Raw genomic sequence first — 115343 nt, forward strand, 5'->3', positions numbered from 1 at the left:
TTGACAGAAAGGGGGACCACCTATGGAAAAATTGATTTCGCGGAAAGAGGCTGCCAAATTACTGGGGATTAGCATTGCCACTTTGGATGCAGCTCGAAACAGTGGGCTAATTTCCTATGTTCAGTATGTGCAAAATGGTTGCGTGTACTTTACAGATGCTGGCCTTCAGGAGTATATCGCAAAATGCACCCATCGTGCAAAGCCAGTGGAAAAAAGCGCTACATACCGCAAGCTGCGAAGTGTCCGAGCTTGAGCTGTTCCGTATCCTTGCTGGAACCTAATATGTCTGATAAAACAAAGGTACAGCGCTGGACATTATTCTTAGGAGGTGACGGAATTGGCAAAAAGAAAAAGGGCAATTCCTCAATATGGTACGGTCGTGCTTAACGGCATTGAATATTATAGAACCAGAGTCGAAGATTCGGATGGAAACAGAGTGGCGCTTTATGCAAAGACGCCCGAAAAGCTTTATGACAAGGAACTGGAGGCGTTAGAGCAGATTGACAGTACTACGTTTCGTCGAAGATCGCCTACGGTTGCTGAGTACTGTGAGAAGTGGCTGCTGATGCAGTCCGTCCATGTTCGGGCCACCACCTTGACAGATTATACCTCTAAGGTGCGGCGGCACATTATTGGAGGGCTGGGAGACAAGAGAATGGCTGATGTATCCCTGGATGACATCCAACTTGCCCTCGTACCTGTTTCCAAGAAGTCGGCTTCGGTTTATAAGTCTGTGGTGATTCTCTGCAAGTCCATTTTCCGGGCGGCCAAGGAGAGCCATGTGATTGACGAGGACCCGACCATATACCTGGATGCAAAGGGAGGAGTTCCCCAGGAAGAAAGACAGGCATTGACGGATGAACAGGTTGAGCGGCTTTTGGACACGATCCGGGATTTGCCGCCCTATGTATTTGTGATGATCGGTTTATATGCCGGTCTGCGCCGGGAAGAAATCCTGGCGCTGCAATGGGATTCTGTGTATCTGGATGCAGAGGCTCCGTACTTAACGGTACGGCGGGCATGGCACACAGAACATAACAGGCCGGTCATTCTTACCGAGCTAAAGACCAAAGCGGCACAAAGAAACATTCCTCTCCCGGTCTGTCTGGTTGAATGTCTGAAAGATGCAAAGAAAAAATCCACTTCGGATTATGTGATTGCCAATCGGGACGGTGATCCGCTATCCTATACACAGTTTAAGCGGCTGTGGCAGTATATTGTGACGCGGACTGCAAAGCCGAGAATGGCCAGAAAACTTGTGGACGGAAAGTATGTAAAATATATGCTTTACCCGAAACTTGGAGAAAAAGCCAGGAATAACGGCCATGTGGTATATAGCCTGGATTTTGAAGTGACACCGCATCAGCTGCGGCACACCTACATCACCAATCTGATTCATTCTTCGGTGGACCCCAAAACGGTACAATATTTGGCGGGCCATGAAAGCAGCAAAATCACGATGGACATTTACGCAAAGGTCAAATACAACAGGCCGGATGATCTTGTCAAAGCAATGGGCTGTGCCTTTGACTTATGGGACGCTGTGTAAGTTCCGAACAATTCAGAAAATGAAGTAAGAGCGAGACAAGGATGTCTCGCTCTTAGTTTTTCCTTGGCCGTATCTTTGATTCAATTTGAAATCTCTGATAAAAAGGAGGTGTAGATACATCACCACGCGAGAAAGGAAATTAATTATGGCAAAGAAGAAAAAAAACATACCTCAATATGGAACCGTCACACGAAAGGGTGTCCTGTATTACAGAACCCGGATTCTGGACGCAGACGGCAAGCAGGTGAGCTTGTATGGGACTACCTGCGAGGAACTGTACGATAAAGAGCAGGAGGCGAGACGCCAGGTAGCGGAGATCATCTTCCACCGGGAGCATCCTACTGTGGCCGAGTATTGTGAGAAGTGGCTGTTGATGCAATCCGCAAAAGTGTCGCCGGCTACACTGAAGGGCTACGCCTCCAATATGAAGAACTACATTATCAAGCCTTTGGGAGATATGTATATGGAGGAAGTAACAGCGGATGATATTCGTCTGGCGCTGATCCCATTGTCCAATAAGTCCGAGAGCCTGCACAATACGGTGAATATGCTCCTCAAGTGCATTTTTTACTCGGCAGAGCGGAGCCAGTTGCTGGAATACAATCCGTGTGAGGGGATTTCGGCAAAAGGAGGGAAACCGACCCAAAAGAAAGATTCGCTGACAGACCAGCAGGTGGAAGTGCTGCTGGAAACCGTCAAAGGACTTCCGCCGTATCTGTTTACCATGATCGGCTTATATGCCGGTCTGCGCCGAGAAGAAGCTCTCGCCTTGCAATGGGATTGTGTGTTCCTCGATGCACCCACTCCATATATCTCTGTGCGGCGCGCATGGCGATCAGAGCATAACAGACCGGTTATCTCTACAACGCTTAAGACGAAAGCAGCAAGAAGGGATATTCCCATTCCCAAATGCCTTGTGAATTGTCTGCGGGAAGCCAAGGCTGCCTCCAAATCGGAATATGTGATTGCCGATAGTGAGGGACAGCCCTTGTCATATTCGCAGTTCAAACGTGTCTGGCAGTACATCGTTGTTCGGTCTACCAAGGAGCGTACCTATTATAAGTATGTGAACGGACAGAGCATCAAGTACACTGTTCAGCCGAGTCTGGGAGGACATCAGAAAAACAATCCCAACATTGTGTATAGCCTGGACTTCGATGTGACACCGCACCTGCTGCGGCATACCTACATCACCAATCTTCTGTATGCAGGTGTTGACCCCAAGACGGTCCAGTACCTTGCCGGACATGAGAACAGCAAGACAACTATGGACATCTATGCAAGAGTAAAGTATAATAAACCAGAACAGCTATTCGATGTAGTAAATTCTGCATTTCATCAAGCTGTCCCCTCGTAAAAGTGGCCTGTTTTTTGGTTAAGGAATAGGACAACCGAGGGGCCGAGGCTCAAAAAAGCCCGGAATATCAAGGAAAATCATCGCTCAGACGATTGAAATATGGTCTGAAGGCTGCCCGTCGCGCTCCCCAGTTCAGCAAGCGCTAATCGTTATCAGAAACCTTCAAAAACCCTGGAAATCCTCGGATTTCCGGGGTTTTTCTTTCGTGTTTACATTTTAAAAATAGGGGAGAAAGCTGTTGGCAGACTGTCCTCCGTGGGATGAAAAACGATCGAAGCCCCCAAAATAGGGGGCAGTGGTTACCAAAAAGGATAACGGAAAGCGGTGTTCCAATGGTTGGGATCGTAAAGGCTTCAACTCTTTTTCGGATTTTTTGCCGCTAGAACTGGAGAAGGTGGCCGGAAAAGAGACACAAATCATTTGTGGTGAGCGCATAAAAGAGAAAAGTGTTTTTTGTGCAAGCAAACAAAGACATCAATTGCATGTTAATAAATCCGCAAAGTGGGTTGTTTTTGATGGGCAGCTGTAGTAGGATAGGTATAAAATAACACCTGTTATTTTACGCGGTGCAAGAAGAGGTGATGTGGGTTTGCCGCCGCAAAAGCGAATTTTTCAACAGGATATTCTGGAGGCTGCCGCCGCTCTGGTGGCCGGGCAGGGGCCGCAGGCGCTTTCGGTGCGCAGTCTGGCCCGGGCCATGGGATGCTCCACCCAGCCCATCTACTCCGCGTTCGAAAGCATGGATGCACTGCACACGGCCCTCATCGACTATGTGCGGGAGCATTATCTGCGGGCGCAGGCCAGCAGTTACAAGCAGGTGGCGGTTTCCTTTTTGAACTTCGCCCGCAGCCAGAAAAATCTGTTTCGGCTGGTCTATCTGCGCCAGCGCCCGGCAGGGGAGACGCGGTTCGAGGATCCAAACGCGCCGGAGACCATTCATCAGTTGGAAACAAGTCTGGAGCTGAACCGGGAAAAGGCTGCCGATCTTCACCGCCGTATGGTCTATTACTGCTACTCCATGGCGGTGATGATGGCCACCGGTTATCTGGAGTTTTCGGAAGAGGAGATTGACCGGGAACTCACCGAGTATTACCGCATTGTATTAAGCTATTATAAGCAGGTGAAAAGCGAGGAAGAGCTGCAGCACTGGCTGTATCGCTCGCGAAACCTGCTGGGATAAACCAAAGGAGGAACACTATGGCAACAAATGCAAACAAGGCCTATGACGTGGTGGTCATTGGCGCCGGCAACGGCGGCCTGGTGGCGGCCATTCGGGTGCTTCAGGCGGGCTATTCCTGCCTGCTGCTGGAAAAGCATAACCTGCCCGGCGGCTTTGCCACCAGCTTCAAGCGGGGCCGCTTCGAATTCGAGGCCAGCCTACACGAGCTGAACGACTTCGGCTCCGCCGAGGAACCCGGCGATATCCGCACCCTTTTCCGCAGCCTGGGGGTGGAAGACAAGATCGACTGGGTGCGTATCCCGGAAGCTTACCATCTGATCACCACCGACAAAAAATACGACTGCGTGATGCCCTTTGGCATCCAGGCCTTCATCGACAAGATGGAGGAGTACTGCCCGGGCAGCCGCAAGTCCATGACCGAGTTCTTTGAGCTGTGCAACGAGGTGCGGGACGCCCAGACCTACTCCAACTCGGTGAACGGCAATACCGACTCCGAGTACATGAAGAAGAACTTCCCCAATTTTATCAAAGCGGGCAGCTACTCGGTGAACCAGGTGCTGGACGCGCTGAAAATGCCCGAAAAGGCCAAGGACATCCTGAACGCCTACTGGTGCTACCTGGGTGTGGACTGCGACCGCATGAGCTTTCTGCACTATGGCTCCATGGTCATCCGCTACATCACCCGCGACGCCTGGATGCCTAAAATGCGCTCCCACGAGATCAGTCTGGCAATGGATACCCGCATCCGGGAGCTGGGCGGCGATATCTGGTACCAGTCCGAAGCCGAGACCATTCTGGCGGACGACGAGGGGCACATCCGCGGCGTGAAGCTGACCGATGGCAAGGTGATCGAAACCCGCCATGTGATCGCCAACTGCTCGCCGCACCTGGTGTTCGGCAAGATGCTGGAAAAGAAGGCGGTCACCGAGCAGATGGTGCGCGCCACCAACAGCCGCACCTTCGCGGGCCGCGGCTTCACCCTGTTCCTGGGTCTGAACCGTTCGGCCGAGGAGCTGGGTATCACCAGCCACAACTACTTCATTTATGATACTGCCGACACCGTGAAGCAGTACGACATGATGCGCAAGGTGAGCACCAACCACGTACAGGCCACCGTGTGCCTGAACAACGCCTATCCGGAATGCTCCCCCGAGGGCACCTGCATGATGTACTTCACCACCATGTTCATGTCCGATGACTGGGGCAACGTGACCGAGGAGGATTACTTCAAGGCCAAGGACCGGGTAGCCGACGATATGATCCGGGTGTTTGAGCGGGAGACCGGCTGCAAGATCCGGGATGCCATCGAGGAAATCTGCGTGGCGTCGCCCACCACCTACGCCCGTTACTGCGGCCATCCGGAAGGCGTGATCTACGGCTATGAAACCGCCGAGTGGGACAGCCTGATGCCCCGCATGATGATGATGAAGGAGGACGCGCTGATGAGCCCCGGCCTGCGCTTTGCGGGCGGTTACGCCATGCGCTCCAGCGGCTACTCCAGCGCGTATGTGTCGGGCGATCTGTCTGGCCGACAGACGGTGGGCGATTTGAAGAAGGAGGCGAAGGCGTAATGAATTTCAAGAAACAGCCTTTTGGTTTTATGGATATGCTGCGGTTTAAAAAGCTGGTGCCAAACCGCCGCAAAATGCTGGCGGAAGGCCCCAACACGCCGCTGCCTCAGGAATACCGCACCAACACCCTGGCAAAAAAGCTGCATCCCGGCTACATGCGGGTGGAATTGACTGCTGCCCGCCCGCTGACCGATACCATCCGGGAGCTGACCTTCCGCCGGGTGGACGGCGAGGCTTTCCCCTTCTTCCGGGCAGGTCAGTACGCCTCCATTCAGGTGAAGATTGGCGACAGCCTGGTCAGCCGCCCCTATTCCATCGTGTCCAGCCCCCGGCAGGCGCTGGCAGGCGAGCTGGTGCTGGCGGTGGAAAACGCGGGCTTTGTGTCCGGCTATCTGACCCAGAAGGCCCAGGTGGGCGACCGGTTCGTGATGACTGAGCCCTCTGGTGAATTCCACTACGAAACCCTGCGGGACAGCCACAGCATCGTGTGCATTGCGGGTGGCAGCGGCATCACCCCCTTCATGTCCATGGCGTCCAGCCTGGCCGACGGGGACGAGGACTACCAGATGACTCTGTTCTACGGCGCACGCACCGCAAACCAGCTGGCCTACCGGGCCGAGCTGGACCAGCTGACCGCCCGCTGCAAGGGCCTGAAGGTGGTTTATGTGCTCAGCGATGAGGAATGCCCCGGCTGCGAAAAGGGCTTTGTGACCGCCAAGCTGATGGAGCAGTATGCGGACGTTGCTTCCAGCACCTTCTTTTTGTGCGGCCCGCGGGCCATGTACGACTTTGTGGAAAAGGAGCTGGCCCCCTACGGCCTGCCCCGCAAGGCGGTTCACCGGGATGCAGGCTGCTGCGGCGATTTGCCGGTGGAGAGCCCCGCAAAGTTTACCCTCACCGTGCACATGCGGGACGAGGTGTACACCATCCCCGCCATGCAGAACGAAACCCTGCTCACCGCCATGGAGCGGGCGGGCCTGAACGCCCCCAACAAGTGCCGGGCGGGCGGCTGCGGCTTCTGCCACAGCAAGTGGCTGGCCGGTGAATACCATGTGGCCGAAGGCCGGGATGGCCGCCGGGAAGCGGACCGGAAATTCGGCTTCATCCACCCCTGCGTGACCTACCCGCTGAGCGATATGGAAATCGACGTGCCGGTGGCCTACTGAGCAACAAAAGAGGAGGAATCATCCCATGGATCAGCGTTATGAACCCCTGTTCACCCCCTGGAAAATCGGCAATGTGGAGATGAAAAACCGCATCGTGATGTGCCCCATGGGCGGCACTTCGCTGTTTGGCTGGATGGAACCCAACCACTTTGATAAGGTGGCGGCAGAGTTCTTTCTGAACATCGCCCACAACAATGTGGGCCTGATCATCCCCGGCATCGCCCCGTTGCGGGACCCCATCGGCGGCCGGTGGCTGTATCAAAACCCAGGCATGTTTAAAGAGCTGAAAGCCTACATGGAGCAGATCCATGCCACCGGCGCCAAGCTGTTTGTGCAGCTTACCGCCGGTTTCGGCCGCAGCTTTGCCATCACCGACCAGTTGAGCATTCTGCTGCGCAACAAGGCGCTGGGCACCCTGGCCAAGCCCATCGTGGACGCCTCGTTCCTGTGTGCTTCTCCCAGTGAGCTCCCCTCCCGCTGGGCCGAGGATGTGATGTGCCGGCCCATCACAAAAGAGGAAATCCACCAGCTGGTGGAGGCCTTCGCCAAAACCGCCAGGCTGTGCAAGGCGGCGGGTGTGGACGGTGTGGAGGTGCATGCGGTGCATGAGGGCTACCTGATGGACCAGTTCACCCTGCCCTACACCAACCAGCGCACCGACGAATACGGCGGCAGCTTTGAAAACCGCTATCGGTTCGCGGTGGAAACGGTGCATGCCATCAAAAAGGCCTGCGGCAAGGATTACCCGGTTTCTCTGCGGTATTCGGTGCTCAGTAAGACCAAGGGCCTGTGCAAGGGTGCGGTGCCCGGCGAGGAGTACACCGAGGTGGGCCGCGACATGGCCGAAAGCGAGCGGGCGGCCCGGTATTTACAGGACGCGGGTTACGATATGCTCAACGCGGACAACGGCACCTACGATGCCTGGTACTGGGCCCATCCGCCCCAGTACATGCCCCAGAACTGCAATCTGGAGGATGTGGCTCACATCCGCAAGTTTGTGGGCATCCCGGTGGTCTGCGCCGGCCGTATGACTCCGGAAGCGGGCGCACAGGCCATCGCCGCAGGCCAGATCGATGGTATGGGCGTGGCCCGGCAGTTTCTGGTGGACGGTGCCTGGGTGACCAAGCTGAAGGAGGGCAGGGAAGAGGACATCCAGCCCTGCATCTGCTGCCACAACGGTTGCTTCGCCCTGGCCCATTACAAGGGCGTGGCCAACGACGAGGACTTTAACGACGTGCTGCACATGGCTCGCTGTGCGCTGAACCCCACCACCATGCAGGGACATAAATACGATATCCTGCCCGCCAAGAAGCCCAAGACCATTGCGGTGATCGGCGGCGGCATCGGCGGCATGGAGGCCGCCCGGATCGCCACCCTGCGGGGCCACAAGGTGACCATCTACGAAAAGACCGACCGGCTGGGCGGTGTGTTCATCGCCGCTGCCGCGCCGGACTTTAAGGAGAAGGACAAGGAGCTGATCCAGTGGTATCGCCGCCAGATCGAGCAACTGAAGATTCCGGTGAAGTTTAACACCAATGTGACCGATCTTTCCCAGCTCAAGGCGGACGAAGTGATCGTGGCCACCGGCGCGGCTGCCCGCAAGCTGCCCATTCCCGGCGCAGATCGGGCCATGGACGCGGTGGACTATCTGGAAGGCAAGCCGGTGGGCCAGCGCGTGGTGATCATCGGCGGCGGTCTGAGCGGCTGCGAGATCGCCTATGATCTGTACCGAAAGGGCAAGACACCCGTCATTGTGGAAGCCAAGAACGACCTGATGGCGGTGCGTGGCCTGTGCCTGGCCAACTCCTCCTATCTGCGGGACTTCTTCGAAGCCAACCGGGTAGAGGTTCATCTGGAAAGCAGCGTGGAGAAGATCGACGCCACCGGCGTGACCGTGAAGAGCAAGAACGGCGCAAGCCAGACCCTTGCGGCGGACGATGTGATTCTGGCTGTGGGTTACACTCCGGCTCCGGCTTTCGCCAAGGGCCGCCATGTGCATGTGATCGGCGACGCCTGCAAGGTGGGCAATCTGCGCACCGTGATCTGGCAGGCCTGGAAGGTGGCCGAGCGGCTGTAACCAAACTGTGTTAACCTGAAATGAAAAGCGATCCCCTCGGGAATCCGGCAGAAAAGCCGGCTCCGGAGGGGATCGTTTTTTGTTTATTCTTATTTCAAAAGCGAGCGCAGCGGGCAGCATTCGTCCAGCAGGGGAAATTCTGTGCGCAGAGCTTCCAGGCAGTGGGCGTCGCTGCCGGTGAGAAAGTGCAGCGACGGGGGGACAAGCCCGGCGGCAGTCAGTGCTGCGGCCCGGTTCGGGTCGGCCAGCTCCGCCAGCAAAAATTCCGGCTCCTCGGGCCAGAGGCCCAGCACGCTGAGAAGGGAATAGCTGTCCCGGTCGATGTGGGCGGGCACCGGAATGCCGCCCAACTCCCGGCAGAGGCGGGCGGTCTCTTCCAGCGTCAGCCCGGCGGCTGCGGTGAGCAGCTTTTTGGGCTGGGTGATGATTTCGTCGTCCTCGTTCATCACCCATTGCGGGCCCCAGATGTCCGGGTCCCAATCGAATTCCGGCAGGCTTTCATAAAGGGCGTCGCCCATGGTCAGCGCCGCCGCCACTGTAGGAAAATAGCACAGCAGATGAATCTCCTCAGCGGTGTTGGCCTCCAGCGCGGGCAGCAGCTTCACCCCGTAAGCCTTGCAGCATTTTTCGGCGGAGGGCAGGTTCCGGGCGCTGTTGTGGTCCGCGATGGCGATTACATCGGCCCCGTTCAGAGCGCACAGCCCCGCAATGGTGGCAGGGGTCATCTCCCGGTCCGCGCAGGGGGAAAGGCAGGAGTGGATGTGCAGGTCGTACTGCATGCCCGGATCCCTCCCTTCTTTTTTGTAACTGCTTATAGCTGGCCCAGCCTGCGGGCCAGCACCAGAGCGGCCTCGTAGGCGGGCAGGTCGGTGGTGAACAGGGCCACCCCCTGCTGGGCGGCCCGCTCCAGCGCGTCCGGCATCCAGGCGACCTCCTGGCACAGCACTACGGCTGCCGCATCGGCAAGACTTGCCACCGCCACTGTGTTGATGTTGCCCATTACGGTGAACCAGACCTTGCCCTCGGTGCAGCGGCTCATGGCCCAGCTGAGCAGGTCACAGCAGAAGCCGCCGGTCACCTTATGCTCGGGCACCGGCCCGGCGGGCACAAAGCCCAGGCCTTCCAGTTCAAGATTGGTCATCGTTTCGGCTCCTTTCCTGTAAAAGCTCTTCCAGACGGCGGCGCATCAGAACGGTGCAGTCCTCCGGCTTTGCCCGGCCGCGCACCACGTCCTCGGCCAGCGCCTCGCAGCTGGGGGCGCCGCAGCCGCCGCAGTCCAGCCCCGGCAGCCGGGCCAGAATCTCCCGCAGGCGGCTGTATTTTTCCATCTGCTCTGCCCGGGTGCCCTCCAGCTCCATCACCGGAGCATAGACCGGCGGAGCGTCCCAGCGCATGAAATCCGGCACCTGACGGCTGCTCAGGCGAGAGCGGGCCTCCGGCAGGCCCCGGCGCAGCTGTTTCATTTTTGCCTTGGCGATGAAGGGATTCTCCACCTGCAGCACGCCGCCCACGCAGCCGCCCGCGCAGGCGTTCAGCTCCACAAAGTGCAGACCGGGCAGCTTTTCGTCCTCCAGATCCTCCAGCACCCGGATCACGTTTTCGATGCCGTCTGCAGCCAGATAATCGTCCACTGCGCGCAGACTGATGCTCTCGCCAGTGCTTTCGCCCCAGCGCACGCCCGCACGGCCGATCTGGCTTTTGCCCTCGCTGGGGGTCTGCTTCATGGCCCACAGCATGCGTGGGTAAATTTCCTTGATGCTCACCGCCGCATCCAGCGCGCTGTGCTCCACCCCCAAGGGGCTGCGCACATAGCTGATCTTGGCCGGGCAGGGGGAGAGAAAGATGCAGCCGATTTTCTCCGGCGCAAGGCCGGTGCGGCGGGCAGCGTCCCGCTTGGCAATGCGGGCGGCCACCTCCACCGGCGGGGCCAGCGGCAGCAGGTGAGGCAACAGATCCGGGTACCGTACCCGGATCAGCCGCACCACGGCCGGGCAGGCACTGCTGATTAGAGGCAGCGGCTGGCCCCCGGCGGTGATCAGGCGGCGGGTGGCGTCGCTCACCAGCTCGGCGGCCCGCCCCACCTCAAACACCTCGTCAAAGCCCAGAGCGAGCAGCCCGTCCACCACCAGATCCGGCCCGGGCAGCCGATTGAACTGGCCCAGAAAGCTGGGCGGCGGTAAGGCGATGGTGTAGTCGAACCGCTCCGTTACCGAGAGGGGGTCTGCGGCGGCCGTTTTGGCGTGATGAGGGCAGATGCGGATGCACTCGGCGCAGTCGATGCAGCGGGCCGGGTCGATGATGGCCTTGCCGCCCCGCACCCGGATGGCCTGGGTGGGGCAGCGCTTGATGCAGTTGATGCACCCCTTGCACAGCGCCCGGTTCAGGGTCACGGAATGGATGAATTCCTGTTTCATACCGGCCACCTTTCCTCACAGAAGCACATTCATCTGGATGGTGGTGCCCTGCCCGGGCTGGGATTCGATGAAAAACTCGTCGCTGTACCGCTTCATGTTGGGCAGCCCCATGCCCGCCCCGAAGCCCAGGCTGCGCACCTGCTCCGAGGCGGTGCTGTAACCCTCCTGCATGGCAAGGCCAATGTCCGGGATGCCGGGCCCCTCATCCTCCAGCCGCATGCGGATGGCTTCGGGGGTCAGCTCCACAAAAATCTGCCCGCCGCCCGCGTGGATGACCAGATTGATCTCGCCCTCATACAGGGCGATGGATGCCTTGCGGATGGCTTCGGGTGGGAAACCCATTCGTTTTAAGGTGTGCTTCAGATCTGCCGAGGCCTCCCCCGCGCGGGTGAAATCGTCGCCGGGCACGGTGTATTCCAGCCGGATGGGTTCAGTCATGGCCGCCACCTCCCCGCAGGCCCGCCTGGTACAAAATACCGCAGGCGGAAAACATGGTGCGTCGGGTGGCCAGCACCGCAATGCCACGCTGTTTGGCCAGCTCCAGAACCTCCGGCGAGGGGTGCTTGCCCCGCACGAACACGATGCATACCATGTCCATCATGTCGGCGGTGCGCACCACCTGGGGATTGTTCAGCCCGGTGAGCAGCACGGCCTGATCTTTCACGAAGGCCAGCACATCGCTCATCATGTCGCTGCCGCAGGCGTTGTGAACCTGCGTGTCCAGCCGGGCATCCGGTGTGAGCAGCTCCGCGGGAAGAAGCTGCATAATGTCCTGAATGGTCATGGTGGTTTCGCCCCTTTGCTTTGCGTTTTCTTCTTTCAGTATACGGCAAAGCAGGGGCAGTGGGCAATGGGCAGAGAAAAATCTGCTTGTGGCAGGTTGCATAAAAAATATCCAATTGTTTTTCTTGATTGGAGATTAAAACTATGCAAAATTTATAGGAAAACGGGCAATTTTATGATACAATGATACCATTAAGCCAAAAGCAAAGGTGGCCTGGGGATGAGCCGGCCACCCATAAAAAAACAGAAAACGGAGGGATACCCAACATGAGGCGTTTTTCCACCCTGCCCTTCGCAGGGACCCCCGAGCAGGAGCGTCAGCTCACCGAATGGCTGGACCAGCACAGGGATATGCCCGGTGTGACCATGCCTGCTCTGCAGAAAGCCCAGGAGATCTATGGCTACCTGCCCATTGAGGTGCAGCGTATGGTAGCGGATGCGCTGGGCATCCCGCTGGCCGAGGTTTATGGCGTGGCAACCTTCTACTCCCAGTTCCGGCTGGTGCCCCAGGGGCGCTACCGGGTCAGTGTCTGCCTGGGAACCGCATGTTATGTGAAGGGCAGCGGAAAGCTGTATGAAAAATTGCAGGAAAAGCTGGGCATCGGCGACGGTGAGTGTACCCCGGATGGCAAATTCAGTCTGGACAGCTGCCGCTGCGTGGGCGCCTGTGGTCTGGCCCCGGTGATGATGGTGAACGACGATGTATACGGCCGGCTTACCGGTGAGGATGCCGAGCTGGATGCCATTCTGGCGAAATACGAGTAAGCGGCCATGCAGGAACTGAGCATGCATGTGATGGACATCGCCCAGAACGCGGTGGCCGCAGGGGCAGCGAATACCCGCATCATCCTGCGGATGGATACCGCTGCCGACCGGCTGGAGCTGACCGTGGAGGACGACGGCCGGGGCATGACCGATGAGCAGGCCCGGGCGGCGCTGGATCCCTTTTATACCAGCCGCACCACCCGGAAGGTGGGCCTTGGGCTGCCGCTGCTGCGGCTGACCGCTCAGCTTACCGGAGGCGACGTGGCCATCGAGAGTTCGCCGGGAAAGGGGACCCGGGTCACGGCCTGGTTTGGCCTTTCCCACATCGACCGCCCGCCTCTGGGCGATATGGCGGGCACCATCTCCGCCCTGATGCAGGCGAATCCCGAGCGGGATTTTTGCTATGAGCTGCATGTGAACGACCAAAGCTTCGCGGTAAACAGCCGCGAGATCAAACAGATCCTGGGCGATGTGCCCCTGGCACAGCCCGAAGTGGCGCTGTTCCTCCGGGAATATATAGAAGAAAACAGCGCCCCCCTGCTGGAAAAGGAGTGAAACAAACCCATGAAAAGCCTGAAAGAACTGGAGGCCATCCGGGACCGGATGCGCCAGACCGTGAATACCCGCGAGAGCGACAGCAATACCATTCGTGTGGTGGTTGGCATGGCCACCTGCGGCATCTCCGCCGGTGCAAGGCCGGTGCTGAACGCCATTGTGGAGGAACTGGCCCGGGAGAATGTGGCCGGTGTGCAGGTCACCCAGACCGGCTGCATCGGTATCTGCCAGTATGAACCGGTGGTGGAGGTGTACGAGCCGGGCAAGGAGAAGGTGACCTATGTGAAGATGACCCCGGAAAAGGCCATCCGCATGGTGCGCCAGCATCTGATCAAGGGCGAGCCGGTGCAGGACTACATCATCGGTTCGCTGACCAAGTGAAAGGGGGCGCGGCACAGTGTACAGAAATCATGTGATGATCTGCGGCGGCACCGGATGCACCTCGTCCGGCAGCGACCGAATCGCCGCGGCCTTTGAGCGGGAGCTGGAACGCCATGGGCTGGATAGCGAGGTTAAGGTGGTACGCACCGGCTGCTTTGGTTTATGCGCATTGGGCCCCATCGTGGTGATCTACCCGGAGGGCAGCTTTTACAGCCGGGTGAAGGAAGAGCATGTGGAGTGGATCGTGACCGAGCACCTGCTCAAGGGCCGCCCGGTGCGCAGCCTGCTGTTTGACGAAACGGTGGACGGCGAGCGGATCAAGAGTCTGGATCAGACCGGATTTTACAAAAAACAGAAGCGGGTGGCGCTGCGCAACTGCGGCGTAATCAACCCGGAAAACATTGAGGAATACATCGCCTTCGACGGCTATGCCGCGCTGGGCAAGGCACTTACTGAGATGACGCCGGACGACGTGATTCAGACCGTGCTGGATTCCGGCCTGCGGGGCCGGGGCGGCGGCGGTTTCCCCACCGGGCGCAAATGGCAGCTGGCCTGCGCCGACCGGGGCAAGGTGAAGAAGTTTGTGTGCTGCAACGCGGACGAGGGCGACCCGGGCGCGTTCATGGACCGCAGCGTGCTGGAGGGCGACCCCCATGCGGTGATCGAGGCCATGGCCATCGCAGGCTATGCCATCGGGGCCGACAAGGGCTATGTGTATGTGCGGGCGGAGTATCCCATCGCGGTGAAACGGCTGCAGATTGCCATCAATCAGGCCCGGGACTACGGCCTGTTGGGGGAGGACATCTTCGGCAGCGGCTTTAACTTTGACATCGAGATCAAGCTGGGCGCGGGCGCCTTCGTCTGCGGCGAGGAAACAGCGTTGATGACCAGCATTGAGGGCAACCGGGGCGAGCCCAGACCCCGTCCGCCCTTCCCGGCCAAAAAGGGCCTGTTCGGCCGGCCTACTATTTTAAATAACGTGGAGACCTACGCCAACATTCCCCAGATCATTCTGAACGGAGCCGAGTGGTTCCGCAGCATGGGCACTGAAAACAGCCCCGGCACCAAGGTGTTTGCCCTGGGCGGCAAGATCCACAACACCGGTCTTGTGGAGGTTCCCATGGGCACCACTCTGCGGGAGATTGTGGAGGAGATTGGCGGCGGCATTCCGGACGGCAAAAAGTTCAAGGCGGCCCAGACCGGCGGCCCCTCCGGCGGCTGCATCCCCGCCGAGCTGATCGACACCCCCATCGATTACGATTCCCTGAACAAGATCGGCAGCATGATGGGCTCCGGCGGTCTGATCGTCATGGACGAGGACACCTGCATGGTGGATATCGCCAAGTTCTTTCTGGAATTCACCGTGGACGAAAGCTGCGGCAAGTGTACCCCCTGCCGGGTAGGCACCAAGCGGCTGCTGGAGCTGCTGGAGAAGATCACCAGCGGCAACGGAACCATGCGGGATTTGGAGCGCATTGAAGAGCTGGCCGAGTTTGTGAAGAACAACAGCCTGTGCGGCCTGGGCCAGACCGCGCCCAACCCGGTATTGTCCACCCTGAAGTATTTCCGGGAGGAATATTTGGCGCATATTCAGGACAAACGCTGCCCGGCGGGCGTGTGTAAGGCGCTGCTGGTGTACAAGATCGACCCGGACAAGTGCCGCGGCTGCACCCTGTGCGCCCGCAACTGCCCGGCGGATGCGATCATGGGCAGTGTGCGCAACCCCCACAGCATCGATACCAACAAGTGCGTGAAGTGCGGCGCCTGCATGGACACCTGCCGCTTTGGCGCCATCAGCAAAGGCTAAGGAGGGCACACGGCAATGAATATGGTAAATTTGAAGATCAACAACGTGCCCTGTCAGGCCCCGGAGGGCTCCACCATTCTGGAGGCGGCCCACGCGGTGGGCATCACCATTCCCACCCTGTGCTATTTAAAGGAGATTAAGCGGGTGAACGGAGCCTGCCGGGTCTGCGTGGTGGAAGTGAAAGGCGCAAAGAACCTGCTGCCCGCCTGCGTCTACCCGGTGAGCGAGGGCATGGAGGTATTCACCAACACCAAGCGGGTGCAGAACGCCCGCAAGATGAATCTGGAGCTGATTCTCTCCATCCACAATCAGGACTGCATGAGCTGCGTGCGAAACGGCGACTGTGAGCTGCTGCGCCTGTGCAAGCAGTACGGCGTGGACAAATCCAACGCTTTCGAGGGCGTTCTGCCCGAGCGGCAGGATGACGACAGCGCACCCCATCTGGTGAAGGACAGCTCCAAGTGTATCATCTGCCGCCGCTGCATCTCCACCTGCGCCGAGAATCAGGGCGTGGGTGTGATCAATGTGGTGGAGCGCGGCTTCAATACCCACATCGCCTGCGCCTTCGAGGGCAAGCTGGCGGACTCCACCTGCATCGGCTGCGGCCAGTGCATTGTGGTCTGTCCCACCGCCGCTCTGGTGGAGCGGGACGACACCGAGAAGGTGTGGGCTGCACTGGATGACCCCACCCGCCATGTGGTGGTGCAGACCGCGCCCAGCGTGCGTGCGGCTCTGGGCGAGGAATTCGGCCTTCCCATCGGCACCAATGTACAGGGCAAGATGGTGGCGGCACTGCGCCGCCTGGGCTTCGACGGCGTGTTCGACACCGACTTTGCCGCCGACATGACCATCATGGAGGAGGCCCACGAGTTTCTGGAGCGGGTGAAGAACGGGGGTAAGCTGCCGCTGATCACCAGCTGCAGCCCCGGCTGGGTCAAATACTGCGAGACCTTCCACCCGGACTTCATTCCCAATCTGTCCAGCTGCAAGAGCCCGCAGCAGATGTTCGGCGCTCTGAGCAAGACCTATTATGCCGAGAAGATGGGACTGGACCCCAGAAATGTATACTGCGTGTCGGTAATGCCCTGCACCGCCAAGAAATTCGAGATCGGACGCCCGGATCAGAGCGCCGCGGGCGACGGTATCCCGGATGTGGATGTGGCCATCACCACCCGTGAGCTGGCCCGCATGATCCATCGCAGCGGCCTGCGCTTTAACGACCTGCCGGACGAGGACTTCGATCCGGCCATGGGCCAGGCCACCGGTGCGGGCCATATCTTCGGCGCCACCGGCGGCGTGATGGAGGCGGCCCTGCGCACCGCGGTGGAGACCCTCACCGGCGAAAAGGTGGAGCTGGTGGAATTCACCCAGGTGCGCGGCACCGACGCCATCAAGGAGGCGGAGTATCAGGTGGCCGGGCTCACCCTGCGGGTGTGCGTGGTCAGCGGCACCGCCAACGCGGGCAAGGTGCTGGACATGGTGCGCAGCGGGGAAAAGCAGTACGATATGATCGAGGTCATGGCCTGCCCCGGCGGCTGTGTGAACGGCGGCGGCCAGCCCATCCAGCCCGCCCCGGTGCGCAACTTCACCGACATCCGCGCTCTGCGCGCCAAGGCCCTGTATGATCAGGATGAGGCCAGCGTGCTGCGCCGCAGCCACGAGAACCCGCTGGTTCAGCAGGTCTACGCGGAATTTCTGGGCGAGCCGGGCAGCGAAAAGGCCCACCACATTCTGCACACCAGTTATGCGCCGCGCCCCCGTTTGTTCTGAATCTTTTTGCCCCTGCAGCTCTGCTGCGGGGGCTTTTTCGTGTGCGTGAGCATACTGAAAAAATAAATAGGAAAAATTCCTAGTTAGGGGGTTGACAGAATAAATAGGAAATGTTATCATTAATCTACGGAAACGAAACCCACCAACAAAATATTGAAAGAATCAGCTGGCAGCACTGCATGAGCCGTCATGTGTTGATTTGCCGGAATAACGAAAAGAATATGGAGGAAATGACAATGGAAAAATGGCGTTGCACTGTATGTGGTTATATTCATGAAGGCCCTCTGCCCGAGGATTTCACCTGCCCCCGCTGCCGCAAGCCCGCTTCGGTATTTGAGAAGATCGAGGAGCCTAAGAGCGGCAGCCGTTATGCCGGCACCAAGACCGAGAAGAACCTGCGCGAAGCCTTTGCCGGCGAGAGCCAGGCCCGCGGCAAGTACACCTACTTTGCTCAGGTAGCCCAGCGCGAGGGTTATGAGCAGCTGGCCGAGGTGTTCCGCAAGACTGCCCGCAACGAGCAGGAGCATGCCCGCCTGTGGTTCGAGGCCCTGGGTGGCCTGGGTTCCACTGCCGACAACCTGCTGGCCGCAGCCGAGGGCGAAAACTACGAGTGGACCGACATGTACGACCGCTTTGCCAAAGATGCCGAAGAGGAAGGCTTCCCTGAGCTGGCCGAGAAGTTCCGCAAGGTGGCTGCCATCGAGAAGAGCCATGAGGAGCGCTACCGCCGTCTGCTGAAGAACGTTGAGATGCAGCAGGTATTCGAGAAGGGCGAGCTGACCATGTGGGAGTGCCGTGTGTGCGGCCATCTGGTCATGGGCAAGAAGGCTCCCGAGGTGTGCCCGGTATGCGGTTACGCCCAGAGCTTCTTCGAGATGCGCTGTGAGAATTACTAAATAAACCGCAAAAGGCCGGAGCAATCATTGCTCCGGCCTTTCAGTGCGCTCCGCAGCCTGAAATTATGCGGTGCTGCCTTGACTTTTGCGGTTGTATATGATATAAGTGTATCTGTTAGCAAAGACACAGAGAACAGCTGTGATGGAGACAGTAAGCCCGGTGCGAACGACCAAGCGAGCGGGGGAGGGTGTGAGCCCCGCGCCAGTAGCGCCCCGCCGAAGATCACTCCGGAGCTGCGGGCTGAACTCACAGTAGGCGCCGCCGGCATCCCTCCGTTAAGGGGAGCGTGTATGATGGTACACAGCAAAAGGTGGTACAACGAAAGCGCAAAGCCTTCGCCCTGTTTGCAGGGGCGAAGGCTTTTTCTGTTGTTTTTGTACGTTCCGTTCAAAAAACGGAAAAACAAGGAGGACGAGATTTAAGATGTACGAGAAAGTAAACCCGAATCTCAATTTCGTTGACCGCGAGAAGGACGTGCTCAAGTTCTGGAAGGAACGCCACATCTTTGAGAAGAGCATCGATTCCCGCAAGGAAGGGCCGACCTACATGTTCTACGACGGCCCCCCCACGGCCAACGGCAAGCCCCACATCGGCCATGTGGAGACCCGCGTTATCAAGGATATGATCCCCCGCTACCGGGCCATGAAGGGCTATCAGGTGCCCCGCAAGGCCGGCTGGGATACCCACGGCCTGCCCGTTGAGCTGGAAGTGGAGAAACTGCTGGGCCTGGATGGCAAGGAGCAGATTGAGCAGTATGGTCTGGAGCCCTTCATTGAGAAGTGCAAGGAGAGCGTCTGGAAATACAAGGGCATGTGGGAGGATTTCTCCGGCACCGTCGGCTTCTGGGCCGATATGGACGACCCCTATGTGACCTATGACAACACCTTCATCGAGTCCGAGTGGTGGGCTTTGAAGCAGATCTGGGAAAAGGGCCTTTTGTACAAGGGCTTCAAGATCGTGCCCTACTGCCCCCGCTGCGGAACCCCTCTGTCCAGCCATGAGGTTGCTCAGGGCTATAAGGACGTGAAGGAGCGCAGCGCCATTGCCAAGTTCAAGGCCAAGGGCGAAGACGCCTACATCCTGGCCTGGACCACCACCCCCTGGACCCTGCCTTCCAACGTGGCTCTGTGTGTGAACCCGGTCGAGACTTATGTGAAGGTCAAGATGAACGAGGACGGCACCGTGTACTACATCGCTCAGGCTCTGGCCGACACCGTGCTGGGCGAGGGCAGTTACACCGTGCTGGAGAGCTACCAGGGCAAGGACCTGGAGTACAAGGAGTACGAGCCCCTGTTCGACTTCGTTTCTCCCAAGGAGAAGTGCTGGTATGTGACCTGCGACAGCTACGTCACCCTGACCGACGGTACCGGTATCGTTCACATTGCTCCCGCCTTCGGTGAGGACGACTCCAACGTGGGCCGCAAGTACGGCCTGCCCTTCGTGCAGCTGGTGGACGCCAAGGGCTGCATGACCAAGGAGACCAAGTGGGCCGGCATGTTCTGCAAAAAGGCCGACAAGGAAGTGCTGATCGACCTGGAGACCCGGGGTCTGCTGTTCAGCGCGCCGGTCTTCGAGCACAGCTATCCCCATTGCTGGCGCTGCGACACCCCGCTGATCTACTACGCAAGAGACTCCTGGTTCATCAAGATGACCGCGGTGAAGGACGATCTGATCCGCAACAACAACACCGTAAACTGGGTACCCGCCTCTCTGGGCAAGGGCCGCTTTGGCGACTGGCTGGAGAACGTGCAGGACTGGGGCATCAGCCGTAACCGCTACTGGGGCACCCCGCTGAACATCTGGGAATGTGAGTGCGGCTGCCGTCACTCCATCGGCAGCATCGAGGAGCTCAAGAAGATGTCTCCCAACTGCCCGGACAACATCGAGCTGCACCGCCCCTACATCGACGCGGTGACCATCACCTGCCCGGACTGCGGCAAGCAGATGAAGCGTGTGCCGGAAGTGATCGACTGCTGGTTCGACTCCGGTTCCATGCCCTTTGCCCAGTACCACTATCCGTTTGAGAACAAGGAAGTGTTCGAGAGCCGCTTCCCGGCCGACTTTATTTCCGAGGCGGTGGACCAGACCCGTGGCTGGTTCTACTCCCTGATGGCCATCTCCACCCTGCTGTTCAACAAGGCTCCCTTCAAGAACGTTGTGGTTATGGGTCATGTGCAGGATGAGAACGGTCAGAAGATGTCCAAGTCCAAGGGCAACGCCGTTGATCCCTTCGACGCTCTGGCCACCTACGGAGCCGACGCCATCCGCTGGTACTTCTACACCGCGGGTGCACCCTGGCTGCCCAAGCGCTTCTCCGGCAAGGCTGTGCAGGAGGGCCAGCGCAAGTTCATGGGCACTCTGTGGAACACCTACGCCTTCTTTATCCTGTACGCAAACATCGACAACTTCGATCCCACCCAGTACACCCTGGAGAAGGATAAGCTGTCTGTTATGGATCGCTGGATTCTGTCCAAGATGAACACCATGGTCAAGACCGTGGACACTGAGCTGGATCAGTACGCTATCCCCGAGGCGGCCCGGGCTCTGCAGGAGTTCGTGGACGATCTGTCCAACTGGTACGTGCGCCGCAGCCGTGAGCGTTTCTGGGCCAAGGGCATGGAGCAGGATAAGGTCAACGCCTACATGACTCTGTACACTGCTCTGGAGACTGTTTGCAAGGCGGCCGCCCCCATGATCCCCTTCATGGCCGAGAGCATCTATCAGAATCTGGTGCGCAGCGTGAACAAGTCCGCTCCCGAAAGCGTGCATCTGTGCGACTTCCCCGTGGTGGACGAGAGCTTTGTGGACGCTGATCTGGAGCGCGACATGGAACTGGTTCTGGATATCGTTGTTCTGGGCCGTTCCGCCCGCAATGGCGCCAACCGCAAGAACCGCCAGCCTCTGGCCGAAATGTTTGTGAAGGCAGACGAGAAGCTGGGTGAGTACTATGTGGAGATCATCGAGGACGAGCTGAACGTGAAGAAGGTCACCTTTACCGATGACATGTCCATGTTCACCAACTACACCTTCAAACCGCAGCTCAAGACTCTGGGACCCAAATACGGCAAGCAGCTGGGCGAGATCCGCAACCTGCTGGCCAACCTGAACGGCCCCGCCGCCAAGAAGGAGCTGGACGAGACCGGCAGTCTGACTTTGACCCTCTCCACCGGCGAGATCAAGCTGGGCGAGGAGGATCTGCTCATCGAGATGACCCGCAGCGAGCGGTACTTCTCGGTGGAGGATGCCAAGGTTACCGTTGCGCTGGACACCGAGCTCACTCCCGAGCTGGTGGAGGAAGGCTTTGTGCGTGAGCTGGTAAGCAAGCTGCAGACCATGCGTAAGGAAGCCGGCTTCAATGTGGAGGATCACATCACCGCCTATGCCATGGGCAACGACAAGATCACCGCCCTGATGGAAGCCAATAAGGATTCCATTGCCTCCGATGTGCTGGCGGATGCTGTTGTGACCGGCAGCACCGACGGCTATGTGAAGGAATGGGATGTGAACGGCGAGACCGTTACCCTGGGCGTGAAGAAGGTCTGAGCGCCGCGAAACCGATTCCTATATAAATAAGAAAGAGCCCGCCGCTTGGGAAGAAATTCCGAAGCGGCGGGCTTTTTTTGTGACCGAAAATCAAAAAGAGATGGGAATAGGGCTGGAAACACGGCCCGGCGAATCTCTTTATGACCATCGGTGTGACCGATCGGATATGCCACACCAGACAGCAGAGGTGAGCCGGTTAGTGGAAAAACACGCCTTTTGTTGGTCGAATTCAAAAATTCCATTGGAATTGTGACCGTTTGACAGGAAATTGACGGGTTTAAATTCTACTTGATTTGTGGAAATTGCGCCGGATATTTCCTTGAAAACAGGGGTTTTGTGGCAAAAAGCTGAAAAATTGATTTGGTAACGATTTTAGAAATTAAAATATTGAAAAAGTTTTTTGTGACTGATATAATAGTGCCTGCTGAGAGAACCAGGCTCCTTCGGGAGCTGGGGATAAGCATAGATAATCTGTGGAGAAATTCCAACGAAAGGATGAGCAATCGAACCATGAAATCGATCATTGCCTATCTGCTGGCGTTCACCATGATGGCTACCATTGCTTCGCAGGCGCTGTTGCCTGCCGTGGCAGCCATGGACGCTCAGAGCAGCGTATCGGTGGTGCAGGTACAGACCGGGTCCGAAAAGGAAGCCGGCGAACCTGCCAGCCAGCAGCCGGACGAGACCGATCCCGAAACTGTTGTGACCGAGGAGCCTGCTTCCAGCGAAGCTGTTTCCGAGGAGAGCGCCTCCAGTGAAGCTGCTTCCGAAGAGAATACTTCCAGTGAAGCTGTCTCCGAGGAAAGTGCTTCCAGTGAGGCTGCTTCCGAGGAGAGTGTTTCCAGCGAGGCAGCTTCCAGTGAAGTAGCTTCCAGTGAAGCAGTTTCCGAGGAACTGGCTTCCAGTGAGCTCGTTCTGGAGGAAAATGCCCTTGAGATGCAGGAAGAGCCGGAGCTGCTGGATGAGGTGGAGGAACCCACCGAGACCGAGCCCAACGGCGGCGTGTCTGTTGTAATCAACGCAGCCATGGTGATGGGGAAAAATGTGGACTTCGTCATGACCCTGTACCGAAACGGAGAGGAAATGCCGGTTGCACAGGTCGGCGGGCAGCTGACGGAAAACAAAGAGGGTCAGGCCTCCCGGCTGAAGCTCAGCGAAACCGGTCTTGAGCCCGGCAGCTATCAGGTGGTAATCACTGCTCCCGGCTTTGCCACATACACCCAGTCTCTGGAAGTGAGCCAGAACATGTACAGCGAGTTGACCCTGTACACCGACGATCTGGCCGGCTACGGCAGCACCGCTCACCCCGGTGTGCTGCGTGTGGGCGATGCCAACGGCGACGGTGTGCTGAATGGCGACGATGCCGATACCATTGTAAATGCCATTGAGAACGGCGTTCAGGGTGGCCTGGCCGACCTGAATGGCAGCGGCGAAGTGGATCTGGCGGATCTGCAGCTGCTGGCTGACAACCTGACCGGCGAAGAGGCGCAGGTGGGCGATGTGTACTCCACTGTGCAGACCCGCGTGGCGGATAATGTTGCAGATCCCGTCGTGAGCGATGAGATTGCCGTTACCGGCAGCCTGAAGGATCTGGTAAACGAAAACGGCGGCGTAACGCTGGGCAATGAGGATGGCACTTCCATCAGTGAAAAGCCCATTGTGGTTGACTTCAACTTTGCCGGCGATGATCAGGACGTGACCGCAGAAGAACTGCCCAAGATGGACGGTATGACCATTCAGGCGCCCGCCAACAGTGAGGGTGCGGTGACCGCAGGTACCATCCTGGTTACTTATGTGGACGAAAACGGCCAGGAGGGTACCATCCCGGTGGAGATTCAGGAAGAGAAGGCCCGCGGTATTGCCCTGTTCAGCCTGTTCACCACTTCCGCCACCGCCACCCGCAAGGCGGACGGCACCTTGGAGATCAACTTCGGCAAGCAGGTTGCGGTGAAGAAGATCACCCTGACCATCACTGCCACCCAGAGCAACAATCTGGCCGAGATCTCCAAGGTGGAATTCCTGAACGGCATGGAGAATCGCATTCCCGAGCCTGAGATGAGTATTCCCGAGGGCCTGAGCGGCACCGGTTCCGATAAGGCGTTCCTGCTGACCTGGAAGGCTGCAACGAATGTGACTGCCTATGAGGTCAAGATCACCGGCCCTGTAAAGGGTTCCACCGGAAATGTTACCGCCACCATCCGCACCACCGCCAACCAGCTTCTGGTGGACAGCCTGAACGGCAGCAAGCTGGTCAACGGCAAGGAATACACCGTGCAGGTTCAGTCTCTGAACGGTGAGTGGTCCAGCGGTTACTGCGATCCCATCACCGTGAAGCCGGTGGTGGAGAAGAAGCCCGACGCCCCCGACAATCTGGAGGCAAGCGGCGGCTACCGCTCCATCAGTCTGCACTGGAAAGACATGGTGGATACCGACAGCTACACCGTTCTGTATCGCAAAAAGAGCGATGCAAACGCGGAATACACTGTGGCGGCCAGAAATATCACCGCCAACAGCTACAAGATTGACAATCTGGAAGAAAATGTGGAGTATGAGGTCACCGTATACGGCACCAACGAGCTGGGCGACGGCCCCAACGCCATTCCGGCGCTGGCCAAGACCCTGAGCCTGGAGCCGGCCTGGATGCCCTCCTACAAGCTGATCAACACCTCCAACGGTGTGGGCCAGCTCACCGCTCACATCCAGAGCGTGACCACCATGCGCGGCACCAACATGATGGTGAACAGCCCGCTGGACGCGGCTGGCAGCAGAAGCGCCCTGGGCGTGGTGGATGGCGACCAGTCCTCCTACTACTCTGTGAATGACTGGGACGACGGCGTGAACTACGGCTGGCCTCCCAACGACCGCGGCCTGCGAGTAGCCTTTGACGGCACCTATGAGTTTGGCGCCATGGCTTTTGCAGAGCCGGAAAACGGTGCCATCAGCAGTGTGCGTGTGTGGTACCATGATCTGGAGACCGACTCCATGAAGGAGATCTCCGGTCTGCGTGTGAACACCCGCACCGATGAGAACGGCCGCCGTCACTTCTACATTGATTTCGGCACCAGGATCGTCACCGATCAGCTGCATCTGTGCACCACCACCGGCTGGACCAGAAGCATCAAGATCGCTGAAATGCGTTTCTATGGCTATGACAGCATCTACGAAGATATCATGGCCCTGTATGTAGACGATTACCACACCACCCTGCGGGAGGATGTGGATCAGAGCGTGATCAATGCGCTGTACACCCGTCTGGATACTCCCGATGAAGTCAGCGGCGAGCTGCATCCCAACTACACTCAGCTCAAGCGCGAGCTGGACACCGCGGCCGATCTGCTGGCTAACAGCAGCAACCTGCGCCCCGTGCAGCACATCAAGGCCATGGGCGCCAATGTGAGCGGCTATGCGGATAACAGCCTGGGCTTCACCGGCCTGAATCCCTGGCAACCTCTGGGCGTGACCGCCGCTGCCGGTGAGGAAATCACCATTTATGTGGGCAACCCCGATCTGCAGACCGGTACCAACACCGATCTGTATCTGGTGGCGACCCAGTACAATGCCGAGTCCGGCAGCTTCATGAAGCAGATCGGCCGGCTGAAGGTGGGCGAGAACACCTTTACCATTCCTGTCATTGTGAGCAAGGACTTCGAGCGCGGCGGCTCCCTGTATGTGTACTACGCCGCCAGCAACAAGACCAGCAAATATGGTGTGCGTGTGGCGGGTGGTACCACCATCCCCATGCTGGACCTGTACGGCATCGAGGACGAGTCCGAGCGTCTGGCTCTGACCGAGGCGTATGTGAAAGAGCTGAAAAGCTATGTGGCCGGTCTGGAAGCTCTGCATGAGCAGGAGCATGCCGGCAGCAGCAATGCCAACGTCAACTACGAGTACAACGAGGAAGAGTGCATCCTGGGCGCTACCGAGCTGATGGGCGACCACATGCTGTTCTCCCTGTCCGCCCAGCAGGTGCTGGCGGGTCTGGGCAGCGGCACCACCGCCGAAAAGGCCAAGCGCCTGAACGATTCCATGCTGGCCATGGATCAGACCATGGAGCTGTTCTACCAGCACAAGGGCCTGACCGAGAATGCGTCGGAAGCCATCAACCGTGTGCCCAGTCAGCATCTGAACATCCGTTACATGCGCATGTTCGCCGGCGCCTTCATGTATGCAGCCGGCAACCACATCGGCATTGGCTGGGGCTCTGTGCCCGGCGTGGTGCAGGGTCAGCCCCTGCAGGCTGACGAGAACGGTGCCTACCTGTCCGGCGATCTGTTCGGCTGGGGCATCGGTCATGAGATCGGCCACGACATTAACCAGTCCAGCTATGCCATCGCTGAGGTGACCAACAACTACTTCGCTCAGCTGGCTACCTACGGTACCAGCGGCGTACGCTTCGGTTACAATGCCGTGTACGACAAGGTGACCAGCGGTACCATCGGCCGCGCCAGCGACGTGTTCCTGCAGCTGGCCATGTACTGGCAGCTGCGTCTGGCCTACGACAACTACTACCCCTACAAGACCTTTGATACCCAGCAGGAGGTCTTTGACAATCTGTTCTTTGCCCGGGTGGATACCTATTCCCGCACTCCCTCCAAGGCTCCCGCTCCCGGCGGCGTTGCCCTGAAGCTGAACGGCGGTTCCGAGCAGAACATCATCCGACTGGCCAGCGCGGCCGCTCAGAAGGATCTGAGCGAGTTCTTCCTGCGCTGGGGCCTGGTGGCCAACGAGGAGACCACGGCCTATGTGAGCCAGTTCGAGCCTGAGACCCGTGCCATTTACTATGTGAATGACTCGGCTCAGAGCTACCGCATCCAGAACCCGAATGGTGAGAGCCTGAAGGGTCAGAGCGTAATCAGCGCTGCTGATGTGACTCGCACTCAGGGCAACGGCACCAACGGCCTGGCGCAGAATCAGGTAAGTCTGACCATTGCTCCCCAGACCGCTTCCTCCAGCCTGCTGGGCTACGAGATCAACCGGATCTCCATCTCCGGCGGCAAGGAAAACAACGAGACCGTTGGCTTTGTGCTGGCGGACGAGAACGGCGCGGCTACCTTTACCGATACGGTAACCACCATCAACAACCGTGCCTTTATCTATCAGATTATTCCTGTGGATCAGTATCTGGATTACGCCGAGGCCGTTTCTCTGGATGCGATCAAGATCAGCCACGACGGCAGCCAGGACAAGAGCGCCTGGATCGTTACCACCAACATGACCTCTGAGCAGGACACCGAGGTGGATCACGACGAGCAGGATCCGGATGCCGGCTTTGATCCCGGCGCCCATGACCACGCCAGCGTGAAATCCGCCATTGGTCTGGCCTTCGACGACAATCTGGGCACCACCTACACCGGTACCGCCCAGAGCGGAGATGCCATGATCGAGGTGCAGTTCGGCAAGGAGCTGGATGTGACCGGCTTCAAGTTCACTCTGATGAGCGGTGCGGGTCAGGTGCCCGCGGGTACTCTGGTCCTTCAGCTGGAGGAAAACGACCAGTGGGTGGATGTTCCCGTAAGCGTTGAAAGCCTGCAGGACACCGGTTCCACCACCGTATACGCGGTGAATGACGAAGGCTGGATGCGCACCAGCGGCGCCACCGCCTTGCGCCTGACCTTCCAGGGTGCTCAGACCGTGAGCATCACCGAGCTGGATGTGCTGGGCCCCACCGGCGACAATGTGGAGCTGTTTGAGGATGGCGTCGGCATTCTGGCAGAGGATTACATCTATGACCAGGAGCTCTACGAGGAGAGCGAATACACCGATGGGTTCATCCCGGCGGGTTCCGTGATCTTCGTGGGCCAGTACAAGGGCAACCCGGCTTACAATGCCGTGATCGTTTACGATCAGAATGGCAAGATTGTGGGCTACGGTGAAAACGGCGAGGGCAGTGCCGAGCAGATCATTCTGGCTCCGGTTCCGGACAAGGGCGATCTGGGCAACACCTCCGACGGCCGCTGGGTCTACTGGATCAGCCCCGACGCAGTTCTGCCCGAGCAGGTGCGCGTGGAGCTGTACCGTGTGGACGATGCCCTCACCAATCAGGGCCAGCGTCTGGTCAGTGACTCCCTGTGGGTGCAGGTACCCGAGAGCCTGCCCTCCATCACCATTTCCGGGGATAAGTAAGAATTGGTATTGCCCCGCTTCGGGGCCAAGCATAAAGGAGTAAGACATGAACAAAAAAATCATCGGCCTGATCGGGGCTGCGGTTTTGGTCATGGCGATGCCCCTGCAGGGGTTGGCGGCCGCGGATGCGGCCCCCAGCCTGCAGCCTGTTGAAGGAGGGGCCAAAGTGTCCCTGGATCTGCATCAGGCAGGCGCGGGCGAGGGCGTGAATGCTCTGCAGATGAGCTTCACGCTGAATCCCGTATCCGGCTCGCTGGACAAGGCCAGTGTGAGCTTTGATTTCGACAATGATCTGGCCGGTACCGTAAAGCGTTACAGCTTTGATCAGAACAGCGGCGTCCTCACCGTCTATGTGGCGGGTGCAAACGGTCAGCTGTTTGATAACGATAAAACCGACCTGGGCAGCATCCAGGTGAAAGCGGCGGAAGGCGAATATCTGGAGCTGGCCATCACCACCGGCCTGCCCAGAGAGGATGAGGATTCTGCCGAGCAGCTGGCAAGCGGCCTGAGTCTGCTTCGGGCGGGTTCTTCCAAGGAAACCCTGACCATGCAGGCCGAAACCCTGAATGTGAATGTGGGCGAAGTATCGCCTGATCCCGAACCCACCGAGCAGCCGGAAGCTACCCAGAAGCCTGAGGCAACTCAGAAGCCGGAAGCTACCCAGAAGCCCGAGGCAACTCAGAAGCCGGAAGCTACCCAGAAGCCCGAGGCAACTCAGAAGCCGGAAGCTACCCAGAAGCCTGAGGCAACTCAGCAGCCGGAAGCCACACAGCAGCCTGAGGCAACCCAGAAGCCTTCCGGCGGTTCCAATCAGAACGGCAGCAATCAGAGCAGCAATAACCAGAGTGGTACTGCTGCCAGCGCCACTGCGCAGCCCGGAACCACTGCGACCAGCAAGACCCCCGGTACTTCCTCCACCGCTCAGAGCGCGGTGAGCGAGTCCGCTTCCGAAGAGAGCCAGGCTCAGAGTGAGTCTGCCTCCAGCGAAGCCCAGAGCCAGGCAGCCGAGAGTGAAAGCCAGGCTCAGAACCAGAGCACCGCTTCCCAGACCGAAAAATCCAAGGTGAGTGTACTGCCTGTGGTAATCGGCATTGTGGTGGTGGCTGCCGGCGTGGTAATCTGGCGCCGCGGCCGCGACTGATTCATTCACTTCCTCTTCAATTTCTCCATAAAAGCAAGCAGCAAAAGCCGCCCGGATTGTTCCGGGCGGCTTTTGCTTTGGCGCACCACTACCCAAATGACGGCTTTTCCGCTATAATAAAAAAGAATGTTAACCGAAAGGAAACGATCCCATGGAATTACAGATTTTCAAGGCCATTGTGCATGTGCTCGATTCCAGCGGCGGTGCGCCGGTGTTCTCTGACCGGCTGCTGGAGCTGGACGGCGATACCGCCGACTATCTGGCGGCTCATCTGGAAAAGGCCTATTACAATGACGCAGTAAAAAACTGCAGTTTTTTGCCGGAATCCACTTTTCCGGCGCTTCTTCTGGAAAATCAGGATTTTGTGCAGTGCTCCAAGCAGGTGGCGGATGAATTCTTTCAGGTCATGCGCACCAGCCCGGCCATCCCCAATGCGGATCTGATCGTGGTGTACTGTTCGATCAACGGTCACGAGAGCATTGCCATTCTGAAAATGAACTATAAGGCTGCCTATGCCCACTACTATCAGCAGGTGGAGGGGCAGCACTATAACGCGCTGATCAAGCAGCGCACCCTGCTGCCTGCCGCCGGTTCCAAGCCGGATGAGTCGGTGATTGTGGACATGACCGACGGCTCCATCAAGCTGGTGGAAAAGAAATATGAGGTGGATGGAGCTAAAATCTTCTATCTGTCCGAGCGGATTCTGCGCAGCACCCAGGCCCAGCCTGAGCGGGCCAAGCTGCAAACGGTGCAGGCTGCAGCAGCGCAGGCGGTGCGCCAGAGCTATGAGGATAACCAGAAGAGCGACAGTGAGATCGCGGCTATTCTTTGCGAAGAGGCGGTGGCCGGAGACGGCAATCTGGAGGTGCAGCGGGTCAAGGAGCGGCTGGAAGAGCAGTTCCCGCTGGCGGTGGAATCCTTCACCCAGGAGCTGGAAGAGGCAAATATGCCGCTGGAGGAAACGGTGTCGGTGCCGCCTGCCCGCATCAAGCGGATGGAATACCAGTCCATCAAAACCGAAAGTGGCATTGAGATGAAGATCCCCACCAGTCTGCTGCGGGGAGACAACGATTATGTGGAGTTCGTCAACGAGCCGGACGGAACCATCTCGCTGCTGGTCAAGGGCGTGGTACTGTAAATAAAAACACCCGGATGTCTGTAAATAGCATCCGGGTGTTTTTGTTTATTATCAAACAGTAATGCGCGGGTGGCGGCGGTAAAAATCCTCCCGCTCCCTGAAATAGCACTGGGCACACAGGCTTACATATTCCACGTCGCCGCCCTGGTCGATGACAACCTGATCGCCTTCAAATACAAACTCGCCGTTCACCTTGCGGCCGTTGCAGGTGGCCTTGCGACCGCAGAAGCAGATGGTTTTCATCTCTTCCACCGCATGGGCCAGCTCCAACAGGCGGGTGGAGCCGGGGAAACCCTTCAGCGAGAAATCCGTACGCAGGCCGTAGGCGATCACCGGGATATTCAGCTCCACGGTGATGCGCAGCAGCTGCTCCACCTGCTCAGGGGTGAAGAACTGGCTTTCGTCGGTGAGGATGCAGGCCGGCGCGGGCGCACGGGTCAGCAGGTCTTTTACCAGATCCAGAATATCCAGCTTGGGAGTTACGGCAATGTCCACCAGCCGGGTTACGCCCAGACGGCTGACCAGTTTGTCGCCGCCCTTGGTGTCCACGCTGGGTTTCATTACCAGCACCCGCATGCCACGTTCCTCGTAATTGTAGGCCACCTGCATCAGGGCGGTGCTTTTGCCGCTGTTCATGGCGCCGTAGCGAAAATACAATTTTGCCATAGTGTTGCACAAACCTCTTTGTAAGGCGAAGGGCGGGCGTGCCCCTTGCCAAAAGTCAGCCCGGCTGCGCAGAACGCAGCCGGGCTGCTGTTTTTGATGTAATCAGTCGTTGCGCAGCCGATAGCCAAGGCTCATCAGGCTGTCGCCCAGGTGGGCATTTTCCACCGTTACATTGGGGTAAGGGATGGAAAGATCATAATGACTGAAGTTCCAGAAGCCCCGGATTCCCAGCTCCACCAGCCGGCCGGACAGCTCCTTTGCGCCCTCGCGGGGCAGACAGAGAACGGCCACCTGAGGCTTGTGGGTTGCACAGAAGTCCTCCAGCTCGTCGATGTGATGAATGGGGATGCCGTCCAGATTCTGGCCCACCAGATCCTGCTGCACGTCAAATACGGCCAGCAGATGATACCCGTTGGTATCGGTGGTCAGAAAACGGGAGACCGCCCGGCCAAGACGGCCGGCGCCGATCAGAATGGTGGGCAGCTTTTCGCCGTCGCCAAACAGCAGGCGGCCGATCTCGTGCAGCAGCACATCCACATTATAGCCGATTCCCTGCTGGCCAAATCCACCGAAGCAGTTGAAATCCTGGCGCACCTGGCTTGCGGTGGTGCCCATCATCCGGGCCAGTTCGCTGGAAGAAACCTTCACCACGCCATTTTGCTGCATCTGGCTGATATAGCGGTAATATTTGGGCAGCCGCTTGATCACCGGCAGAGAAACCTTTCCCTGAGCATGATTCATAAAACAATCACCGTCTTTTGATTTGATTTCGGGCGTCGGGCCGGCACTGTGGCCGTGCTCGCGCCGCGGGGGGCAAAAGGCGCGACCGGGCCTTTTGCTTAAATATCCATACTTTATAATACTGGATTCCAAAAGCCTTGTCAAACCAATTGCGGCCTGCCGGAGCGCTTGCAAGGCATAAAGACAAAAAATTCGTGCAAACTGATAGAAAAATGCAAAGGAGAGAACGGACCAATGCTCAAAAATGATACATCGCAGCCCACCGATGCACAGGTGGAACAGGAGAAGCTGGAGCAGGATTTCATGATGGATACCGGTTCGGTGATCCGCACCAAGGGCCGTCATGCCATCCACTGCCTTACGGTGATTGGCCTGATCGAGGGGCATGTGAGCGCCGGGCAGGAACAGAAGGTGACTCGCTATGAACATGTGATCCCTCAGCTGGTGGCCATTGAGGAGGATCCGGAAATTGAGGGCCTGCTGGTGATTCTGAATACGGTAGGCGGTGATGTGGAGGCCGGGCTTGCTCTGGCCGAGCTGATCAGCGGAGTGACCAAGCCCAGCGCAGCGCTGGTGCTGGGGGGCGGGCACTCCATTGGCATTCCGCTGGCGGTCAGTGCAAAGCGCAGCTTCATTGTACCCACCGCCACCATGACCATTCATCCGGTGCGCCATTCCGGTCTGGTTTTGGGGGTGCCCCAGACCATGCGCTATTTTGAGCAGATGCAGGAGCGGATTACCGGTTTTGTGGAAAGTCATTCCAACATCAGCGAAAAACGGTTTCTGGAACTGATGATGCACACCGGCGAGCTGGTGATGGATGTGGGCACCGTGCTGGGTGGTGAACAGGCCGTGGAAGAGGGCCTGATCGACGAGCTGGGCGGCCTGGGTGACGCGCTGAACTATCTTTATTGCCAGATTGAAGCCAATCGAACCGGCACGGGTGGCGGCGAAGGGGCACGACAGGGAGAAAGTGTCCGATAAATTGGGTTTTAAAACCTTTTGTTTTATGCTACAATAGATAAGTTCCGAAAAGATATTCCCGCGCACAGAGCGCGGCGTCCCCGCTGCCCGGTCTTTTCCGGAGCGGGGGCCGGAAATACATACAACGAGGGAAAGAAACGTATGGCACAAAAGAAGAAACCCGCCGCGAGAAGCGGCGCGAAAACCACCCGCTCCCGCTCGCGGCGCAGCCAGCCGGATGTGGCCCAGAGCTGGAGCATTCTGCTGTTTGGCCTGGGCATCGTTCTCATCGCCATGGCGCTGGTGGCCGGGCAGTCGGTCTGGGCCATGCTGCGCGGCGTGCTGTTCGGTGTGTTCGGCGTGTGCACCTACTTGCTGGGGCCGGTTCTGCTTTACATTGCGGTACTGGTGGCATTGGGGCGGCCCATCTGGGCGCGCTGTGCCAAGTCTCTGCTGCTGATGATGCTTATCTGCGGCACGGCGGTGGTATTTTCCAAAATTGATCTGGTGGGCCTGAGCTTCGGCGAGACCACAGCCGCGCTGTACGCCAATGGGCAGGGAATTCTCGGCGGTGGCCTGTTGGGCGGCATTATTGGCGGCACCCTGCTGGCTCTGTGCGGCCATCCGGCGGCGAACATCCTGCTGGTGATTCTGCTCATTGCCATGATCATGTGGTATATGGGCGTAACGCCGGGTGACCTGTGGCAGATTGCGGAGGATTATCTGGGCGACTGGCGTGCCGACCGGGACGCTGCCCGCCAGCAGCGTGAGGCCTGGGAAGAGGAGCAGCTGCGCCGGGAGCCCGAGCGCCGCGCTGCCGCTCAGGAGCGTGCGGCTGTCCGCCAGCAAAAACAGGAGGCCTTTACCCAGCGCTTCCGGAGAAAGCCTCAGGTGGACATCGACCTTGGGCCGGACCCGGTGGTTGCCACCGAGATCGAACCCCAGCCTGAGGAGCCGCTGGTGGGCCCTGGTGGTACCTTCGGCATGTATCCTCCCATGGATTCTTCTCAGCCTTCCGAGCCCAGTGAGTTTGAAACCGAAATTCCCATGGAGGAGCCCCAGTCCGACCCGGATGTGGGCTTCGAGCCTTACCCCAGCAGCAGCCCGGATTATGCCTGGGAGATGCGGTTTGACGATGCGCCGGAACCCTCCGACGCGGACGAGCCTCCCTTCCAGCTGGATCAGCCGATTCCGCTGGATCTGGAGCAGCCTGCCACCGGCGGCACCGAGCTGGACAGCCTGATCCACAAGGCCATGGAACCCAGCCAGACCATGGGCAATTCCTATGGCGAACCCCTGCGTCCGCTGAACCCGGCGGCAGCCCCGGCAGAAACCGCGCTGGCCGAGCCTGCCGAACGGCCCGCGGCTTACCGGTACCCCCCGCTGGACCTGTTCCAGGTGATGGAATCCGCGGAGGATCCGGGCGTGGAAGCCGAACTGAAAAAGAACGCCGAGCTGCTGGTGAGCACGCTGGAGAGCTTTGGCGTAAAAACCCGCGTGCTGGACATCTGCCGCGGCCCCTCGGTAACCCGATACGAGCTGCAGCCGCTGGCCGGCGTGAAGATCAGCCGGATTACCGGCCTTGCCGACGACATTGCGCTGAATCTGGCGGCGGCCGGCGTGCGCATCGAGGCGCCCATTCCCGGCAAGCCTGCCGTGGGCGTGGAGGTGCCCAACCGGAAATCCAGTCCGGTGGGTATCCGGGGAATCTTTGAGTCCCAGGCCTACACCCGCAGCGCCTCGCCCCTGACGCTGGCACTGGGCAAGGACATTGCCGGCAACGCTCAGGTGGCGGACCTGTGCAAGATGCCCCACCTGCTGATCGCTGGTTCCACCGGCAGCGGTAAGTCGGTGTGCGTGAACAGCATCATCATCAGCTTTTTGTACCGTTCCAGCCCGGAGGACGTGAAGCTTATTCTCATCGACCCCAAGGTGGTGGAGCTGGCGGAATACAACGGCATTCCCCATCTGCTGATGCCGGTGGTCACCGAGCCCCGCAAGGCGGCGGGTGCGCTGGGCAGCGCCGTGGCCGAGATGGAGCGCCGTTACCATCTGTTTGCTGAGAACAACGTGCGCGACATCAAGAGCTTCAACCGGATGGCCGCCGAGACCGACGGTATGGAAAAGCTGCCCTACATCGCCATTATCATCGACGAGTTGGCTGACCTGATGATGGTGGCTGGCAAAGAGGTGGAGGACTACATCTGCCGCATTGCCCAGAAGGCCCGCGCCGCGGGCATGCACCTGATCGTGGCCACCCAGCGCCCCAGCGTGGATGTAATCACCGGTCTGATCAAGGCCAACATTCCCAGCCGAATCGCCTTCGCGGTATCCAGCCAGGTGGACAGCCGTACCATTCTGGATGCGGGCGGCGCGGAGAAACTGCTGGGCATGGGCGACATGCTCTTCATGCCGGTGGGCGCATCCAAGCCCCTGCGCATTCAGGGTACCTATGTGAAGGATGAGGAGATCAGTGCCGTGCTGGACTTCATCAAGAAGGACAACACCTCCCAGTACGACGAGAAGATGATCGAGGAGATGGAAAAGCACGCGGTGCCCGAGAAGGCCTCCGGCGGCGACGGCGACGACGAGGACGACGGCCACGACCCCATGCTGGAACAGGCGGTGGAGGTTGTCATCGATGCCGGGCAGGCGTCCACCAGCCTTTTACAGCGCAAGTGCAAGCTGGGCTATGCCCGCGCTGCCCGCATCATGGACGATATGGAGCAGCTGGGCGTGATCGGACCCTATCAGGGCGCCAAGCCTCGGGAGGTGCTCATCACCCGTCAACAGTGGATCGAACGGTCCATGCGGGCGGACAATGCCCCTGTGCCGGAGGAGATTCCCTGAACCTGCGCTCTTGTACATGCAGGGCGGGATTTGCTACAATAGAATCAAGCCAGACGTTCGTGCCCCCGGCAGACCAGCGGCCTGCCGGGGGCGCTCTGCGATCACGGATGTGTTTTACCAATGGAACCGGGCCGCTTTGGCCCGCGAGGAATAGAAAGGAGATTTCCTATGCAGCAGGGCACACAGTTTTTGCCCATCAGCAAGGAGGATATGCGCCAGCGCGGCTGGGACGAGCTGGACTTTGTTCTGGTTATGGGTGACGCCTATGTGGATCACCCCAGCTTTGGCCCGGCCATCATCGGCCGCATTCTGGAAGCTGAGGGCTATCGGGTGGGCGTGATCAGTCAGCCGGACTACACCACCTGCGAGAGCTTTAAGGTGCTGGGCAAGCCCCGCTACGGCTTTTTCATCGGCGGCGGCAATGTGGACAGCATGGTTGCCCACTATTCGGTGGCCAAGGTGCGCCGCAAGGTGGACGAATACACTCCCGGCGGCGTGGCCGGCAAGCGGCCGGACCGCAGCGCCACTGTTTACACCCAGCTGGCCAAGCAGGCTTACCCGGATCTGCCGGTGATTCTGGGCGGTCTGGAGGCCAGCCTGCGCCGTTTTGCCCATTACGACTACTGGATGGACACCGTGCTGCCCAGCATTGCCGAGACCTCCGGGGCGGATATCATCAGCTTCGGTATGGGCGAACACCAGACGGTGGAGATCGCCCGGCGGCTGGCAGCAGGGGAGAAGGCCAGTGAGATTCGGGATGTGGCGGGCACCTGCTACATGACCGACTTTGCCCATCTGCCCGCAAAATATCTGGAATGCGCAGGCTTCAACAAGGTGAGCACCGACAAGGTGGCATACGCGAAGGCTTGCCGCATTCAGATGGACAATCAGGATTCCGTCACCGGCCAGATCATCGTGCAGAAGCAGGAGCACGGCTATCTGGTGCAGAATCCGCCCGCCAAGCCCCTCACCCGGCGGGAGCTGGACCGGGTGGCAGCCCTGCCCTACACCCGCACCTGGCACCCCAGCTACGATGCGCTGGGCGGTGTGCCCGCCATCGAAGAGGTGGAGTTCTCCATCATCCACAACCGGGGCTGCTACGGCGGCTGCAACTTCTGCGCCATCACTCTGCATCAGGGGCGGCGGGTCACCAGCCGCAGCGTGGACAGCGTGGTGGAAGAGGGCGAGCTGCTCACCAAACAGCCCGGCTTCAAGGGCTACATTCACGATGTGGGCGGCCCCACCGCCAACTTCCGGCTGCCCAGCTGCGCCAAGCAGATGACCGAGGGCATGTGCCAGGGCGGCAAAAAGTGCCTGGCCCCCGGCCCCTGCCCCCACCTGATCATTGACCACACCGAGTACCTGAACATGCTGCGCCGTCTGCGGGCTCTGCCCGGGGTAAAAAAGGTGTTCATTCGCAGCGGCATCCGCTACGATTACCTCACTTGGGACAAGGACGAGACCTTCTTCAAGGAGCTGGTGGAGCATCACGTCTCCGGTCAGCTGAAGGTGGCCCCGGAGCACTGCGCGCCCAACACCCTCAAATACATGGGCAAGCCGCCGGTGGAGGTGTTCAACAAGTTCTCCAAGCGGTTCTATGAGCTCACCAAAAAGGCGGGCAAGAAGCAGTTTCTGGTGCCCTATCTGATGAGCAGCCATCCGGGCAGCACGCTGGAGGATGCGGTTTATCTGGCGGAATATCTGTACAAGCACAACATCCGCCCGGAGCAGGTGCAGGACTTCTACCCCACACCGGGCACCGTGTCCACCTGCATGTTCTACACCGGGCTGGATCCCTATACCTTAAAGCCGGTGTTCGTGGAAAAATCGCCGGAGGGCAAGGCTTTGCAGCGGGCTCTGCTGCAGTATTACGAGCCCCGCAACGCGGAAAAGGTGGTCAAAGCCCTGCACAAGACCCACCGGGAAGATCTGATTCCCCTGCTGGTGCCCGGCTACAAGCCGAAGGTCAGTGCGCAGGCCCGGCCCGTCACCGGCCGCAAGAGTGCCCAGAATGCTAAAAACGCAGCCCGGCCGGTGCAGGGCCGATTTGTTCCCAATCACGGCAAGGGCGGCGGCAAGAATTCCGGCCGGCCCACCTTTGCTCCCAAGACCAGGCGGAAGTAACCCATGGCAAAGCGGAGAAAAAGGCGTACACGGCGCAAAAAATATCCCATCCGAATCACCTTTTCCCAGGGCATTGTATTTCTGCTTACAGCCTTCTGTCTGGTCATCGGGCTGCGGCTGGGCCTGAATGGGCAGGCCGCAGGCGGCGGCTTTACCTGGGAGGATATTTACGACGTTCTGGGTGTTTCCGCCCGGCCGCAGGGGCTGGAAAATCTGCCCTCGGATGCGCAGGCAGTGCACTTTATCGATGTGGGCCAGGCGGATGCCACCCTGCTGCAAAGCGGTCAGGAGTACTGTCTGGTGGATGCGGGCGAGGCTTCCAGCGAAGAAGCGCTGCTTTCCTACCTGGATGCACAGGGCATCACCCGGCTCAAGCTGCTGGTGATGAGCCACCCCCATGCAGATCACATCGGCAGCATGCAGGCGGTGCTGGAGCATGTACAGGTGGAACAGGTGCTGCTGCCGGATTTCGACAAGGCACCCTATCCCACCACCCGAACCTTTGAAAAGGTGATGGATACCATCGAAGAGCAGAATATCCCGGTGGTGACCGCCGAGTCGGGGCAGGAATTCTCCATTGGAGAAGCCGCCCTCTCGGTGCTGGCCAGCGGTGTGGAGACCGATAATTACAACAATCTCTCGCAGGTGCTGTTTTACAGCGCTCCCGGTCTGCGGGTGATGCTTACCGGCGACGGGGAAACCGAGGTGGAGGAAGACGCGCTGGCCCATTGCGAGCTGCCCCGGGCGGATGTGTTCAAGGCGGCGCACCATGGTTCCAGCACCTCCAATACCCTGTCTTTCCTGCAGGCGATTCGGCCCCGGTATGTGGTGGTCAGCTGCGGAAAGGACAACAGCTATGGCCATCCGCATAAGCAGGCGCTGCAAAACTTCGCCATGGTGGGCGCGCAGGTGCTGCGCACCGATGAGAACGGCAGTGTGGTGATTGCCGCCGCAGAGGACGGTCTGCAATGTTATACCGCCTCCGGCAGCCAGCAGGCGGATAGTGCCGCATGAGAAAGGGAGGAGCAGCATGAACGAAGTCTGTATTCTGGACCGATGGGAAGGCGACACAGCGGTGATTGAGGTCACCGATGAGGCGGATCAGATCCGCTGGCAGCAGGTTCCCCGCCAGCAGCTTCCCGATGCCCGGGAGGGGGATGTGCTGCTGTTTGACGGGCAGCACTGGAAGGTGGACGAAACCGCCACTGCCCTTCGCCGGCAAAAGATCGCCCGGCGGCTGGCCCGCCTGAAGGGCAGGCACCCGGATTCGGATAACGAATAAAGAAAAGCAGGAACGGCGCACGCGGAATTTTTTCGCGTGCGCCGTTCCTGTTTTGTGGCAAAAAAACTCCCCTGTGCGGATGCACAGGGGAGAGAAAAGCGATTCAGATGAATCAGACAGGCATGGTCTGGATGGTGCCGCGTACGCAGTCCACAGAAACCATGGTCTCGTCCTTCAGCAGGCGGGTGGCGTTGGCAACACCAACGATCACAGCCTTGCCCAGAGCCAGACCGGCGATGGCGGCGTGGCTGTTCATGCCAGCCTCCTCAACGATCACGGCGCTGGCCTCACGCATGTAGGGCAGCATGTCGTTGTTGGTGTAGGGAACCACCAGCACGCAGCCGGGCTTGCACTTGCTGGCAACCTCTTCGGTGTTGCGGCAGATGCACAGGGCGCCCTTGGCGTTCTGGTTTCCGATGCCCACGCCGCTGGCCAGGAACTCGCCAACCATGTGGACCTTGATCATGTTGGTGGTACCGGAAACACCCACGGGAACACCGGCGGTTACAACCACCAGATCGCCGCTCTGCAGCAGGCCGTGCTCCACAGAGGTCTTAACAGACAGATCAACCAGCTCGTCGGTGCTGTTGGCGTAGGGCATCAGGATGGGATGCACGCCCCAGCTCAGAGCCAGGTGACGCTGGGTCTGCTCATCCAGCACGCAGGCAATGATGGGAGTCTCGGGGCGGCCCTTGCTCAGCAGGCGGGCGGTCTCACCGCTCTTGGAAACGGTGATGATGGCGGTAGCCTTGATGTCGGCTGCGGTGGTGCAGGCGGCATGAGCGGTAGCAGCAGCGATGCTCAGGCGGGTATCCAGGGGGCTCTTGCGCATGTGCTCGATGTAGCTGGAGTCGCTCTCGGTGCGCTCGGCGATGGCGGCCATGGTGCGAACGGCCTCCACGGGGTACTTACCGGCAGCGGTCTCACCGCTCAGCATGATGGCGCTGGTGCCGTCGTAGATGGCGTTGGCAACGTCGGTGATCTCGGCACGGGTGGGGCGGGGATTCTCCTGCATGCTCTCCAGCATCTGGGTAGCGGTGATAACGGGCTTACCGGCGGAGAAGCTGTGGAAGATGATGTCCTTCTGGATCATGGGGATCTCGGTGAAGTCGATCTCAACGCCCATGTCGCCGCGGGCAACCATGACGCCGTCGGCAGCAGCCAGGATCTCGTCGATGTTATCGATACCCTCGCGGTTCTCGATCTTGGCGATGATGCGGATGTTGGACTTGTGCTCGTTCAGCAGGCGGCGGATATCCTGGATGTCCTGCGCGCTGCGGGTAAAGCTGGCGGCGATGAAGTCGTAGCCGTTCTCGATACCGAACAGGATGTCCTCCTTGTCCTTCTGGCTCAGGTAAGGCATGGACAGAGAAACACCGGGCACGTTCACGCCCTTGTTGTTGCTGATGGGGCCGCTGTTGTTTACCAGGCACTCGATGTCGGTGTTGGTCACAGCGGTAACAGTCATGCTGATCAGGCCGTCGGCCAGCAGCACGGTGCTGCCCACGGAAACGTCGCCGGGCAGATCCTGATAGGTGATGGAGCAGATGTCCTTGTTGCCCTCCACGTCACGGGTGGTCAGGGTGAACTTCTGGCCGGCTTCCAGCTTGGCCTTGCCGCCGGCGAACTGCTTCAGACGGATCTCGGGGCCCTTGGTGTCCAGCAGAGCAGCCACGGGGCGGCCCAGCTCCTCACGCAGAGCCTTCAGCTTGTCCAGACGGCCCTTATGCTCTTCATAGTCGCCGTGGGAAAAGTTGAAACGGGCAATGTTCATGCCGGCCAGGATCAATTCACGCATTACGCCCTCTTTATCGGTAGAGGGGCCTAAGGTACAAATGATTTTTGTCTTACGCATTCGTAAAATCCTCCTAAATACTCTCTTCTCATTTGATCTATCCACAACGTCTCCGGGCGGAGACGGGGTCGCTTTTTCGCTCGCCGCCCCTATTATATAATAAAAAAACCTTTCGTGAAAGGGGTACCGGTGAGCTTTCGGAAAAGTATATGCAATCGTACCAATTAAATAAAAATTTAACAGAACATTTTATTGCATTTTTTCAACAAAGCTGGTGGGATATACTTAACTTTTTGGGGTAAATACGATATAATGAAACAACACACGAAAGCCAACGAAAAGGAGGCAGAAACAATATGGCAAAACGAGTGTTTTTGGTAGTGCTGGACAGCTTCGGTGTGGGTGCCGAGCCGGATGCGGATAAATTTGGTGACGTGGGCGCAAATACCCTTGCGTCCATTGCAAAGAGCGAAAAGTTCCATACCCCCAACATGAGGAAAATGGGCCTGTTCAATCTGGATGGTGTGACCTGCGGTGAGCCCGCTGCACAGGTGCTGGGCAGCTGCGCCCGCCTGCAGGAGGCCAGCAACGGTAAGGACACCACCATCGGTCACTGGGAGATTGCGGGTGTGGAAAGCGAGCGCGCTCTGCCCACCTACCCGAACGGCTTCCCCCCGGAGGTCATCGAGGAATTTGAAAAGCGCACCGGCCGCAAGGTGATCTGCAACGCCACCTATTCCGGCACCGAGGTGCTCAAGGACTACGGCGAGGAGCACATGCGCACCGGCGCACTGATCGTGTACACCTCGGCAGACAGCGTGTTCCAGGTGGCCGCCCATGAGGAGATTGTGCCGGTGGCGCAGCTGTATGAGTACTGCCAGATCGCCCGGGATATGCTCAAGGGTGAGCACGGTGTGGGCCGCGTGATCGCCCGTCCCTTTGTGGGCACCTGCGCGGCAGACTTCCAGCGTACCCCCCGCCGCCACGACTATTCCCTCAAGCCCCCCAGAAAAACCATGCTGGACGCGCTGAGCGCCGCCGGCAAGGATGTGATCGGCGTGGGCAAGATTTACGACATCTTCGACGGCGAGGGCGTCACCGATACCATCCGAACCTCCGGCAACACCGAAGGCATCAAGGTGATGCTGGAGCTGACCGATCGGGACTTTGAGGGGCTTGCCTTCATCAATCTGGTGGACTTTGACATGGTTTACGGTCACCGCCGCAACATCGACGGTTACGCCGCCGCAGCCACCGAGTTTGACCAGGGCCTGGGCGAGATGCTCAAAAAGCTGCGGAAGGATGATCTTCTGATCATCACCGCCGACCACGGCTGTGACCCCGGCTTTACCAAAACCACCGACCACACCCGCGAGTATGTTCCCATGCTGGTGGCGGGCAGCTGCGTGAAGGAAAACAATAATCTGGGCACCGTGCTGGGCTTTGGAGCCATCGGCAAAACCATCTGCTCCTATCTGGGCGTTCCGGCAGATCTGGCAGGTCAGGATCTGAGCGACCGGCTGCTTGTTTGATCTGAATTTGCGATAAAGCAATTTTTTTCAATCTTTTTTAACTTTTTTGAAAAAAGTGCAATATAAACGCACGCTTTATCGTCTTATATATGGCGGCCGCGGAGCGTTGCTCCGCGGCCCGTTTATTAACAGGGAAAAACAACACATTGCGGAAAGGATCTTGTGAAGATTAAACTGATTATTGTATGGGCGCTGGCGGTATATTTTCTGCTGGACAGCATCGTTCGCTCGCTGCGCTCCAATTTCAATTTCGGCATGCTCATCATGTACGCCATCACCGCCGGGCTGTGGATCTACGCGCTGTTTGCCCGGCAGATCGATGCCTTCTGCGCCGCCGGCGTGGGTCGGGTGCTGCGCATCGGCTTTTTCTGCGGGCTGGGGGTATTCTGCGCGCTGCTGGCGTTTGTGGCCATCAGCGGTTATACCGATCAGCCGCAGGGGGACGAAAAGGCGGTTGTGGTGCTGGGCGCCGGTCTGCGCAAGGATGTGCCCAGCAAGCTGTTGGTCTGCCGACTGCAGAAGGCTCTGGAATATCACGAAGAAAATCCGGACGCGGTGATCGTGGTCACCGGCGGCCAGGGGCGGGACGAAACCATTCCGGAAGGGGTGGCCATGGCCCGCTGGCTGATTGAACGGGGTGTTCCCGAAGCGCAGATCATTGTGGAGGATAAAAGCACCTCCACCGAGGAAAACCTGCTGTTTGCCCGCCGCCTGCTGGAGGAGCGGGGCATTGCGGCCACCGAGCCCATCGTGGTGGTGACCAATGCGTTCCATTGTTACCGGGGCGGAGAATACGCCCGCATGGTAGGGTTTACTGACGTGGATACTCTGCCCGCCTCCATCGGGCTCAATTCCATTATGCCCTGCTATTTCCGCGAGGTATTCGCGATTCTGTATTACTGGGTATTCAAAAGCAGCCGCACCGGCTGGATGCTGCAGTTTGTTGGCATCTTCTGAGCGGCCTGCAATCAGATAAAAAACGAAGAGGTGAAATCATGGCGCCAATTATCCGTGTGGAACACCTGCGCAAGGTTTACCGGGTGGGCCACGAAAAGGTCATTGCGCTGAACGATGTGAATCTCGCCATTGAACCGGGGGAGATCTGCTGCATCGTAGGCCCCTCCGGCAGCGGTAAATCCACCCTGCTCAATCAGCTGGCGGGGCTGGAAAAGCCTACCAAGGGCGATGTGTACATCGGCAGGCACAACATCAGCCAGATGACCGAAAACGAGCTGGCAAAGTTCCGTCAGGAGCATCTGGGCTTTATCTTCCAGAGTTACAACCTGCTGCCCAACCTGACGGCAGCGGAGAACGTGGCCCTTCCGCTGATGTTCAAGGGGGTGGGCCGCAAGGAGCGCCTCAAATTGGCCACCCAGGAGCTGAAAAAGATGGGCCTGGGCAAGCGGGCGGGCCATAAACCCACCGAGATGAGCGGCGGCCAGCAGCAGCGCGTTGGTATTGCCCGCGCTTTTGTGGCAAAACCCAAGGTCATTTTTGCGGACGAACCCACCGGCAACCTGGACAGTCAGACCACCAAGCAGGTGCTTTACCGGATGCTGAATATGGCAAAGGAAAACAACATCACCTTTGTAATGGTTACCCACGAACGGGATCTGGCCGCGGTGGCGGACCGGGTGGTTACCATCAAGGACGGCAAGGTAGAAAGCGACATGGTGATGGATGCTGCGGCCAAGGCGGCGGCCATGGCCGAGATGTTCAGCGATATTATGGAACAGGAGGCCCCGGCGGAACCCAACACCACGGTGCCTCTGAATAGCGAAAAACAGTGAGGAGAAGAAACACATGAAACAGAGCATTAAACGGATCAGTGCCGTTCTGGCCATGGCCATGGCACTGAGCGCATTCAGCGCCTTCGGCGTATTTGCCGAGGGCGAGAGCACTTCCGCCCCGGCCAGCGTGCCCCAGAGTACCAGCGTGGTGGCGGTTGCGGAGAGCAACAGCTCGGCCGAGCAGCCTACCCCCACGCCGGAACCAGATCTGACTCCCGCACCGGAGGCGTATATTTCTTCTTACCGCGTGAAGGGATATGACGGAGATCATTTTGATAAGGGGGAACGTGCGGATATCGAGGTAACAGTGGTGGACGAACGTGCCGCAGCGACCGGTGCAAAGATCACCGCGCGCACCAATACTCCCTCGTTTTCCGCTAATACAAATAAAGACAATGGAGGCAATGGGGACGGGACCTACACCTTCATTTTCCGCAATGTGGAATATCTGGGCGGTAGTACCGAGTTTTCTTTTGAGATGATTTACAGTGACGGCGCACCTATGCAGACTCTGCTCCAGAACTTCTCCATGTGTGTGGATACTCCGGAGCCCACCCCCACTCCCGAGCCGGTTCCCACCGAGAAACCGGAATATGACTACCCGAAGATTCTGGTCAAGGATTTCTCCTTCGGCGGCAACAGCGTGGAGGCCGGTAAGGAGTTCACCCTCCAGCTGACCCTCTTCACCACCAGCGGCAACGCCAACCTGCAGGATGTGATGGTGGGCCTGAACTTCGGCGAGCTGAAGGGTGTTTCTCTGGCCAGCGGCAGCATGAATACTTATGTGGGCGAGATGGCTCCCAATACCACCAAGACCATCAGCTATAAGATGATCACCGACGCCACCATTGAGCCGGGCGCCATCAGCATTAACGTGAACCTGAGCAGCAAGAACGGCGAGGCCACCACCTCTCCCATCTCCATCCCGGTGACCCAGCCTGAGCGGTTCGACATCACCAACATGGAGGCTCCCGAGACCATCATGATGGGCGAGGAGGGCTATCTGTCCGTTACCTTTGTAAACAAGGGCAAGAGCGCCATCAACAACCTCTCCGCCGAGATCCAGGGCGATAACCTGGCCAACCCCGGCCAGAGCCAGTTCCTGGGCAACATCGCCGCCGGTACCGAGAACTCGGTGGACTTCAGTGTTCTGGCTGCGGCCGAGGGCACCATTAACGGTAAGGTTATCCTGAGCTATGAGGATGCCAAGGGCGAAGTAAAAACTCTGGAGAAGGAATTCTCCTGCACCGTAGAGCCCATGATGGATATGGGCATTGACCCGATGGATCCCGGTATGATGGACCCCACCATGACCGAGACCACTCCCGGTATGCCCATCTGGGGCTGGGTGCTCATCGTGGTGGGCGTTGCAGCCGTGGTCGTTGTGGTCGTGGTTGTTGTGAAGAAGAAGCAGAAAGCAAAGAAACTGGCTCAGTTGGAGGATGAAGATGAAGATATCTGATCTGCTGCGCCTCAGCACGGATAATCTTCGCCGCCGCAAAGGCCGCACCGCTCTTACGGTAATCGGTGTGGTGGTGGGCACCTTTTCCATCATCGTAATGATCAGCCTGGGCATTGCCAGCAATGCCCAGAACGAAGCCATGCTGCAAAGCTGGGGCGATCTGACCCAGATCACCATCAACAACTACCAGTGGGGCGCGGCCAGCGGCGATGTGCCGGTGCTGGACGACAAGATGCTGGATCAGCTGCGCAGCTATGAGCATGTGGTGGCGGTTACTCCCATGTATCAGGACAATAACCTGAACGCCCAGATCTACGCGGGCAAAAACGACCGCTATGAGGCTTATGCCTGGAATATGTATGGCGTGGACATGGATGCTTTGCAGGCCATGGATTACCAGCTGATCAGCGGCAGTTTTGTGGCGGATGATCTGAATCTGGGCAAAAAGAAGATTCCGGTGCTGATTGGCGAACATTTTGCCTATGAATTCCAGGATACCCGCAAGAGCCCGAACAGCGGTAAGCGTCAGCGTTATTGGGGCGAGACCGACTCTCTGGGAAACCCGGTGGAGCCCTTCTTCGACATACAGAAGGAAAAACTTACCCTGCGACTGACCGCTTACGACAGCAACGGAAATGAAAAAACCGAGGACTATCAGCTGGTGGTGGTTGGCGTGTTCCAACAGGACGATGCCAAGCAGTATTTCACCAACTCCGGAATTGCCATGCGCGTAACGGATATGCAAATGCTCAGCAAAGCGTACCAGAAGCTGTCCGGAAACAAGCAGAACAGCGGTGGCAGCTATATGATCACCAGCAGCGGGCAGCAGCTCAAACAGAAGGACAACGGCTACGAGAACGTTTACGTGAAGGTAGACGATGTGGACAATGTGAGCGATGTGGAGCAGCAGATCAAGGATCTGGGGTATGAAACCTACTCCATGACCCAGATTCGTGAGGAGATGCAGGCCAGCGTGGCCAAGAGCCAGATGATTCTGGGCGGCACCGCCGCTGTGGCTCTGCTGGTGGCGGCTCTGAACATTGCCAACACCATGATGATGTCCATCTACGAGCGCACCAAGGAAATCGGTGTGATGAAGGTGCTGGGCTGCGAGGTGCGCAAGATCCGCAACATGTTCCTGGTGGAGGCCGGTGCCATCGGTCTGCTGGGCGGCGTGATCGGTGTGGCACTCAGCTATGCGGCCAGCGCGATTCTGAACAACCTGACCATGATCGCGGCGCTGTTCGGCGGATCGATCGATCTGAGCGGTCTGATGGGCAGTTTTGGCGGCGGCTATTATTACGGTATGGACGGCGGCAGTGCTGCCATCTCCATGATCCCGCCCTGGCTGGTGCTGCTGGGTCTGGGCTTCTCCACTCTGGTGGGTGTGCTCAGCGGCCTGTGGCCCGCCATCCGCGCCACTAAGATCAGCGCGCTGGAGGCCATCCGGCACGAGTGATTTTCCCAAAAGAGCAGAATACAAAACAAAAAGCTTCGGAGTGCCATGCACCCCGAAGCTTTTTTATGTTGGGTAGCTTGAGCGAGCGACAACCACCAGCTAAGCTGGTGGAATAAAAACGGCTTTAGCCCTAGACAAAGAGAAACCTCCCCGTAGAATAGAGTGTGGGTTTGCCAACCACATTCTAGGAACAGAGAGGTTTATCTTTGAAATGAAAAATAGCAAAGACGTAGATAGTTTAAGCCATACGACATGGAGATGTCAATACCATGTAGTGTTTGCACCGAAATACCGGAGAATGGTGATTTATGGCCAAATCAAAAAAGATATTGGTCAGATACTTCGCAAACTATGCGAGCAAAAGGATATTGAAATAATTGAAGCAGAGGCCTGCCCGGACCATATCTATATGCTGATAAGTTTTTCGCCGAAGTACAGCATTTCTTACGTTATGGGATATCTCAATGGAAAGAGCAGCCTCATGATTTTCGACAGACATGCGAATTTAAAGTACAAGTATGGAAATCGGCATTTCTGGGGCAGGGGATACTTCGTGGATACGGTAGGAAAGAACAAAAAGAAAATCCAAGAGTACATTAAAAATCAACTGCAACAGGACCAGATTGCCGATCAGTTGAGCCTTAAGGAGTTCGTGGACCCGTTTACGGGTAGCAAGGAAACTAAGGCGTAAATAAAAGGGCCCCTTGAGGGGCCTGCCACGAGACAGGAATGCAGTTGGCAGACCCATTCGTGGCCCCTTAAGGGGCTTTGCTAGTATTATGCCCTTCTAGGGCTTACTCAAGCCACCGGCTCAGCCGGTGGTTTTGACTCCGAGAGAAAATGTGGCTCAATAACGGGCCACCACCAGGGTGTCGCCCGCCTGTACGCCGGTGTCACCGGTGGGGATGATGGTCTGGCCATCCCGCTGCACCATTACCACAAGCGTACCGGGGGCAGGAGGTGCGTCCCGCAATTGCTTGCCGCACAGCTTGTGAGAGGCGTCGATGCTTACCTCCTGCAGAGTCAGGTTTGCCCGGTTCTCAAATTCCCGGGCGGCAATGACCAGAAGATCCCCCGCCAGCATCCGGGAGGAGCCGCTGGGCACCAGAACGCCCTCACCCCGGCGGATGATCAGGCTGACCAAAAAGTCCGGCGGGGTCACGATCTCCCGCAGAAGCTTACCCGCCCAGGGGTGGCCTTCGTCCAGATGGAGCTTGATGAAGCAGATGTCGCTTTCCTCTTGGTAGTCGTTGAAGGTACGCCGCACGTCCGCGTTGTCGTCAATCATGGAAACGTGGTGGGCCATGTGGGGCAGCAGGGTGCCCTGAATACCCATGGAAAGCAGTACGATGCAGAACACCAGATCAAACAGGTCGTAGGTGAGCGGTGCGTTGTGCAGCACCGCGTAGATGGCGAACACGATGGAGGCTGCACCGCGCAGACCCGCCCAGGAGACCAGCGCAATCTGCCCGGCTTTGGGCCGGAAGGGGGCCAGCAGTGCCGCCACTGCCAGCGGCCGCCCCACCAGTGTGAGAAAGACCAGAATGCACAGCGCTGGAACAAAGACACGGGGTAACTGTGCCGGGGTAACCAGAAGACCCAGCAGAAAGAAGATCATCATCTGGGTGATGCCGGTGACCGCGTCAAAAAAGCGCACCAGATCCCGCTTCTGGGCAATGGGCGCGTTGCCCATCAGAATGCCGCACAGATACACGCTCAGGTAACCGTTGCCGCCCAGCATGGAGGGCAGTGCATAAGCGATGAGGGCAGCGGCAAACACGAAGATGGTGTCGCCCTGGGCCATGGTGGCATGGGTACGCCGCAGAAGAAAAGCGGCCGCAAAACCGATGCACACGCCGAACAGGATGCCGAACACCAGCTGCTTTGCCAGCACCAGCGGTACCGAGATGTCGCCGCCGGTCATCAGGGTTACCAGTACCACCGTGAGCATGTAGGACATGGGGTCGTTGGAGCCGGATTCCAGTTCCAGCAGGCTGGCCGTGTTGAATTTCAGGTTCAGGCTGCGGGAACGCAGAATATTGAACACCGAGGCTGCGTCGGTGGAGGCAATCACCGAGCCGATGAGCAGGCTCTCCAGCCAGGAAAGCTGCAGCACCAGATGGATGAACGAGCCGGTAAGCCCGGCGGTGAGCAGCACGCCCAGGGTGGACAGCAGAACCGACTGCACCGCCACCGGCCGGGCGGCCCTCCAGTTGGTGCCGAAGCCGCCGTAATACATGATGAAGATCAGGCACACCGAGCAGACGGTTTCAGCCAGGGAATAGTTGTTGAATCGGATGCGAAACAACCCGTTCTCTCCGAACAGCATACCCAGGCCGATGAATACCAATAGAGTGGGGATGGGCAGCTTTTCAGTAAAGCGATGAGCCAGGATGCAGGCCAGGATTACCACCCCGGTCAGCAGAAGAATTCCGTTCAAGGGCATACCTCCTTTTCAGATGCAGGAAACAAAGCCGGCGCCATGAGATAATTTATGCACAGGCGGGCGGAAAGAGCCGCGAAAAACAGGCCAAGTGAAGAAAAAGCGCGGGCCGTGTGGCTGGCCCGCCCAAAAAGCCGTATGCTGTAATCAGAAGCCGTAGGGGTAACCAATGGCCTGACGCACCGCTGCGGCGGCATCCGCGCCGCAGAGCCGCCGCACCAGCGCCAGAGAGAAGGGGATAGACGCGCCCAGGCCCCAGCCGGTGATGATGTCGCCGTCCTCCACAACGGGCTCCTTGACCACAGTGGCGCCGGCCAGCTGGTCGGTGAAAGAGGGATAGGCAGTGGCCTTTTTGCCTTCCAGCAGGCCGAAAGCGGCCAGCGCGCTGGGAGCGGCGCAGATGGCGGCCACCAGTTTGCCGGAAGCCGCTGCCTGCTGGCAGACTGCCTTCACGAATTCGTTGCCCTTCAGATTGAGGGTGCCGGGCATGCCGCCGGGCAGCACGATCAGGTCGAAATCAGCCGCCTGAATGTCCGCCGCAACAGCGTCGGTATCCATGCGAACGTTGTGGCTGGAAAGAATTTCCGGCTTCTGGTTTACGGAGGCGGTAACCACCTCTACCCCGGCACGGCGCAGGATGTCAACCGTGAGCAGGGCTTCGCATTCCTCGGTTCCGTTTGCCATAAATACACAGGCACGTTTCATTGTAAAAACCTCGCTTTCCCGGGCCCGTCTGGGGCCTGATGCTTTGTGTATGGTCAGCGTCCGGTGTGGGGGGCACCGTTCGCCGGGGTAACCCGGCAGACGGTAAGCACGCCGTCGCTTACGGTAAATTTGATTTCCAGCCCGGCAAAGGTCAGGCCGTAGACCCGCTCCGGGTCATCCTGATAGGAGGGGCGGGGGTCCTGGGCCAGTACTCCTTCCAGAGCACTGCGTTTCTCTTCCGGTACCCTTACCAGCCATTCCGGAGGAAAGACCACCTCCAGGTGATAGTCCCGCACCGGGCCCGCAAAGCCGCTCAGGGCTTCGGGCCGGCAGTCCGCCGCGGGCAGGTAGGGCTTGATGTCAAAGATGGGGGTGCCGTCCAGCAGGTCGGCTCCCAGCACATGGATTACCGGCCCCAGCTCCGGGTGAAGCTCCACCCGATCCAGCTTCACGCAGGAAAGGCCGATGGCGTTGGGCCGGAAGGGGGAGCGGGTGGCGAACACACCCATTCGGGTGTTGCCGCCCAGCCGGGGCGGGCGAACCGTGGGCGACCAGGTAGAGCGCACCGCCTGAGAAAACTGCCAGATGAGCCACAGATGAGAAAAATCCTCCAGCCCGCGCAAAGCGTTGGGATCCCGGTATTCCGGTTCAAATACAATCACGGCCTGTAAACTTTCCACCAGACCGCTCTGGCGGGGAATGCCGAATTTGCTGGTAAAATCGCTGTGGATGCGGGCAATCACCCGCATGGGAATGGTTTCGGTCATAAAAGATCCTTTCAGGAAGATTCGTTGCCCTTCAGCCGGGATAAAACTTCGTTCAGTTCAAGAACCTGGGCGTATCGATTGGCCCAGATCTTTTCCTCATAATAGCGGGTCAGATCCCGGGCTGCGGCAAAATCGTTGTCGAAGGTGGTGGTTGTGCCTCTGGCGATGGTCACTTCATAGCCGAGTTCAAAGGCCACCTTACAGGAAACATCAAAGCAGTACTCCGTTTGCATGCCGCAAAGAATCAGCTGTTTTGCGTTCATCTGCTGGAGGTACTCATGAAGGCCGGTCTGGCGGAATGCGCTGTTGAAGTGCTTGTCAAAACGCTTTTCTCCCGGTTCCGGCGCAATCGGTGCGGCAACCTGCCAGCCGGGGCTGCCAAGCTCCAGTTCATCGCCAGGGCCGCCGTCGTGACAAACATAGATCACGGGCACGCCCGAAGCACGGCAGCGCTCCAGCAGCGAGCGAATCCCGGCTAGTACACCTGCTTCGTTGTACGGATGTGCGTTTACCAGAGCGGTTTGCATATCGATTACGATCAGGGCATCGTACTTCATAGCGTTTTCCTCCTTGTCTGCACTGTTTTATTATAGCACAAAAAAGGCCGGAGGCACCAGCGCCGCAAAAGAGAAGATTTGCAATGTCCGGATTCCTGAAAAGGATGTGAAACAGTAAGGAAATGAAGCATAATAGTTGATTTTATAATTAAATTGTGAAAAAATTATTGCACATTATAACGAAACATGGTATGCTTTACTCAAACAAAATCCGCGGGCTCAGACCGGTGGACACAAAGGAGGAATTAGCTATGGCATATTGTAAAAACTGCGGAAAAGAAATCGATGATAAGGCTGTAGTATGCCCGGCATGCGGTGTATCGCAGCAGGATAAGCCCGCAGTGGTGGACAGCGGCAATATCGGATGGGCTGTTCTGGGCTGCTGCATTCCTCTGGTTGGTCTGATCCTGTTCCTGGTATGGAAGGATCAGAAGCCCAATACCGCAAAGAAAGCGGGCATCGGCGCGCTGGTTGGTGTGATCTGCATTGTAATCTACTATGTGGTCGTGGTCGCTGCCGGTGTGGGTCTGGCCATGATGCAATGATCTCCTGGCTTTATGTCTGGCTGCCCCGGTTCTGCGGCTGCCATTGCCGGGATGACCGATCGTTCCATTATCATGGGCGGCGGTTTCCGGTTTGCGCCCGCTGCACGGGGGAACTTGTGGGGATTCTGGCCGCAGCGCTGTGCTATCCATGGGTTCGTGTAAGTGCCCTCTGGGCGGCTGTTCTGATGATTCCCATGGTACTGGACGGCGGTGTTCAAGCCCTGACTCCCTACGAAAGCACAAATACCCGCCGGTTCGCAACTGGTCTGCTGTTTGGCTGCGGATTGCTGTCCATGTTTTTCACCAGCACAGCATTGGCGTTCCGCTGGGGCTTGCAGTTGGGAATGGGGCTGTCCATCACCTGAAAAAGAATATCTGAAAAGAAAAGCTCGAGTCCGTTTGGCCTGGCATGGCACAAATGGATTCGAGCTTTTTTGTGGAGCTGGTGGACCCAAATTAAACGAGTTTTCGGATGCAATAGTCAATAAAATCAACGGTATACTGCTTTGAACGTACAAATCCGTTTGTTTCAAAATGAACCAAATAGTTAATGAGTGCGCTCGTAATGGAATCTTCATGTATATGGCAGCTGCGGAAAGAGGACTCATTTTTATGGACGAGCTTCTGGAACATCTGTATCCCAGTGGATTCGTATACATCGATGATAACGTTGGGAGCAAGTGGGAGGAGCTTTGAATCAACCAGTCGAACAGGGGTGGGCGAGGTGATGCACAGCTCTTTCAGACGTTCCAGAAGAAGCCGCCGAATGGAGGGACTTAGAGGGTGGTAAAGATCATCGGGAACATCGCCAAGCTTCCCGTGGCTGACAAAGTCGAGCAATCCGTCCTCACTGAAATAGCAGGATGGTGCAAGGTTGATGATATCCTCAAGCCGATCGAGCAGGGACTGGATACCGGCCTGAGCAGAAATTGATTCCGGAAGAATTAAGCGCATAGCCAGGTTACTGTCGATGCAGCGCAGCAAAGGAGGATCATAGCGGAGCCAGCATGCCGGTCCGCCAGTTCGTGCAAGACTGTTGGTTTGGCGCATTGCTTGCTCACAACTGCAGGGTTGTGCATCTAGAAAAAGTGCTTTTTGAGTATTCAAATATTGCTGACTGAATTGTTGACGAAGAAATTCCACTGCGTTGCTATCTTGAATATAAATGGCTTTTTGCTCAGAGATATCAATAAAAAGGGCAGCGGCAGGAAACAGCAAATAAATTGGCATCAGGATACCGGGTGTTGGAATGGAGGTGCTGCTGTTGCACAAACGCGCCTGATACTGCATCTTTTCCAGAAACAGGAAGGGAACAGAGTTGGATAAAGTGCGCAGATTTTGCATAAAATCAAGTTCTGCATTTGTGTTTTTCGCAAAGAGGCAAAGCTGTTTTACGGTGTGATTGGTTGCTTCCGGAAGCGAAAAAACTTCCACAAGACAATCAGTCACAAGCTTGCTTGTGGTAGGGGAAAGATACAAAGGGAGCGCACTGTTTGAAGTGGCATAGCGGTACAAAATCCTGCGCAGCCAGTTTTTTAAAGCGGTCAGCCCCTGAATGGTAAAAGGGGGAACGATTTGTTCAGAATCATGAAATAAAGGAGGGGTGCTGTAAGGAGCTAGAATGCTGCTTTGAACCATACAAATAGAACGCAGCAGCGAATAAATCTGAGAATTGCAGTCTTTTTCACTCTGACTGGAATGCGAAGCGTCGAACAGAAAGAGCATGGAGTGATATTGTTCTGGTGAGACGTTTAGCACATCCAGCAATGCACTAAGCTGAGAAGCGGTTGGTTTGCGTTCTCCGCGCAGGATTTTGTAAAGAGTTGAACGGTCAATGTTTGCTTTGCGGGCAATTTCGGCCATAGATATGGATCCAGAATGTTCCTGAATCAGCGATTTCAGACGATCGTGCAGCTCTTTCATTGGCGGATTTTCCTTCCTTTGTGTGATTGAGAGGGCGTTCCCGACAAAAGTGTGGCATAAAAGCTTCCTTGTGCCACACTGTTTGCCACATCTTGTCACAAAATTTTTTGCTGTGTATAATGACCTCATGATAATTTTCACAACACATACACAAAAAGTACAAAATTATCAATACCAAAAAAGAACTAAAATGTCAACAAAAATGGGGAGAACGCTATGAAAAAACGATTGGTAGCATCGGTGCTTGCTTCGGCAATGCTGGCGGCGAGCATTCCGTTTCCGGCGTTTGCGGAGGAGCCATATCAATGCGATTTGGTTGTGGACCTCGCCGGAGCGGATCTGGAGGATGGCTATTTTGACCCGGGTGATATCGTAGACGTGACGATCTCGATTGCCAATGCGGGGTGGTCTAACCCGGATAGCGGTTCAGAACTGCTCGGTATGCAGTTTGGATTGAAGTTTGATGAGCAACTGTTCTCGTGGGTAAAAAATGCGAGGGACCAGATTTACACAGTTGGTAGTACGTTCGAAAACTATGCACCCATGGAAAACTCCGCGACCGGAGAATATCAGTTGTTTTTTTCTTCCGGGGAGGCCCCGGCGTTGACTGATGAAAAAATAGTTGTTGCAACCTGCCAGCTGCAAGTTGCTGACCCTGCCCCGGCTAAAGCGGGTGAAACGGAGATCGGTTTGCAACTGGATGCAGATAATATCCTATTCGGCGACTTTGATACGGAGACGTATGTGGACGCGGTGGCCAATCTGGTTTCGGATTCTGCGTTGGTTGATACAATAGTGCCTGTGATTCAGCTGGAAGGCACTCCTGCTTCGGGCGAAGCGGTTTTTTATTATCAGCCGGTAGCGGTAAGCGTGACAGATGACAGCTCGACTACACTGGCGCTGGATGGTAAACCTTGGAGTGGACAGTCTCTCACCGAGGGCGGAACATTATGCGCGACCGATGCCCGTGGCAATTCCGCAACCGTCCAGGTAATCATTGATGCGGCAGCTTTCAATCAGGCGATTGCCGCAGTTGAACAAATTCCGGAAACCATAGATTACAAATCCATTTCTCTGATCCAGGCGGCGCAGAAGGCAATCGAAGCAGTGACAGATTCTGCGGCTTCTGCAAAATTGGCTGCACAGAAGCAGAAGGTTCAGGATGCACTGGGAAAATGGAATGCAATTGATGAGCAGGTTACCGCGGTTGAAAATCTGATTGCTGCATTGCCTGCCGATGTAAAGCCTTCGGATGCAGCGAAACTGGATGAGATTCAACAGAAGATTGACGAACTGAAAGAATTGGGCGTTGAGACTTCGGATATTGCAAATTATTCCGTATACAGTGCCGCCGTGGAGAATCTGGCAGGTGCATTGGCTGAGATCCAGGCTGTACGGGACCAGATCAAGGAGCTGCCCGCAGCGGAGGATGTGAACTTTGCAGATGCTGCCGCAATCAATGGTGCAGAAAAGGCTGCAAAAGATCTGCAGGCCAAATATGGCGAGGAAGTCCTGTCGGCCGAGGATCTTGCTCCTCTGGTGGCAGCACAGGCCAAACTGAGTGAATTGAATGATGCCCGCAAGGCTCTGGTAGAGGAAATCGCAAATACGCAGCTGAACATCACCACTGCCCAGAAGGATCAGGACGCGATCCAGGCGCTGCGCGATAAAGTAACCGAACTGGAGGCGCTTGAGACCACCTTTACAGCTGATGAGCTGAAAAATCTGGTGGATGCGGAAAAGGCAATGGCCGAGCTGCTGAAGCAGAGTGAGGAAGCGCACGCGGCTCTGGCAAAACTGCCTGCGCAGGACGAGGTACTCTACACCGATAAGGCGGCCATTGATGCAGCTCAGAAAATGGTGAAGGACCTGGAAGGCAAGGATACCTTTACCGAAGAAGAGCAGGCGAAACTGGCTGCGGCACAGGCTGGCTACCAGGATATTCTGGACGGAATTGCTCAGGTGGAAAGCGATATTGCGGCCTTGCCTGATGAAGTTACCCCTGATATGGCATCCCAGATTGCAGAATTGCAGCAGGCGATTGCCCGTTTGACCAAGCGTGCGGTTCCCGTCGCTGAAATTGAGGGCTATGATAAATATCAGGCTGCGGCAGATGCGCTGGAAAGCATTTTGGCTGAGATCCAGGCTGTACGGGACCAGATCAAGGCGCTGCCTGCAGCGGAGGATGTGAATTTTGCAGATGCTGCTGCAATCAATGGTGCAGAAAAGGCTGCAAAAAATCTGCAGGCCAAATATGGCGAGAAAGTTCTGTCGGCCGAGGACCTTGCTCCTCTGGCGGCAGCACAGGCCAAACTGAGTGAATTGAATGATGCCCGCAAGGCTCTGGTAGAGGAAATCGCCAATGCGCAGCTGAGCATCACCACTGCCCAGAAGGATCAGGATGCGATCCAGGCGCTGCGCGATAAAGTAACCGAACTGGAGGCGCTTGAAACCACCTTTACCGCTGATGAGCTGAAGAACCTGGTGGATGCGGAAAAGGCAATGGCCGAGCTGCTGAAGCAGAGTGAGGAAGCGCACGCGGCTCTGGCAAAACTGCCTGCGCAGGACGAGGTACTCTACACCGATAAGGCGGCCATTGATGCAGCTCAAAAAATGGTGAAGGACCTGGAAGGCAAGGATACCTTTACCGAAGAAGAGCAGGCGAAACTGGCTGCGGCACAGGCTGGCTACCAGGATATTCTGGACGGAATTGCTCAGGTGGAAAGCGATATTGAAGCTTTGCCCGATGAAGTTACTCCCGATCAGCTCAATGTGATTTTGCAGATCCAGCATGCTATTTCGGCTCTTGCAGAACGTAAGGTGCCCACCGACGTAATCAAGGGGTACGAGAAGTACCAGGCCGCGGCAGATGCCCTGGAAGGCATTTTGGCTGAAATTCAGGCAGTGCGGGATCAGGTGAATGCGCTGCCTGACAAAGAAAATGTTTGTTTCACGGATGAAGCAAACATTGAAAATGCGGCAAAGGCAGTGAAGGCCCTGCAGGAAAAATATGGGGCTGATGTGCTGACTGAAAAGGAATTGGCTCCGCTGGCAGCTGCTCAGGAGGGTCTGACCGAACTGAAGGCTGAACGGGAGCAGCTGGTTCAGGATATCGCGAACGCAGAGCTACCCGTTACCTTGAAACGGGAGGATGTGGAGCGCATCGAGGCTTTGCGCGAGCGTGTGAAAGCTTTGGAAGCAAGGAAAGCGGAGTTTACGCAGGAAGAACTGCTGGTACTGACCAATGCGGAGAAAGCTTTGGAACAGCTGAAAGAGCGCAGCAGCGATGCCCATAAGGCTCTGGATTCCCTGCCCGGAAGAGATGAGATCCTGTACACCGACAATGTAAAGCTGGAACAGCTGATTCACGAGATGAATGAGTTGGAGGCTTTGGGCGATACCTTCACCGCGGAAGAGAAGGCTAAGGTGGAAGCTGCACAGGCTGGTCTGAAGGATCTGGACGAGCGCCTGGAGGCACTGGCTGCCAGAATGAAAGCCGTGGATGGGGAAGTGATTTACAGCGATATTTCCTTGCTGGCCTCCATCGATCAGGAAAAAGTGGCGCTGCAGGCGAGAGGCTGTCCCATTGATGAAAATACCGTTGGCAAAGAAGCACTTGATCACTACGCTGTTTTTGTTGCAGCGATTTCTGCAATGAAGAAGGAATTGGCGGATTTGAACCAGGATATGGAAGATGCGCTGGACCATTGGAGCTACAACAACGAATCCGCGTTTGATGCGATTCGTGTGAAGATGGATGCGGCGGCTCAGAAGTATCAGATGACGGGCGATCAGAAGAAGGCTGTGTTTGCACAGTACTCGGAGAGTCAGGATCGGAATGCGGAGGTTAAGAAACTTCTGGATGAGGCAAAGCAGGAAATCAACGATCTGCCCAAAGATATCACGCTGGATCAGAGCAAAGATGTTGCGGCAATCACGAATCTGCTTGATAAGCTGATCAAGGAATATGGTTTGACGAATAAAGTGCTTGAGACGGAATTGGGCACAGCATACACCACTTATAAAAACGCAGTGTCCAAACTGGAAGATCTGAAGGAGGAAAAGCCTGATTCGCAGGAACCGAGTGGCGGCCAGACGGCAAACGGCGGGGCTGAACCTCAGAGTACACAGGCTCCGGCTGCGGCACAGGGAACCTCGCCGTCCACAGGCGACTCGTTTAATCTGTTGGCAATGGCCGGTGTCTTTATGACGGCGGCAATTGGCTGGATCGTATTGAAAATTGGCATCCGGCGCCGGGAAGATTAAGCGAAACAGTACTTTATAAAAGGGAGAGAAGAGACCAGATGTGGAATGCAGAGGGAACTTCTCTCCCTTTTTTAAAAATGTTGAAGGAGGAAATCAGAGGATGAAACATGTTTTGTCGCTGGTGCTAGCGTTTGCGATGCTCACAAACGTATTTGCACCTATGATCTACGCGGCTGAATCGGTTCCTCAGAATTCCGCTGGAATCGTTCAGCTCACTGAGGATGAATTGGCTGCGGTTTCGGGAGAAGCGGAAGAGCCTGCCGTGACTGTGGAGCCTACGGTTGAGCCGGAGGAGCCTGTCGCAACTGCGGAGCCCACGGCCGAGCCGGAGGAGCCTGCCGCAACTGCGGAGCCCACGGCCGAGCCGGAGGAGTCTGTCGCAACTGCGGAGCCCACGGTCGAGCCGGAAGAGCCTGCCGCAACTGCGGAGCCCACGGCCGAGCCGGAGGAAGCTGTCGCGACTGCGGAGCCCACGGCCGAGCCGGAAGAGCCTGCCGCGACTGCGGAGCCCACGGCTGAGCCGGAAGAGCCTGTCGCAACTGCGGAGCCTACATCTGAACCGGTGGAGGCAGAGACTGCTCCAAATGCGGCAGTTGTCTTGGATGACAGTGAATTGGACCCGGAGACCACGGCGATTTTCTATGAGGCTTCGGAGCCGGGATGGTATTACGGCAAAGTTCCTGTTGCAAAGAATCCTGGTGGCAGCAAACTCGCAGAAAACTTTGAATTCATACAAGCGGACGGGTTTCATGTCATCTTAACGAAAACCAATGTGGTGGTGATCGATGGGGAGTATTGGCTCTTTGTCCATGCCAACAATGCGTTTGAACCGGCCGAAATTACCTATCGGGATGTTTGGGCGACAGCTGAAGAGGGAATGGATCAAACAGTATCGGTGCCTGCGGCTGTGTGCATCGGTCAACCGGATGAACTGCCTCCGGTTATGCAAACCTCCAACGGCTTTGTTTCCAGTACTATTAAGACCAACATTTCGAAGCTCACAAAATATGATACGGATTACAGCGGAACGATTTCCCTGGATACAGCCGGAGCAAGCCTGCTGTATGTGAGCGGCGAGGGCGGCGTGCAGGTGACACAGCAGCCCAATGAAAATGGTGAATTTACGTTCCGGTTCCCCTCCGGAATCCAGTATGTTCTTCCGAATGAATCTACACCTGCCAGACTGTGGTTCTATGCGGCAGATGCGGACGGTAATATCTACACAAGACCATGGGAACTGAATCTCCAACCGGGAGAACAGGTAAACGTCAATTCGGAGACCACACTGTACTGGCGTGGATTGCTCAGCGAAGAGGGAAGTGCGATTACACCGACCTTGAACGATATGGGTCAATCTATTACCGGCTGGTCCAATATGGGAACGGTTATCCCCGACCAGATTACTGCAAAACTGATGAACAACAATGGGGAGTCGTTGGTGGAGCCGGTTACGGCAACCTACGATGCGCAGCAGGATAAGGTAATCGTTAAGAGCACGGAGATGCCGCAGACAAACGTAGATCAGTGGTACCTGGAGGTATTGGTACCCTGTGAAGAGGGTTATACCCTGCGTTTGGGAACTTATCCGCAAAAAGAACAACTGTATACAGAAATTCACTGGGATGCATTGAGTTTGGGTTTGAAGCAAGGCTCCACCCTGACTGGTAAGGTGTTCCAGCAGAATGAGGAAAACTATCAGTTTGATATTCCGTTTACGCCGGGAGAGGGCTATAGAGCATCTTTGCAGTGCTACGGTTTGTCGATGGATGCAGAAGAAACCGTAGATGACTATCTTGCGGCATCGTTTGATGGCAATACCGGCAAGGTCACGGTTACAGTACTGAAAGATCTGAAACTCTATTCCACCAACAGCACATTCAACCTGACAGTAGAAGGCGATTTTGCATACACCTATGCGATGAGCGGCAGCATTGGTGCCCCCACTGCATATTGGGAAGGTGGTTCTCCGGAGTGGAATCAACTGCTCTCCAGTGAAGGCGTTCAGGTGAATGTATATTGTTATAATTCCCCCAGCAACGTGGATGGCTGGTCTAACATGGGCACCATCACGGGGGAGCCGATTGTAACGCTTACCCAGTCGAACGGTGGTGAGAGCACGGATTATTCGGATCTGCTCACTGCTTATTATGACGAAGCGGCTGACCGCGTTGTGCTCAAGCTGGCACAGTTGCCGGAAGATATGTCGGGGTATTGGAACCTTGCAATCACCATGCCATACGAAGGCTATGAGATCCGTGTGCAAAGTCAAATTCAACAATCTTACCGGACAGTTCGGATTGTTCCAGACAGCGGATTGCTAAGCCTGGGTACAACAGCAGGCAGTAAGATGGCTGGAACGATTGAGGTGTATGATGAAAGCGGGAAATATTTCCCGATGCAGTCTGAGCTCGCTTGGAATGTTACCATTTCCGGAAGCGGAATCACGCTGGCCAGTGGGGAACAGATCAGTGATTATGTGAATGTAACGCTGGAGCCTTCTACCGGAAAGTTGACTGCGGAAGTATTGAAGGATCTGGAATGTTCGCAAAACGCTTCCATTAAAGTGAATGCCGAATCTGCAACCGAGCGTTTCAGCACATCGTTCTCTGTGGGAATACCTGAACTTGATCTTGAATTCAGGCAGAATGGTGGACATGCATATTCTCTGGAGCTTCGCGAAGGAGAGGAATATGAGCTGGAAGTTGGTACAACCAGCCTGGGCAACTATCAAGGTCTGGATTCTCTTGGCCTGAAATATGAGGCAGTGATTTATCGTGGCAATAAGGCAGACGGCAACTATCCTTCGGAAGAATTTATTGATGCCGCTGATTACATCACTCTGACGCAGACCAATGGCAAAATCCGGATTTCTATTGATAAAATGCCCCCGCTCTATGATTATGAAAATGAGCAGGAGTACAAGTATCTGCTGGGAATCCGTTCGGTCAACAATGATTTTACGGTTTCCGAGTACAGCGGAGTCCATTTTGAAACGGGCTGGAATCCAGTACAGCTGATTCTTTTGAAAGATGGCAGCACGTTGGTGGATACCTTACCGATCAAGCAGGGAGAGTACACCTATGCACTGAAAGCGGAACAGAATGGTAACAGTGTGGACCTTTCTGAAGTCGGTATAAACTGGAAAGTGACAACCAATACTTTCTATTTGGATGGAAAGATGGTTGCTGCGGCGGACTACGAGATTCGCTTGGATCTGGAAAAGATGACCATGACCTACACGCTGAAGCGTGATCTGGAGGGTGTTTCCGGAAATGTGCAGCTGCAGGGTTATTTGGGAGATACCACCTATTTCAGCTCTTCTTGGAGTGCGGGCTTGCAGAATTTGAATTTGTCGTTCTATGACTTGAACGGCGGCGAGTCGGTAGGTGGATACAGCTACGATTTCAATGAAGAGAAAACCCAGTTCCGGATCATTGCAAAGAACAGCAGGGGCGTACTGGTGCCGGACAGCAAACTGAGTGATGCCAACTACACGATTGTAGCGGTGGAAGATAATCTGGAAGTGCCTTTGCAGGAAAGTCAGTACTTCAATGCATCGATCCAGAATCATATGCTCCGTGTGGAAGTGAAAAAGGCGCCTCCAAAGAACTATGGATATGGAATCAAGGTTCTGTATCAGGATGATGTTTATAAGGCAGAAGACCAGATTACTTACCGAACGGATTCTTCTTCCAAGTACTATAACCTCCGGCTGATTGACCTGAGCACAGGAGAGAATACCTATAACATACCCATCGGCACACCTGGTTTGCAAAAAAGCTATCGTGTGCTGGACAACCAGACACAGCAGAAACTCAGTGATGTGATTGGGCCTGATCTGCTTGGTTTGGAGATCGAGGCATCCAATGGTATGGATGTTTCTCCGTATGTGGAATGTCAGTATGACGTGAAGACCAGTACCCTGACGCTCATCTGGAAGGATAGCAATCTGCCCATTCGCACTGAAAATGGGGGAGAGCTCCGTTACAGTCTGACAGAAGTTATGACCCCGGAAACGCAGGGGTCGGTATCGATTTATGCGGAACTGTTCCGTGCATACCTCTCGCTGAACATTCCCCAGCGAATGGCTCTGGGTACAAAGCGGGTTTGTGTATCCCGTGAATACCAGATCGATCCCGATGTTTTGTATAAGGTAACCACAGAATCTGGCATGTCGGTAGAGAAGGAGCCCATATCCGTTGAAGTTACGGAAGAGGGTGCGCTTCAGCTGACAGTAGCTCCGGATGCGAAAACTGGTGCCTATAAACTGAATATCATTGGCACAGTAGATGGCGGGAAATATCAGTTTAATCACACCAGCACCATCGAAATTGCAGAGACTGGCAGTGAGGTCCCAGGGTTTGCCTACCGGCTGGAGACGACGGATGCAGCAATCTATGGTGATGACAACCAGTACGAAGACGGGGACAGAGTTTATATTCCTTTGCAGAGCAAAGAGGCCAAAACGACGATTACTCCGGTCGATAACAGTGAGGTTGCCGATCTGCAGATCTCAGGTCTCACGCTTGGTACGGCAGAAAAAACAGCAAGTGGTATTGTAGTTTCCTGGAATGGCGTCAAGGGAACCGACAATATTGTGCTGACGGCATCGATGAAGGATGGAAGTCAAATTCAAACACATATTACAATCGAGTGCAACATCGATGGTGAACTGCTGATGTATGATTCGCCTTCCTTTGTTCGGATGGGAAGCAGTGTTTGGATTGTTGGCAAGCAGTATCGAGTCTATCCGCTGGTGGATGGAATGACCCTGAAAGATCGGGGCTATACGCTGAAATACGCAGAGATTCTGGACGAAACTTATTATCGTGTGGAAGAGGTATACGCAGACGGAAGCATTGTGATTGTTCCGGTGAAGACACGCAATTCCGACCAGGGGGCCTATGCGATGATGGAAATGGTCTATCTGGATGAAAATGGAATTGAGCGGAGCACGAGTATTTCGCTGTCGTATGGTACAATTGTAACTCAGGGCAACCGAATCAACTTCGAGTCCGAGGATGGATCGGTGGTTACTGAGGTTCGTATGGCACCTGGAGATTCGACGACGCTGCAGCTTAGCGATACCGATATCAAGACGGTTGAATATGGAGCAAATGTGACCGATTCGCTGTCCTGGACTGCAGATCCCAACAATCCGGGTGTGGTCACATTGACCATGAATCACTCGACGGCATACAATGATGTGTACTTCTATGCAACTGTTACCCGAGCGGATGGAACACAAACCTCGGCGTACACGGTAGTCAACTATCAGAGTCAATATAATCCTGGAAAGCTGCCCGATGATTCTCGGATCTGTTTCGGTAGCAAGGGAGAAGATGGCGCCTACGATAGCTGGACTGGAAGTACGTACCAGAAGAGAGAGGGCGTCTATACCGGCAAGCTCTATGTGTTCTACAAGGATAGCGGCGAAAATGTTTCGGAAACCAATGAGCTGGTTGAATCCATGAAGATCACGTCGGGCAGCGATTCGGTGACGATCCTGCGTCAGGGCCTTGAAAACGGAATGACCTTCTTCGAGTATCAGGTTGATCTGAGCCAGTATGTGGAGGCCAAAATTTTTGCAACAGCAACATTGACGAATGGAGCAACCTGTGAGGCTGTTTACACGATCAATGTGATTGAGGCTCCTGCTGGTAATCAGGTGACGGTGAAAAATGCCCAGGAGCTGAATCAGGTGTTGAATAGCGCTACTCTGCTGCCGGGCACTATGATCCGCCTGGAAACTGGCGATTACGAAGGTGACTTTGTCTGTGAGGTTCCCTGCACGATCAGTGGTAATTCCAATCAGGTCAATCTGGTGGGTACCATGAAATGCCTTGCCTCGCCCGTCACGGTTTCTCAAATTCACTTTGTTGGAAGTGGACAGGAAATCGGCCTTTACGCAGCGCACAATATTGGACTCTGCAGTTTCAGTGGTTATCAGACGGCAGTGGCGATGGATCCCCGGCAGAATAGTTCCTATTCTTCCTACAGCATTATGAGTGATACGTTTGAAAATAACGGCACTGCCATTCGCTTCCTGAACAAAGAATGGTATACCACGCTCAATGGCTGCCGTTTTATCAACAATGATGTTGCAGTGGAATTCGATTCGGGCTGCGTGATTGATGGCGAATATTCGCTGGCGTATGATTGTGTAACGTCGAGAGGGCGGATGAATCGCAACGTATTCTACCTGGATGAAGGGCAGTATATGATTGTGAATAACGCCAGCAACGGCGCAACTGCAAACTTTACCTACAACTATGTCAAATACACCGATGCTGAAGGTACAGTAACAGAGCAGCCGACGGCAGCAATGGTCAAGGGCCCGGTACTCTATAGCCCGTACTATGTATCGGAGAACTTTGACGGGGTAGAGACCGATGAGTCTCTGGAAGATGTTGTGGATGAGAACGGAAACAGCTCGCTGACCCTTGTGGGGGCTCAGGGCAGCTCCGATCCCAACACAGCAGACAGCTCGCTTCAGTTGAGCGGCAGCAAGTTCGAGGAGCTGCGTGATTCTGACGCGGTCAAGTCCATGGAAGTGACGGTTAAGAGCACCAGCGGCGAAACCGACATCATCTGGACTTTTGATGATAATGAACTGCGGGAAGACTACGACGGTTCCAGTGTAAATCTGGGCGTGGCATTTACTTTCACTGATTTTGAGTACGATATGGTCAACAATATCGTGAAAAAGTCTACCGAAAGCACAGAGAAGGACCCTGTGACAGGCGAGTACATCTCGGAAACCATGGAGAGCATCGCCTATCAGGCCATGTGCTTCAGCCACAGTGGTCCGTTGCCCGGAACGGCTACCGTAAAGGTTCGTATGAACGAAAGCCTAATGGAATATTACTTGACCCATGGCAACAGCCTGGAGGGCTTCAAGGTTTACTATCTGAATACCGAAACTGGCAAGCTGGAAAAGATGGACAAAACGCTTGAGGTGACGGTGGAAGATGGTGTATACTTCTATCAGCTGGACATTGATCATTGCTCGAGCTATATTCTGACCGATGAAGAACTGAAAGAAGACATTTCCGGTTTCCTGAAGATTATGCTGGGAGACGACGCATATCAGCTGGTTGATAATATGCTCAGCCGTCTGCCTGAAAAAGCAACGATTGCCGAAGTCCTGTCTCATCTGACGGGCGGTACCCTGACAGTGCTGAACCAGTCCGGTGAAAGGGTTGGTGAAAACGCCACGATTGCCACCGGTTATACCATTGGCTTGGGCGACGGTAAAGTCGGTCAGATCACAGCGGTTGTACACGGCGATGTGGATGGTAATGGTTTGATCAATATGGCGGACCTTGTTGCCATACGCAGAGGTGTGATAGGTATGAAAACTCTGGAAGGCGCATATTTGGAAGCTGCGACTCCGGCTAGCAAAAATGATTCTGCCCCGCAGTTGTCGGATATGGTTCGCCTGCGCAGATACATACTGGGTCTGACGACAAGCGTTTTCTAATGCTCTGACCGATTAGTTGTGTAAAAGCAGCCGAATAAAACGGCAGGAGGCCCGGCGAATAGTTTGCCGGGCCTCTTTTCGCAGAAAGGGGAGCTTATGAAAAAAGTTTTTGTATGCGCGGTGATTGCGCTGGCGGCACTCTGGTGCGGTATAGGCGCAAGTGCTGCAGAATCCACTGCCCAATTTTCTGCAACAGGCCCTCTAAAAGTGGCAACTGGCGAAGGGTTTGATGTGGTAATATCCTGTATAACAACAGATACACCTACTGCCGGTGTGTTGTTCACCTTGGAAATTCCGGAAAATTATGTATTGCAGGATGTGAAACCTGGCGAAGGAATCGAACGATCGGAATTCTCTTACAGCTCTTCGGGCAGTGAACTGATACTAATGTATTTGGATGACCAGGGAGGAGAAGGTGGTTTGCAGGGAGGAGAAGAGCTTGCAGTAATCACACTTGCGGCAAGAGAGGCTGATGAAGGAGCGCCGCTGGTGTGTATGGAGGTGGATGCAAGCGCAGTAACGGTAGGTGGAGACGTGATTTCTCAGGCCGGAACACTTGAGGTTGCGAAGGTTTCCGTGGAGGGAAGTGCGGTCTCCTTGCCGGAAGCTCCTCCCAGTGCAATGGAAGAGGGGGAACAAAAGGACGACCTGCTTCAGGGGGCAACTGGTTCTTCTGAAGTGGCCACGGTGGAAGAGGCTTTGAAGGGGGAAACTCCGGTAGCTTCTTCCCAACAATCTGAACCCAACGAGGAAAAAGCGGAAATCATTACCGATGCAAACGGAAACCGAGTGCAGGTGATCACGGATGGTACGTCCCAAGAGGTAAACGATATTACCGAGCAGGTCTTGGGTGGAAAACCTGCTACCGCACCGCAGAACGCTGAAGAAATGAAACCTCAGGCAAAGATACCGTGGGGATATGTGGCAGTTGCGGGTGTTGTTACGGCTTGTGTGGGTGCTGGCGTTTTTGTTTGGAGAAAAAAACGCAGGTGATTTTGGCTGGTCTGTAAAACAATAATAAAACAGGGTGCCGCCATCTATGGCAGCACCCTGTTTCATTTTATATAGAGTTTTCAGAAAAGAGAATGAAGGGAGCATCTGATGAGGATAAATTGGTGTGCATTGATTTACCGCAATTGCAGCAAAGCGATGGATTCACAATGCTCTGTGTGGGGGAACAGGTCCACAGGCTGGATGAAGGTTGCTTTCCAGCCGCGGGCGGTCAGGTATTCCAGATCCCGGCGCTGCGTTTCCGGGTTGCAGGAGATGTATACCACCCGCTCGGGGGCCAGCTGACAGACCGCCTGCAAAAACTCCGGGGTACTGCCTGCACGGGGCGGGTCCAGAATGACCACATCCATCCGCTCGCCCTGCTGGGCCATGCGCTGGATGGCGCTGGTGGCGTCCGCGCAGAGGAAGCGGGCGTTGGCAATGCCGTTGGCCCTAGCGTTCTGAACGGCGCAGTTCACTGCGCTGCGGTTCAGCTCCACGCCCAGCACCGACTTTGCCTTACCAGCGCAGGAAAGGCCGATGGTGCCCACGCCGCAGTAGGCGTCCAGCACGGTCTGACTGCCGTTTAACCCGGCGGCTTCGATGGCCGTCTGGTATAGCCGCTCGGTCTGTACCGGATTTACCTGATAGAAGCTGGCGGCGGAAAGCCGGAATGTTACCCCACACAGGGTATCTTCAATGTACCCCTTGCCGTACAGCAGCTTTTCGACGCTGCCCAGCACCGCGCTGGAATGGCGGGGGTTGATGTTCTGCACCACGGTGCTCACCGCCGGGCACAGCTGGCGCAGCTTGGTTACAAAGGCTTTGGAACCGGGCAGAGCCGTCTGAGCGGTGACCAGGCAGACCAGCACCTGACCGGTGGCGCGGCTGTGGCGCACCAGTACATGGCGGATCAGGCCGGTACGACGATCCTCGTTGAAGGGTTCGTAACGACAGGCGGCAGCAGCGGCACGCACCGCTGCAATGGCCTCGTCCAGTGCAGGGTTGTGCAGCAGGCATTCCTCCACCGGAATCACCCGGTGGGTGCCCTGGGCATAGATGCCGCTTTGCAGGCTGCGGCTCGGGCCGGTGCAGAAGGTGGACACCGCCTTGTTCCGGTAGTGCCAGGGATCCTCCATGCCCAGAATGGGCCGGACGGTTCCGAACTTGCCCAGCAGTTTTTCCGTATCCTTCTGCTTTTTTGCCAGCTGCTCCGCGTAGGGCAAACCAAGCAGCGGGCAGCCGCCACAGCCCTTTTTGCGGCAGGAACAGGTGTTTTTCATGGTGTTCAATCTCCTCCGGAGCACTTGGCCGCATCAATGGCCAGCACGATCATCAGGCACAGCAGGGCGTCCTCGTCCCGCTCAATGTCCATTACATAGGTATCGGTCCAGTGGAACAGCTCCTTGCTGGCGGTCATCACGGTGCGGCCCTGGCCGTCGGTTACCTGATAGTCCCATTCCAGCCAGTCGCCGCTCACCTGCCAGTCCCGGCAGTCCAGCGTGAATCTGGGTTTGAAAAAGGTGAGTTCCTTTTTGATCTGGCCGATGTACTCCTCACCCAGATACAGCGCGAACCGGGGCAGGAAGGTGAGCACCTCCTCTTTTACGGTGCCCAGATGGCGGCCGGAAGGGTCCAGGACTTCCAGTTTGTGGCCCCAGGCCAGCTTGCCCTCCACGGTAAAGGCGGTCTCGCCATATTCGTTGTAGATATCGTAGCTGTCCAGCCAGGAGAACAGGCGCTGTTTGAAGAGCAGTTTCATAACGGGCGATCCCTCCTTCTTGTGTTTGGATCAGCCGATGCCGCCGTATGCAAAGCCCAGCAGCAGCACCAGCACGGTGAGAGGAACGTATACAAACTTGGCCACCTTGCCGAAGATCTCGGGCAGGGGCTTGCCGCGGCCGGTCTCCAGCTCCTGTCGGATGCGGGGCCAGCCCAGCACATAGTAGATGGAGATAGCGCCCAGCACCGCGCCGATGGGTACGATCACGATGGTCACGAAATCCAGCCAGCTGCCCACCACCGGTTCGGCTTCCAGAAAAACGCCTACGCCGAAGGTGAGTCCCCCGCACAGGGCCACCGCGATGCGGCGATCCAGCTGAAAACGGTTCTGCCAGCTTTCAATCACCGCTTCGAACATGTTGATCAGCGAGGTGATGCCTGCGAAGGCCACCGAAATGAAGAAGAACACGGCAAACACACGGCCCAGCGGCATGCGCTGGAACACGGTGGGCAGGGCGATGAACATCAGCGAAGGACCACGGGTCACATCCACCCCGAAAGCAAACACTGCGGGCATGATGGCAAGACCGCTGAGCAGGGCAGCAATGGTATCAAAAAAAGCGGTGCGCAGCGAGGCTTGGGGAATGTCTGCCTCCTTGCCCAGATATGCGCCGTACACGATCATGCCGGATCCGGTGATGGACAGCGAGAAGAAGGCCTGGCCCATGGCCATGACCCAGGTGTCCACGTTCAGCAGGGCCTCCCACTTGGGAACAAACAGAAAGCGGTAGCCCTCGGCAGCGCCGGGCAGGAAGGCCACCCAGATGGCTAGTGCAAGGAAGAGTACGAAAAACAGGGGCATGAGCACCTTGCTCACCTTTTCAATACCCCGGGCCACGCCCAGCAGCATTACCACCGAAACCAGAAGCACGATAGCTGCATGCCAGCCCACGCTGCCGAAGCTGCCGGTGGCCTGATGGAAAAAGGTTTCCGGGTCACAGGTAAGTAGAGTGCCGGTAACCGAACCGGCCAGACTGCGCAGCACCCAGCCCAGAATAACCGCGTAGCCGATGGCAATGCCCAGCGAACCCAGCAGGGGAATCCAGCTGAGGACAGAGCCGACCGTCTTTTTGCCCCGGGAACCGAAGCAGTATTCGTATGCGCCGATGGTGCCGGTGCGGGCCAGACGGCCCACGCCGAACTCAGCGGAAAGACCCACCCAGCCGAACAGGAAGGTGAACAGCAGGTAGGGGATCAGAAAGGCGGCGCCGCCGTACTGCCCCACCCGATAGGGGAACATCCAGATGTTGCCCAGGCCCACTGCGGAGCCCACGCAGGCGATCACAAAGCCGATGGAAGAACTGAAGCCCCCGTTTTTATGGCGGGGGGAGTTGTTTTGACGCATGATTGACCTCACTTTCCGGCCGGATGGCCGGGGATACTGGGCTTTATTGTATCATATTGGCGCGCCAGAATCCAGCACAGCAGCGGGTTTTGTGAAAACCATGTGCGCAAATTCGACGGAAAATATCCTCACACAGTGGGGAAAAACAGGCAAAGCGGTGGAATCTTCCGGCGGGCAGCTAAAATTCTTGCGCACGCAAACAGTTCGACGTATAATATTATTTGAGAAAATCAGATAAAAGGAGCGAAAAAGCGCCATGAAGCTCATTAAATGGATCTCGGTCACCGACCGGTACAACAAGATCCATCTGGACCGGATGCTCGCCCCCTTTGGGCTGAACAGCAGCCAGCACATGTATGTGCTGCGTATCTGCGAGGTGCCGGGCATCACCCAGGATCAGTTCAACAGCCTGTTTTACATCAATCCCAGCAACATCACCCGCTCGGTGGCCGCGCTGGAAAAGATGGGCTATCTGGAGCGGCGGCCCAACGAGAAGGATAAGCGAACCTGCTGCCTGTATCCCACCGAAAAGGCGAAGGCGGCCTATCAGCCCCTGCGCCAGATCTGCGAGGACTGGAACCGACGCATCACCGGCGGGCTCACCGAGGAGGAGCGCGCCCAGTTTATGCGTCTGCTGGAAAAGGTGGGTGAAGCTGCGGTGGAGCAGAACCGGCTGGAGCTGGAAGAGCTGAACAGTGCAAAGGAGGAATAAAGCAATGGCACAAAAACCGGAACAGGGGGCAAATCCTCTGGGCTATGAACCGCTGCCTAAGCTGTTGCGGGGTTATGCGATCCCCAGCGTGATCGCCATGCTGGTGAGCTCGCTTTATAATATTGTGGATCAGATCTTTATTGGTCAGGGTGTGGGCTATCTGGGCAATGCAGCCACCAATGTGGCCTATCCGCTCACCACCATCTGTCTGTCCATCGCGCTTCTGATTGGTATCGGAAGTGCCTCCCGTTTCTCGCTGGAGCTGGGAGCCGGGCACAGGGAAAACGCGGAAAAGGCAGTGGGAACCGCCATCACCATGATGTTCACCCTGGGCATCGTATATGTAGTGATTATCCAGTTGTTTCTGCATCCGCTGCTGCGGGCCTTTGGCGCCACCACAGAGGTGATGCCCTATGCGGAAAGCTACACCCGCATTACTGCTCTTGGCATGCCGCTGTTGATTGTGACCAATGCCATGAGCAATCTGGCCCGGGCGGATGGCAGCCCCAAATATTCCATGACCTGTATGCTGGTGGGCGCCATCACCAACACCATTCTGGATCCAATCTTCATCTTTGTGTTCCGGATGGGTGTGGCAGGCGCGGCCTGGGCTACCGTGATTGGCCAGCTTCTTTCCTTCCTGATGGCCCTCAATTACGCCCGGTGCTTCCGCCACATCCATCTGCAGCCCCATCACTTCGGCTACCGTTTGCGGGAGTGGGGCCAGATTGCAAGTCTGGGTATGAGCAACAGTCTGAACCAGGTGGCCATCACCTTTGTGCAGATTGTGCTGAACAACTCGCTCACCTTCTACGGGGCACAGTCGGAATACGGCAGCTCCATCCCGCTGGCGGCCTGCGGCATCGTGATCAAGACCAACGCAATTCTGCTGTCCATCATCATCGGTATCTCCCAGGGCTCCCAGCCCATTGTGGGCTTTAACTACGGCGCAAAGCAGTATGCCCGGGTACGTGGTATTTACAAGCTGGCCATCAGCTGCAATCTGGTGGTATCCGCCATCGGATTTGTGCTGTTTCAGGTATTCCCGCGGCAGATCATCTCCATTTTCGGTACCGGTGACGTATTGTATTTTGAGTTTGCCGTTCGTTTCATGCGTATCTTCCTGTTTATGGTGCTGGTAAACGGTGTGCAGCTGATCTCCTCCAACTTCTTTGCGGCCATTGGAAAGCCCATCAAGGGTGTGATTCTGTCGCTTACCCGGCAGGTGTTCTTCCTGGTACCTCTTCTGCTGATTATGCCCCTGTTCATGGGCATTGACGGCATTCTGTTTGCCGGCCCCATTGCGGATGGTGTGGCTTTTGTGACCACCACCATCCTGATTCGCCGGGAAATGAACCACATTCGCCAGCTGGAGCAGCAGGCGACGCAGGGCAATTCCTGATCCCTGTATTAGTAAAAAAGCCGCTGCCTTTCCTCCGAAAAAGGAAGGGCAGCGGCTTTTTTTGTTTGGGTTACAGCTCCAGTGCTTCACCGGATACATCGTTCCGGGCGACACGGGCGGCGGCGATTTCGCCCAGCAGGGCATTCTCGGTGTCTGCGAAGAGCAGGTCCTTGTTGTGGGCAAAGTAGGCTTCGCAGCCAAAGGTTTCGATGTACCAGGAGGTGTAGAAGCCCGCGGTGAGCTCGGTGGCGAAGATCACCAGCTCCTGGCTGCCGGGCAGGCTTTCGTCCAGAAAGGCGAAAGCGTTCGCCAGATAGCTCCCGGTCTCATCGGCAGCAGCAGCCCGCTGGTTCAGCGTTTCGGCAAACAGCTCCTTCAGCCGGTCGAAGGGCTCGGCGGGGGCCTCCAGCTCCAGCGTGTGCAGGTAGCCTTCCAGTGTGCGGGCTGCCTGATTCAGCAGCTGCATGCCCTGCCGGTCGGCGCTTCCCGCTTCCTTTTTGGCGGCGATCTGCCGATCCAGCCCCGCCAGCTCGTTGGTCAGAATCTGGACGGCGGGAGTCTGACCCAGCGCGGCTTTTACCCGCAGCAGGCTTTCATGCAGCAGGCCCGCCAGCTGATCCAGCTGCCAGGCAGTGCGGGCACTTTCGTTCAGGCGGGAGAGTACCAGCCCCAGCACGCTGAGTTTTTCGTCAAAAGGCGCGGCGGCCAGCTCTCGGGCTCGCAGGGGCTCCCAGCTGCTGTTCAGAATCTCCTCCACCCGGTAGACCCGGCGGTATTTGGCGTACAGCTCCAGATAGTTGGCAAAGTCCTTGGCGATGGCGGGCATCTGCAGATACTGGCCAACCACCTCCCGGTCAGCGGTAAGACCCAGGGCTTCATAAGTATGCAGAATTTCGGAAAGATCCTCCCAGCCGCGGGCGGTGACGAACTGCATGCCCTCCGGCCCGGCTTCCACTTTGTAGAAGTGGTCCTTGCGGATGTCCAGATAGGAGAGAATGGCCCCATGAATGCCCCGGCGCAGGGCGTATTCCTTCCATGCGGCATAGTCTTCCTTCACGTCAATGCGCTTGACCCGGTCCAGTGTTACCACGTCGAACTCCCGCACCGATTTGTTATACTCCGGCGGGTTGCCCGCGGCGGCGATGATCCAGCCTTCCGGCAGCCGCTGGTTGCCGAAGGTTTTGCACTGCAAAAATTGCAGCATCATGGGGGCCAGCGTTTCCGAGATGCAGTTCACCTCGTCCAGAAAGAGGATGCCCTCCCTGCGGCCGCTTCGCTCCATGGCCTGCCATACCGCCGCCAGAATCTCGCTCATGGTGTACTCGGTTACGGCGTATTCCTTCCCGCCGAAGTTGCGGTGCTCGATGAAGGGCAGGCCCAGCGCGCTCTGGCGGGTGTGGTGGGTGATGGTGTAGGCCACCAGATCAATGTCGAGCTCATTCGCGATCTGTTCCATGATCTGGGTTTTGCCGATGCCCGGAGGGCCCATCAGCAGAATGGGCCGCTGGCGCACGGCGGGAATGCGATAGGCGCCGAATTCGTCCTTGGCCAGGTAGGCGCGCACCGTGTTGATGATTTCCTGTTTGGCTCGTTTGATGTTCATAGCATTATGCTCCTTGTGTGGGCTGGATGGTGGCTTCGGTGAGCTCGTCCTCGTCGATCAGCAGGCGGATGCCCCAGGGTGGCACCCGTTCCGGGTTCCCCTGGCCTGCCAGCATCACGAACACCGTGTCGTAGGGCGGACGTTTGGCGGGGTAAACGCCCAGACCGTCGGTGAAATACAAAATTCCTTTCAGGTGGCGGAAGGCGCCCTCCTCCCGCAGCTTGTTCACATGCGCGAATACCGGGCGGAAGTCGGTGGCGCTTTGGCCGATCAGCTCAAAATGCTCCATATAATCCGCCAGCTCCTCGGCGCTGGTGATGATTTTGTCTGCCCGCAGCTGGTCGTCGCATTGGAGAATGCGCAGCTGAAAGCGGCGGAAGAAGCTCTCAGTATTTTTCAAAATAGCGTAGGTATAGGAAAGAAAGCTGCGCACCAGCGCGCCGGAGGTGGACATGGAGGTATCAATGGCGATCACCAGATCCTCAATCCGCCGTGCCTCCCGGGTTTCCAGCGGTTCGATCAGCGGCATGTTGCCGTAGCGGCGCAGGCCGTAGGTGTAGTAGCCGTAGTCGAAGGAATCCACATCCACGCTCATCTCTTCGCCCAGCACCGCGAACCGGTGCAGAAAGGCCTTATAGTTGGCGGTGGGGCGGTTTTCCACCCGCAGCCGTTCCAATACCGCGTCGCCGCCTGCGCCCGCCTCGGTGTACATGGTTTCCAGCTGGGTCTGGATGCGCTCGGCAATGTTCTGCCACTGGCTGGATGCGTTCTGCTCCTGCTCGTCGTTCTGCGCCCGCTCCCACAGCCGGTGATCATCCTCCAGAAACTCCCGTGCAAGGGTGGCTCTGTCCATTTCGTCCAGCGGATGGCGGCGGAAGTACCGGTAGACGGCCTCAGCGGTGATCACCTTCATCTCCGCCTGCAAAAGACCGTACCAGTGGGCCCGGCGGGGCCGGGGTGTGGCCGGGGTCAGGCAGCGCTGGGGCAGGGAGTCCAGAATGGACTCCACCGCGATGTCGCAGGCAAGATCCCACAGTTCGCCGTCCCGCCCGGCCTTTTTGGGCGGGTGACGCAGCATGCGGTGCAGCAGGCTGTGCAGATAAGCCCGGCAGACCAGGCTGCGGGCCCGCTCGTACCGCTGGGCCAGCCAGGCTCCGTTGTAATAAAGACCGGTGCCATCGGTGGCAAGGCTCTGGGTGGGTTCGCGGGTGCTCAGCGGCAGGCTGCAAAGCGCCGCATCCAGAAAGGGCAGGTTCAGATACAGCTCGCTGCGGGCTGCGATCAGAATTTTCTGGCCAATCTCCGGCCAGGGGTCATGTCGTTGTTCTTGTTGCATCATAAAGTGCCTCACAGGTCAAAGGATCGGGCACGGGGCGCGCCGAACCGCCGGTTCTGGTATTCCAGCAGAAGGCCCAGAGCCTCGGTGCGGCGGGCGGTGCGGGCCATCTCGCAGCCCTCGGCCAGCGCCGGCCGGCCCAGCAGATCCAGACTCAGCAAAAAGGAGAGGGGAGCGGTGTCCGCCTCGGTCAGCACCAGCTCCAGCACCTGTTCGGTGTGCTGTTCCAAACAGGAAAGATAGGCCGTGCGGGCAGTTTCGCTCAGCTGCACCGGAAAGCGCAGCCGGTCCATCGCCATGCGCACCGCCAGCGAAAATTCGTGGGTGCGCAGCAAAAGATCCAGCGAAGCGTCGTACTGGTCATAACGGAAACAGTGACCATCAAAGCTCTGGCGGCACAGGTAACCCACGCCCCGGATGTTGTAATGGAAGATGTGGGGGGCGGCCATCTCCTCGTAGTCCTCGTCGTAGGCGGGGAAAAACAGCCGGCACTCCGGCCCGGCGGCGGGGGCAAAGCACAGCTCCAGCTCGCCGGAATACTCCTGCAGCAGTCCCCGCAGGCAGCGGCATTCCTCCGCCGGTGCGGTCAGGGTCATCCGCCGCAACGAAAAGCAGTTCATGAAAGCGTCGGTGCCTACGGTCTGCAAATGGCCGCCGATCTCCAGCGCCTCCAGCCCGGTGCAGCCGTAAAAGGCATAGTTGCCCAGAGAGAGGGCCTTTTGGGGCAGGCGTACCATCCGCAGGGCCGCCGCATCATGGGCGGGAAGTTCCTCACCGCCGCTGGTCAGGCGCAGCGTAAAAGCTCCCTCCGGCAGCTGCTTTGGTTCTCTGGCACTGAAAACGTAATCCCCCAGGCGGATGATGGGCAGGCCGTCCAGCTCATCCGGCAAAAGCAGCTGGGGAGCGCTGGTTTCGCAGCGCAGCAGGGCAACGCCGCCCGCCTCCCGGCAGCAGGTGAGCAGCGCGTCGCATTCAGCGGGCACAGAACGCATGGATACAGACTCCTTTGTTTCAGATTCATCCCGGGCAAACCACTCGGGAAATGGTTGTTTATATTATACCACATTGGTGGAGAAAGACAACGGCATGGGCGCAAAAAAGCCCCGCATCCGGCTTGGACGACCGATGGATGCGGGGGAAAATAAAAATCAGCGTGCGGGGCGACTTGACGGAAGGCCCTTCCGCGAAAGGAAAAGGAGGTTCAGTCGGGGGGCACAGAGGGTAGGGGCAAACAGTGCGGCCGTAAACCGGTTGCCCAGTGCAGCGCAGAGAAACAGTGCTGTACATGCAGCCAAAACAATTCCCTCCGCGGAACCTGGCCCGGGATGAAGCGCGCCCATCGACCGAACAAAGAACCCGTGCAGAAGAAACACCGGCAGCGTGTGTTGCCCAAGGGACGCAAGGAAGGGCAGCGGGTGTTTGGGCACGATGCGCAAAAGCAGAAGAATCCACGCGGCGCCGGTGGCCAGCAGGATAACCCGCAGTTCCAGATCATAATGCGCGCCCTTGTAAGAGCAGCTGGCATAGAACCAGACGCTGCGCACCGCCGCCCGTCGCAGCCAGAGCATTACACCGGAAATCAGAATCCAGCCGCCCAGTACCGGGAACAGTCTGAAATTGGAAATCTGCGCCAGCCGGCTGCGCAGGCTTTTCAGTTCACCGCCCGCCGCAAGGTGGCCGGCAGCGAAAAAAGGCAGCAGCACCAGCGTGCGGGAAAGGCTCATGCCGTAGCCGATGGTCGGGTCAAACCCAGCGGCCATGGCCGCTGCCAGGCAGCCCGGGAATTTTTGACACCGTCGATCAGGGGAAGAAGCAGTGTCCAGAGCATCATGGAAAACAGATACCACAGCAGCCAGTAGGGGGTGGTATATTGCAGCGGAGCCTTGCCATGCAGCACCAGCCGGTCAAACAGCAGATACAGTGTCTGATACACCAGATAGGGGTAGAGCAGCCGCCGGAAAAACCGTTCCGCATCGAACCGGGCAAACCAGCCGGAGCAGAACACGAACGCCGGCATGTGGAAGGAGTAAATCAGCCGGTACAGCCAGGCGGCGGCAGGGCCGCCCACCAGCTCCAGCAAATGACCGAATACCACCAGAAAAATCAGGATGCCCTTCAGATTGTCAAACCGGGCGTCCCGCTGAGAAATTGCCATAAAAGATGCCTTCTTTTTCAATTGGTTCCGCACCTTTTTTCGGGCGCGACCGCTACCGATTGTAGCACATTCTGCCGGGCAATGCAAAGGGCTTTTTGACGGTTCTGTTGCCTTTTTCACAGCGGGATGCTAAAATGGAAAAAAGCGGGCTCTGGCGCGCAAAAAAGGAGATGTTGTTGATGATTATCACCACTACCCCCTCGGTGGAGGGACGTACCATTCAGGAATACAAGGGTGTTGTATTCGGCGAGGTTATTTCCGGCGTGAATATTTTCCGGGATTTCGGCGCCGGGCTGAGCAATATCTTCGGTGGGCGCAGTGCCGGATATGAGGAAGAACTGCAGAATGCCCGCAACCAGGCGCTGGAGGAGATGAGTGCCCGTGCGGCCCGCCTTGGCGCAGATGCAGTGGTTGGCGTGGACGTGGACTACGAGGTACTGGGCAGCGACAACGGTATGCTGATGGTGAACGTATCCGGTACTGCGGTAGTTCTGGATTGATCTGCATTGAACGGCAAAAAAAGAAAAGGGCCCGCCTCGGGAAGGTTTCCCCGGGGCGGGCCCTTTTGTACGCCATGAAAACACAATATCACAGCATCTTCATAAAGTGGGGCGATCTTTCACAGGCATCACACGATTTATTCAGCTGCAGTTAAAAAATGGCCGGTACAATACAAAGCGTAAGGTTCACTGCTCTCAACCTAGTAAAAGGGCAGACAAAATACAATCCGCTGCCGGCCCCAGCAAAAACGGCGGGCGGCGGTTTATATAAATAAAACACCCGGAGAAGTCGTTCTCCGGGTGTTTTTGTCTGGGTTATTTCTGCTGGTTTTTCTGGTAAATGAGCAGCAGGCCCTTCAAAAGCAGCGCGTCATCAATGATGATCTTGTGGCGGCAGTGGGGCACGATCACATTGGCAAGACCGCCGGTGGCAACCACGGTCACCGGCTCACCCAGTTCCTCTTGAATACGGTCGATCAGACCGTCCAGGCAGGCGGCGTTGCCGTGGATGATGCCGCTCTTCATGCACTCGATGGTGTTTTTGCCGATCAGGCGGCGGGGAGAATCCAGGCTGATTTTCGGCAGCTGGGAGGTGTGGCGCACCAGCGCCTCCAGCGAGGCGTTCACGCCCGGCAGAATCATGCCGCCGATGTAGCTTTTCTCCGCATCCAGCACCTCCACGGTGGTGGCGGTGCCCAGATCCACGATCACCAGCGGTACCGGATAATCCCGGATGCCCGCCACGGCGCATACCACACGGTCGCTGCCCAGCTGGGCGGGGTTGTCCATCTTGATGTGCAGCCCGTTCTTCACGCCGGGGCCCACCACCATGGCCTCATGGCCGGTGACGGTGCGCACCGCCTGGCAGATCAGATTGGTGATGGGCGGCACCACCGACGAGATGATCACGCCTTCCAAAGTGTCCATATTCACGTTGTAAAGTTCCAGCACGTTTTTGATGCTGATTGCGTATTCCAGCGAGGTTTTTCCCAGATCGGTGGAAAGCCGTTCCACAAAAACAATATTTTCCTCCGATTCCAGGTAGCCGATTACGATGTTAGTATTGCCGATGTCCAGTGCAAGGATCATATATCAAAACTCCTCGATCTATGAAAAAATCAGGCCTTGGTGCTGGCAAAGCGCAGCAGCGGCCGGCCCACCAGCGCCACGATGATGGTGGCGACAATGGCTTCAGGAACGCCCTGCAGCCCGATGATGGACAGGATGAAGGGGTACACTGCATCTGCCGCAATGCCCTTGGCCGCGCCATAGCTTTCGCCGAAGAACACGAAGATCAGGTTCATCACCAGCAGGGTGTTGGTCATGGAGCCAACAAAGCCGGCTACGCCCAGGCTCATGGTGAGCTTGCCGGGTGTAGAACCCAGCAGCCGCTTCAGGCCGATAAATACAAAATACGGAAGCACACCCACCAGAATGCGGGGCACAAGGCAGATCAGAAGGCTGGCCCAGTTGCCGTGCACGTCGCCCAGGCTGTAAAAGGGGGTGAACACGAACGAGGTTACGTTGGGGGCCACCGTGTTGTTCACCAAACTGGTGAGGCCGAACACGCCGCCCAGCACTGCACCCTTGCGGGGGCCGAGAAGCACCGAGCCCAGAATTACCGGGATGTGGATGATGGTTGCCCGCATGAAGCCAAGCGGGATGTAGCCCAGAAAGGGTACCATGGCCATAGCAATGATAATGGCCGAAAAAAGGGCGAGCTGCACCAGCCCGCGCGAGTTGTGCGCAGTTCCGTTTTTGTACATATTCAATTGTCCTCCTTGTTATTATTCCCGAAATCGGGATACAATACGCTGTTCAGTATAGCACCAAACCCGAAGCAAAACAAGAAAAGAATGGAACTTTTTTGCCCGGCAGCGGCTTTGGGCCAACACCTTCCGCAGGTGCATTTTTGTGTTATAATAGAAAACAGACAAAACCGGGCTTTTGCAGCCCCGAAAAAGGAGAAACGGCAACATGCTCAAGGGAAAACATGTGGTGCTGGCGGTCACCGGCGGCATCGCGGCATATAAAATGGCCACCATGGCAAGCCTGCTGGTGAAGCAGCACGCGGACGTTCAGGTGCTGATGACCCAAAACGCCACCAACTTCATCAACCCCATCACCTTCGAGACCCTCACCGGCCACAAATGTCTGGTGGATACCTTCGACCGGAACTTTGAGTTCAATGTGGAGCATGTGTCGGTGGCAAAGCAGGCGGACATTGCTCTGGTAGCCCCTGCCACCGCCAACGTGATCGGTAAGCTGGCCAATGGTCTGGCGGACGATATGCTCACCACCACCCTGCTGGCCTGCAAGTGCAAAAAGCTGGTGGCGCCGGCCATGAATACCCAAATGTACGAAAACCCCATCGTGCAGGACAATCTGAAAAAGCTGGAGCACTACGGCATGGAGCTGATCCAGCCGGTGGCCGGCCATCTGGCCTGCGGCGACAGCGGTATGGGCAAGATGGTGGAGCCGGAGGTGATGCTCCAGTACATCCTGCGGGATCTGGCGCTGGAAAAGGACATGCAGGGCCTGAAGGTGCTGGTCACCGCCGGGCCTACTCAGGAGGCCATCGACCCGGTGCGTTATATCACCAACCATTCCACCGGCACCATGGGCTATCAGCTGGCCCGCAACTGCATGCTGCGGGGCGCTGAGGTCACACTGGTCACCGGCCGCACCGCCCTGACCCCGCCCCCCTTCGTAAAGGTGATTCCGGTGGTGAGCGCCCAGGAAATGTATGAAGCGGTGGCCAGCCGTGCCGCGGAGCAGGATATCATCATCAAGGCTGCCGCCGTGGCGGATTACCGCCCGGCCACCGTGGCCAGCGAAAAGATCAAGAAGGCGGAGGGCGGCTTTGCCATTCCGCTGGAGCGCACGCAGGATATCCTGCGCAGTCTGGGCGAAGCAAAGCCCGCGGGGCAGTTTCTGTGCGGCTTTGCCATGGAGACCCAGAATCTGGAGGAGAACGCCCGCAAAAAGCTGGAGACCAAGAATCTGGATCTGGTGGTGGGCAACAACGTGAAGGTGGCCGGCTCGGGCTTCGGTGCGGGCACCAATGTGATCACCTTCATCACAAAGGAAGGCGCAGAGCCCCAGCCCCAGATGGACAAGGCCCAGGTGGCCGGCTGCATTGTGGACAAGATTCTGGCCATGCGGGCAGCAAAGTGAGTTTGGCTGCTTCGGCTGATTCCACTTAAATGTATATTAATTACGAAGAACAAAAAGAGTGCGTTGCCCTGAACGGAGGGCGGCGCACTCTTTTTGTGTGCTCTGTTATGGGGAAGGGAGTGGGGAGCAAGCACTCAGCGCTCGCTGTAAATCTGCTGGCTGCCCTGAATGGCCTGCCCCAGATACCGGTCGATCCATTCCGCCGCGGCCTGCTCATCCCTTGCGCGGATGCAGTCATACAGGCGCTCGGTGTTGCGCAGCAGTGCCTCGATGCCGTACAGCCGGCAAAAGCGCATCCAGAGGGTGATGACCGGGGCTTTGAAGGAATAGTAGATCAGCGGCACGATGCTGTTGCCGCCCACCAGCGCCAGCTCGTGCTGGAACTGAAACGCCTCTTCGGCGGCCTGCGCCGGGTCCTGTGCCTGCGCGATGCGGGCCAGCTGGTCGCCCAGGCTGTCCAGCGCCTCGTCCGATGCATGGCGGATGGCAGAGGTCACCGCCAGATGCTCCAGCGCCTGACGCACCTCCAGCAGCGAACGGATCTCATCCTTGCCCAGTATGCCGTCCCGATATTCCATGATGGCAATCAGGGTGGAAAGGTTGCCCTTGCGGCGGTAGTCCGCCACACAGGTGCCCTGCCGGGGGCGCACCTCCAGAAAACCCTGCTGGGCCAGCTCGGCCAGACCGCCGTTCACCACCGCCCGGCTCACCTGCATCTGGCGGGCCAGCTCCCGTTCCGGGGGAAGCTGGCTGCCCATGGGCAGTTCACCGGAAAGAATCATCCCCTGCAGCTGACGCACGAACAGTTGTTTCAGGCTGGGGGAATTCAGTTTTTCAAAGGGCATGCAAATCACCTCGTCTTTTGTTGTGGCTATACCACATACCACAAGCTTATTTTACCATGCAATTCGCTTAAGGAAAAGCCATTCTTTTGGGCTGTTCTCTGAAAAACTGGTATTTGATTGACGCGATATCATGGGAATGTTAAGCTATTAACAGCTGGACGGCGGGAAGAAACGAAAGCGATGCACTCTGGTCTGGCCAGAGTACCCGCCGCAACAACAAGGAGGGGGACCCATGGCGGATACAAACAGCAAGGTGCGTGTGATCGAAATCAAGCAGAGCGTGTTCGCATCCAACGACGAACAGGCCAGCATCCTGCGCAGAGAACTGAAGGAAAAGGGCGTGTTTCTTCTGAACCTGATGTCCTCGCCGGGCGCGGGCAAAACCACCACCCTGAAACAGACGGTGAAGGCGCTGGCAGGGGAAATGCGCATCGGCGTGATGGAAGCGGACATCGACTCGGACGTGGATGCCAGGGCCATGGCGGAGACCGGTGTGAAGGCCATCCAGCTGCACACCGGCGGCATGTGCCATCTGGATGCGGATATGACCCGTCAGGGATTGGAGGCACTGGGCACCGGGGATGTGGATTTGGCCATTCTGGAGAATGTGGGCAATCTGGTTTGCCCGGCAGAATTTGATACCGGCGCGGTGAAGAACGCGATGATCCTGTCGGTGCCGGAAGGCCACGACAAGCCCCTGAAATACCCGCTGATGTTCTCGGTGTGCGACGTGGTACTCATCAACAAGATGGATGTAATGCCCTATTTCGATTTTGATCTGGAAAAATGCAGGGAGTACATCCGCATGCGCAACCCGAACGCGGTGGTCATTCCCGTCTGCGCCAAAACCGGCGAAGGCATCGAGGCCTGGGCCGACTGGCTGCGCACCCAGGTGAAGGACTGGAAGAGCTGAGAGACAAAGGAAAGGACAAAAGGATATGAGCCAAACCCATTTTCCGCTGGATGAAGAAAAGCTGCCCTTTTCCATCCCGAAGGACGAAAAGCCGAGGGAGAAGATTTTAAAGCTGGGCCAGAAGATCACCGACCGGGTGCCCGCAAAATTACGCCCGCTCACCGCCGAGGACCCGGAATACTGGGGCCTTGCGGGTATCGTTACCGATGAGATGGCGGACGTGGCCCTGAAGATGAAGGTGCGCAAGCCCATGACTCTGCCGCAGCTGGTGAAGGTCACCGGTAAGCCTGCCCAGGAGCTGGAGCCCCTGCTGCAGGAAATGAGCAATGTGGGCCTGCTGGAATACAACTGGGAAAACGAGCGGCGGGAAAAGCAGTATGTGCTGCCCATGTTCGTGCCCGGCAGTGCCGAGTTCTTCAATATGAAGCAGCAGCAGATCGACGAGCACCCGGAGGTCACCGCCTTTTTCGAGCGCATGACCTTCCTGCCGCTGGAGCACATCACCGCCATGGTGCCGCCCGGCGGCGCGGGCATCGGCATGCATGTGATCCCGGTGGAGCAGGCCATCCAGACCGAGAACCGCTCGGTGGATATCGAGCATATTTCCCACTGGTTGGACAAGTATGACGGCAAGTACGCCGCCAGCCCCTGCTCCTGCCGCATGTCCCGCGCCAAACTGGGCGAGGGCTGCGGCGATGACCCGGAGGACTGGTGCATCGGCGTGGGCGATATGGCGGACTATCTGGTGGAGACCAACAAAGGCCACTATGTGGACCGGGACGAGGTGCTGCGCATCTTAAAGCGCGCCGAGGACAACGGTTTTGTGCACCAGATCACCAACATTGACGGCGAGAATAAAATCTTCGCCATCTGCAACTGCAATGTGAACATCTGCAACGCCCTGCGTACCAGTCAGCTGTTCAATACCCCCAACATGAGCCGATCGGCCTATGTGGCCAGCGTGACCACCGAAAACTGTGTGGCCTGCGGCCGCTGTGTGGAATACTGCCCGGCGGGCGCGGTGCGTCTGGGCCAGAAGCTCTGCACCAAGGACGGCCCGGTGGAATACCCCCGGCAGGAGCTGCCGGATCGGGTAAAATGGGGCCCGGAAAAGTGGGACATCAACTACCGGGATACCAACCGCACCAACTGCCACGACACCGGCACCGCACCCTGCAAGACCGCCTGCCCCGCGCACATCGCGGTGCAGGGCTATCTGAAAATGGCGGCGCAGGGCCGCTACACCGAGGCACTGGCCCTGATCAAGCAGGAGAACCCCTTCCCGGCGGTGTGCGGCCGGGTGTGCAATCGCCGCTGTGAGGACGCCTGCACCCGCGGCAAGATCGATCAGGCGGTGGCCATCGACGAGGTGAAAAAGTTCATCGCCCAGAAGGATCTGGACGCGGCCACCCGTTATGTGCCGCCCATCCAGCCCCCCTCCAACCGGGGCGGCTTCGATGATAAGATTGCCATCGTGGGTGCTGGCCCGGCGGGCCTGTCCTGTGCCTTCTTCCTGGCGAAGAAGGGGTATAGGCCCACCGTGTTTGAGAAAAACGCCCGCCCCGGCGGCATGCTGGTTTACGGCATTCCCTCCTACAAGCTGGAGAAGGATGTGGTGGACGCGGAGATCGAGGTGCTGCGCCAGATGGGCGTGGAGATCCGCTGCAATGTGGAGGTCGGCCGGGACGTGACGCTGGACGAGCTGCGCGCCCAGGGCTACAAGGCCTTCTATCTGGCCATCGGCTGCCAGGGCGGCCGGCTGGCAGGCATTCCCGGTGAGGACGCCGAGGGCGTGACCACCGCGGTGGAGTTCCTCCATCGGGTCAGTGAAGACGAGACCACCCCGGTCAGGGGCCGGGCGGTGGTGATCGGCGGCGGCAACGTGGCCATCGACGTGGCCCGCTCCTGCCTGCGCTGCGGTGCGAAGGAAGTGGCCATGTACTGCCTGGAGCGGGAAAACCAGATGCCTGCCTCCCCGGAGGAGATCGCCGAGGCCCGGCAGGAGGGTGCGGTCATCCATTGCGGATGGGGCCCCAGCCGCATTTTGCAGGAAAACGGCAAGGTTACCGGCGTGGAGTTCAAGCGCTGCGTATCGGTCACCGATGCAAACGGCCGCTTCGCCCCGGTTTACGACGAGAACGACACCATGACGGTGCCCTGTGATCAGGTGTTTATGAGCATCGGCCAGAGCATCCAGTGGGGCGGGCTGCTCACCGGCAGCACCGTGCAGCTGGGTGGCGGCAGACGGGCACAGGCAGACCCGCTGACCTATCAGACCGCCCAGCCGGATGTGTTCGTGGGCGGCGACGTGTACACCGGGCCCAGCTTTGCCATCGACGCCATTGCCGCGGGCAAGCAGGGCGCAGTGTCCATTCATCGGTTCGTGCAGCCCAACACCAGCATGACCATCGGCCGGGACCGCCGGCAGTTTATTGAGCTGGACAAGGACAACGCGGTCCTCACCGGCTACGACACCGCCGCCCGCCAGTATCCCGCCATGGACGGCCGCATTGACCACACCCGCTCCTTCCGGGATGCCCACGGCACCTTCACCGAGGAGCAGGTGAAAACCGAGACCGCCCGCTGCCTTGGCTGCGGCGCATCGGTGGTGGATCCCAACAAGTGCATCGGCTGCGGCCTCTGCACCACCAAGTGCGAGTTCGACGCGATTCATCTTTCCCGCGAGCTGCCCGATTGCAGCAACATGGTGCGCAGTGAGGACAAGTTCAAGGCCATCCTGCCTTATATGCTCAAGCGGGAAATGAAGATCCGCTTCGGCAAAAAGGAGAAATGAGCCATGCATGAACTGGGCATTGTGTTCCACATCATCCGCGGTGTGGAAGAGGTGGGCCGCAAAAACCGGGTGCCCCGGGTCAGCGCGGTGACCCTGCAGCTGGGCGAGGTGTCCGGTGTGGTGGAGCACTATTTGCAGGACTGCTGGCGCTGGGCGGCCGACCGCTCGGATTTGCTCAGGGGCGCGCAGCTGCGGGTGGAAACCATCCCTGCCCAGACCCTGTGCGAGGACTGCGGCGAGATTTATCCCACCGTGCCCCACGGCAAAACCTGCCCGGTCTGCGGTTCGCAGCAGACCCACCTGCTGCAGGGCAGCGAGATGCTCATCAAGGAGATCGAGGTGCCCGAAGAAAACGACGTTCCCCCCGAACCGGAAGGAGAGGGGGAAATCCAGTGCCCGGTTTGCGGCCGGGTCTGAAAAGCTAAGGCAATACCGCACAATTTCAGGTGGTGGAGCGCGCCGGAAAATTTTTTGGAAAATAGTACGGGAAATTTTGGCGTGATACGCCGCCTGAGGCATTCGCCGTGAATTATGCGGTGTTGCCACAATTGGAAAAAGCCGATGCACAAAACGCACCGGCAAAGGAGGAAATTTATCATGTTGTTCCAGATTTATGGAGAAAACGCCGGTTTCCAGCTGCTGGGCTGGGTGCTGGTCTTTGCGGGCCTGGTGGTGCTGAACGAGCTTTCCCGCCGCACCAAACAGGGAGGGGTGTTTTTCTTTCTGATTCTGCCCGCGGCGCTCACCGTGTATTTCGTGTCCATCTATGTGGGCGCGGCCATGGGGGCCGAGTGGGCGTTGAATAATCCCACTTATGTGCACATGAACAGCTGGTTTCACTATGCCAAGCTGTATGCGGCCACCGCAGGCTGCATCGGCTTCATGATGATCAAGTATAAGTGGGGCATCGGCAAGCAGCCCTGGTTCAGGGTGTTCCCCTTTGCCATTGTGGCCATTAACATTCTGATCGCCGTATGCAGCGATTTTGAATCCGGTATCCGGGGCGCCATGGCTCTGGCGGCTACCGGCGACCGGTGGTGGCTGTCCAGCGAGAATGTGTGGCTGTACGGCGGCTGGTGGAACTGGGTCAACGGCATTGCCGGTATCCTGAACATCCTGTGCATGACCGGCTGGTGGGGCATCTATTCTTCCAAAAAGCACGACGACATGCTCTGGCCGGATATGACCATTTACTTCATCATCGCTTACGACCTGTGGAACTTCGAGTACACCTACAATAATCTGCCCACCCATGCCTGGTACTGCGGTCTGGCCCTGCTGCTGGCCCCCACCTTTGCCAACGCGCTGTGGAATAAGGGCGGCTGGATTCAGAACCGGGCCAACACGCTGGCGCTGTGGTGCATGTTTGCCCAGGTGTTCCCCGCCTTCCAGGATTACAGCGTGTTCAGCACCCTGCCGGTGCTCTATTCCGACGGTGTGATGGATGCCTCCGTGCGCCCCGCAACCGCGAATCCCACCATGCAGGGCGTGATCGCCATTCTGGCGCTGGCAGCCAATGTAATCGTGCTGGCCATCATCATCAAACGGTCGGTGGAGCAGAAGAAGAATCCCTACAAGAACGAGATTTTCACCGATCATCGTGATTACCGTCAGGCCATGGCCCGGGCGGAGGTTATCCGATAAACTGCTGAAAAAACTTGCAAAGGCTTAACAAAATTTAACACAACCAATCCATTCTCCTCTTTCCTTGCCCCGGTGGCGCAGAATTCCCCCTCTGCGCTGCCGGGGCCTTGTTTTTGCCATGTTTGGCAGGTGGAACTTGTGATGATTTTTGGAGATTTCTGGAAGAATTTGCTTTTCCGGCTTTTTACAAACGATTTACCGGAAAGCGGCGGAAACGGAAAAAAGAATCCGGTATCATACCCAGTGTACCGGGCGGTGCGCCCCGGAAGAAGTGAGGGCGACCCGGTGCAGACAAGGGGGAAGAGAAAAGCAATATGGCAGAGATCGTTTTGAAGAATATCAGCAAAGTTTACGATAAGGGCCAGCGTGCAGTGGATAATTTCTCGCTGCACATCCGGGATGGGGAATTCATCGTGTTCGTAGGTCCCTCCGGCTGCGGCAAATCCACCACACTGCGCATGATTGCCGGTCTGGAGGAAATCTCCGAAGGCGAGCTGTGGATTGGTGATGAGCTGTGCAACTATGCCGAACCCGGTGAGCGGGACCTTTCCATGGTGTTCCAGAACTATGCCCTGTATCCGCAGATGAGTGTATATGACAATATGGCGTTTTCCCTGTCGGTGCGCAAGGTGCCGAAGGAGCAGATTGCCCGGCGGGTGGACAAAGCCGCCGAAATGCTGGACATCAAGCATCTGCTGAACCGGCGCCCGGGCCAGCTGTCCGGCGGGCAGAAGCAGCGGGTGGCCATCGGCAGCGCCATCATGCGCGAGCCCCGGGCCTTTCTGATGGACGAACCGCTGTCCAATCTGGATGCAAAGCTGCGGGTCCACATGCGGGTGGAGCTGGCGGCACTGCACCAGAAGCTGGGCGCAACCATGATCTATGTGACCCACGACCAGACCGAGGCCATGACTCTGGCCGATCGGATCGTGGTGATGAAAGAGGGGCGCATCCAGCAGGTGGCCAGCCCTGCCGAGCTGTACAGCCGCCCCACCAATCTGTTTGTGGCGGGCTTCATCGGCTCGCCGGCCATGAACTTCCTCCGCGGTACCGTGGAGGAAGGCGATGGCTGCATCGAGTTTTGCACAAGCCAGGGGATGCGTCTGCCGCTGACCTTTGACCAGGCGGCGGGCCTGTGGCCCCGGTGCCGGAACAGGGAAGTGGTGCTGGGCATTCGCCCGGAGGATATTCTGCCCACGCGGGCGGAGAACCGGGTGATGGGCCGTATGGATGGCTGCCTTACCGCCTGCGAGGGCCTGGGCCACGAGACCATTCTGCATCTGGAAACCGCCGACGGTGAATTTGCCGCCCGGGTGAAGGAACGTACCGGAGCCCGTGCGGGAGAAGCCGCCACCCTTTGGCTGGATATGGAAAAGGTCCACTTCTTCGATGGTGAGACCGAACAGAATCTTTTTTATCAGTGGAGCGATTGCGAATGAACCAGTTACGTCAACGGCTCACCGGCGTGAGCCCCTATTGTTACCTGATCCCCTGCTTTGCCGTGTTCGGCATGTTCCTGTTTTATCCGTTTTTCAAGACCATCTATCTGAGCCTGTTCCTCACCGATAAGCTGGGCAGAGCCAAGATCTTCGTGGGGCTGGAAAACTACACCGATCTGCTCACCTCCGAGAGCTTTTACAACAGCATTCTGGTCACCCTGATTTTTGTGGTGATCGTGGTGTTCGGCAGCATGCTGCTGGGCCTTGCCACCGCGGTGCTGTGCAGCAAGACCTTTCCGGGCATCCGGGCCTTCAGCACCGCTTATGCGCTGCCCATGGCCATTGCCTCCAGCGGCGCGGCCATGATCTTCAAGGTGATCCTGAACCCCACCATTGGTGTGTTCAACAAACTCACCGGGCTGGACATCAACTGGATCAGCGATCCCCGCTATGCCCTGATCTGTGTGGCAGTGCTCACCGCCTGGCTGAACAGCGGCATCAATTTCCTTTATTTCTCCGCAGGCCTTGGCAACATTGATGAGTCCATCTACGAGCGTGCCTCGGTGGATGGTGCCAACAGTGTTCAGAAATTCTTCCGGCTCACCCTGCCGGGTCTGAGCCCCATCATCTTCTACACGCTGGTGGTCAACATCATTCAGGCGTTCCAGTCCTTCGGTCAGGTGAAGATCCTGACCCAGGGCGGCCCCGGTGAATCCACCAATCTGATTGTATATTCCATCTACCGCGACGCCTTCTTCAATTACAAGTTCGGCAGTGCGGCTGCCCAGTCCGTCATCCTGTTCCTGATCATCATGGCGCTGACACTGGTCATGTTCAAAGTGGAAAAGAAGGGAGTCAAGTATTAAATGGATATGCCTGTGAACCAGAAGGCCCCGATGAGCGGCGTGCTGCGCCGGGGCCAGTATACCGAAGAGCAGCTGGCCGCGCTGCATCGCCGGATGAGTGCTGCCGCGCTGCGCCGCCGCCGGATCAAAACCGGCGTGCTGGTGACCCTGAATGTGGTGGTTGCCCTGTTCATGCTGTTCCCGCTGCTGTATGCGGTCAGCGTTTCTCTGATGACCGGCAGCGAGCTGTTCACCATGGATATGAACCTGATCCCCAGCGCCCCCACGCTGGAAAACTACCTGCGCGCCTGGGCTCAGGTGCCCCTGCTGCGCTTTATCCTGAACTCTTTCATTGTGGCCGGCTGCATTACGCTGGGCCAGATCATCACCTGCTCGCTGGCAGCCTTTGCCTTCTCGTTTTTGAACTTCAAGGGCAAAAACCTGCTGTTCATGCTGGTGATGGCCACCATGATGGTACCCGGCGAAGCCACCATCATTTCCAACTACCTGACCGTGAGCCAGCTGGGCATTCTGGATACCTATATCGTGCTGATTGTGCCCTCACTCACCTCCGCCATGGGGATTTTCCTGTTCCGCCAGTTCTATATGACCTTCCCCATCTCGCTGTACGAATCCGCCAAGCTGGATGGTTGCGGCAACCTGCGCTTCATCGTGCGAATTCTGCTGCCCCTTACCAAATCCGCCATCGGGGCAATGTCTGTTTACACCTTCATCAACGCCTGGAACATGTACATGTGGCCCCTGCTGGTTACCGGTTCTCAGGAGATGCGCACCGTGCAGATCGGTATCAGCATGCTGGACAACACCGATGCCCAGTCCATTACTCTGATGATGGCCGGTGTGGTTTCGGTGATCATCCCCAGTATGATCATCTTTGTGGTGGGCCAGAAGCAGCTGATCCGGGGCATGTTCTCCGGTGCGGTGAAGGGCTGACAAGCGATGCAACCGGCAAAATGCCGTTTGTAAATAGAAAAAGGATAAGCAACGAAGTATAATAAGTTTTGAGGAGAGAAAAGAAATGCAGAAAAAGAAGATCCTGGCGGGCGTTCTGGCCGCCGCAATGGCAATGACCACTCTGGCCGGCTGTGGTGCGGGCGCCGCAGGCGATTCCTCCGTGGCCGCCGGCACCGCCGAGACCACCGCTGCGCAGACCACGACCCAGACCTCCGGCCTGATCAGCGAGAATTTTGCCAATGTGGACACCAATGGAACCAAGATCACCTTCTGGCATTCCATGGGCGGCGTGAACGGCGAGGCCATGACCTATCTGGTGGACAAGTTCAACGCCGAAAACGAGTACGGTATCACCGTGGAGGCCGTGTATCAGGGCAGTTATGACGATGCCATCAACAAGCTCAAGAGCGCCCAGATCGGCAACATGGGCGCGGATCTGGTGCAGATTTACGACATCGGTACCCGCTTCATGATCGATTCCGGCTGGGTCATCCCCATGCAGGAGATGATCGATGCTTCCGGTTACGACATTTCCCAGATCGAGCCCAACATCGCCGCCTACTACACCACCGGCGACGGATTGTACTCCATGCCCTTCAACTCCTCCACCCCTCTGCTGTACTACAACAAGGATATGTTCGAGGCCGCCGGCATTGAGCAGGTTCCCACCAGCTTCTCCGAGATTGCCGAGGCCGGCGAAAAGCTGAAGGAGGCCGGCTGTACCGAGCCCATTGCCATCAGTGTGTATGGCTGGTGGTTCGAGCAGTTCATGGGCAAGCAGGGCCTGGATCTGGTGGACAACGGCAACGGCCGTGACGCGGCCGCTACCAGTGTGGTGTTCGATTCCAACGGTGGCGCTTTGAACATTCTGAATGGCTGGAAGGAGCTGTACGATGCGGGCATTGCCCCCAATGTGGGCCGCTCCGGCAGCGACACTGCCACCACCGACTTCACCTCCGGCAAGGCTGCCATGATGTTCGGCAGCACCGCTTCTCTGAAGCAGGTTCTGCAGGACAGCGGCGATTCCTTTGAGGTAGGCACCGCCTACTTCCCCAAGGTCAATGATTCTGATGAGGGCGGCGTGTCCATTGGCGGCGGCTCTCTGTGGGCCCTGAACAACAACGACGAGACCAGGGCCGCGGCCACCTGGCGCTTTATCGAGTTCCTGATTTCGCCCGAGTCTCAGGCTTACTGGAATGCCCAGACCGGTTATTTCCCTGTAACCACCGCTGCTGCCGAGCAGGATACCTACAAGCAGAACATGGAGCAGTATCCTCAGTTCCAGACCGCCATCGACCAGCTGCATGATTCCGCTCCCCAGTATGCGGGCGCTCTGCTGAGCGTGTTCCCCGAGTCCCGCCAGATCGTGGAGACCGAGATTGAGGAGATGCTGAGTGGCGGCCAGACTCCCGAGGAGGCTGTACAGTCCATTGCAGATCAGATGAACGAAACCATCGAGACCTATAACCTGATCAACGGCTGATCTTCCCATCGCCGGAAGCACGACCGGGAAAAGACTTCTCTTTTCCCGGTCTTTCGGCTTGAATGTACGAAAAAGGAGAGTATGAACCCATGAAACAGACCAAAGTATTTGCTCACCGGGGTGCCAGTGAGTACGCGCCCGAAAATACGCTGGAAGCCTTCCGCCTTGCCATGGAGCAGGGGGCCGAGGGCATCGAGCTGGATGTGCATCTGAGCGCGGACGGGGAGCTGGTGGTCATCCATGACGAGAAGCTGGAACGCACCACCAACGGCAAGGGTCTTGTGAAGGATCACACACTGGCTCAGCTGCAGGCTCTTCGGGCGGACAATCACATGGAAGGCTATGAAGCGGCCCGCATTCCCACCCTGCGTCAGGTGCTGGAACTGGTGCGCCCCGGCAAGATGCAGGTGAACATTGAACTGAAAACCGGCATTCTGTGGTACGAGGGCATCGAGAAAAAGACGCTGGAGCTGGTGAAGGAGCTGGGCATGCAGGATCGGGTGATCTACTCCTCCTTCAACCATTACAGCATCGAAGAAGTGCGCCGTCTGGATCCCGCTGCTGAGACTGCGTATCTGTTCAGTGATGTGATTTTTGAGGTGGAAAAATATGCTGCCCGTCACGGAGTGAAGGGACTGCATCCCGCCCTGTGGCATGTGAAAATGGCGGATTTCCTCACCGACTATCTGCAGAGTGGCCTTGCTGTGCGGGTATGGACTGTGAACCGCCCGGAGGATATGCGCCTGTTGATGGAGCGCGGGGTGGATGCAGTGATCACCAACGACCCCAGGCTGGCGCTGCAGGTGCGCGCAGAGCTGGGGGAAAAGGAGTAAGCCGCCGGTGGAACAGCTGCGTCAGAAAAAACTCTTTCTGCTGGATATTGATGGGACCATCTGCAAGGGCGACGGCCTGATCGACGGGGCGGGCGCCTTTCTGGAAGCCATTCGTCAGCGCGGCGGGCAGTTTATCTTCATCACCAACAACGCCACCCGCAGTACTCGGGATTATATCCGCTTTTTCCGACAACTTGGGGTGGAGACCGGCCCGGATCAGTACATCACAGCCGCTTATGCGACCATCCAGTATCTGAAAGAACACTGTGCGGGTAGGCTGATTTATGGCCTCGCCACCGACTCCTTTTTGCAGGAGTGCCAGGAAAACGGCATTCATATCACCACCAGCCTGCAGCCCGGTATCGACTGCGTGCTGGTGTCGTATGACAACCAGCTTAATTATGAGAAGATCAAGGATGTGTGCCGGCTGCTCACCGAGGGCGAACCGGAATACATTGCCACCAATCCGGATCTGGTGTGCCCTGTGGAATTCGGCTATCTGCCGGACTGCGGCGCCATCTGCAACATGATCGAAACCGCCACCGGCAAGCGGCCCCGTTTCATCGGCAAACCGGAGCCGGCCATGGTGGAATACGCCCTGCAGCGCACAGGCTGCACCCCGGAAGAAACTCTGGTGGTGGGCGACCGGCTGTATACCGATATTCTGTGCGGTGTGAATGCGGGGGTGGATACCGCTCTGGTACTGAGCGGTGAGGCTACCCTGCAGGATGCGGCAGCCTTTGCCCACCCGCCCCGGTTTCTGTTCCCTTCGGTGAAGGAGCTGGCGGAGGCTATTGTTCCCACCCGGAGCAATGCGCCTGCGATGAAAGCCGTTGTGCAGACCGGTACGGCAGAAGCCTGTGCCGGATGAACCATACAAATAAAAAGCTGTTTCCTCTGCGCTTGAGGAAACAGCTTTTTTGTGTTGTAATCGAAGGCTTATTCCGGCTGTTCGGTGACCTGTGGCTCCCGGATACGGGCCACCACCAGCATGGCGGCGGCGAACAGCAGAAAGCTGAACACGAAGGGCAGGCGACGGTCCAGGCTGGAAAGCAGCCCTGCCAGATAGCCGAAGGGAGAGGAGAGCGCCACCGTGGAAGCAATGATCAGGGCGTTCATCCGGGCCCGTTCCTGCGCATCCAGATTCAGTTGGAGCAGCGCATCCTTGCGCGGGTTCACCAGTGCGGCGCCCACGGCAGTAAGAAATACATACAGAAGAACCGCAGTTAAACTGCCCAATGGTGCAAGAATCAGCACCAGTGCGCCCGCGCCGTAAAGGGTCAGCCCGATCCAAAGCGGCATCCGGAACCGCTCAAAGTGCAGCCGATGCTGTAGGCCTACCATGAAGATCAGCATCACCGAGGCGTTCAGAATGGGGAACAGGGCCAGAAAGTTTTCTGAAAGCCCCAGCCGCTGGGTCACATACAGGCTGAAAAAGCTGTTGTTGATCATGGTGGTGATGTACAGAATCACGGAAACGGCCATCGCCTTTACAAGACCGGGACTGCGCAGCAGACTGGGGATCAGCTGGCGGTAATCCCCCAGCATCTGCAGCACGGAAACACCCTGGGTCTGTTCCCGCCGGATGCGGCCCTGCCCGGTTTCATGGCAAAAACGGAAGGTAATCAGCGTTTTTGCCACCATGGTGAGGGCAAACAGGAAATACAGCACCCGCACCACCGGTACGATGGAGTAGGCATTTACGAACAGGCCGGAAAGAGGGGCAAAAAACACTGCCACCAGCCCGCCGATGGTCACCCAGGTGTAGATTTCCACCAGGTCGCCGGGGTTGGCGTCCTCGATAAGCAGGCAGAACCAGGCCGTCTGGTTTACCTGCTCAAAACAGTTGAGCACCGCCGCAGCCAGAAACATCCAGAAATTCTGCGATACGGCCCACACGAGGCAGGCGATTGCCCAGCCGAAAAAGTCCCCCAGCATGGTGGTGAATTTCCGGCCCAGCTTGTCGGTCAGAATGCCGCCCAGAAAGGCGATGATTACCTGCACCACCATGGTTACCGACAGAATCAGTCCGATCTGCACATCGGTCACGCCAAGGGTATACATATAAAGGGTGGCAAAGGGCGTGATCAGGTTATAGGGGATCCCCCACAGCGGCTCGATCAGAATCAGGGTGCGGGGGTTGCCCTTGTTGTTTGCAAGCACCTGAAGAAGGGCGTGCTGTCTGCGTCCGGTTTTGGCTGCATTTGGTTCCATAGTTGAATCTCCTGCTTTTGGCATTTCTCAACATTCTACCATACCCGCAGCCAAAGGGGAAGAGGACACCCGTCACCTGTGTGTGTCTGGTCGATGAATCCCCACAAAAACGATTCCCAGCGGGCTTTTCCGCTGGCAGAGCACCAGCTCTTCACCGGACAGCGCGGCCTTGTAGGTATTGTCGAGTACATTCAGCGTTGTTTCGCTGCCGTCTGCCAGCTGTACGGTCAGGGTGGAGAGGTCTTCGTCGTCCGTGGGGTCTGCGGCGTGGCTGCCCAGAATCACCAACGGGGAATGGACAACCGGCCCGCTGAGCATCAGATTGGCCCCGTATACAAACGTGGTGGAAAAGAAGATAAGCAGGAGCCCCACCAGCATGACGGATTCCTGACGCAAACGGCGAGGGGTGAGCCGTGCGAACAGGGCAATCAGCAGAGCGGCCAGAAGCACACTCTGAATGCCCCACGCCAGACCGGGCTCTGCCACCTGCATAATCCAGCGAGACCAGAGGAAATAAACCTGCCCAATGTAAGGCAAAGTGAACCAGAGCAGAAGAACAAAGGGGGCCTTGATGTGCATGGCGCGCCATTCGTCCGTAGCGGGTTTGGCGCGTTCCTCAAACAGCAGCACCGGAGAAAAACGAAAACAGATTACAAAGAAGGGAATCGGGGCGAGAGTGATCAGCCAGATCATGGGCATGAAAGAGAGAACACCTTTCAGATACAGAGCGGCCGGAAGAATTCCGCCCAGTCCAAGCAGGACCACGGTGACCCACATCCCGAAGCGAATCTCATTCAGATGATTGTGCCAGCGGGTACGGTATTCTTCTTTCCAGCAAAGGGGTTCCGGTGCGGAGCGGTTTCTGGTTGCTGTTGCCTTTTTCATGGCGGGCGTCGGTACCGGCATCTGGCCCCGCTCCTTCAGCCAGTTCTGCAGATTGTTGAAACCGGGCATCATGGTTTCCACGGCGGCCAGCTTGTTGCCGTTTGCGTCCAGCAGGTGAACAGACTTGTTGACAGTCAGCCGAACGGATACAATCTGACCGGCATCAAAGCAGCGCAGGCGGCCAAAAAAATCGCTGTATGCCAAACGGGTTGCGGAATTTTCCTCCCAGAGATACAGAGCGCGGTTGTGATGGTCAAGAAGGCACCAGACTCCCAAAGGGGAGAATAACACACCGACAAGAAGTACGAGGGCGACAGTGTTCCCATCCGGCTGCGGGGCTGCTGCTCCGGCAAGGACGGTGATGATGCCGATCAGCCACATGGGAATAGCAAACCAGACCACCCAGCGGCATTCCCGCACCATCACCGTGGGATGAATGGATTCTGGCAGGCGGGACGGACGGCAGAAAAGCAGCATCAGGGCCATCAGCAGACAGACCACGGCAGCAATTGGCTTCCAGAAAAAAGGACCGCTGCTGCCGGTTTTCCAGCTTGCGAAAAGAATCAGTACGGCCGCTACCAAACCGGCTGTGCCGCAGATTCGGGTGGGCCAGGGGCTGGCCGGCACGGGAAGAGACATCACGGTCAGTTCAGGGGGGAAGGTTCCTTCGGATGCAGGGGAAAGCGAGGTTCCGGCGACTTCTTCTGGCTGTGTCTGCCCCGCCAGTGCAGCCGATTCCAGGTTGTACCCGCAGTGAGGACAGCAGGCGGTATATTTCATCTGAACGAGCAGAGCGTCTCGAAGCAGAGGAAGTGGATGCCCGCACTGTGGGCAAACCCAGTGCCGGCGAAGGGCACTCCATTGCAGTATAACCAGAAGGACGATCAATACGAGAGGGCAGGTAAGGGCCCCGAGCAGCCACCGGAACTCGGCAGTCTGGCTGAACATGGCCAGACAGAATACAAGCGCAACCAGCAAAGCCAGCGGGATCCAGCGGCACCAGCGGGCGGCAGCCCATTTTGCTGTCTGGTAGACCGAGTTACTGTTACAGGCTTCTGATTCTGGATTTGAAGAAGTATCCACGGGATGTGCCGGGGAATTGCGGCGCGGCTCTTTGGAATCGGGCATTTGAAGGTCCCCCTTTCGCATAAGTCTCTATGATGAAATCAATCAGGCATAACTTCGTTACAATCATTTCTGGCCTGCGCAACGCCTCAACGGGATAAAAAAACAGAAAAGCCCTGCGCGTACACTGCCGGAAAGGCAGAAAAGCACAGGGCAAAAATGGCCGCAAAACAGACGTTGGTACGGTGCTGAATGGTGCAGCAGGTGTACCAATAGATTCCACATTTGGGTTGTTTATGTTGCGGGGGATCAACCGGAATAGAAGCCTGTTCAAAAAAGCTCATCTCCTTTTATTGATTTTATTCTACCACAGGCGAATTGAAATTGAAATGTGGCAGTGATACTATGGAGTAAGCTACAGGAAAAAGGTTCTGGAGAGGAGCGAATGAGATGAATCCGGAAATGAACAGGGAAAACGGTGAGAATCCGCAGAGCACTTGCCCAATAAAGGAACAGTGGAACCAGGAGGTTGATGCCCGCTCCAAAATCACCGCGCTGGAATTTATGACAGCCGCCACCCAGATTCTGACCATTCTGTGTCTTGTTAAGGGAAACCCGGCATGGAAGGGCAGTCTGGCTCTGCTGTTTGTCGGGGCTGCGGCCAGTCTGTTTTACAAATATGACCAGCATGGAGAAAAGCCGTATCTCTGGGTTGCAATCGGCGCAGGAATGGTTGGGCTTGCACTGCTGGCCTGGTTTGCAATTGCAGGATAGTACCAAACCTGGATGGGTTGCTTAGCATTTGGATGAGCTGTGAAGAGCAGGGGACAAGATGGTTCCCTGCTCTTTCTGCTTTAAAGAAAAGAAAAAATAGCTTCCTATTGACTTTAACATTATTTATGTTATATTTAATATAGTTAAATACAAAGCGAAAGGGAAATTGAAATGGAGATTGATAAAATTCCACAGTGGATTCTTGCGCTGGAGCCGGAGGACATTGCATTTTTGAAGAATTTTGTTCTGAAATCCGGATCGCTGAAAGAAATTGCCCGGCTGTACGAGGTATCTTATCCAACCGTTCGCCTTCGGCTGGATAAATTGATTCAGAAAATTGAATTGGGTGACCAAAAGGAAGAGGAACCCTTCACCACCTTTATTAAAGGTCTGGCGGTAGATTCTCGAATTGATCTGGAAACAGCAAAGCTCATCATTGATAAGTATAAACAGGAGAAAAGAGAATAACGGATGCAACATTGGGCTTTCACGATCGTTGACAGCGGCCTTTTGAAGTGTATGGAAGATTGGGACGCCGCCAGATACTGATTTTTGGACAGGTGACCTTCGCTGACAGGGTGATAGGAGCACAGATGTGCAGAAAAATTGAAAGGATTGTAAACAGAAGATCTGTAAGGAAAGGAAGAGGTAAAAATGATTGACGGAACGGTTCTGGAACTGCTTGCAGGCTTTGCCATTGCTCTGGTCTTGATGGTGGCGGAGTATCTTTTGTGTACAAAGATGAAAAATCCCCTGTGGGGTGGGATTATTCCGGGCCTGATTCTTGCGGGATCGGTCTGGGTTTTTGCCAGCGGTGCTGTTCCTCTGGAACTGCGGTATGTTTTTCCGTTTGTCATCCTGAATACGGTATTCTTTGGGGACTGGGGAACAGGGCGAGATAAATATCAGAAAATGCAGCAGAAAGAAATAGAGTATATGAGAGCGAAAGACCTGTAAGGAGGAAAGCGGAATGAAAGTGGCGATTTTGCTTGTGATTGCTCTTGCAATTTTTGTATTTCATTACTGGGCCAGCCGCCGCCCGCCCAGATACTGGTATGTGGGTGGAATTATCCCGCTGGGGTGGCTCGTTCTTTTGGCGATGGCATTCTTTCGGGGCAGGGTAAACTGGGCGGAGGACTGGAAAACCATTGTTTTTCCCACGCTGACTTTTTTCTTAATGTGGGCGGAAGGCCACGAAGCCGCGAAGAAAAAGGAGCTTGCCGGGATGAAGGCGAAAGATATGGAATAAGCGTGGATGGTTCATCACCTCCACGGGCTCATATCCGAATGGGTTTGAAAGTGTGAACCATTTGCTGAAAACAAAGAGGACAAAATAAAAGAGAAAAGCCCCGGTCAACCGACCGGGGCTTTTTGAATGGAGCGTAGTCCATTCCGACGTGGTGCGGATAACAGGACTTGAACCTGCACGTCGTGGACACTGGACCCTAAAACCAGCGCGTCTGCCAATTCCGCCATATCCGCATGTGTCCCATATTATAACAAAATCCCGAGGAACTTGTCAATGAAAAGCCAGTGCGGTTTGCCCTGTGGCACTGTTTTACATGAAATCGTCCCAATCTGCGCATACTGAGCAATAAGACCATCTTGCAAAGGAGCGTTTGCGCATATGATTTACTGGATTCGGCGCGGATTGGCTGCCATTTTGGCAGCCGGTGCGCTGTTTGCGTGCGGGTGGGGATATTTGTATACGCAGCTGCCCGATACCTTTCTGGTGGAGCAGGGCCAGACCCTGCGGTTTGCCCAAATGCCCTGGCTTCAGCCCATGCAGCAAAGCGGTGCAGCCCAGGCCGGCTCTGTGCCGGCAGGCGGCAGTTATAATGTTACGCTGAGCATTCTGGGGCGCATCCCGGTCAAAACAGTGCGCGCGGTGGCGGTGGATCAGCGTGCGGTGACCGTGTGCGGCACTCCCTTCGGCATCAAGATGTTTGCGGAAGGGGCAACCGTAGTGGGCTTTACCGATCTTCCGGCTCCGGGCGGGGGCGCCAATCCGGCCAAAAGCGCCGGGCTCAAAATAGGCGACCGCATTCTTTCCATTGATGGAATCGCCACCCATGGCAATCAGGATGTGGCCGATGCTTTGCAGGAGGCCGCCGGCCGCCCGGTGGAGGTGATTTACCAGCGGGGCGAAGAGCGGCGCACCACCACGTTGGAGCCGATGCAGGACGAAGAAAGCGGTACTTGGCGAGCGGGTATGTGGGTGCGGGATTCCTCGGCGGGCATCGGTACGCTCACCTTTGTGGACAATTCCACCGGGATGTACGGCGGCCTGGGCCACCCCATCAGCGACGCGGACACCGGCCAGAGCATCGCGCTGCGCAGCGGCGAGATTGCCCCCGTGACCATTACCGGCTATGAAAAAGGGGAGGCTGGCGTGCCCGGCGAGCTGAAAGGCCGGTTTACCAGCCAGATCGCCATGGGCGATATTCTGGCCAATGGAGCCACCGGTGTTTACGGCAGCATCCGGGGTCTGCACAGTGGGCAGGATATGATCGTGGCACAGGCGCAGCAGGTGCGCTGCGGCCCGGCCCGGATTCTCACCACGCTGGAGGGCACGACACCCCGGTGGTATGATGTGGAGATCGAGCGGGTGTCGCTCAGTCAGGAGGATCCCAACCGGAACATGGTAATTCGCGTGACCGACCCTCAGCTGCTGAGCAGTACCGGCGGCATCGTGCAGGGCATGAGCGGCAGCCCCATCGAACAGGATGGCAAGCTGGTGGGCGCAGTAACCCATGTGCTGGTGAACGACCCCACCCGGGGCTATGGGATTTTTGCCCAGACCATGCTGGAAACAGCGGATATATTGGCGACGCAAGGCAAATCCAATGCAGCCTGATCCGTTAGGATTACTGTCATCTTCTGGCTGCTTTGAAAGACCCGGAGCAAAATTTGCTGGAATGGAGGAGGAAAACTTTTCCAAAAGATGGTAAAAACTGGAATTTAGTATTGCAATGGCTGGAAATATATGGTAAAATTCCCATTGTTGAGACAACACAGCGAAACCACCCGCAAAACGGATGTAAAAACAGGAGGAAGCAACAATGGAGACCATGAAATTTTTGATGACCGATCTGGGCGAAGCTACCGCAGCCTGCGTTTCAGCGCTGGAAAGCCGCGGCCTGGAAGTGACCGTCTGCCCGCGGGACGGCGCACAGGTGCTGGAAAAGCTGCTGGAATGCCGGCCCCGTGCTGTTCTGCTGGAGGTATTCATGCCCGGCCTGGATGCGCTGGCCGTGAAGCAGCGGTACGAAGCGCAGGGCGGCACCGCGGTCTTTTTCGCCACCGGCCCGTTCCAGAACGAGGAGGCGGAGCAGGAGCTGCTGGAAAGTGGGTTTGCCTTTTACTATGTGCGCCCCTTTGATGAGCAGATTCTGGCCGGCCGGGCGCTGAAGGCGCTGGGCAAAGCGCCGGTGCACCGGCAGATCGGCACAGGCAGCGACGAGGTGCGGGTCAGCGAGATCCTGCATCAGATTGGGGTGCCTGCCCACATCAAGGGTTACCAGTTTTTGCGGGATGCCATTCTGCTGACCATGGAGGATCAGGACTACATCAACGCGGTGACCAAGCGGCTTTATCCGGAAATTGCCAAGCAGAACGGTACCACGGCCAGCCGGGTGGAGCGGGCCATCCGCCATGCAATTGAGGTGGCTTGGGACCGGGGCGATGTGGATACATTGAACAGCTATTTCGGCTACACCATCCACAATCTGCGGGGCAAGCCCACCAATTCGGAATTTGTAGCCATGATCAGCGACCGGATGCGGCTGGACAAAAAGCAGCGTCAGGCCTGAGTGAAAAGAAAAGAACAGCGAGCAGGGGCCGTTCCGGTGCGCAGCGCCGGAACGGCTGCTTTTTGTGCGCACACTGTATACATTTTGTGGATTTTTGGAGCAGGATACGATATAATGAATCTGTTACAAAGAATGAAAGCGGAATCTTCTGCCAGAGCGGAAGGTTTTGCATCAGGAGGCACCCGAGCATGAACAAAACCGTAACTGCTGTGATCGTGGCCGCCGGCTCTTCCCGCCGGATGGGCTTTGACAAACTGGCCTGTCGTCTTTCCGGCGGCACCGTGCTGGAGCTGAGCCTGCGGGCCTTCGACCGTCACCCGCTGGTGCAGGACATCGTGCTGGTGACCGGTGAAAACGACGGCCCCGCCCAAAAGGCAGCTGCGGGGTGTGAAAAGCCGGTAACTCTGGTGCGCGGGGGAGAGACCCGGGCCATCAGTGTGCGCAATGGGGTGAACGCTGCCACCGGCGAGCTGGTGGCCATCCACGATGCAGCCCGCCCCTTTGTGAGCGAGGCCGTGATCACCCAGGCACTGCATGCGGCCGCTGCCACCGGTGCAGCAGCCCCAGCGGTACCGATGAAGGATACGATCAAGCAGGCGGAGGACAGCCGGGTGCAATCCACACCTCCCCGCGAGAGTCTGTTCGCGGTGCAAACGCCCCAGTGCTTTGACCGGGCGCAGTATCTGGGGCTGCTGGCACAGGCGGCGGACGATTCCATTACCGACGACTGCCAGCTGTTCGAGAAGGCCGGCCGACCGGTGGTGCTGACCGCAGGCGACTACGCCAACTATAAAATCACCACACCGGAGGATCTGAAAGGAGAGGCGAGCATGCGCATTGGACATGGATACGACGTACATAAGCTGGTAGAGGGCCGCCGGCTGATTCTGGGCGGGGTGGACATCCCCTACGAAAAAGGTCTGCTGGGCCATTCCGACGCGGATGTGCTGGCCCATGCGGTGATGGATGCGGTGCTGGGTGCGGCCGCTCTGGGTGACATTGGCAAGCATTTCCCGGATACCGACCCTGCCTACAAAGGGGCGGACAGCCTGGAGCTGGCCCGCCATGTGGCCCGGCTGATGGCCCAGCAGGGCTGGAAGATCGAAAACATCGACTCCACCATCCTGTGCCAGGCGCCCAAGCTGGCGCCCCATATTCCTGCCATGCGCCGCAATCTGGCACAGGCGTTTGGCATCACTGAGGAGCAGGTGAGTGTGAAGGCCACCACCGAGGAAAAGCTGGGCTTTACCGGAGCAGGGCAGGGCATCGCGGTGCATGCGGTGGCACTGATCACCCGCTGAGCAGCAGGCAAAAAAAGGTTTTCAAGCCTGCAGGCGTGTGCTATACTAAAAACAGTATCATGCTGAAGTATGGCGTGACCGGGGCGGGCGAAAATCTGTAAGAAGCCCGCTCTTTTCACGGAGCATTGCCGGTTGCCTGTAAAGCCGTGGAAGGCTTTGAAGCCGGCAAAAAGGATAACATGAAATTACGAAACGCTGTGCCGCCGGGCAAGGAAAGCTGCGGCGGCATGCACAGGAGGTTTTTTTGTGGCGAATGGGTTTGAGATCAGCCAGTTTGTGGGCAATCTGATGTCCATCTGGCTGCAGCCGCAGAATATTCTGGATATCGCCATCGTCGCCTTTGTGATCTATGAGCTGCTGGCGGTGATCCGCAAGACCCGGGCGGCTCAGCTGGCCAAGGGCGCAGTGGTTGTGGTTGCAGTGTATGCGCTGGCCTATATTCTGGGGCTGCGCACCGTGATGTGGGTCATGAACAGTGTGCTGCAGGTCGGTATTCTGGCGCTGGTGGTATTGTTCCAGCCGGAACTGCGCCGGGCGCTGGAGCAGATGGGCCGCACAGACAAGTGGGCATCCAAGCTGCTGCGCAGCCGTCGGATGGATCCGGGCCTGCGGGCCCAGTGGCAGAATGCCTGCCTGGCCATCTGCGACGCGGCGGAGCAATTGTCCGACACAAACACCGGCGCGCTGATTGTACTGGAGCGCAACACCAATCTGTCTGAAATCATCCGAACCGGTACCCCACTGAACGGCGATGTGAACCGCGAGATGCTGGGCACCATCTTCTATGAGGGAACCCCTCTGCACGACGGTGCAGTGGTGGTGCGCGACGGTATGCTGAAGGCGGCGGGCTGCGTGCTGCCTCTTTCGGATAATCTGGAGATCGGCAAGGATATGGGCACCCGCCACCGGGCCGCGCTGGGCATGAGCGAAAACTCCGATGCCGTGGTGGTGGTGGTCAGCGAGGAGACCGGTATCATTTCGCTGGCAAGAAACGGCGTACTGATCCGCCGGCTGGATCGCCAGAATCTGTTCAATATGCTGCAGGAGGAGCTGGTTCCGCCCGAGCAGCAGGAAACTCCTAAAAAATCTTCTTTCTGGAGAAAAAAGAATGAAAAAGGACAAAGATAAGTCTCTGCTGGACGACCGGCGTTTTTCCATCCCCCTGTCCATTCTGCTGGCGGTGGCACTGTGGATGGTGGTTACCATGGTGATCAATCCCAACCAGAGCACAACGATTTACAATGTGCCGGTGGATTTTACCTACAATTCCACCAGCTACACCAGCAAGGGGCTGGACATCGTGAACAACCCCCAGAAAAACGTTTCCCTGAAACTGGAGGGCAACGGCTACGATCTGAGTGGACTGAAGGCCGAGGATTTCGTGGTTTATCCGGATTATTCCTCGGTGAATGGGCCCGGTGAAGTAACCCTGCCCCTGCGGGTTCTGGTGCGGGACAGCGCCAGCCAGGTGAAAGCTTCTGTGAACAAGGACGAACGCGTTACCGTTGTGTTCGACTCTGTGGAGGAAAAAACCTTTACCGTCCAGGTGCAGGCCAGCGACCTGACCATTGCCGACGGTTATAAGCTGCAGGGAACGGTGGCTTCTCCCAGTATGGTGACGGTAAGCGGCCCTGCCAGCGAGGTGGACCGGATTGACCGGATTGTTGCCCGGGTGGAGCCCAGCTCCGATCTGGAAAACATGTCGGAAAGCAAGATCAAGACAGTCACACTGGAGGCACAGGACGCAGAAGGTGAGGCCCTGAGCCTGCAATATACCACCATGGACACCACGGTGGTGGATGTGACCATTAATATTTACCAGACCAAGGAACTGCCGCTGGTGGTGAACTTCATCAACGTGCCGGAGGGCTTTGATCTGAACACTCTGAAGTACAGCCTGTCTCAGGAGACCATGGTGGTGAGCGGCAAGCCCGAGGCCCTGGAGTCCCTGACCGAGCTGGCGGTAAGCGATTTTGACCTGTCCACCTTCGAGATGGATAAGTCTTACAGCCTGAACGTGAACCTGCCCAAGGGTGTGGAAAGCAAGGATAATGTGAAAACCATAACCCTGAGCTTTGACACCACCGGCCTTGCCAGCCGGACGCTGAACGTGGCGAACATCCGCACCATCAACACACCGGATGGTTACAGCGTAAAGGTGAATGACACCCGGGTGGCGAATGTGACCCTGATTGGCCCCGAGGACGAGCTGGAAGAACTTTCGCCCAGCAGCGTGGTGGCTACGGTGGACATGAGCCAGAGTCAGGTGGTTGAAGGCACGGAGAGCCTGTCGGTCTCCATTTCGGTACCCTCTTCCAGCACCATCTTTGCGGTGGGCAGCTATTCGGTAGAGTGTTCCATCACAGTAGATTCCGGGAGCTGATCAGAAAAGATGCTGTTGATACGAGGGCTTCGGGTGGGGCTGAATGTGCCCCAGCCCGAACAGCAGGCCAAAGCCATGGCCTTAAAAACCCTGCGCCTGCCTGAAAGTCAGGTGGCCAGCGCGGGGGTGGCAAAACTTTCGGTGGATGCCCGGCACGGCAAGCCCGTGCTGGTGTATACCATCGCCATCACCTTGAAAAACGAGGGTGCGGAACCGGCCTTGGCCGGGGCCGCGCCCTGCGTTGCTATATCCAAGCAGGTGGAATTTCGGCCGGTTATTGCAAAAACACCGCTGGGTGGCCGCCCGGTGGTGTGCGGTCTGGGCCCGGCGGGTCTGTTTGCTGCTCTGGCACTGGCCCGGGCCGGCTATCGGCCCATTGTGCTGGAACGTGGCCCTGCGCTGGAAGAGCGTGTCCGGGCGGTGGAGCATTTTTCCGCCACCGGTCAGCTGGATCCGAACGCCAACATCCAGTTCGGCGAGGGCGGCGCGGGAACTTTTTCCGATGGTAAGCTCACCACCCGCATCAACGACGAGCTGTGCGGCTTTGTGACCCAGACTCTGCTGCGCCACGGTGCGCCGGCAGAGATTGCCTATCGGCAGAAGCCCCATGTGGGTACTGATTTGCTGCGGGGCGTGATCCAGTCCATCCGGGGTGAGATTCAGCAACTGGGCGGCGAGGTGCGGTTCAATACCCGGCTCACAGGGCTGATCCGGGAAAACGGTCGGTTGTGTGGCGTACAGACCACCGGCGGCGGCATCACCACTCCGGCGCTGATTCTGGCGGTGGGCCACTCGGCGCGGGATACCTTCGAGATGCTGCAGGAGGAGGGCCTGCCCCTTGTTTGCAAGCCTTTCTCGGTGGGCTTCCGGGCGGAGCATCTGCAAACCGAGATTGAAAAAAGCCTTTATCACCAGGCGGCGGGTCACCCGGCTTTGCCCCGGGGCGAATATCAGCTCAGCCAGCATGTGGGCGAGCGCTGCGTCTATACCTTCTGCATGTGCCCCGGCGGCCAGGTGGTCGCTTCGGCCAGCGAGGAGGGCGGCGCGCTCACCAACGGTATGAGTTACCACGCCCGTGCAGGCAAAAATGCCAATGCGGCGGTGGTGGTCAGTGTGGATGGCCGGGATTTCGGCCAGAACCCGGCAAAGGCCATCGCCTTCCAGCGGCAGCTGGAACGGGCGGCCTATGCGGCGGGCGGTGGCGGATACACAGCGCCCGCCGAGACCGTGCAAAGCTTTTTGCAGGGCAAGGGCCGGCTGGATCTTGATCGGGTACAGCCCACCTACGATCGGGGTGTGCGCGCCTTTGATCTGGGCAGTCTTCTGCCCGAAGAGCTGGCCGGAACCCTTCGCACCGGGCTTTCCGCCTTTGAGCGCAAGCTGCGGGGATATACCGCGGCGGATGCGGTGCTCACCGGCCTGGAAACCAGAACCTCCAGCCCGGTTCGGCTGGAGCGGGGGGAGAACCTGCAATGTACTGCGCTGCCGGGGCTGTACCCCTGCGGCGAAGGTGCGGGCTACGCGGGCGGAATTGTGAGCGCGGCAGTGGACGGCCTGCGTTGTGCCCGGGCGCTGATGGAAACCGGCGGCCCGCAGGAATAACAAAAACGGCGATTCGACCAGGAGCACGAATGCCGGAAGGGAATGGATGGGGAAGAGAGCATGGCAGAAAAAAGACCGTATGAATACGATGCCTGGGGCAGACAGGGGCAGGAACGGCGCAGCCAGAATGGCAGTGGCCGTGCTCCCGGAAGCCAGGATCCCTGGGAAGAGGTGTGCCGCAGCATGAATGAGCTGGGGGCTACCGTGGCCACCGAGGTGGGCCGCGGCCTGAAAGAGGGCTGGGATCAGGTGCAGAAAAGCCTGAACGAAGCCCAGGCAGCAGGCAAGCAGGGCCAGCAGCGGCCGCAACCGGTGCGGCCCTCTGCCACTGGTACCCCCCGTTACAAGGCGCCGCAGACACACGCTGCTGCAAACCGTGCGGCCGCCCGGGTGGATCGGGCGGTGGATCGGCTGGGAGAGACAATGGCCAATGGCCTTTGCATGATGGGCGGCACCGTTGCTACCGGCTGCGCAGTGGTGCTGGGGCTGTTTGGAATACTGATTTTCGTGGGCGGCCTTATGAGTGGTATCCCGGAAGTTATTGCAACAGATGTTGTGCTCAGTTTGTTCTCGCTGGCGCTTTGCATCGCCGTTGGATTGGGTGCCCGCTGGCTGTTTTTGCAGCCGGGCCGCCGTTTCCGCCGCAAGCGCTATCTGGTGGGGATGGGTCAGCAGACCAATGTGCCGCTGGAACGGCTCAGCGAGGTTGTGCAGCGGCCGGTACCCTTTGTGAAAAAGGATCTGGCCCTCATGATCCGCAGAGGCTGGCTGCCCAATGCCTATCTGGATGAGGAAGAAAACAGGTTCTTCCTGAATGCGGCAGAATATCGGGAACTGCAGCACCAGCAGGAGGAGCAGCGCCGCGCAGAGCAGGCCCGCCAACAGGCGGATGCACAGGATCCTGCAGGGGCAGAGCTGCGGGCGACGCTGGATCAGGGAGCTCAGTTCCGGAAGGTGCTGGGTGAGCACATTGCTGCGGCGGCGGATGAACCGGATCTGCAGCAGGAGCTGGTGCGTATGCAAAGCCAGACCGGCGAAATTCTGGGCTGGGTGGAAGATCACCCGAACAGTGCCGGAAAGGTGCGCCGTCTGGTGCGGTATTATATGCCCACCACCCTGAAACTGCTGAAAACCTACGATGATGTGAAGGATCAGAAGGGCGATGTGGCAGGAAACATCAAGCTGGAGATCACCGGCATCCTGCACACGGTGAACCGTGCCTTCGAGAACCTGCGCGACGATCTGCTCAGCGATGCCGCGCTGGATGTGTCCACCGAAATCAGCGCCATGCAGGCCATGCTGGCCCAGGATGGCCTTTCCACGGACGATACTTTCTACTCAAAGGAGCAAAACAACCAATGACCTATCGAGCCTGGCAAGTAAAGCAGCCCGATGAACAGGCCGCCGCCCGGCTGGCAAATGCCATCGGCGCGCCGCTTCTTCTGGCGCGCATTCTGGTGGCCCGTGGCATGAGCAGCCCCGAACAGGCCATGGAATTTCTGGAGCAGGATGCTCCTCTGTCCGACCCGTTTCTGATGCGGGATATGGACAAAGCAGTCCAGCGGATTTTACAGGCGGTGGACGAAGAGCAGCCCATTGTGATCTTTGGCGATTACGATGTGGACGGCGTGACTGCCACCGCCCTTTTATATTCTCACCTGCGGGGCATGGGCGCCAATGTGCGCTGCAAGCTGCCCAGCCGTGAGGAGGACGGTTACGGCCTCACCAATGCCATTGTGGAGCAGCTGGCTGAAAAGGGCTATAAGCTGATTATCACGGTGGACAACGGCATCACCGCTATCCCCGAAGCCCGGCGCGCTCGGGAGCTGGGGGTGGATCTGGTCATCACCGACCATCACCTGCCCGGCGAAGAGCTGCCGGATGCGGTGGCGGTTGTGGATCCCGCCCGGAAAGATGACGAAAGCCCCTGTAAGACCCTTTCCGGTGCGGGTGTGGCGTTCAAGTTGTGTGCCGCGCTGGATGGCTGCGAGCCGGAGATGCTGCTGGATTTCTGCGGAGATCTGGCGGCCATCGGCACCGTGGCGGACGTGATGGTGCTGCAGGGAGAAAACCGCACCATTGTAAAGCATGGCCTGTATGCACTGCAGAACAGCGAACGGCCCGGCCTTCTGGCACTTTTGGAAGCCTGTGGTCTGGGCGACAGGCCCGTGACCAGCGAGAGCATCAGCTTTGCCATCGCGCCCCGGCTGAATGCCGCCGGGCGGATGGATTCCGCGGTGAGCGCCTTACAGCTGCTTCTGTGCGAGGACGAGGGCAGGGCTCAGCAGCTCACCGATCAGCTGGTGGCCAGCAATACCGCCCGGCAGGAGGCGGAACAGCGCATTATGGCTGAAGCCGAGGCCCAGCTGGCGGCGGACCCCGCCCGCCAGAACGACCGGGTGATTCTGGTCTGGGGCCAGGACTACCATCCCGGCGTGATCGGCATTGTGGCCAGCCGGCTGGTGGAGCACTACGGTAAGCCGGTCATGGTGATCAGCGTGCAGAACGGCGAGGGCAAAGGCTCCGGCCGCAGTGTGCCCGGATTTAATCTGCACAAGGCCATCAGCGCCTGCGGCGACCTGCTGCTGCGCTTTGGCGGCCATGCGCTGGCTGCCGGCCTTTCGGTGAAGGAAGAGAATATTCCGGCGCTGCGCAAGGCGCTGAATGAGTTTGCCGCCCGGGAATATCCGGTGCTGGAAAGCCCGCCGCTGGAGCTGGATGTGACCGTCCGGCTGGATGCGCTGACCGTGCAGGAGGTGGAGGGCCTGGACTATCTGGCTCCCTGCGGCAACGGAAATCCCGCGCCGCTGTTCCTGCTGGAAAATGCCCAGATCGAGGGTGTTTATCCGGTGAGCGACGGGCGGCATTGCCGGCTGCGGCTGCGTCAGGGAGCAGGCTGCCTGTACGCCGCCTATTTCGGCGTGAGCGTGGCCCAGCTGCCCTACCAGACCGGCGACCGGGTGGACGCGGCCATTACCCTGTCCATCTATCAGGGCAAAAACGGGCCCCAGCTCTCCGGTCGCATTCGGGAACTGCGTCCGGCGGGTCTGCCTGCTCAGACGGCCCGGCAGGCGGCTCTCTTTGAAGCATTTTTACACGGCAGCAGGCTGCCGGATTCCCAGCGGCGGGAACTTGTGCCCCAGCGCGCCCTGATCGTGACGCTTTATCGCATGATTCAGAAGGGCGAGGTGTGGGCGCAGGATCTGCAGCCGGTATTTGCAAAACTTGGCCCGGAGAACACCGGGCGAATTCTGGCGGGTTTGACCGCCCTGACCCAGCTGGGCCTTGTGGAAATCTGCGAGACCGGCGGGGCCAAAAAGTATGCGCCGGTACCGGTGGCCCAGAAACAGGATCTGTTTTCGGCCCCGATACTCAAGGCACTGGAGGCATGATCCATGGCTGGATATGTAGTATACGATGATTTAAAACAAATGGTCCTGGAGTCGGGCCGCCCCTATGATATGGAGATGCTGGACAAGGCATACCATCTGGCGGAGCGGGCCCACGACGGCCAGTTCCGCCGCTCCGGTGAACCCTATATCTGCCACCCGCTGCATGTGGCCATGCTGCTGGTGGATCTGGGCATGGACACCGAAAGCCTGGCCGCCGCCCTGATGCACGACGTGGTGGAGGACACCTCAGTCACGCTGGATGAGCTGGAAAGCCAGTTCGGCGCGGATGTGGCCCACATGGTGGACGGCGTGACCAAGCTGACCAAGATCAAGTTCTCCTCGGTGGAGGAGCAGCAGGCCGAGAACCTGCGCAAGATGCTCATGGCCATGAGCCAGGATGTTCGGGTTATGATCATCAAGCTGTGCGACCGACTGCACAATATGCGCACCGGCGACGCCTGGCCCGAGCAGAAACGGCGGGATAAGGCGCTGGAGACCATGGAGGTCTACGCGCCCATTGCCCACCGACTGGGCATCAGCAACATCAAGGAAGAGCTGGAGGACCGCAGCCTGCGCTATCTGGACCCGGTGGGTTACCAGAACATCAAGGATCTGCTGGCGGAAAACGGCGGCCGGGAATTTGTAACCAATATCGCCGAGGTCATCCGGGAGCGGCTGGCGGAAAACGGTATGCCGGAAGCCATCATGAAAAGCCGGGTGAAGAGCGTCTACGGCATCTACCGCAAGATGTTCATGCAGAACCGGGACTTTGAAGAAATCTACGATGTGTATGCAGTGCGCATCATTCTGGATACGGTGGCCGAGTGCTACAATGCTCTGGGTGTGATCCACGACATGTACCATCCGCTGCCCAACCGGTTCAAGGATTATATCTCCACCCCCAAGCCCAACGGCTACCAGTCGCTGCACACCACCGTTATCGGCCACGAGGGCATCCCCTTTGAGGTGCAGATCCGCACCCGGGAGATGGATCAGATGGCAGAATACGGTGTGGCGGCTCACTGGAAGTACAAGGCAGGCATTCAGAGCGGCGGCAGCGACCGGCTGGAGGAGCGTCTGGCCTGGGTGCGCCAGTTGCTGGAAAGCCAGCGGGAAAACGAGGACGCCGGCAGCCTGCTGCAGGATATCAAGGGCGACCTGCTCCCCGAAGAGGTGTTTGCCTTCACTCCCAAGGGCGACGTGATCAACCTGCCTGCCGGGGCCACCGCCATCGACTTTGCCTATGCCATCCATTCGGCGGTGGGCAACCGGATGGTCGGCGCCAAGGTGAACAGCCGAATCGTGCCCATTGACCATAAGGTGGTCACCGGCGAGATCATCGAGATCATCACCGGCCCGGCGGACAAGGGCCCCAGCCGCGACTGGCTGAAGATCGTTACCACCAGCGAGGCCCGCAATAAAATCCGTAACTGGTTCAAGAAGGAACGCAGAGAGGAGAACATTCAGGAGGGCCGTGCCGCACTGGAACGGGAAATGCGCCGCAACCTGATTACCGTGCCGGACGACAAGTGGGATGACTTCATGGCCGAGATCGCCCGCCGTCAGCGCCTGAACAGTGCCGACGAGATGTATGCGGCTCTGGGTTATGGTGGTTTGCAGATCAGCCGCCTGATGGGCAAGATCAAGGATGAATACGCAAAGCTCAAGGCGGGCGATGAGAAGGCCGCCAACCTGCTGGCAGACATCCCCCTGAAGAAATACAAGGGCAGCGACGGCGTTGTAGTGGAAGGCATCGACAACTGCCCCGTGAAGTTTGCCAAGTGCTGCAGCCCTCTGCCCGGTGACGAGATCGTGGGCTTCATCACCCGCGGCTTTGGCGTGTCCATCCACAAGAAGGACTGCCAGAACGCCCAGGTCAGCATGAACGACCCGGAAAACAAGGGCCGCTGGGTGCGTGCCTACTGGGAGGATACCAAGCAGGAAAACTACAAGGCCACTCTGGAGCTCACCGCCATGGACCGCAGCGGTCTGGTGGGCGATGTGGCCATGGCCCTGACCGATCTGCGGGTTCCGGTGTATGCCATGAGCGCCCGCGCCGTGGACAATGGCCGAGCCTCCATGTCGCTTACCATCGGCATCGCCAGCACCGAGCATCTGAACAGCGTGCTGGCCAAGCTGCGCCGGGTGAAGGACGTGGTCAGCGTGATGCGTGTATGACCCCCAAAAGGGAAGGAGAACATCAATGCGAGCTGTGATTCAGCGTGTAACCGGCGCCAGCGTGATTGTGGACGGGGGCGAGCCCCGTCCCATCGGCCCCGGCCTGGTGATTCTGCTGGGCGTGAAGGATACCGACACCCTGGCCATTGTGCCCAAGCTGGCGGAAAAATGTGCACACCTGCGCATTTTTTCCGACGAGGCGGGTAAATTGAACAAGAGCGCCGTGGAGCTGGGCTATTCCGCCCTGGTGGTGAGCAACTTCACCCTCTATGCGGACACGAAAAAAGGCAAGCGGCCCAGCTTCATTGCTGCCGCAAAGCCCCCGCTTTCAGTGCAGGCTTACGAGCTGTTTCTGGAAAAAATGAACGAACAGGGCCTGAAAGAGGTACAGCACGGCGAATTCGGCGCCGATATGCAGCTGAGCCTGACCAACGATGGCCCGGTGACTATTGTGATCGATACTGACGAGTGGTAACTGCCGCCCGAAAAAGAAGGAGACCCCATGAACGTATATCATCTGCGGGGCCCCGCGCCCTATTACACCAACAGCTTTGTGATCGTTACCGATCAGGGCAATGCCGTGGCGGTGGACCCGGCCCCGGCGGCGGACGAGATCGACCGCCTGCTGGGTGAGAAAAACGCAAAGCTGACCCGTATTTTTCTGACCCACGGCCACTTCGACCATGTGTACAGTGTGGAGGAGCTGCGCCGCCGCTGGAATTGCCCGGTCTGGCTGGATCCGGCCGACGCAAAGGGGAATGAGCTGTACCCGGTGGCGAAAAGCGACGCCTGCTACGAGGACGGCACCCCCATTCAGGTGGACGAGGCGGAATTCACCCCCTGGCACACCCCGGGACACACCGCCGGTTCCTGGATCATCGAGTGCGCCGGTCTGCTCTTCGCGGGCGATACCCTGTTTGCCGGCGGCGTGGGCCGTACCGATCTGGAGGGCGGCAGCCCCGCTGAGCAGCGGATCAGCCTGAAAAAGATCAAGGGCCTGCCCCTGCCGGATGATACCACTGTGCTGCCCGGCCACGGCGATTTTACCACCCTGGGTCAGGAAAAGACCGAAAACCCCTATCTGATGTTTGTCTGAATACAGAACAAGGAGCATTTATGCTGATTCATATCAAGGGCGGCGTCTCCGGCTACGAGCCGGAGAACATCGCCCGCATGTTTTTCCCCGGAGCCACGCTGACGGCCAAGTACGTCCGCGGCGAGGATCTGGTGTTTGCCGCTGCGGGCCGGTTCCGGTTGGCGGCGGGTGTGCGGCGGGGCGGTCAGTGCCTGGTGCGCACCGCGCCCCTGCCGCAGGAGGGCGAGAGCGTGGAGTTTGCCCTGTGCAGCCTTCTGTATGATCTGCTGGGCCAGGCCACCGGCCTGCGCATGCCCTGGGGCAAGCTCACCGGCGTGCGTCCGGTGCGCATCATCCACGACAAGCGGGCCGCGGGCTGGTCGGAGCAGGCCATTCGGGAGCTGTTTGTGGACCGTTACGACTGCACCCCCGAGCGATTTTCTCTGGCGCTGCAGATCGCGGATCTGCAGCGGCCCATCATCGCCGGCCGGCAGCCGCTGGATTACAGCCTTTACATTGGCATCCCCTTCTGCCCCTCCCGGTGCAGCTATTGCAGCTTTGTGTCCCGCACCATCGGCCGGGACCAGAAGCTGGTGCAGCCCTATGTGGATAAGCTGTGCGAGGAAGTGCGGGAGATGAAGCGGCAGGCTGAGCACTGCGGGCTGAATCTGAAAACCATCTACATCGGCGGCGGCACCCCCACCAGCCTTTCGGCTGACCAGCTGCGCCAGCTGATGGGCACTGTGCGGGAATGCTTCGATCTTTCCCGGCTGGAGGAATACACCGTGGAAGCCGGCCGGCCGGACTGTACCGATGCAGAAAAACTGGCGGTGATCAAGGAATACGGCGCCAGCCGCATCTCCATCAACCCCCAGACCTTCAACGATCAGGTGCTGGCCAACATCGGCCGCAAGCATTCCGCACAGGACATCCTGCGCTGCTTCGATGAGGCGCGTCAGGTCGGCCATGGGAACATCAACATGGATCTGATTGCCGGTCTGCCCGGCGATACGGTGGAGAGCTTTGCCGCCAGCCTGGAGCAGGCCATTGCTCTGGACCCGGAAAACATCACCGTGCACACCCTCACCCTGAAGCGGGCATCCAATCTGGTGATCGAAAACCGGGATGAGGCCTACGCGGATGTGGCCGCCATGGTGGAGCTGGCCAATCAGCGGCTGGCTGCCGCCGGTTATCGGCCCTATTACCTTTACCGGCAGAAAAATACCCTGAAAAACCTGGAAAACACCGGCTGGTGTAAGCCCGGTTATGAAGGGTACTATAATATCTATATCATGGAGGAAATCCATTCCATCCTGTCTGCCGGGGCAGGCGGCAGCACCAAGCTGTGCCAGCCGGGCGGCAGCCGCATCGAACGGATCTTCAACTACAAATATCCGGCGGAATACATCGATGGTTTCGATGAAATTCTCCGCCGCAAAGAAGGAGTGAGTGCATTCTATGCCCGCTATCTGGATTCCGAAACGACTGGTTGAAATCAGTCTGATTAATACCGCCGCCGAAAGTGCGGCCAGCTTTGCCCGCCACTGCGAACACGAATACGAGGGCAGGGTGCACGCGGCAGCCAGCGAAATTCTTGGCAGCGGCTGTTCGGTGGTTATGCTCACCGGCCCCTCCGCTTCCGGCAAAACCACCACGGCACATAAGCTGGCCGAGGCGCTCCGGCTGCGGGGAATTGCCTCTCAGGTGGTCAGTCTGGATAATTTCTACAAGGATCTGAAGGAATATCCCCGTCTGCCGGATGGCACCAAGGATTACGAGAACATCACCGCGCTGGACGTGGACGAGATCCAGCGCTGCCTGAACGAGCTGATCACCACCGGCCGCACCGATCTGCCGGAATTTGATTTCCTCACCGAAAACCGCAAGCCGGACCGAATTCCGCTGGAGCTGAAGGGCGGCGTGTGCATCGTGGAGGGCATCCATGCGCTGAATCCACAGCTTACCGACAGCCTGCCCAGAGATCAGGTGTATAAGGTGTACGCAGGCCTGCGGGAGGAATACAGCCACCGGGGCCAGCGGGTGCTGCCCACCCGGGATATCCGCCTTGCGCGCCGCATGGTGCGGGATTACAAGTTCCGCGGGCACAGCCTGGAAAAAACCCTGAATATGTGGGATCGGGTGTGTGCCGGCGAGGATAAATTCATCAAGGTGTTCAAAAAGGAAGCAGACCTGCTGATGGATACCTCGTTCAGTTACGAAATCTGCCTGCTGGCTCCCTTTGTGACACCGCTGGCGGGTGAACTGCCGGAGAATCACCCCAATGCCGAGCGGCTGAATGCGCTGGCCGGGTGCTTCTCG

At 57.6% G+C, this 115343-nt stretch carries 96 protein-coding genes and 1 tRNA gene (1 of these 97 only partly in view); 68 read left to right on the forward strand and 29 right to left on the reverse strand.

Annotation, left to right across the window (positions count from 1 at the left end; all coding sequences use genetic code 11):
- Window positions 1-22: 22 nt before the first annotated feature.
- The 8 genes from ACESYO_RS00340 to ACESYO_RS00375 all read left to right on the forward strand — a co-directional run bounded on the left by ACESYO_RS00340 (window position 23) and on the right by ACESYO_RS00375 (window position 8900).
- A complete protein-coding gene (locus tag ACESYO_RS00340; protein ID WP_002576320.1) occupies window positions 23-253 on the forward strand; it encodes a hypothetical protein in 231 nt (76 codons plus the stop codon).
- 84 nt (window positions 254-337) lie between these two features.
- Window positions 338-1549 carry a tyrosine-type recombinase/integrase gene (locus tag ACESYO_RS00345; RefSeq protein WP_002576319.1) on the forward strand — a complete coding sequence of 404 codons (1212 nt, stop codon included), beginning with the start codon at window positions 338-340 and terminating at the stop codon, window positions 1547-1549.
- A 145-nt stretch (window positions 1550-1694) separates the two neighbouring features.
- Window positions 1695-2906, forward strand: coding sequence for a tyrosine-type recombinase/integrase (locus tag ACESYO_RS00350; protein WP_002576318.1), 1212 nt, complete (start codon window positions 1695-1697; stop codon window positions 2904-2906).
- 295 nt (window positions 2907-3201) lie between these two features.
- Complete coding sequence (locus ACESYO_RS00355; protein WP_373211154.1) at window positions 3202-3435, forward strand: hypothetical protein; 234 nt, start codon at window positions 3202-3204, stop codon at window positions 3433-3435.
- 60 nt (window positions 3436-3495) lie between these two features.
- Entirely contained in the window at window positions 3496-4086 is a 591-nt protein-coding gene (locus tag ACESYO_RS00360) for a TetR/AcrR family transcriptional regulator (RefSeq protein WP_058966876.1), read from the forward strand.
- 17 nt (window positions 4087-4103) lie between these two features.
- Entirely contained in the window at window positions 4104-5657 is a 1554-nt protein-coding gene (locus ACESYO_RS00365) for a phytoene desaturase family protein (protein WP_373209108.1), read from the forward strand.
- A complete protein-coding gene (locus tag ACESYO_RS00370; protein WP_373209110.1) occupies window positions 5657-6823 on the forward strand; it encodes a 2Fe-2S iron-sulfur cluster-binding protein in 1167 nt (388 codons plus the stop codon). The genes ACESYO_RS00365 and ACESYO_RS00370 overlap by 1 nt, the downstream gene beginning before the upstream one ends.
- Before the next feature lie 25 nt (window positions 6824-6848).
- Window positions 6849-8900: an oxidoreductase gene (locus ACESYO_RS00375; RefSeq protein WP_373209112.1), complete on the forward strand. Its 2052-nt coding sequence runs from the start codon at window positions 6849-6851 to the stop codon at window positions 8898-8900.
- Between the two features lie 89 nt (window positions 8901-8989).
- On the opposite strand, the gene ACESYO_RS00380 is transcribed toward ACESYO_RS00375, so the two are convergent.
- From ACESYO_RS00380 to ACESYO_RS00400, 5 genes are read right to left on the reverse strand one after another with little or no spacing between them, the layout of a single operon-like run.
- Window positions 8990-9679: a PHP domain-containing protein gene (locus tag ACESYO_RS00380; protein WP_373209114.1), complete on the reverse strand. Its 690-nt coding sequence runs from the start codon at window positions 9677-9679 to the stop codon at window positions 8990-8992.
- Between the two features lie 32 nt (window positions 9680-9711).
- Window positions 9712-10041: a hypothetical protein gene (locus ACESYO_RS00385; RefSeq protein WP_373209116.1), complete on the reverse strand. Its 330-nt coding sequence runs from the start codon at window positions 10039-10041 to the stop codon at window positions 9712-9714.
- Window positions 10028-11314: a [Fe-Fe] hydrogenase large subunit C-terminal domain-containing protein gene (locus ACESYO_RS00390; protein WP_373209118.1), complete on the reverse strand. Its 1287-nt coding sequence runs from the start codon at window positions 11312-11314 to the stop codon at window positions 10028-10030. Before ACESYO_RS00390 ends, ACESYO_RS00385 begins: the two co-directional genes overlap by 14 nt.
- A 15-nt stretch (window positions 11315-11329) precedes the next feature.
- Window positions 11330-11752, reverse strand: a complete 423-nt coding sequence (locus ACESYO_RS00395) for an ATP-binding protein (protein ID WP_058966863.1) — start codon at window positions 11750-11752, stop codon at window positions 11330-11332.
- Window positions 11745-12098 carry a DRTGG domain-containing protein gene (locus ACESYO_RS00400; RefSeq protein ID WP_373209120.1) on the reverse strand — a complete coding sequence of 118 codons (354 nt, stop codon included), beginning with the start codon at window positions 12096-12098 and terminating at the stop codon, window positions 11745-11747. Before ACESYO_RS00400 ends, ACESYO_RS00395 begins: the two co-directional genes overlap by 8 nt.
- A gap of 266 nt (window positions 12099-12364) precedes the next feature.
- On the opposite strand from ACESYO_RS00400, the gene ACESYO_RS00405 reads away from it, so the two are divergent.
- From ACESYO_RS00405 to ACESYO_RS00455, 11 genes are all read left to right on the forward strand, one after another.
- A complete protein-coding gene (locus tag ACESYO_RS00405; RefSeq protein WP_058966859.1) occupies window positions 12365-12862 on the forward strand; it encodes an NADH-quinone oxidoreductase subunit NuoE family protein in 498 nt (165 codons plus the stop codon).
- A gap of 6 nt (window positions 12863-12868) precedes the next feature.
- The gene (locus ACESYO_RS00410) at window positions 12869-13417 is read left to right on the forward strand and encodes an ATP-binding protein (RefSeq protein WP_132587312.1); all 549 of its coding nucleotides are present in this window, start codon (window positions 12869-12871) and stop codon (window positions 13415-13417) included.
- Between the two features lie 9 nt (window positions 13418-13426).
- Complete coding sequence (locus tag ACESYO_RS00415; RefSeq protein WP_058966855.1) at window positions 13427-13798, forward strand: (2Fe-2S) ferredoxin domain-containing protein; 372 nt, start codon at window positions 13427-13429, stop codon at window positions 13796-13798.
- Window positions 13799-13814: 16 nt separating this feature from the next.
- A complete protein-coding gene (locus ACESYO_RS00420) occupies window positions 13815-15605 on the forward strand; it encodes an NADH-quinone oxidoreductase subunit NuoF (protein ID WP_058966854.1) in 1791 nt (596 codons plus the stop codon).
- A 15-nt stretch (window positions 15606-15620) separates the two neighbouring features.
- A complete protein-coding gene (locus tag ACESYO_RS00425) occupies window positions 15621-17375 on the forward strand; it encodes an NADH-dependent [FeFe] hydrogenase, group A6 (RefSeq protein WP_058966852.1) in 1755 nt (584 codons plus the stop codon).
- 236 nt (window positions 17376-17611) lie between these two features.
- Window positions 17612-18271, forward strand: coding sequence for a rubrerythrin (rbr, locus tag ACESYO_RS00430; RefSeq protein WP_058966850.1), 660 nt, complete (start codon window positions 17612-17614; stop codon window positions 18269-18271).
- A gap of 424 nt (window positions 18272-18695) precedes the next feature.
- Window positions 18696-21815 (forward strand): isoleucine--tRNA ligase, encoded by a 3120-nt coding sequence (gene ileS / locus ACESYO_RS00435; protein ID WP_058966848.1) that lies wholly within the window; start codon window positions 18696-18698, stop codon window positions 21813-21815.
- Between the two features lie 79 nt (window positions 21816-21894).
- The gene (locus tag ACESYO_RS00440; protein WP_373211157.1) at window positions 21895-22068 is read left to right on the forward strand and encodes a hypothetical protein; all 174 of its coding nucleotides are present in this window, start codon (window positions 21895-21897) and stop codon (window positions 22066-22068) included.
- A gap of 257 nt (window positions 22069-22325) precedes the next feature.
- Complete coding sequence (locus ACESYO_RS00445) at window positions 22326-27938, forward strand: fibronectin type III domain-containing protein (RefSeq protein ID WP_373209124.1); 5613 nt, start codon at window positions 22326-22328, stop codon at window positions 27936-27938.
- Window positions 27939-27984: 46 nt separating this feature from the next.
- Window positions 27985-29079: a hypothetical protein gene (locus ACESYO_RS00450; protein ID WP_373211159.1), complete on the forward strand. Its 1095-nt coding sequence runs from the start codon at window positions 27985-27987 to the stop codon at window positions 29077-29079.
- Between the two features lie 151 nt (window positions 29080-29230).
- A complete protein-coding gene (locus tag ACESYO_RS00455) occupies window positions 29231-30217 on the forward strand; it encodes a nucleoid-associated protein (RefSeq protein ID WP_058966842.1) in 987 nt (328 codons plus the stop codon).
- Window positions 30218-30268: 51 nt separating this feature from the next.
- Here the strand turns inward: ACESYO_RS00455 and ACESYO_RS00460 are convergent, their stop codons facing one another.
- Both ACESYO_RS00460 and ACESYO_RS00465 read right to left on the reverse strand, forming a co-directional pair.
- On the reverse strand, window positions 30269-30883 hold the full coding sequence (locus ACESYO_RS00460) for a thymidine kinase (RefSeq protein ID WP_058966840.1): 615 nt from the start codon (window positions 30881-30883) through the stop codon (window positions 30269-30271).
- 102 nt (window positions 30884-30985) lie between these two features.
- Window positions 30986-31624, reverse strand: a complete 639-nt coding sequence (locus ACESYO_RS00465; RefSeq protein WP_058966838.1) for a redox-sensing transcriptional repressor Rex — start codon at window positions 31622-31624, stop codon at window positions 30986-30988.
- Window positions 31625-31858: 234 nt separating this feature from the next.
- On the opposite strand from ACESYO_RS00465, the gene ACESYO_RS00470 reads away from it, so the two are divergent.
- From ACESYO_RS00470 to ACESYO_RS00490, 5 genes are all read left to right on the forward strand, one after another.
- Window positions 31859-32608: a ClpP family protease gene (locus ACESYO_RS00470; RefSeq protein ID WP_058966836.1), complete on the forward strand. Its 750-nt coding sequence runs from the start codon at window positions 31859-31861 to the stop codon at window positions 32606-32608.
- Between the two features lie 141 nt (window positions 32609-32749).
- Entirely contained in the window at window positions 32750-35437 is a 2688-nt protein-coding gene (locus tag ACESYO_RS00475) for a DNA translocase FtsK (RefSeq protein WP_058966834.1), read from the forward strand.
- A 168-nt stretch (window positions 35438-35605) separates the two neighbouring features.
- Window positions 35606-37561, forward strand: a complete 1956-nt coding sequence (locus ACESYO_RS00480) for a YgiQ family radical SAM protein (protein WP_373209130.1) — start codon at window positions 35606-35608, stop codon at window positions 37559-37561.
- Window positions 37562-37564: 3 nt separating this feature from the next.
- On the forward strand, window positions 37565-38575 hold the full coding sequence (locus tag ACESYO_RS00485; RefSeq protein WP_373209132.1) for a ComEC/Rec2 family competence protein: 1011 nt from the start codon (window positions 37565-37567) through the stop codon (window positions 38573-38575).
- 16 nt (window positions 38576-38591) lie between these two features.
- Window positions 38592-38843: a DUF3006 domain-containing protein gene (locus tag ACESYO_RS00490; RefSeq protein WP_373209134.1), complete on the forward strand. Its 252-nt coding sequence runs from the start codon at window positions 38592-38594 to the stop codon at window positions 38841-38843.
- 112 nt (window positions 38844-38955) lie between these two features.
- Here the strand turns inward: ACESYO_RS00490 and pyk are convergent, their stop codons facing one another.
- Entirely contained in the window at window positions 38956-40698 is a 1743-nt protein-coding gene (pyk, locus tag ACESYO_RS00495; RefSeq protein ID WP_058966828.1) for a pyruvate kinase, read from the reverse strand.
- 296 nt (window positions 40699-40994) lie between these two features.
- On the opposite strand from pyk, the gene ACESYO_RS00500 reads away from it, so the two are divergent.
- From ACESYO_RS00500 to tnpA, 6 genes are all read left to right on the forward strand, one after another.
- Window positions 40995-42170 (forward strand): phosphopentomutase, encoded by a 1176-nt coding sequence (locus ACESYO_RS00500; RefSeq protein ID WP_283128976.1) that lies wholly within the window; start codon window positions 40995-40997, stop codon window positions 42168-42170.
- Window positions 42171-42332: 162 nt separating this feature from the next.
- Window positions 42333-43127, forward strand: coding sequence for a YdcF family protein (locus ACESYO_RS00505; RefSeq protein ID WP_283128975.1), 795 nt, complete (start codon window positions 42333-42335; stop codon window positions 43125-43127).
- A 38-nt stretch (window positions 43128-43165) separates the two neighbouring features.
- Complete coding sequence (locus tag ACESYO_RS00510) at window positions 43166-43960, forward strand: ABC transporter ATP-binding protein (RefSeq protein ID WP_283128974.1); 795 nt, start codon at window positions 43166-43168, stop codon at window positions 43958-43960.
- Between the two features lie 13 nt (window positions 43961-43973).
- Window positions 43974-45422, forward strand: coding sequence for a COG1361 S-layer family protein (locus ACESYO_RS00515; protein WP_373209137.1), 1449 nt, complete (start codon window positions 43974-43976; stop codon window positions 45420-45422).
- Window positions 45409-46881: an ABC transporter permease gene (locus ACESYO_RS00520; protein WP_373209139.1), complete on the forward strand. Its 1473-nt coding sequence runs from the start codon at window positions 45409-45411 to the stop codon at window positions 46879-46881. Before ACESYO_RS00515 ends, ACESYO_RS00520 begins: the two co-directional genes overlap by 14 nt.
- A 211-nt stretch (window positions 46882-47092) precedes the next feature.
- Window positions 47093-47572 carry an IS200/IS605 family transposase gene (gene tnpA / locus ACESYO_RS00525; RefSeq protein WP_373209141.1) on the forward strand — a complete coding sequence of 160 codons (480 nt, stop codon included), beginning with the start codon at window positions 47093-47095 and terminating at the stop codon, window positions 47570-47572.
- 156 nt (window positions 47573-47728) lie between these two features.
- Here the strand turns inward: tnpA and ACESYO_RS00530 are convergent, their stop codons facing one another.
- The 4 genes from ACESYO_RS00530 to ACESYO_RS00545 all read right to left on the reverse strand — a co-directional run bounded on the left by ACESYO_RS00530 (window position 47729) and on the right by ACESYO_RS00545 (window position 51353).
- Window positions 47729-49321, reverse strand: a complete 1593-nt coding sequence (locus ACESYO_RS00530) for a potassium/proton antiporter (RefSeq protein ID WP_276870003.1) — start codon at window positions 49319-49321, stop codon at window positions 47729-47731.
- A 150-nt stretch (window positions 49322-49471) separates the two neighbouring features.
- Entirely contained in the window at window positions 49472-50029 is a 558-nt protein-coding gene (locus ACESYO_RS00535) for a DJ-1 family glyoxalase III (protein ID WP_276870002.1), read from the reverse strand.
- 53 nt (window positions 50030-50082) lie between these two features.
- Complete coding sequence (gene tsaA, locus ACESYO_RS00540) at window positions 50083-50796, reverse strand: tRNA (N6-threonylcarbamoyladenosine(37)-N6)-methyltransferase TrmO (protein ID WP_276870001.1); 714 nt, start codon at window positions 50794-50796, stop codon at window positions 50083-50085.
- An 11-nt stretch (window positions 50797-50807) separates the two neighbouring features.
- The gene (locus ACESYO_RS00545; RefSeq protein ID WP_276870000.1) at window positions 50808-51353 is read right to left on the reverse strand and encodes a cysteine hydrolase family protein; all 546 of its coding nucleotides are present in this window, start codon (window positions 51351-51353) and stop codon (window positions 50808-50810) included.
- A gap of 251 nt (window positions 51354-51604) precedes the next feature.
- On the opposite strand from ACESYO_RS00545, the gene ACESYO_RS00550 reads away from it, so the two are divergent.
- Together ACESYO_RS00550 and ACESYO_RS00555 are read left to right on the forward strand one after the other, a co-directional pair.
- Complete coding sequence (locus ACESYO_RS00550; protein ID WP_058966809.1) at window positions 51605-51898, forward strand: zinc-ribbon domain-containing protein; 294 nt, start codon at window positions 51605-51607, stop codon at window positions 51896-51898.
- Window positions 51895-52263 (forward strand): DUF2085 domain-containing protein, encoded by a 369-nt coding sequence (locus ACESYO_RS00555; RefSeq protein WP_058966807.1) that lies wholly within the window; start codon window positions 51895-51897, stop codon window positions 52261-52263. The genes ACESYO_RS00550 and ACESYO_RS00555 overlap by 4 nt, the downstream gene beginning before the upstream one ends.
- 91 nt (window positions 52264-52354) lie before the next feature.
- Here ACESYO_RS00555 and ACESYO_RS00560 read toward each other — a convergent pair whose 3' ends face one another.
- Entirely contained in the window at window positions 52355-53821 is a 1467-nt protein-coding gene (locus ACESYO_RS00560; protein ID WP_058966805.1) for a helix-turn-helix domain-containing protein, read from the reverse strand.
- A gap of 216 nt (window positions 53822-54037) precedes the next feature.
- Here ACESYO_RS00560 and ACESYO_RS00565 point away from each other — a divergent pair, with 216 nt between their 5' ends.
- The 3 genes from ACESYO_RS00565 to ACESYO_RS00575 all read left to right on the forward strand — a co-directional run bounded on the left by ACESYO_RS00565 (window position 54038) and on the right by ACESYO_RS00575 (window position 66563).
- Window positions 54038-58087 carry a coiled-coil domain-containing protein gene (locus tag ACESYO_RS00565; RefSeq protein ID WP_132587316.1) on the forward strand — a complete coding sequence of 1350 codons (4050 nt, stop codon included), beginning with the start codon at window positions 54038-54040 and terminating at the stop codon, window positions 58085-58087.
- 100 nt (window positions 58088-58187) lie between these two features.
- The gene (locus ACESYO_RS00570) at window positions 58188-65570 is read left to right on the forward strand and encodes a dockerin type I repeat-containing protein (RefSeq protein ID WP_058966801.1); all 7383 of its coding nucleotides are present in this window, start codon (window positions 58188-58190) and stop codon (window positions 65568-65570) included.
- Between the two features lie 96 nt (window positions 65571-65666).
- Window positions 65667-66563 carry a hypothetical protein gene (locus tag ACESYO_RS00575; RefSeq protein ID WP_276869998.1) on the forward strand — a complete coding sequence of 299 codons (897 nt, stop codon included), beginning with the start codon at window positions 65667-65669 and terminating at the stop codon, window positions 66561-66563.
- 134 nt (window positions 66564-66697) lie between these two features.
- Here ACESYO_RS00575 and rlmD read toward each other — a convergent pair whose 3' ends face one another.
- The 3 genes from rlmD to ACESYO_RS00590 are packed head-to-tail and all read right to left on the reverse strand — an operon-like array spanning window position 66698 to window position 69687.
- The gene (gene rlmD, locus ACESYO_RS00580; RefSeq protein WP_058966797.1) at window positions 66698-67843 is read right to left on the reverse strand and encodes a 23S rRNA (uracil(1939)-C(5))-methyltransferase RlmD; all 1146 of its coding nucleotides are present in this window, start codon (window positions 67841-67843) and stop codon (window positions 66698-66700) included.
- A gap of 5 nt (window positions 67844-67848) precedes the next feature.
- A complete protein-coding gene (locus ACESYO_RS00585) occupies window positions 67849-68322 on the reverse strand; it encodes an LURP-one-related/scramblase family protein (protein WP_058966795.1) in 474 nt (157 codons plus the stop codon).
- Between the two features lie 30 nt (window positions 68323-68352).
- On the reverse strand, window positions 68353-69687 hold the full coding sequence (locus ACESYO_RS00590) for a sodium-dependent transporter (protein ID WP_058966794.1): 1335 nt from the start codon (window positions 69685-69687) through the stop codon (window positions 68353-68355).
- On the opposite strand from ACESYO_RS00590, the gene ACESYO_RS00595 reads away from it, so the two are divergent.
- Genes ACESYO_RS00595 through ACESYO_RS00605 form a run of 3 tightly spaced genes read left to right on the forward strand, consistent with a single transcriptional unit; the run spans window position 69686 to window position 71801 of the window.
- Window positions 69686-69925 carry a hypothetical protein gene (locus ACESYO_RS00595; RefSeq protein ID WP_132587319.1) on the forward strand — a complete coding sequence of 80 codons (240 nt, stop codon included), beginning with the start codon at window positions 69686-69688 and terminating at the stop codon, window positions 69923-69925. The two genes, ACESYO_RS00590 and ACESYO_RS00595, sit on opposite strands and share 2 nt — an antisense overlap.
- Before the next feature lie 18 nt (window positions 69926-69943).
- Entirely contained in the window at window positions 69944-70399 is a 456-nt protein-coding gene (locus ACESYO_RS00600) for a MarR family winged helix-turn-helix transcriptional regulator (RefSeq protein ID WP_058966792.1), read from the forward strand.
- A gap of 4 nt (window positions 70400-70403) precedes the next feature.
- On the forward strand, window positions 70404-71801 hold the full coding sequence (locus ACESYO_RS00605) for an MATE family efflux transporter (RefSeq protein WP_058966791.1): 1398 nt from the start codon (window positions 70404-70406) through the stop codon (window positions 71799-71801).
- 70 nt (window positions 71802-71871) lie between these two features.
- Here the strand turns inward: ACESYO_RS00605 and ACESYO_RS00610 are convergent, their stop codons facing one another.
- The 5 genes from ACESYO_RS00610 to ACESYO_RS00630 form a co-directional block, all read right to left on the reverse strand.
- Window positions 71872-73404, reverse strand: coding sequence for an ATP-binding protein (locus ACESYO_RS00610; protein WP_058966789.1), 1533 nt, complete (start codon window positions 73402-73404; stop codon window positions 71872-71874).
- Window positions 73405-73408: 4 nt separating this feature from the next.
- The gene (locus ACESYO_RS00615) at window positions 73409-74743 is read right to left on the reverse strand and encodes a vWA domain-containing protein (RefSeq protein WP_373209150.1); all 1335 of its coding nucleotides are present in this window, start codon (window positions 74741-74743) and stop codon (window positions 73409-73411) included.
- An 8-nt stretch (window positions 74744-74751) separates the two neighbouring features.
- On the reverse strand, window positions 74752-75732 hold the full coding sequence (locus tag ACESYO_RS00620; protein ID WP_058966785.1) for a leucine-rich repeat protein: 981 nt from the start codon (window positions 75730-75732) through the stop codon (window positions 74752-74754).
- 156 nt (window positions 75733-75888) lie between these two features.
- Window positions 75889-76500, reverse strand: coding sequence for a hypothetical protein (locus ACESYO_RS00625; RefSeq protein WP_058966783.1), 612 nt, complete (start codon window positions 76498-76500; stop codon window positions 75889-75891).
- Entirely contained in the window at window positions 76461-76895 is a 435-nt protein-coding gene (locus tag ACESYO_RS00630) for an acyltransferase family protein (RefSeq protein ID WP_132587320.1), read from the reverse strand. The genes ACESYO_RS00625 and ACESYO_RS00630 overlap by 40 nt, the downstream gene beginning before the upstream one ends.
- A 179-nt stretch (window positions 76896-77074) precedes the next feature.
- On the opposite strand from ACESYO_RS00630, the gene ACESYO_RS00635 reads away from it, so the two are divergent.
- Window positions 77075-77395 (forward strand): putative heavy metal-binding protein, encoded by a 321-nt coding sequence (locus tag ACESYO_RS00635; RefSeq protein WP_058966779.1) that lies wholly within the window; start codon window positions 77075-77077, stop codon window positions 77393-77395.
- Window positions 77396-77710: 315 nt separating this feature from the next.
- Here ACESYO_RS00635 and ACESYO_RS00640 read toward each other — a convergent pair whose 3' ends face one another.
- Window positions 77711-78484 (reverse strand): type III pantothenate kinase, encoded by a 774-nt coding sequence (locus ACESYO_RS00640; RefSeq protein WP_058966778.1) that lies wholly within the window; start codon window positions 78482-78484, stop codon window positions 77711-77713.
- Window positions 78485-78513: 29 nt separating this feature from the next.
- Window positions 78514-79161, reverse strand: coding sequence for an ECF transporter S component (locus tag ACESYO_RS00645; RefSeq protein ID WP_058966776.1), 648 nt, complete (start codon window positions 79159-79161; stop codon window positions 78514-78516).
- Between the two features lie 211 nt (window positions 79162-79372).
- Here ACESYO_RS00645 and coaBC point away from each other — a divergent pair, with 211 nt between their 5' ends.
- Complete coding sequence (gene coaBC, locus ACESYO_RS00650) at window positions 79373-80572, forward strand: bifunctional phosphopantothenoylcysteine decarboxylase/phosphopantothenate--cysteine ligase CoaBC (protein WP_373209154.1); 1200 nt, start codon at window positions 79373-79375, stop codon at window positions 80570-80572.
- Between the two features lie 134 nt (window positions 80573-80706).
- Here coaBC and ACESYO_RS00655 read toward each other — a convergent pair whose 3' ends face one another.
- Window positions 80707-81417 (reverse strand): FadR/GntR family transcriptional regulator, encoded by a 711-nt coding sequence (locus ACESYO_RS00655; RefSeq protein WP_058966772.1) that lies wholly within the window; start codon window positions 81415-81417, stop codon window positions 80707-80709.
- Window positions 81418-81649: 232 nt separating this feature from the next.
- On the opposite strand from ACESYO_RS00655, the gene hypB reads away from it, so the two are divergent.
- The 4 genes from hypB to ACESYO_RS00675 all read left to right on the forward strand — a co-directional run bounded on the left by hypB (window position 81650) and on the right by ACESYO_RS00675 (window position 86768).
- On the forward strand, window positions 81650-82330 hold the full coding sequence (gene hypB / locus ACESYO_RS00660; RefSeq protein ID WP_373209156.1) for a hydrogenase nickel incorporation protein HypB: 681 nt from the start codon (window positions 81650-81652) through the stop codon (window positions 82328-82330).
- Window positions 82331-82355: 25 nt separating this feature from the next.
- Complete coding sequence (locus tag ACESYO_RS00665) at window positions 82356-85124, forward strand: FAD-dependent oxidoreductase (protein WP_373209158.1); 2769 nt, start codon at window positions 82356-82358, stop codon at window positions 85122-85124.
- A 3-nt stretch (window positions 85125-85127) separates the two neighbouring features.
- Window positions 85128-85541 (forward strand): hydrogenase maturation nickel metallochaperone HypA, encoded by a 414-nt coding sequence (locus ACESYO_RS00670; protein ID WP_373209160.1) that lies wholly within the window; start codon window positions 85128-85130, stop codon window positions 85539-85541.
- A gap of 180 nt (window positions 85542-85721) precedes the next feature.
- The gene (locus tag ACESYO_RS00675; protein WP_283127833.1) at window positions 85722-86768 is read left to right on the forward strand and encodes a DUF5692 family protein; all 1047 of its coding nucleotides are present in this window, start codon (window positions 85722-85724) and stop codon (window positions 86766-86768) included.
- Here the strand turns inward: ACESYO_RS00675 and ACESYO_RS00680 are convergent.
- Window positions 86735-87160, reverse strand: coding sequence for a hypothetical protein (locus ACESYO_RS00680; protein WP_373211169.1), 426 nt, complete (start codon window positions 87158-87160; stop codon window positions 86735-86737). The genes ACESYO_RS00675 and ACESYO_RS00680 overlap by 34 nt on opposite strands.
- On the opposite strand from ACESYO_RS00680, the gene ACESYO_RS00685 reads away from it, so the two are divergent.
- The 6 genes from ACESYO_RS00685 to ACESYO_RS00710 all read left to right on the forward strand — a co-directional run bounded on the left by ACESYO_RS00685 (window position 87083) and on the right by ACESYO_RS00710 (window position 93214).
- Window positions 87083-88207 carry an ABC transporter ATP-binding protein gene (locus ACESYO_RS00685; RefSeq protein ID WP_373209162.1) on the forward strand — a complete coding sequence of 375 codons (1125 nt, stop codon included), beginning with the start codon at window positions 87083-87085 and terminating at the stop codon, window positions 88205-88207. The two genes, ACESYO_RS00680 and ACESYO_RS00685, sit on opposite strands and share 78 nt — an antisense overlap.
- Complete coding sequence (locus ACESYO_RS00690) at window positions 88204-89073, forward strand: carbohydrate ABC transporter permease (RefSeq protein ID WP_276869988.1); 870 nt, start codon at window positions 88204-88206, stop codon at window positions 89071-89073. The genes ACESYO_RS00685 and ACESYO_RS00690 overlap by 4 nt, the downstream gene beginning before the upstream one ends.
- 171 nt (window positions 89074-89244) lie before the next feature.
- Window positions 89245-90006 (forward strand): carbohydrate ABC transporter permease, encoded by a 762-nt coding sequence (locus tag ACESYO_RS00695; RefSeq protein WP_443983738.1) that lies wholly within the window; start codon window positions 89245-89247, stop codon window positions 90004-90006.
- Window positions 90007-90091: 85 nt separating this feature from the next.
- Window positions 90092-91510 (forward strand): ABC transporter substrate-binding protein, encoded by a 1419-nt coding sequence (locus ACESYO_RS00700; RefSeq protein WP_346672132.1) that lies wholly within the window; start codon window positions 90092-90094, stop codon window positions 91508-91510.
- Window positions 91511-91599: 89 nt separating this feature from the next.
- Window positions 91600-92343, forward strand: a complete 744-nt coding sequence (locus tag ACESYO_RS00705; RefSeq protein WP_058966758.1) for a glycerophosphodiester phosphodiesterase — start codon at window positions 91600-91602, stop codon at window positions 92341-92343.
- 7 nt (window positions 92344-92350) lie between these two features.
- The gene (locus ACESYO_RS00710; protein WP_346672133.1) at window positions 92351-93214 is read left to right on the forward strand and encodes an HAD-IIA family hydrolase; all 864 of its coding nucleotides are present in this window, start codon (window positions 92351-92353) and stop codon (window positions 93212-93214) included.
- Between the two features lie 68 nt (window positions 93215-93282).
- On the opposite strand, the gene ACESYO_RS00715 is transcribed toward ACESYO_RS00710, so the two are convergent.
- The 3 genes from ACESYO_RS00715 to ACESYO_RS00725 form a co-directional block, all read right to left on the reverse strand.
- Window positions 93283-94557, reverse strand: coding sequence for an MFS transporter (locus tag ACESYO_RS00715; protein WP_283127838.1), 1275 nt, complete (start codon window positions 94555-94557; stop codon window positions 93283-93285).
- 72 nt (window positions 94558-94629) lie between these two features.
- Window positions 94630-96570, reverse strand: a complete 1941-nt coding sequence (locus ACESYO_RS00720; protein WP_373209166.1) for a hypothetical protein — start codon at window positions 96568-96570, stop codon at window positions 94630-94632.
- A gap of 86 nt (window positions 96571-96656) precedes the next feature.
- Window positions 96657-96851: a hypothetical protein gene (locus ACESYO_RS00725; protein WP_373211161.1), complete on the reverse strand. Its 195-nt coding sequence runs from the start codon at window positions 96849-96851 to the stop codon at window positions 96657-96659.
- A 106-nt stretch (window positions 96852-96957) separates the two neighbouring features.
- On the opposite strand from ACESYO_RS00725, the gene ACESYO_RS00730 reads away from it, so the two are divergent.
- The 4 genes from ACESYO_RS00730 (at window position 96958) to ACESYO_RS00745 (ending at window position 98530) form a co-directional block, all read left to right on the forward strand.
- Entirely contained in the window at window positions 96958-97281 is a 324-nt protein-coding gene (locus tag ACESYO_RS00730; RefSeq protein ID WP_242868480.1) for a DUF6442 family protein, read from the forward strand.
- Window positions 97282-97452: 171 nt separating this feature from the next.
- Window positions 97453-97749, forward strand: coding sequence for a DUF2089 family protein (locus ACESYO_RS00735; RefSeq protein ID WP_058966750.1), 297 nt, complete (start codon window positions 97453-97455; stop codon window positions 97747-97749).
- Window positions 97750-97935: 186 nt separating this feature from the next.
- The gene (locus tag ACESYO_RS00740) at window positions 97936-98238 is read left to right on the forward strand and encodes a hypothetical protein (RefSeq protein ID WP_283127840.1); all 303 of its coding nucleotides are present in this window, start codon (window positions 97936-97938) and stop codon (window positions 98236-98238) included.
- A gap of 13 nt (window positions 98239-98251) precedes the next feature.
- A complete protein-coding gene (locus tag ACESYO_RS00745) occupies window positions 98252-98530 on the forward strand; it encodes a hypothetical protein (RefSeq protein ID WP_283127841.1) in 279 nt (92 codons plus the stop codon).
- A 149-nt stretch (window positions 98531-98679) separates the two neighbouring features.
- Here the strand turns inward: ACESYO_RS00745 and ACESYO_RS00750 are convergent.
- Window positions 98680-98763 (reverse strand) — tRNA-Leu (locus ACESYO_RS00750).
- A 145-nt stretch (window positions 98764-98908) separates the two neighbouring features.
- On the opposite strand from ACESYO_RS00750, the gene spoIVB reads away from it, so the two are divergent.
- The 14 genes from spoIVB to ACESYO_RS00820 all read left to right on the forward strand — a co-directional run.
- Window positions 98909-100138, forward strand: a complete 1230-nt coding sequence (gene spoIVB, locus ACESYO_RS00755; protein ID WP_283127842.1) for a SpoIVB peptidase — start codon at window positions 98909-98911, stop codon at window positions 100136-100138.
- A gap of 205 nt (window positions 100139-100343) precedes the next feature.
- The gene (gene spo0A / locus ACESYO_RS00760; RefSeq protein WP_058966742.1) at window positions 100344-101093 is read left to right on the forward strand and encodes a sporulation transcription factor Spo0A; all 750 of its coding nucleotides are present in this window, start codon (window positions 100344-100346) and stop codon (window positions 101091-101093) included.
- The gene (locus ACESYO_RS00765) at window positions 101094-101285 is read left to right on the forward strand and encodes a hypothetical protein (protein ID WP_373211163.1); all 192 of its coding nucleotides are present in this window, start codon (window positions 101094-101096) and stop codon (window positions 101283-101285) included.
- Complete coding sequence (gene ispF, locus ACESYO_RS00770) at window positions 101282-102394, forward strand: 2-C-methyl-D-erythritol 2,4-cyclodiphosphate synthase (RefSeq protein WP_373209170.1); 1113 nt, start codon at window positions 101282-101284, stop codon at window positions 102392-102394. Before ACESYO_RS00765 ends, ispF begins: the two co-directional genes overlap by 4 nt.
- A gap of 246 nt (window positions 102395-102640) precedes the next feature.
- Window positions 102641-103522: a diadenylate cyclase CdaA gene (gene cdaA, locus ACESYO_RS00775; protein WP_242868479.1), complete on the forward strand. Its 882-nt coding sequence runs from the start codon at window positions 102641-102643 to the stop codon at window positions 103520-103522.
- Entirely contained in the window at window positions 103503-104777 is a 1275-nt protein-coding gene (locus ACESYO_RS00780) for a CdaR family protein (protein ID WP_346672139.1), read from the forward strand. The genes cdaA and ACESYO_RS00780 overlap by 20 nt, the downstream gene beginning before the upstream one ends.
- Before the next feature lie 9 nt (window positions 104778-104786).
- Window positions 104787-106379, forward strand: coding sequence for an NAD(P)/FAD-dependent oxidoreductase (locus ACESYO_RS00785; protein WP_373209172.1), 1593 nt, complete (start codon window positions 104787-104789; stop codon window positions 106377-106379).
- Window positions 106380-106439: 60 nt separating this feature from the next.
- A complete protein-coding gene (locus ACESYO_RS00790; RefSeq protein ID WP_132587323.1) occupies window positions 106440-107741 on the forward strand; it encodes a hypothetical protein in 1302 nt (433 codons plus the stop codon).
- Window positions 107738-109771 (forward strand): single-stranded-DNA-specific exonuclease RecJ, encoded by a 2034-nt coding sequence (gene recJ, locus ACESYO_RS00795; RefSeq protein ID WP_058966732.1) that lies wholly within the window; start codon window positions 107738-107740, stop codon window positions 109769-109771. Before ACESYO_RS00790 ends, recJ begins: the two co-directional genes overlap by 4 nt.
- Window positions 109772-109774: 3 nt before the next feature.
- Window positions 109775-111949: a RelA/SpoT family protein gene (locus tag ACESYO_RS00800; RefSeq protein ID WP_058966730.1), complete on the forward strand. Its 2175-nt coding sequence runs from the start codon at window positions 109775-109777 to the stop codon at window positions 111947-111949.
- A gap of 25 nt (window positions 111950-111974) precedes the next feature.
- Complete coding sequence (gene dtd / locus ACESYO_RS00805) at window positions 111975-112424, forward strand: D-aminoacyl-tRNA deacylase (protein ID WP_317407056.1); 450 nt, start codon at window positions 111975-111977, stop codon at window positions 112422-112424.
- A 27-nt stretch (window positions 112425-112451) separates the two neighbouring features.
- Complete coding sequence (locus ACESYO_RS00810; protein ID WP_373209176.1) at window positions 112452-113045, forward strand: MBL fold metallo-hydrolase; 594 nt, start codon at window positions 112452-112454, stop codon at window positions 113043-113045.
- 20 nt (window positions 113046-113065) lie between these two features.
- Window positions 113066-114517 (forward strand): coproporphyrinogen dehydrogenase HemZ, encoded by a 1452-nt coding sequence (gene hemZ / locus ACESYO_RS00815; RefSeq protein WP_346672144.1) that lies wholly within the window; start codon window positions 113066-113068, stop codon window positions 114515-114517.
- On the forward strand, window positions 114483-115343 hold the 5' portion of the coding sequence (locus ACESYO_RS00820; protein WP_346672145.1) for a nucleoside kinase. Its footprint extends 66 nt past the window's final position; the window shows 861 of its 927 coding nt (coding positions 1-861); it begins with the start codon at window positions 114483-114485; the stop codon falls past the right edge of the window. The genes hemZ and ACESYO_RS00820 overlap by 35 nt, the downstream gene beginning before the upstream one ends.

This window comes from Allofournierella massiliensis (genome assembly GCF_964241245.1).
GTDB classification, from domain to species: domain Bacteria; phylum Bacillota; class Clostridia; order Oscillospirales; family Ruminococcaceae; genus Allofournierella; species Allofournierella massiliensis.

Bases quoted from the DNA above. Each gene is read 5' to 3' on its own strand.
- ACESYO_RS00340 (WP_002576320.1), top strand. From the start codon at position 23: ATGGAAAAATTGATTTCGCGGAAAGAGGCTGCCAAATTACTGGGGATT.
- ACESYO_RS00350 (WP_002576318.1), top strand. From the start codon at position 1,695: ATGGCAAAGAAGAAAAAAAACATACCTCAATATGGAACCGTCACACGA.
- ACESYO_RS00365 (WP_373209108.1), top strand. From the start codon at position 4,104: ATGGCAACAAATGCAAACAAGGCCTATGACGTGGTGGTCATTGGCGCC.
- ACESYO_RS00370 (WP_373209110.1), top strand. From the start codon at position 5,657: ATGAATTTCAAGAAACAGCCTTTTGGTTTTATGGATATGCTGCGGTTT.
- ACESYO_RS00375 (WP_373209112.1), top strand. From the start codon at position 6,849: ATGGATCAGCGTTATGAACCCCTGTTCACCCCCTGGAAAATCGGCAAT.
- ACESYO_RS00380 (WP_373209114.1), bottom strand. From the start codon at position 9,679: ATGCAGTACGACCTGCACATCCACTCCTGCCTTTCCCCCTGCGCGGAC.
- ACESYO_RS00385 (WP_373209116.1), bottom strand. From the start codon at position 10,041: ATGACCAATCTTGAACTGGAAGGCCTGGGCTTTGTGCCCGCCGGGCCG.
- ACESYO_RS00390 (WP_373209118.1), bottom strand. From the start codon at position 11,314: ATGAAACAGGAATTCATCCATTCCGTGACCCTGAACCGGGCGCTGTGC.
- ACESYO_RS00395 (WP_058966863.1), bottom strand. From the start codon at position 11,752: ATGACTGAACCCATCCGGCTGGAATACACCGTGCCCGGCGACGATTTC.
- ACESYO_RS00400 (WP_373209120.1), bottom strand. From the start codon at position 12,098: ATGACCATTCAGGACATTATGCAGCTTCTTCCCGCGGAGCTGCTCACA.
- ACESYO_RS00405 (WP_058966859.1), top strand. From the start codon at position 12,365: ATGAGGCGTTTTTCCACCCTGCCCTTCGCAGGGACCCCCGAGCAGGAG.
- ACESYO_RS00410 (WP_132587312.1), top strand. From the start codon at position 12,869: ATGCAGGAACTGAGCATGCATGTGATGGACATCGCCCAGAACGCGGTG.
- ACESYO_RS00415 (WP_058966855.1), top strand. From the start codon at position 13,427: ATGAAAAGCCTGAAAGAACTGGAGGCCATCCGGGACCGGATGCGCCAG.
- ACESYO_RS00425 (WP_058966852.1), top strand. From the start codon at position 15,621: ATGAATATGGTAAATTTGAAGATCAACAACGTGCCCTGTCAGGCCCCG.
- rbr (WP_058966850.1), top strand. From the start codon at position 17,612: ATGGAAAAATGGCGTTGCACTGTATGTGGTTATATTCATGAAGGCCCT.
- ileS (WP_058966848.1), top strand. From the start codon at position 18,696: ATGTACGAGAAAGTAAACCCGAATCTCAATTTCGTTGACCGCGAGAAG.
- ACESYO_RS00445 (WP_373209124.1), top strand. From the start codon at position 22,326: ATGAAATCGATCATTGCCTATCTGCTGGCGTTCACCATGATGGCTACC.
- ACESYO_RS00450 (WP_373211159.1), top strand. From the start codon at position 27,985: ATGAACAAAAAAATCATCGGCCTGATCGGGGCTGCGGTTTTGGTCATG.
- ACESYO_RS00455 (WP_058966842.1), top strand. From the start codon at position 29,231: ATGGAATTACAGATTTTCAAGGCCATTGTGCATGTGCTCGATTCCAGC.
- ACESYO_RS00460 (WP_058966840.1), bottom strand. From the start codon at position 30,883: ATGGCAAAATTGTATTTTCGCTACGGCGCCATGAACAGCGGCAAAAGC.
- ACESYO_RS00465 (WP_058966838.1), bottom strand. From the start codon at position 31,624: ATGAATCATGCTCAGGGAAAGGTTTCTCTGCCGGTGATCAAGCGGCTG.
- ACESYO_RS00470 (WP_058966836.1), top strand. From the start codon at position 31,859: ATGCTCAAAAATGATACATCGCAGCCCACCGATGCACAGGTGGAACAG.
- ACESYO_RS00475 (WP_058966834.1), top strand. From the start codon at position 32,750: ATGGCACAAAAGAAGAAACCCGCCGCGAGAAGCGGCGCGAAAACCACC.
- ACESYO_RS00480 (WP_373209130.1), top strand. From the start codon at position 35,606: ATGCAGCAGGGCACACAGTTTTTGCCCATCAGCAAGGAGGATATGCGC.
- ACESYO_RS00485 (WP_373209132.1), top strand. From the start codon at position 37,565: ATGGCAAAGCGGAGAAAAAGGCGTACACGGCGCAAAAAATATCCCATC.
- ACESYO_RS00490 (WP_373209134.1), top strand. From the start codon at position 38,592: ATGAACGAAGTCTGTATTCTGGACCGATGGGAAGGCGACACAGCGGTG.
- pyk (WP_058966828.1), bottom strand. From the start codon at position 40,698: ATGCGTAAGACAAAAATCATTTGTACCTTAGGCCCCTCTACCGATAAA.
- ACESYO_RS00500 (WP_283128976.1), top strand. From the start codon at position 40,995: ATGGCAAAACGAGTGTTTTTGGTAGTGCTGGACAGCTTCGGTGTGGGT.
- ACESYO_RS00510 (WP_283128974.1), top strand. From the start codon at position 43,166: ATGGCGCCAATTATCCGTGTGGAACACCTGCGCAAGGTTTACCGGGTG.
- ACESYO_RS00515 (WP_373209137.1), top strand. From the start codon at position 43,974: ATGAAACAGAGCATTAAACGGATCAGTGCCGTTCTGGCCATGGCCATG.
- ACESYO_RS00520 (WP_373209139.1), top strand. From the start codon at position 45,409: ATGAAGATATCTGATCTGCTGCGCCTCAGCACGGATAATCTTCGCCGC.
- tnpA (WP_373209141.1), top strand. From the start codon at position 47,093: ATGAAAAATAGCAAAGACGTAGATAGTTTAAGCCATACGACATGGAGA.
- ACESYO_RS00535 (WP_276870002.1), bottom strand. From the start codon at position 50,029: ATGAAACGTGCCTGTGTATTTATGGCAAACGGAACCGAGGAATGCGAA.
- tsaA (WP_276870001.1), bottom strand. From the start codon at position 50,796: ATGACCGAAACCATTCCCATGCGGGTGATTGCCCGCATCCACAGCGAT.
- ACESYO_RS00545 (WP_276870000.1), bottom strand. From the start codon at position 51,353: ATGAAGTACGATGCCCTGATCGTAATCGATATGCAAACCGCTCTGGTA.
- ACESYO_RS00550 (WP_058966809.1), top strand. From the start codon at position 51,605: ATGGCATATTGTAAAAACTGCGGAAAAGAAATCGATGATAAGGCTGTA.
- ACESYO_RS00555 (WP_058966807.1), top strand. From the start codon at position 51,895: ATGATCTCCTGGCTTTATGTCTGGCTGCCCCGGTTCTGCGGCTGCCAT.
- ACESYO_RS00560 (WP_058966805.1), bottom strand. From the start codon at position 53,821: ATGAAAGAGCTGCACGATCGTCTGAAATCGCTGATTCAGGAACATTCT.
- ACESYO_RS00565 (WP_132587316.1), top strand. From the start codon at position 54,038: ATGAAAAAACGATTGGTAGCATCGGTGCTTGCTTCGGCAATGCTGGCG.
- ACESYO_RS00570 (WP_058966801.1), top strand. From the start codon at position 58,188: ATGAAACATGTTTTGTCGCTGGTGCTAGCGTTTGCGATGCTCACAAAC.
- ACESYO_RS00575 (WP_276869998.1), top strand. From the start codon at position 65,667: ATGAAAAAAGTTTTTGTATGCGCGGTGATTGCGCTGGCGGCACTCTGG.
- rlmD (WP_058966797.1), bottom strand. From the start codon at position 67,843: ATGAAAAACACCTGTTCCTGCCGCAAAAAGGGCTGTGGCGGCTGCCCG.
- ACESYO_RS00585 (WP_058966795.1), bottom strand. From the start codon at position 68,322: ATGAAACTGCTCTTCAAACAGCGCCTGTTCTCCTGGCTGGACAGCTAC.
- ACESYO_RS00595 (WP_132587319.1), top strand. From the start codon at position 69,686: ATGATTGACCTCACTTTCCGGCCGGATGGCCGGGGATACTGGGCTTTA.
- ACESYO_RS00590 (WP_058966794.1), bottom strand. From the start codon at position 69,687: ATGCGTCAAAACAACTCCCCCCGCCATAAAAACGGGGGCTTCAGTTCT.
- ACESYO_RS00600 (WP_058966792.1), top strand. From the start codon at position 69,944: ATGAAGCTCATTAAATGGATCTCGGTCACCGACCGGTACAACAAGATC.
- ACESYO_RS00605 (WP_058966791.1), top strand. From the start codon at position 70,404: ATGGCACAAAAACCGGAACAGGGGGCAAATCCTCTGGGCTATGAACCG.
- ACESYO_RS00610 (WP_058966789.1), bottom strand. From the start codon at position 73,404: ATGAACATCAAACGAGCCAAACAGGAAATCATCAACACGGTGCGCGCC.
- ACESYO_RS00615 (WP_373209150.1), bottom strand. From the start codon at position 74,743: ATGATGCAACAAGAACAACGACATGACCCCTGGCCGGAGATTGGCCAG.
- ACESYO_RS00620 (WP_058966785.1), bottom strand. From the start codon at position 75,732: ATGCGTTCTGTGCCCGCTGAATGCGACGCGCTGCTCACCTGCTGCCGG.
- ACESYO_RS00625 (WP_058966783.1), bottom strand. From the start codon at position 76,500: ATGGCCGCTGGGTTTGACCCGACCATCGGCTACGGCATGAGCCTTTCC.
- ACESYO_RS00630 (WP_132587320.1), bottom strand. From the start codon at position 76,895: ATGGCAATTTCTCAGCGGGACGCCCGGTTTGACAATCTGAAGGGCATC.
- ACESYO_RS00635 (WP_058966779.1), top strand. From the start codon at position 77,075: ATGATTATCACCACTACCCCCTCGGTGGAGGGACGTACCATTCAGGAA.
- ACESYO_RS00640 (WP_058966778.1), bottom strand. From the start codon at position 78,484: ATGATCCTTGCACTGGACATCGGCAATACTAACATCGTAATCGGCTAC.
- ACESYO_RS00645 (WP_058966776.1), bottom strand. From the start codon at position 79,161: ATGTACAAAAACGGAACTGCGCACAACTCGCGCGGGCTGGTGCAGCTC.
- coaBC (WP_373209154.1), top strand. From the start codon at position 79,373: ATGCTCAAGGGAAAACATGTGGTGCTGGCGGTCACCGGCGGCATCGCG.
- ACESYO_RS00655 (WP_058966772.1), bottom strand. From the start codon at position 81,417: ATGCCCTTTGAAAAACTGAATTCCCCCAGCCTGAAACAACTGTTCGTG.
- hypB (WP_373209156.1), top strand. From the start codon at position 81,650: ATGGCGGATACAAACAGCAAGGTGCGTGTGATCGAAATCAAGCAGAGC.
- ACESYO_RS00665 (WP_373209158.1), top strand. From the start codon at position 82,356: ATGAGCCAAACCCATTTTCCGCTGGATGAAGAAAAGCTGCCCTTTTCC.
- ACESYO_RS00670 (WP_373209160.1), top strand. From the start codon at position 85,128: ATGCATGAACTGGGCATTGTGTTCCACATCATCCGCGGTGTGGAAGAG.
- ACESYO_RS00675 (WP_283127833.1), top strand. From the start codon at position 85,722: ATGTTGTTCCAGATTTATGGAGAAAACGCCGGTTTCCAGCTGCTGGGC.
- ACESYO_RS00685 (WP_373209162.1), top strand. From the start codon at position 87,083: ATGGCAGAGATCGTTTTGAAGAATATCAGCAAAGTTTACGATAAGGGC.
- ACESYO_RS00690 (WP_276869988.1), top strand. From the start codon at position 88,204: ATGAACCAGTTACGTCAACGGCTCACCGGCGTGAGCCCCTATTGTTAC.
- ACESYO_RS00695 (WP_443983738.1), top strand. From the start codon at position 89,245: ATGCTGTTCCCGCTGCTGTATGCGGTCAGCGTTTCTCTGATGACCGGC.
- ACESYO_RS00700 (WP_346672132.1), top strand. From the start codon at position 90,092: ATGCAGAAAAAGAAGATCCTGGCGGGCGTTCTGGCCGCCGCAATGGCA.
- ACESYO_RS00705 (WP_058966758.1), top strand. From the start codon at position 91,600: ATGAAACAGACCAAAGTATTTGCTCACCGGGGTGCCAGTGAGTACGCG.
- ACESYO_RS00715 (WP_283127838.1), bottom strand. From the start codon at position 94,557: ATGGAACCAAATGCAGCCAAAACCGGACGCAGACAGCACGCCCTTCTT.
- ACESYO_RS00720 (WP_373209166.1), bottom strand. From the start codon at position 96,570: ATGCCCGATTCCAAAGAGCCGCGCCGCAATTCCCCGGCACATCCCGTG.
- ACESYO_RS00725 (WP_373211161.1), bottom strand. From the start codon at position 96,851: ATGAGCTTTTTTGAACAGGCTTCTATTCCGGTTGATCCCCCGCAACAT.
- ACESYO_RS00730 (WP_242868480.1), top strand. From the start codon at position 96,958: ATGAATCCGGAAATGAACAGGGAAAACGGTGAGAATCCGCAGAGCACT.
- ACESYO_RS00735 (WP_058966750.1), top strand. From the start codon at position 97,453: ATGGAGATTGATAAAATTCCACAGTGGATTCTTGCGCTGGAGCCGGAG.
- ACESYO_RS00740 (WP_283127840.1), top strand. From the start codon at position 97,936: ATGATTGACGGAACGGTTCTGGAACTGCTTGCAGGCTTTGCCATTGCT.
- ACESYO_RS00745 (WP_283127841.1), top strand. From the start codon at position 98,252: ATGAAAGTGGCGATTTTGCTTGTGATTGCTCTTGCAATTTTTGTATTT.
- spoIVB (WP_283127842.1), top strand. From the start codon at position 98,909: ATGATTTACTGGATTCGGCGCGGATTGGCTGCCATTTTGGCAGCCGGT.
- spo0A (WP_058966742.1), top strand. From the start codon at position 100,344: ATGGAGACCATGAAATTTTTGATGACCGATCTGGGCGAAGCTACCGCA.
- ispF (WP_373209170.1), top strand. From the start codon at position 101,282: ATGAACAAAACCGTAACTGCTGTGATCGTGGCCGCCGGCTCTTCCCGC.
- ACESYO_RS00780 (WP_346672139.1), top strand. From the start codon at position 103,503: ATGAAAAAGGACAAAGATAAGTCTCTGCTGGACGACCGGCGTTTTTCC.
- ACESYO_RS00785 (WP_373209172.1), top strand. From the start codon at position 104,787: ATGCTGTTGATACGAGGGCTTCGGGTGGGGCTGAATGTGCCCCAGCCC.
- ACESYO_RS00790 (WP_132587323.1), top strand. From the start codon at position 106,440: ATGGCAGAAAAAAGACCGTATGAATACGATGCCTGGGGCAGACAGGGG.
- recJ (WP_058966732.1), top strand. From the start codon at position 107,738: ATGACCTATCGAGCCTGGCAAGTAAAGCAGCCCGATGAACAGGCCGCC.
- ACESYO_RS00800 (WP_058966730.1), top strand. From the start codon at position 109,775: ATGGCTGGATATGTAGTATACGATGATTTAAAACAAATGGTCCTGGAG.
- dtd (WP_317407056.1), top strand. From the start codon at position 111,975: ATGCGAGCTGTGATTCAGCGTGTAACCGGCGCCAGCGTGATTGTGGAC.
- ACESYO_RS00810 (WP_373209176.1), top strand. From the start codon at position 112,452: ATGAACGTATATCATCTGCGGGGCCCCGCGCCCTATTACACCAACAGC.
- hemZ (WP_346672144.1), top strand. From the start codon at position 113,066: ATGCTGATTCATATCAAGGGCGGCGTCTCCGGCTACGAGCCGGAGAAC.